General features: G+C 54.1%; 86 protein-coding genes and 2 pseudogenes (2 of these 88 only partly in view). 12 read left to right on the top strand and 76 right to left on the bottom strand.

Annotated elements, in window-relative coordinates; translation table 11 throughout:
* From KXG62_RS02130 to KXG62_RS02120, 3 genes are all read right to left on the bottom strand, one after another.
* Positions 1-1,546: the 5' portion of a glycoside hydrolase family 2 protein gene (locus tag KXG62_RS02130; protein WP_218090240.1), read on the bottom strand. Its footprint begins 236 nt before the window's first position; the window shows 1,546 of its 1,782 coding nt (coding positions 1-1,546); its start codon is at positions 1,544-1,546; its stop codon lies off the left edge, out of view.
* A gap of 37 nt (positions 1,547-1,583) precedes the next feature.
* Positions 1,584-2,999, bottom strand: a complete 1,416-nt coding sequence (locus tag KXG62_RS02125) for a sulfatase family protein (protein WP_218090239.1) — start codon at positions 2,997-2,999, stop codon at positions 1,584-1,586.
* 322 nt (positions 3,000-3,321) lie between these two features.
* Positions 3,322-4,815: a sulfatase-like hydrolase/transferase gene (locus KXG62_RS02120; protein WP_218090238.1), complete on the bottom strand. Its 1,494-nt coding sequence runs from the start codon at positions 4,813-4,815 to the stop codon at positions 3,322-3,324.
* 89 nt (positions 4,816-4,904) lie between these two features.
* On the opposite strand from KXG62_RS02120, the gene KXG62_RS02115 reads away from it, so the two are divergent.
* On the top strand, positions 4,905-5,867 hold the full coding sequence (locus KXG62_RS02115; protein ID WP_218090237.1) for a helix-turn-helix domain-containing protein: 963 nt from the start codon (positions 4,905-4,907) through the stop codon (positions 5,865-5,867).
* On the opposite strand, the gene KXG62_RS02110 is transcribed toward KXG62_RS02115, so the two are convergent.
* From KXG62_RS02110 to KXG62_RS02090, 5 genes are all read right to left on the bottom strand, one after another.
* On the bottom strand, positions 5,858-7,351 hold the full coding sequence (locus tag KXG62_RS02110) for a sulfatase family protein (RefSeq protein ID WP_218090236.1): 1,494 nt from the start codon (positions 7,349-7,351) through the stop codon (positions 5,858-5,860). The two genes, KXG62_RS02115 and KXG62_RS02110, sit on opposite strands and share 10 nt — an antisense overlap.
* A 15-nt stretch (positions 7,352-7,366) precedes the next feature.
* Positions 7,367-8,863, bottom strand: a complete 1,497-nt coding sequence (locus KXG62_RS02105; RefSeq protein ID WP_218090235.1) for a sulfatase-like hydrolase/transferase — start codon at positions 8,861-8,863, stop codon at positions 7,367-7,369.
* A 41-nt stretch (positions 8,864-8,904) separates the two neighbouring features.
* A complete protein-coding gene (locus KXG62_RS02100) occupies positions 8,905-10,338 on the bottom strand; it encodes a sulfatase-like hydrolase/transferase (protein ID WP_218090234.1) in 1,434 nt (477 codons plus the stop codon).
* Between the two features lie 217 nt (positions 10,339-10,555).
* Positions 10,556-11,383 (bottom strand): helix-turn-helix domain-containing protein, encoded by an 828-nt coding sequence (locus KXG62_RS02095; protein WP_218090233.1) that lies wholly within the window; start codon positions 11,381-11,383, stop codon positions 10,556-10,558.
* A gap of 240 nt (positions 11,384-11,623) precedes the next feature.
* The gene (locus tag KXG62_RS02090; RefSeq protein ID WP_218090232.1) at positions 11,624-12,940 is read right to left on the bottom strand and encodes an ABC transporter substrate-binding protein; all 1,317 of its coding nucleotides are present in this window, start codon (positions 12,938-12,940) and stop codon (positions 11,624-11,626) included.
* A 456-nt stretch (positions 12,941-13,396) separates the two neighbouring features.
* On the opposite strand from KXG62_RS02090, the gene KXG62_RS02085 reads away from it, so the two are divergent.
* A complete protein-coding gene (locus tag KXG62_RS02085) occupies positions 13,397-15,025 on the top strand; it encodes an ATP-binding protein (protein WP_218090231.1) in 1,629 nt (542 codons plus the stop codon).
* Between the two features lie 154 nt (positions 15,026-15,179).
* On the opposite strand, the gene KXG62_RS02080 is transcribed toward KXG62_RS02085, so the two are convergent.
* From KXG62_RS02080 to KXG62_RS02050, 7 genes are all read right to left on the bottom strand, one after another.
* Complete coding sequence (locus KXG62_RS02080) at positions 15,180-20,756, bottom strand: lamin tail domain-containing protein (RefSeq protein WP_218090230.1); 5,577 nt, start codon at positions 20,754-20,756, stop codon at positions 15,180-15,182.
* 393 nt (positions 20,757-21,149) lie between these two features.
* On the bottom strand, positions 21,150-22,535 hold the full coding sequence (locus tag KXG62_RS02075; RefSeq protein ID WP_218090229.1) for a DJ-1/PfpI family protein: 1,386 nt from the start codon (positions 22,533-22,535) through the stop codon (positions 21,150-21,152).
* 282 nt (positions 22,536-22,817) lie between these two features.
* Positions 22,818-23,882, bottom strand: coding sequence for an NAD(P)/FAD-dependent oxidoreductase (locus KXG62_RS02070; RefSeq protein WP_425517319.1), 1,065 nt, complete (start codon positions 23,880-23,882; stop codon positions 22,818-22,820).
* 39 nt (positions 23,883-23,921) lie between these two features.
* Entirely contained in the window at positions 23,922-24,923 is a 1,002-nt protein-coding gene (locus KXG62_RS02065; protein ID WP_218090228.1) for an ABC transporter substrate-binding protein, read from the bottom strand.
* A gap of 71 nt (positions 24,924-24,994) precedes the next feature.
* Entirely contained in the window at positions 24,995-25,846 is an 852-nt protein-coding gene (locus KXG62_RS02060; protein ID WP_218090227.1) for a helix-turn-helix transcriptional regulator, read from the bottom strand.
* Positions 25,847-26,015: 169 nt separating this feature from the next.
* Positions 26,016-26,666, bottom strand: a complete 651-nt coding sequence (locus KXG62_RS02055) for a response regulator transcription factor (RefSeq protein WP_218090226.1) — start codon at positions 26,664-26,666, stop codon at positions 26,016-26,018.
* Positions 26,667-26,682: 16 nt separating this feature from the next.
* Positions 26,683-29,067: a sensor histidine kinase gene (locus KXG62_RS02050; protein WP_246627257.1), complete on the bottom strand. Its 2,385-nt coding sequence runs from the start codon at positions 29,065-29,067 to the stop codon at positions 26,683-26,685.
* Between the two features lie 196 nt (positions 29,068-29,263).
* Between KXG62_RS02050 and KXG62_RS02045 the strand changes: the two genes are divergently transcribed.
* Positions 29,264-30,043: a metallophosphoesterase gene (locus KXG62_RS02045; protein WP_246627256.1), complete on the top strand. Its 780-nt coding sequence runs from the start codon at positions 29,264-29,266 to the stop codon at positions 30,041-30,043.
* Between the two features lie 35 nt (positions 30,044-30,078).
* Here the strand turns inward: KXG62_RS02045 and KXG62_RS02040 are convergent, their stop codons facing one another.
* The 7 genes from KXG62_RS02040 to KXG62_RS02010 all read right to left on the bottom strand — a co-directional run bounded on the left by KXG62_RS02040 (position 30,079) and on the right by KXG62_RS02010 (position 42,366).
* A complete protein-coding gene (locus KXG62_RS02040; protein ID WP_218090224.1) occupies positions 30,079-30,810 on the bottom strand; it encodes a Stf0 family sulfotransferase in 732 nt (243 codons plus the stop codon).
* 176 nt (positions 30,811-30,986) lie between these two features.
* Positions 30,987-31,256 carry a CD3324 family protein gene (locus tag KXG62_RS02035; protein ID WP_218090223.1) on the bottom strand — a complete coding sequence of 90 codons (270 nt, stop codon included), beginning with the start codon at positions 31,254-31,256 and terminating at the stop codon, positions 30,987-30,989.
* 301 nt (positions 31,257-31,557) lie between these two features.
* Entirely contained in the window at positions 31,558-33,594 is a 2,037-nt protein-coding gene (locus KXG62_RS02030) for a peptidoglycan D,D-transpeptidase FtsI family protein (protein WP_218090222.1), read from the bottom strand.
* 238 nt (positions 33,595-33,832) lie between these two features.
* Entirely contained in the window at positions 33,833-34,504 is a 672-nt protein-coding gene (locus KXG62_RS02025) for a hypothetical protein (RefSeq protein ID WP_218090221.1), read from the bottom strand.
* 182 nt (positions 34,505-34,686) lie between these two features.
* Complete coding sequence (locus KXG62_RS02020) at positions 34,687-35,976, bottom strand: ABC transporter substrate-binding protein (protein WP_218090220.1); 1,290 nt, start codon at positions 35,974-35,976, stop codon at positions 34,687-34,689.
* 173 nt (positions 35,977-36,149) lie between these two features.
* The gene (locus tag KXG62_RS02015) at positions 36,150-39,491 is read right to left on the bottom strand and encodes a DUF5107 domain-containing protein (RefSeq protein WP_218090219.1); all 3,342 of its coding nucleotides are present in this window, start codon (positions 39,489-39,491) and stop codon (positions 36,150-36,152) included.
* 40 nt (positions 39,492-39,531) lie between these two features.
* The gene (locus tag KXG62_RS02010) at positions 39,532-42,366 is read right to left on the bottom strand and encodes a glycoside hydrolase family 2 protein (RefSeq protein WP_218090218.1); all 2,835 of its coding nucleotides are present in this window, start codon (positions 42,364-42,366) and stop codon (positions 39,532-39,534) included.
* A gap of 209 nt (positions 42,367-42,575) precedes the next feature.
* Between KXG62_RS02010 and KXG62_RS02005 the strand changes: the two genes are divergently transcribed.
* The gene (locus KXG62_RS02005) at positions 42,576-43,442 is read left to right on the top strand and encodes a helix-turn-helix domain-containing protein (protein WP_218090217.1); all 867 of its coding nucleotides are present in this window, start codon (positions 42,576-42,578) and stop codon (positions 43,440-43,442) included.
* Here KXG62_RS02005 and KXG62_RS02000 read toward each other — a convergent pair.
* The gene (locus tag KXG62_RS02000; protein ID WP_218090216.1) at positions 43,439-44,479 is read right to left on the bottom strand and encodes an NADH:flavin oxidoreductase; all 1,041 of its coding nucleotides are present in this window, start codon (positions 44,477-44,479) and stop codon (positions 43,439-43,441) included. The genes KXG62_RS02005 and KXG62_RS02000 overlap by 4 nt on opposite strands.
* Positions 44,480-44,701: 222 nt before the next feature.
* On the opposite strand from KXG62_RS02000, the gene KXG62_RS01995 reads away from it, so the two are divergent.
* Positions 44,702-44,860, top strand: a complete 159-nt coding sequence (locus KXG62_RS01995) for a hypothetical protein (RefSeq protein WP_218090215.1) — start codon at positions 44,702-44,704, stop codon at positions 44,858-44,860.
* A gap of 89 nt (positions 44,861-44,949) precedes the next feature.
* Here KXG62_RS01995 and KXG62_RS01990 read toward each other — a convergent pair whose 3' ends face one another.
* The 26 genes from KXG62_RS01990 to KXG62_RS01870 form a co-directional block, all read right to left on the bottom strand.
* Positions 44,950-46,065: a Ger(x)C family spore germination protein gene (locus KXG62_RS01990; RefSeq protein WP_218090214.1), complete on the bottom strand. Its 1,116-nt coding sequence runs from the start codon at positions 46,063-46,065 to the stop codon at positions 44,950-44,952.
* A 4-nt stretch (positions 46,066-46,069) separates the two neighbouring features.
* Positions 46,070-47,164, bottom strand: a complete 1,095-nt coding sequence (locus tag KXG62_RS01985) for a GerAB/ArcD/ProY family transporter (protein WP_218090213.1) — start codon at positions 47,162-47,164, stop codon at positions 46,070-46,072.
* Positions 47,161-48,702 carry a spore germination protein gene (locus KXG62_RS01980; RefSeq protein WP_218090212.1) on the bottom strand — a complete coding sequence of 514 codons (1,542 nt, stop codon included), beginning with the start codon at positions 48,700-48,702 and terminating at the stop codon, positions 47,161-47,163. The genes KXG62_RS01985 and KXG62_RS01980 overlap by 4 nt, the downstream gene beginning before the upstream one ends.
* Positions 48,703-48,838: 136 nt before the next feature.
* Positions 48,839-49,924, bottom strand: a complete 1,086-nt coding sequence (locus tag KXG62_RS01975; RefSeq protein ID WP_218090211.1) for a GerAB/ArcD/ProY family transporter — start codon at positions 49,922-49,924, stop codon at positions 48,839-48,841.
* 65 nt (positions 49,925-49,989) lie between these two features.
* Positions 49,990-50,211, bottom strand: a complete 222-nt coding sequence (locus KXG62_RS01970; RefSeq protein WP_218090210.1) for a hypothetical protein — start codon at positions 50,209-50,211, stop codon at positions 49,990-49,992.
* A complete protein-coding gene (locus tag KXG62_RS01965; protein ID WP_246627255.1) occupies positions 50,208-51,413 on the bottom strand; it encodes a Ger(x)C family spore germination protein in 1,206 nt (401 codons plus the stop codon). The genes KXG62_RS01970 and KXG62_RS01965 overlap by 4 nt, the downstream gene beginning before the upstream one ends.
* A 65-nt stretch (positions 51,414-51,478) precedes the next feature.
* On the bottom strand, positions 51,479-52,924 hold the full coding sequence (locus KXG62_RS01960) for a spore germination protein (RefSeq protein WP_218090208.1): 1,446 nt from the start codon (positions 52,922-52,924) through the stop codon (positions 51,479-51,481).
* An 88-nt stretch (positions 52,925-53,012) separates the two neighbouring features.
* Positions 53,013-53,360 (bottom strand): YuzC family spore coat inner layer protein, encoded by a 348-nt coding sequence (locus tag KXG62_RS01955; RefSeq protein ID WP_218090207.1) that lies wholly within the window; start codon positions 53,358-53,360, stop codon positions 53,013-53,015.
* 257 nt (positions 53,361-53,617) lie between these two features.
* Entirely contained in the window at positions 53,618-55,948 is a 2,331-nt protein-coding gene (locus KXG62_RS01950) for a helix-turn-helix domain-containing protein (RefSeq protein ID WP_218090206.1), read from the bottom strand.
* Between the two features lie 55 nt (positions 55,949-56,003).
* Positions 56,004-56,882 (bottom strand): carbohydrate ABC transporter permease, encoded by an 879-nt coding sequence (locus KXG62_RS01945; RefSeq protein ID WP_218090205.1) that lies wholly within the window; start codon positions 56,880-56,882, stop codon positions 56,004-56,006.
* 19 nt (positions 56,883-56,901) lie between these two features.
* Positions 56,902-57,867 carry an ABC transporter permease gene (locus KXG62_RS01940; RefSeq protein ID WP_218090204.1) on the bottom strand — a complete coding sequence of 322 codons (966 nt, stop codon included), beginning with the start codon at positions 57,865-57,867 and terminating at the stop codon, positions 56,902-56,904.
* Between the two features lie 94 nt (positions 57,868-57,961).
* Entirely contained in the window at positions 57,962-59,569 is a 1,608-nt protein-coding gene (locus KXG62_RS01935; protein ID WP_218090203.1) for an extracellular solute-binding protein, read from the bottom strand.
* A gap of 408 nt (positions 59,570-59,977) precedes the next feature.
* Entirely contained in the window at positions 59,978-61,615 is a 1,638-nt protein-coding gene (locus KXG62_RS01930; protein ID WP_218090202.1) for a type 2 periplasmic-binding domain-containing protein, read from the bottom strand.
* A 70-nt stretch (positions 61,616-61,685) separates the two neighbouring features.
* The gene (locus tag KXG62_RS01925; RefSeq protein ID WP_218090201.1) at positions 61,686-62,567 is read right to left on the bottom strand and encodes a carbohydrate ABC transporter permease; all 882 of its coding nucleotides are present in this window, start codon (positions 62,565-62,567) and stop codon (positions 61,686-61,688) included.
* Entirely contained in the window at positions 62,567-63,460 is an 894-nt protein-coding gene (locus tag KXG62_RS01920) for an ABC transporter permease (RefSeq protein WP_218090200.1), read from the bottom strand. Before KXG62_RS01920 ends, KXG62_RS01925 begins: the two co-directional genes overlap by 1 nt.
* A gap of 211 nt (positions 63,461-63,671) precedes the next feature.
* Positions 63,672-65,153, bottom strand: coding sequence for a response regulator (locus KXG62_RS01915; protein ID WP_218090199.1), 1,482 nt, complete (start codon positions 65,151-65,153; stop codon positions 63,672-63,674).
* Entirely contained in the window at positions 65,125-66,933 is a 1,809-nt protein-coding gene (locus KXG62_RS01910; RefSeq protein WP_218090198.1) for a sensor histidine kinase, read from the bottom strand. Before KXG62_RS01910 ends, KXG62_RS01915 begins: the two co-directional genes overlap by 29 nt.
* Before the next feature lie 150 nt (positions 66,934-67,083).
* Positions 67,084-68,121, bottom strand: a complete 1,038-nt coding sequence (locus KXG62_RS01905; RefSeq protein WP_218090197.1) for a DUF6528 family protein — start codon at positions 68,119-68,121, stop codon at positions 67,084-67,086.
* Positions 68,122-68,146: 25 nt separating this feature from the next.
* Entirely contained in the window at positions 68,147-69,187 is a 1,041-nt protein-coding gene (locus KXG62_RS01900; protein ID WP_218090196.1) for a DUF6528 family protein, read from the bottom strand.
* Between the two features lie 134 nt (positions 69,188-69,321).
* Complete coding sequence (locus KXG62_RS34590) at positions 69,322-69,441, bottom strand: hypothetical protein (protein ID WP_425517318.1); 120 nt, start codon at positions 69,439-69,441, stop codon at positions 69,322-69,324.
* Entirely contained in the window at positions 69,441-69,887 is a 447-nt protein-coding gene (locus tag KXG62_RS01895; RefSeq protein WP_218090195.1) for a glutamate--tRNA ligase family protein, read from the bottom strand. Before KXG62_RS01895 ends, KXG62_RS34590 begins: the two co-directional genes overlap by 1 nt.
* Positions 69,888-70,141: 254 nt before the next feature.
* Positions 70,142-72,400, bottom strand: a complete 2,259-nt coding sequence (locus tag KXG62_RS01890) for a right-handed parallel beta-helix repeat-containing protein (RefSeq protein ID WP_218090194.1) — start codon at positions 72,398-72,400, stop codon at positions 70,142-70,144.
* A 250-nt stretch (positions 72,401-72,650) separates the two neighbouring features.
* Positions 72,651-73,973, bottom strand: coding sequence for an ABC transporter substrate-binding protein (locus KXG62_RS01885; RefSeq protein WP_218090193.1), 1,323 nt, complete (start codon positions 73,971-73,973; stop codon positions 72,651-72,653).
* Between the two features lie 75 nt (positions 73,974-74,048).
* Complete coding sequence (locus tag KXG62_RS01880; RefSeq protein ID WP_425517324.1) at positions 74,049-74,774, bottom strand: DeoR/GlpR family DNA-binding transcription regulator; 726 nt, start codon at positions 74,772-74,774, stop codon at positions 74,049-74,051.
* Positions 74,775-75,151: 377 nt separating this feature from the next.
* Complete coding sequence (locus KXG62_RS01875) at positions 75,152-76,501, bottom strand: ABC transporter substrate-binding protein (RefSeq protein ID WP_218090191.1); 1,350 nt, start codon at positions 76,499-76,501, stop codon at positions 75,152-75,154.
* A gap of 49 nt (positions 76,502-76,550) precedes the next feature.
* Positions 76,551-78,368 carry a metallophosphoesterase family protein gene (locus KXG62_RS01870; protein ID WP_218090190.1) on the bottom strand — a complete coding sequence of 606 codons (1,818 nt, stop codon included), beginning with the start codon at positions 78,366-78,368 and terminating at the stop codon, positions 76,551-76,553.
* A 206-nt stretch (positions 78,369-78,574) separates the two neighbouring features.
* Here KXG62_RS01870 and KXG62_RS01865 point away from each other — a divergent pair, with 206 nt between their 5' ends.
* The gene (locus KXG62_RS01865) at positions 78,575-79,342 is read left to right on the top strand and encodes a DeoR/GlpR family DNA-binding transcription regulator (RefSeq protein ID WP_218090189.1); all 768 of its coding nucleotides are present in this window, start codon (positions 78,575-78,577) and stop codon (positions 79,340-79,342) included.
* Positions 79,343-79,496: 154 nt separating this feature from the next.
* On the opposite strand, the gene KXG62_RS01860 is transcribed toward KXG62_RS01865, so the two are convergent.
* Positions 79,497-80,825 (bottom strand): ABC transporter substrate-binding protein, encoded by a 1,329-nt coding sequence (locus KXG62_RS01860; protein WP_218090188.1) that lies wholly within the window; start codon positions 80,823-80,825, stop codon positions 79,497-79,499.
* Between the two features lie 370 nt (positions 80,826-81,195).
* Complete coding sequence (locus KXG62_RS01855) at positions 81,196-83,385, bottom strand: family 78 glycoside hydrolase catalytic domain (protein ID WP_218090187.1); 2,190 nt, start codon at positions 83,383-83,385, stop codon at positions 81,196-81,198.
* A 205-nt stretch (positions 83,386-83,590) separates the two neighbouring features.
* Here KXG62_RS01855 and KXG62_RS01850 point away from each other — a divergent pair, with 205 nt between their 5' ends.
* Positions 83,591-84,487 (top strand): AraC family transcriptional regulator, encoded by an 897-nt coding sequence (locus KXG62_RS01850; protein WP_218090186.1) that lies wholly within the window; start codon positions 83,591-83,593, stop codon positions 84,485-84,487.
* 45 nt (positions 84,488-84,532) lie between these two features.
* On the opposite strand, the gene KXG62_RS01845 is transcribed toward KXG62_RS01850, so the two are convergent.
* The 4 genes from KXG62_RS01845 to KXG62_RS01830 form a co-directional block, all read right to left on the bottom strand.
* Complete coding sequence (locus tag KXG62_RS01845; RefSeq protein ID WP_218090185.1) at positions 84,533-86,011, bottom strand: Lsa family ABC-F type ribosomal protection protein; 1,479 nt, start codon at positions 86,009-86,011, stop codon at positions 84,533-84,535.
* A 368-nt stretch (positions 86,012-86,379) separates the two neighbouring features.
* Positions 86,380-86,988, bottom strand: coding sequence for a transglutaminase-like domain-containing protein (locus KXG62_RS01840; protein ID WP_218090184.1), 609 nt, complete (start codon positions 86,986-86,988; stop codon positions 86,380-86,382).
* Between the two features lie 168 nt (positions 86,989-87,156).
* Positions 87,157-88,845 carry an ATP-binding protein gene (locus KXG62_RS01835; RefSeq protein ID WP_218090183.1) on the bottom strand — a complete coding sequence of 563 codons (1,689 nt, stop codon included), beginning with the start codon at positions 88,843-88,845 and terminating at the stop codon, positions 87,157-87,159.
* 150 nt (positions 88,846-88,995) lie between these two features.
* A complete protein-coding gene (locus tag KXG62_RS01830) occupies positions 88,996-89,943 on the bottom strand; it encodes a helix-turn-helix transcriptional regulator (protein WP_218090182.1) in 948 nt (315 codons plus the stop codon).
* A 99-nt stretch (positions 89,944-90,042) separates the two neighbouring features.
* Between KXG62_RS01830 and KXG62_RS01825 the strand changes: the two genes are divergently transcribed.
* The gene (locus KXG62_RS01825) at positions 90,043-91,233 is read left to right on the top strand and encodes an MFS transporter (RefSeq protein WP_218090181.1); all 1,191 of its coding nucleotides are present in this window, start codon (positions 90,043-90,045) and stop codon (positions 91,231-91,233) included.
* An 11-nt stretch (positions 91,234-91,244) separates the two neighbouring features.
* On the opposite strand, the gene KXG62_RS01820 is transcribed toward KXG62_RS01825, so the two are convergent.
* The gene (locus tag KXG62_RS01820; RefSeq protein WP_218090180.1) at positions 91,245-92,693 is read right to left on the bottom strand and encodes an aminotransferase-like domain-containing protein; all 1,449 of its coding nucleotides are present in this window, start codon (positions 92,691-92,693) and stop codon (positions 91,245-91,247) included.
* 102 nt (positions 92,694-92,795) lie between these two features.
* Between KXG62_RS01820 and KXG62_RS01815 the strand changes: the two genes are divergently transcribed.
* Complete coding sequence (locus KXG62_RS01815) at positions 92,796-93,710, top strand: DMT family transporter (RefSeq protein WP_218090179.1); 915 nt, start codon at positions 92,796-92,798, stop codon at positions 93,708-93,710.
* Positions 93,711-93,910: 200 nt separating this feature from the next.
* On the opposite strand, the gene KXG62_RS01810 is transcribed toward KXG62_RS01815, so the two are convergent.
* The 3 genes from KXG62_RS01810 to KXG62_RS01800 all read right to left on the bottom strand — a co-directional run bounded on the left by KXG62_RS01810 (position 93,911) and on the right by KXG62_RS01800 (position 95,737).
* Positions 93,911-94,180 (bottom strand): CD3324 family protein, encoded by a 270-nt coding sequence (locus KXG62_RS01810; protein WP_218090178.1) that lies wholly within the window; start codon positions 94,178-94,180, stop codon positions 93,911-93,913.
* A complete protein-coding gene (locus KXG62_RS01805) occupies positions 94,177-95,184 on the bottom strand; it encodes a hypothetical protein (protein WP_218090177.1) in 1,008 nt (335 codons plus the stop codon). The genes KXG62_RS01810 and KXG62_RS01805 overlap by 4 nt, the downstream gene beginning before the upstream one ends.
* A gap of 94 nt (positions 95,185-95,278) precedes the next feature.
* Positions 95,279-95,737 (bottom strand): Lrp/AsnC family transcriptional regulator, encoded by a 459-nt coding sequence (locus KXG62_RS01800; RefSeq protein WP_218090176.1) that lies wholly within the window; start codon positions 95,735-95,737, stop codon positions 95,279-95,281.
* A 146-nt stretch (positions 95,738-95,883) separates the two neighbouring features.
* On the opposite strand from KXG62_RS01800, the gene pcaD reads away from it, so the two are divergent.
* Entirely contained in the window at positions 95,884-96,711 is an 828-nt protein-coding gene (gene pcaD / locus KXG62_RS01795) for a 3-oxoadipate enol-lactonase (RefSeq protein WP_218090175.1), read from the top strand.
* Between the two features lie 158 nt (positions 96,712-96,869).
* Here pcaD and KXG62_RS33985 read toward each other — a convergent pair whose 3' ends face one another.
* Complete coding sequence (locus KXG62_RS33985) at positions 96,870-97,301, bottom strand: MmyB family transcriptional regulator (RefSeq protein ID WP_425517317.1); 432 nt, start codon at positions 97,299-97,301, stop codon at positions 96,870-96,872.
* A 137-nt stretch (positions 97,302-97,438) separates the two neighbouring features.
* Positions 97,439-97,690: pseudogene (locus KXG62_RS34585) on the bottom strand (helix-turn-helix domain-containing protein); the annotation flags it as partial.
* Positions 97,691-97,821: 131 nt separating this feature from the next.
* Here KXG62_RS34585 and KXG62_RS01785 point away from each other — a divergent pair.
* Positions 97,822-98,664: an NAD-dependent epimerase/dehydratase family protein gene (locus KXG62_RS01785; RefSeq protein ID WP_218090173.1), complete on the top strand. Its 843-nt coding sequence runs from the start codon at positions 97,822-97,824 to the stop codon at positions 98,662-98,664.
* Between the two features lie 137 nt (positions 98,665-98,801).
* On the opposite strand, the gene KXG62_RS01780 is transcribed toward KXG62_RS01785, so the two are convergent.
* The 5 genes and pseudogenes from KXG62_RS01780 to KXG62_RS01760 all read right to left on the bottom strand — a co-directional run bounded on the left by KXG62_RS01780 (position 98,802) and on the right by KXG62_RS01760 (position 102,704).
* Positions 98,802-99,242, bottom strand: coding sequence for a GyrI-like domain-containing protein (locus KXG62_RS01780; protein ID WP_218090172.1), 441 nt, complete (start codon positions 99,240-99,242; stop codon positions 98,802-98,804).
* 115 nt (positions 99,243-99,357) lie between these two features.
* Positions 99,358-99,485 (bottom strand): annotated as a pseudogene (locus KXG62_RS01775) (IS1595 family transposase); the annotation flags it as partial.
* A gap of 64 nt (positions 99,486-99,549) precedes the next feature.
* Complete coding sequence (locus KXG62_RS01770; RefSeq protein ID WP_246627253.1) at positions 99,550-100,302, bottom strand: class I SAM-dependent methyltransferase; 753 nt, start codon at positions 100,300-100,302, stop codon at positions 99,550-99,552.
* A 94-nt stretch (positions 100,303-100,396) separates the two neighbouring features.
* Positions 100,397-101,878 carry a serine hydrolase domain-containing protein gene (locus tag KXG62_RS01765; RefSeq protein WP_246627252.1) on the bottom strand — a complete coding sequence of 494 codons (1,482 nt, stop codon included), beginning with the start codon at positions 101,876-101,878 and terminating at the stop codon, positions 100,397-100,399.
* 106 nt (positions 101,879-101,984) lie between these two features.
* Positions 101,985-102,704: a GNAT family N-acetyltransferase gene (locus KXG62_RS01760; RefSeq protein ID WP_218090171.1), complete on the bottom strand. Its 720-nt coding sequence runs from the start codon at positions 102,702-102,704 to the stop codon at positions 101,985-101,987.
* A 327-nt stretch (positions 102,705-103,031) separates the two neighbouring features.
* Here KXG62_RS01760 and KXG62_RS01755 point away from each other — a divergent pair, with 327 nt between their 5' ends.
* Positions 103,032-103,724, top strand: a complete 693-nt coding sequence (locus KXG62_RS01755; protein ID WP_218090170.1) for a stalk domain-containing protein — start codon at positions 103,032-103,034, stop codon at positions 103,722-103,724.
* A gap of 300 nt (positions 103,725-104,024) precedes the next feature.
* Here KXG62_RS01755 and KXG62_RS01750 read toward each other — a convergent pair whose 3' ends face one another.
* The 10 genes from KXG62_RS01750 to KXG62_RS01705 form a co-directional block, all read right to left on the bottom strand.
* Positions 104,025-104,381 (bottom strand): Rieske (2Fe-2S) protein, encoded by a 357-nt coding sequence (locus KXG62_RS01750; RefSeq protein ID WP_218090169.1) that lies wholly within the window; start codon positions 104,379-104,381, stop codon positions 104,025-104,027.
* The gene (locus tag KXG62_RS01745; protein WP_218090168.1) at positions 104,378-105,472 is read right to left on the bottom strand and encodes an amidohydrolase family protein; all 1,095 of its coding nucleotides are present in this window, start codon (positions 105,470-105,472) and stop codon (positions 104,378-104,380) included. The genes KXG62_RS01750 and KXG62_RS01745 overlap by 4 nt, the downstream gene beginning before the upstream one ends.
* 35 nt (positions 105,473-105,507) lie before the next feature.
* Positions 105,508-107,064 (bottom strand): extracellular solute-binding protein, encoded by a 1,557-nt coding sequence (locus tag KXG62_RS01740; protein WP_218090167.1) that lies wholly within the window; start codon positions 107,062-107,064, stop codon positions 105,508-105,510.
* A gap of 74 nt (positions 107,065-107,138) precedes the next feature.
* Positions 107,139-107,999, bottom strand: a complete 861-nt coding sequence (locus KXG62_RS01735; RefSeq protein ID WP_218090166.1) for a carbohydrate ABC transporter permease — start codon at positions 107,997-107,999, stop codon at positions 107,139-107,141.
* Positions 108,000-108,014: 15 nt separating this feature from the next.
* Entirely contained in the window at positions 108,015-108,905 is an 891-nt protein-coding gene (locus KXG62_RS01730; protein WP_425517323.1) for an ABC transporter permease, read from the bottom strand.
* 190 nt (positions 108,906-109,095) lie between these two features.
* Positions 109,096-111,423 carry a helix-turn-helix domain-containing protein gene (locus KXG62_RS01725; protein ID WP_218090165.1) on the bottom strand — a complete coding sequence of 776 codons (2,328 nt, stop codon included), beginning with the start codon at positions 111,421-111,423 and terminating at the stop codon, positions 109,096-109,098.
* Between the two features lie 263 nt (positions 111,424-111,686).
* Positions 111,687-112,580, bottom strand: a complete 894-nt coding sequence (locus KXG62_RS01720; protein ID WP_218090164.1) for a hypothetical protein — start codon at positions 112,578-112,580, stop codon at positions 111,687-111,689.
* 347 nt (positions 112,581-112,927) lie between these two features.
* Positions 112,928-114,010, bottom strand: a complete 1,083-nt coding sequence (locus tag KXG62_RS01715; protein WP_218090163.1) for a GntR family transcriptional regulator — start codon at positions 114,008-114,010, stop codon at positions 112,928-112,930.
* A gap of 175 nt (positions 114,011-114,185) precedes the next feature.
* A complete protein-coding gene (locus tag KXG62_RS01710; protein ID WP_218090162.1) occupies positions 114,186-115,082 on the bottom strand; it encodes a phytanoyl-CoA dioxygenase family protein in 897 nt (298 codons plus the stop codon).
* Between the two features lie 116 nt (positions 115,083-115,198).
* Positions 115,199-115,343: the 3' portion of a phosphotransferase family protein gene (locus tag KXG62_RS01705; protein ID WP_246627250.1), read on the bottom strand. 788 nt of this gene lie beyond the right edge of the window; the window shows 145 of its 933 coding nt (coding positions 789-933); the start codon falls outside the window, past its right edge — the gene reads right to left on this strand; its stop codon occupies positions 115,199-115,201.

Raw genomic sequence — 115,343 nt, 5'->3', positions numbered from 1 at the left:
CGCTCTTCTTGAACGAAATGCCGCCGAATTCGCTGACCAGGATCGGCTGGCCTTCGTACTGCATATCTCCAGCAAAGCAGCGCCTGTTATGTCCCTTGATCGATTCGATCGAGCTCTCCGCCGTGTGGTAACGGTCTTCCAGCACAGGCTGCGATGCCTCGTAATCGTGAATCGTCAGCAGATCGGTGCGCATATGCTCCCAGCCGTCATTGGACACGACGAGGCGCGACTTGTCCAGCGAACGAGTCAGATGATACATGGCAAGCGCATGCTGCTGCTGATACTCGTTCTCCTTGATGTCCCATACGCCCCAGCTTTCGTTCAGCGGTACCCAGGCCACGATGCATGGATGGTTATAATCGCGGTCGATCGATTCCTGCCATTCTTTTGTGAAGCGGCGCACGTATTCGAACGAATATTGATACGCATTGGCTGCTTCGCTCCAAACGAGCAAGCCGAGCTTGTCGCACCAGTAATGGTAGCGCGGGTCTTCCAGCTTCTGATGCTTGCGCGCCCCGTTGAAGCCCATTTCCTTGGTCAGCTCCACGTCTTTTTTGATCGCTTCGTCTGATGGAGGCGTCAGATTGCCGTCTGGGAAATACCCTTGATCCAGCACGAGACGCATATAATAAAAGCGGTTGTTCAGCATCAGTCTGCCGTTTTCCACCGATATTTTGCGCATGCCGAAGTAACTCGTCACTTCGTCCACGGTTTGACCGTTCTTCGTCAGTGTAAACTTGATGTCGTACAGCTGCGGGTTCTCGGGCGACCATAGATGGCAGCGGCGGAATCCGTTGTAATGCTGCAGCAGGACGGTTCGGATCTCCTCTTCGGCCTTCAGCGTATAGACATCCTCCGTCACCAGTGTGCCCTTAAATGATACCTCTACCTTCAACGCCACATGGTCGTCTTTGCCGAGCCCTCTAGTGTAAGCATGAAGCTCCAGCTCGCCCTTATCGATATTCGGCGTCATCCGCACCTTCGCCAGATGCGTCTCGTCGACGGCTTCCATCCAGACGGACTGCCAAATGCCCGTCGTGCGCGTGTAAAAAATACCGTGAGACTTCGGCTTCCAAAATTGCTTGCCCCGGGGCAAGGACAGGTCCAGGCTGAAATCTTCCGCCTTCACGACCAGCACATTGTCTCCCGGCTGCAGCGCATCCGTGATATCGGCAAAAAACGGCGTATGACCGCCTTCATGCGTGGCGACCAGCTCGCCATTCACCCACACGCTGGACAAATAATCGACTGCGCCGAAATGCAGGTGAACGCGCCGGTCGGCCCATTCTGCCGGTACGCTGAACGATCTGCGATACCAGACCGTATCGTGAAATCCCGGCTCGCCGATGCCGCTCAGCTTGCTCTCGAATGTGAACGGCACTTGAATTTGCTCGGACAATGCCGTCTGGCCGTGATGCCACTTGTGCTTGCGGCCTACCCGGTTATCGTCGAAGGCGAATTCCCACGTGCCGTTCAGGCTGACCCAGCTCCCCCTTTCAAATTGCGGTCTTGGATAGTCGTTTCTTGGCAAGCTCGTTGTCGTCATGTTCATGTCCTCTTTCGTTTCATTATGATGTAACCGCTTATCCGCCGACCGGATTCAGCGTCGCGGTCCTTAGAATGATCCGGTCTTCGGTCCAATGATCGCGGTACCAGGTGCAGCTCTCGAACGTATCTCCGACTTCGTTCATCTTCTTCTCCAGCATCGTCCGGAAGCTGCGCAGCGTCGGTTCAAAGTCCGGTTGCTCCGCCAAGTTGTTCATTTGATAAGGGTCCGCAGCGTTATCGAAGAGCAGCTCCTTGCGGTCTTTCCGGTAGACAGCGTACGTGAACTGTTTGCTCCGCAGCGCTCTCCATTCATGCCCGTCCGCCCAGGCCGCCGTCGCTCCGGTGCCTTGAAGAAACGCCGCTTCCGGCTCTTCTCCCTGCTGACCGAAGGCAAATGGACTTAAATCCATCCCCTCCACCTCGGCCGGCACCGGCAGCTCCAACATGTTAAGCAGCGTCGGCATAACGTCGCAGGTGTTCAGGCATACGTCGGATTCGGCACCCTCTGCCACCCGTCCCGGCCAGCGAAGCAGGAACGGAACGCGTACGGCTTCCTCGTAGAAGATATTTTTGCCGCGACGGCCTTGAGCGCCGAACAGCTCGCCATGATCGGATGTAAAAATGAATATCGTGTTATCGCGGAGTCCCAGCTCGTCAACCGATTGCATCAGCCGGCCGATGTTCCAGTCGAGGTTGGCCGTCATCGCATAATACACCTTAAGCCATTCGGTAATCTTCGCTCTGCCCTCGGGACCGAGCTTAGCCCAGTTATCGCCATACGGATCGTTATGGTCCTTATAGTTCGGCGGAAGCGAGAACTCGACATCCTTGAATTTGTCGTAATATTCCGGAGGAACGTTATCGACCGTCCATGGATCATGTGGCGTACCGAGCGACAGGAACATGGCGAACGGCTTGGAACCGGCGGCCTTCTCCTTGATCTGCTCGATGGCCATGCTCGTTTGCCCGTCGGGCTCGTAGCCTTCCATCGGAATCTTCTCTTCGGTGTCGGTGTGATAGTACATGTTGTAGTATTCATGATGGAAGTTGTAAGCCGCCCAGAAGCCGTCGAAGCCGAGCCGGTGTTCCCCCGGCGGTACGAACGAATTTCGCGCCTCATAATGATTGCCGAGCTCATTGGCCCACATATGCCACTTGCCGATATAGGCGGTGTCGTAATCGTTGTCGTGAAGCACATGCCCGAAGCAGCGATGGTTCGGATTCATCCGAATCTCATTAATGACCATCCCGGTGCTTGTCGTATACTTGCCGGTAAATAGCGACGCCCGGTATGGGGCGCAAACCGGATGGCCCGAAACAGCGTTGGAAAAGCTCATGCTTTCCGCAGCCAATCGGTCGATGTTCGGCGTTATCGCCTTACGGTCCCCGGCAAATCCGCACGAAGACAGGCGCAGTTGGTCTGCAAAGACGTAGATCAAATTCGGTTTCAAGGCGGTCACTCCTTCGCTATACACGCGTTTTTTCGAATGGCGTCCCGTTCCCCTTCTTGCCGGATGACCGGTGTGCTGGAGAACGCTGCCCGTTTCCCGGCTCTTGGAATGTCAACATGCCGTAATTTCATTGTATTCCGTTTGTGGGCGCATCAACATAGAATATAAGGAACAAATGATGTGCAAAAAGGACATGCCGAAGCGGCTTTTGTCAGAAGGAAACGGACTGCCTGGGCGAGCGCTTCGAGAAGGACGCGACCGCCGGCCGGGCCGAAGTGCCTCATAGACGGTGACATGGCCTACGGCGCCGGGTCGGTTGATGCTACACTTGCAGCAGCTTACGCTCGGCAAGCTGTGCGAGATACGGGCTGGTCGCGCGCAATTCGGTCAGCAGCGTCTGGCGCATATGCGCCAGCGCCGAAGCGCAGGCCGGATCGGAGGCGAGGTTCTCGTTCTCGTACGGATCGCTGTCCAGATCGTAGAGCTCCTCAATATCCTTGAAGCGAAATACATATTTGTGCCGGTGATTGCGGATGGATACGTTAAAGCTGTCCTTCTCCGGGTTCAGCTGCTCGGGAGACACCGATTCTCCGCCGGTCTCCGCGCTTTCATCGCCGCCGAGCTTGAAGGTTTCCGCGATGACCGATTCGCGGTGCTCCGCAGCCTTGCCCTGCAGCACCGCTGCAAAGGAACGCCCATCAATCGGCTGACGAATCGAAACATCGCATACGTCCGCCAGTGTCGGCACGAGATCAATTAAGGATACGAGCGCGCGGTTGGAGCCCTTCGCCGCATCCCCGGCGTTCGCTATGACGAGCGGCACCCGGAGCGCTTCCTCATAGTGAAGCGGGAAGCCTTTCTTGACCAGGCCGTGCGCTCCCATCATATCGCCATGATCGGAGAGGAACACGATCACAGTATCGTCGTACAGACCGCTGCGCTTCAAATAGTCGACGATGTCGCCGACCTGCTTGTCGATCAAGGCGACAAGTCCGAGATAATGGGCGATGAACCGTCTCCATTCCTTCTCGTCCAAGCCTTCCATTTCTTTGTAAAATTTGGACCCCACGACTTCCGCCGGCTTGCGCTCAAGGCCCGTCATGAAATTCGGCGGCAGCTTGACGTCCTCCGGCCGGATCAGGCGATCATAGGGCTCCGGCACGATGAGGGGAAAATGCGGCGCATTGTAAGAACAAACCGCAAAAAACGGCTGCCCATCCGGCCTGCGCTCCATTGCTTCAAGAAACTTCCCGGTCTGCCACGTTTCAAGGAAATGCTCCAGCTTGATTTCCGAAGTGCCGCAAGGCGCCTTGCCTTTTTCCCTCAGCTTGCGAATGTCCGCGTGCGTCAAATTTTCGATATGCGTCGGATGCAGCTCATAGCCTTGCGCCTCCGCATAGTCTCGGTATTCTTCAATGAACCGTCCGCGGTCCTTGCCGTCGATCACGGCGGGTATCGCCGATATATCGTCGTATCCGTGTCGGGCCGGCGTCGTGCCCGGCACATGCCATTTGCCGGTGTAGATCAGATGGTAACCGGCCTGTTTGAACTGCGTAGCCAGCCCGTTGTCGCGCAAATCTTCGCGAATGCTGCGCCAGTTGCCTGTCACTTGATGAGCGTGCGGCATCATGCCGCTCCATAGGCTCGCCCGGGCAGGACAGCATAACGGATATGGCGTATAGCAGCGGTCCATCGAAATGCCGCCGGCCGCCAAGGCGTCGATGTTCGGCGTCACCGCTGCGGGGTTGCCGTGGCAGCCTAAGGTATCCCAGCTTTGTTCGTCGCTCATCAGGATCAGCACATTTTTCCGTTTCACAGCTGCAAGCTCCTTTCTGTCCTGTGTAATAAAATGAATACACTCCTACTGTAACCGCTGCCGCACAAATCGCGTCGGATTGTGTTACAATGATCCGTAGCACAGGCGCGAGCGCCGGCGATCTGAAGGAAACGGGAGGTACTAGAGTGGCCGTATTAAGCAGAATTCAATTTGTCGAAGATTTTATGATGCGTATGGCATGGGTCAACGACAATGTTTTGCAAGCCGACACCGAGTTTCCTAGAGCCCGCTATGCCAAAACGATTTTATGGGTCATTGTGCATGGAAAGCGCATGATCGAAGTCGGCGGCGCCTTATTCGAAGTACAGGCGGGCGACCTGGTCGTCATTCCTCCCCAAACGCAGCGAGCCGTATTGAAATCCGATCCAGGCATGGGTACGTTCCACTACTATTCCGTCGGCTGCGATATCAAAATCGGTTCGCTGCATTTCACCCAGCTGTACAACATCCCCGTACGCACGCCGATTCAGGATGCCGAAGCCTTCCAGGAAATCGCCGTGCGGTCCGAGCGGCTGTCAGCCGAGGCCAAGAGCATCCTTCAGCTGCTTCAAGCCGCCGGCAAGCCGAAGATGATCGTCAGCAAGGTCAACATGAAGGAATCCGCCGCGCTGCTCGCGCTTAACGCCTCGTCCCAGGCGTGGTTCGCCCTCTTCTTCCAATTGTTGCAGCCTTCCTTGCAGGACAAGCCCCGGGAGATCGATCCGCGGATTAGTGAGCTTTGCGCCTACATGCAGCAGCATTTGCGACAGAAGCTTACGATGCCCGACCTGGCCAAGGTCGCTTTTTTAAGCGAAAGCCATTTGCGCCTGCTGTTTCGAAAAACAATGGGCATGGCCCCGATGGAGTATTTGAAGCAGCTGCGTCTGCAGCGCGCCAAAGACCTGCTCGTCAATTCGTCTTGCTCGCTGGAGGAAGTGGCCGATCTGACCGGATTCGCGGCCTTAAATCAGTTCAGCCGAATATTCAGCAGCCAGGAAGGCATCTCGGCCAGCAGCTACCGCAAACGGTATACCGGCGGCATTCAAGGATAGCGCAGCGCCGCGATCTCTTCTACCGCCTCGTTGAGCCGGATTTCCGAGTCGACGCCTCTCATCGACCTCGTATGCGGCGCAATCCTTCTGGCTACCGGCCCGCCGCCGCTCGTCGATCGGATCAGCTCGTCCACATCCACAAGATCGGAGCGCCAGTTGAGCAGCGCCTCTACGAGCCGGTGGCGGATTTCCCCATACTCCTGCCGATCGAACAGATCATTGCGTTCCTCCGGATCCGCCAGACGGTCGAACAGCCGTCCCTTCTTCTCTTCGAAATAGTATTCCAGCTTCCATCGTTCGATTGCGACAGCCGCCGATTTGTACAACGTGGCGACCGCGCATCGTCTGGGCGACGGCTGACCTTGAACAAGCGGCGTGAACAGATCGAACCCTTGGATCGAAGGCGACGAAGTGCCGGCTGCGGCCAGCAAGGTTGCCGGAATATCGTTCCATACGGCAAAATCGCGCTTTTCTCCCGCAGGCAGCGTTCCCGGCATGCTCATGATGAACGGCACGCGCCACGTGGCGTCATAGTAGTTGTGCTTATCGTTGAAGCCGTGATCGAACATCTGCAGCCCATGATCCGAGGTGAACAAGACGAGCGTGTTGGACCTTAGTCCGCTCTTGTCCAGATAGGCGATCAGCCTTCCGATCTGTTCGTCGCAATAAGCGGCCGATCCGTAATAATGCTTGCGAATCCGCTCGACCTCAGCGATTCGTTCCTCGCGGTCCGACTTCCCGGACTGCTCGCGGAAATGCTTCAATTCTTTCTTCCCCCGAGGCTCGCCGGATGGCTCGGCAGTAAGTCCCAGCAGCCGCTTCATATGCTGCGGAAATGCCGACAGCTCCCCTTCCTCATAACGAATCGGAGGAAGCTCGACATCGTCGTACAGCTCCGCGAACCTGCCCGGCGGATCGAACGGCTCGTGCGGGCTGACGAGAGAACAGAAGGCGAAGAAAGGTCCCTCCCCTTCGGCGATGGTGCGTTCGATCTCGCCGATCGCGGTATCGATAAGAAAGGCTTCCATGAATAACGATTCGGGAACCGGGTTCGGCACGCCGGCGCTCTTGCGCGGATACCCGTGCGCTGCGATATGTTTGGCGTAGGCGTCGCTGGCATCGTTCGATTTCTCCGTTACTTCATGGACGACGTCGAACGAATCGGGAATCGCGCCGAAATGGGTTTTGCCGATCATCAGGTTCGTATAGCCCTGCTCCTTCAGCAGGTCGGTGAACATCGGCAGCGGATGCTTGCGCTTGATGCCGTTTTCGATGCAGCCGTGAATCGGGGTATGCAGACCGGTCATGAGGCTGCACCGGGCCGGAGAGCAGACCGGCGACGACGTATGCGCCTGTTCGAACAGCACGCCTTCGGAAGCCAGCCGATCCAGATGCGGGGATATGGCAAAATCGCTCCCCATACAGCGCAAAGTGTCCCAGCGCTGCGAATCGGTTGTGATCAGCACGATATTCGGTCTATTCATTCTCTGCCTCCCTCCTTACGGCCGTAATCCTTTTTGCTCGATCAGCTTCAAGGAATCGCCGGTCACATCGCCGCATGCCGTCATTTGTTGGTACAGCCGGCCTTTCATCTCGCTCACGACCGCGCTCATGCCCGGATCGTCGATCCGGTTGGTCCGCTCGAACGGATCGGCCGACAAATCGTAAAGCTCGTCGCTGTCATCCAGATGCGCCGTATATTTATAGGAACCGTAATACAGCACGCGCTGAATATCGTCGTGATTGATGTGCCCGAAATGCATCGCCATCAAGTCTTCCCGCCACGGCGCATCGGAATCGCGAAGCAGCGGCGCAAAGCTCTTGCCATCCATATGGGAGGGAACGTCCACGCCGGCCAGCTCCAGCACGGTCGGGACGATGTCCATATTCGATACGAGCGCGTCGAGCTTCGCACCCTTCACGGCGCCGTTCGGCCATCTGACGGCAAGCGGAATGCACATGGTCTCCTCCGTCAGCATCGAATCCTTGTCGAACAACCCGCCGTTCGAGGCAAGAATATCGCCGTGATCGGCCGTATAAATAACGATCGTATTGTCCAGCAGCCCGGTTCGTTCCAGCGTATCCAGCACTTTCCCAAGCGCGGCGTCCGTCTGCGAGAACGTTTCGTACGCTCTGGCGACGATCGGCTGCCACTGCTCCCACTCGGTATACCCCGTCGTCGTTCTCCACCGGTTCCTGTCCTTCTGATGGTAACGCGGACGGTCCTCGAACGTGTTTCCAAAATTCGGATATTCGGGAATTTGCTGCGGATCGATCGTATCCTTGAACGGTTCGGCCACAATATACGGCTGATGCGGCCCCCAGACGTCGACGCGCATAACGAAAGGCTCTTTATCCTCGGCTCTTTGCTCCAGCCAATCGCAAGCAAGCTGCGATACGAAATAAGATTCCATTGTTTCCGCCGGCGATTTCGCGAGCGCAGTCGATGCTCCTTTGAAGCCGCTCGGGTCGCCTCCGGCAAACCGGGTCAGCTGCGTCAGATTGAAATCCTTCAGCTTCTCCCCGAGCGCCCATTCCACATCGACGATCGGATCGGGGAGATCGAACCGTTTCAAATATTCGGCATACTCCGGCGAGCCGTATGGATTGCCGTATCCGGGAAGGGTGAATCCCTCGAAGCCTAATTTCATAGGCCCGGGCATGCCTGCGTGCCATTTGCCGAAATACCCTGTGCGGTACCCGTTTCCTTGCAAATATTCGCTGAACGGCCGGATCCCCGGCAAAAATTGCTTGCTCACGCTTTTCTCATCGTTTCTTGTAATGCCATGCTTATGCGCGTACACGCCGGTCGCCATACTGGCTCTCGCCGGCGAACATAGCGGCGTCACCGTATATGCGCGGTTAAAGGCGGTCCCTTCGGCGGCGATCCGGTCGTATGTGGCGAGCGTCGGCTTCGGACCGGCGGTGTCTTTGTAATGCTTCCATGTGACATGATCCTGCACGAGCCATACGATATTCCATTTGTTGTTTTGCAACCTTCGTCAACCTCCTGGGAATGGTGTTTCTTCGCTCCTGCTTACGCCAGCAGTTTCCGAAGGAACAAATTGTTCGCCGCGTTCCGCAGCTCCGCAAGCGCGGGCGCATATTCAGCCCGGTCGATCACGTTGTCGAACTCGAGCGGATCCTGCTCCATGTCAAACAGCTCGTAATGCTCACGACCGGCTTTGACGACATGAATATATTTCATTCGTCCGTCGCTGACGGTGAAGAATCCTTCTCCTTCGCTGAACACATACTTGTAGCCGCCGCTGTCGATCACTTCCTGGAAGTCCTTGCCGTCCGTCGGCACTTCCGGGACGCTAGCCGCTTTCATGCAGGTCGCCATAATATCGGTGAGCATCACCTTGGCGTCCGTTTTTCTTCCATCCTGCTCGCCGGGATACTGGACAAGCAGCGGAACGTTCAGCACATCCTCGTAGCCGCAGTCCCCTTTGCCCCATAGGCCGTGATTGCCGAGCATTTCCCCGTGATCCGCGGTGAAAATTATGAGCACATTATCGCCCCATTTCCGCCGGGCTGACTCGAGGATGCGCCCGATCTGGTCGTCGATCAGCGCGACGTTGGCGTAATAGCTTTGGCGCAGATCATGCCAATACGCTTCCGTGTAATTTTTTTGCGCATGGCCTGGCGCGGGGCCGCTGCCGTCGGCAATGCCGCGACCGTCGCCGTGATAGCTGCGGTGATGGATACGGAGCGGATCGTCGAACTCTCCTTCTTTTTGCGCGCGCGGCTTGTCCTTGCTCATGTCGACGCGGTCGAAGTAGGAAGCCGGCGGATCGAACGGATAATGCGGCCCGCTGAACGACACCCAGCAGAACAGCGGCTGATCCTCATCATGCTGTTCGATGAACTCCACCGCCTTGCGTCCGACCCAGCTGTCCGGATGCCATTCTTCGGGTCCGGGGAACGGGAACACTTTGGCTTTGCCGCGGTTCCAGGTGTCGTCGCGGTAGGCTGCCAAATAACCGGCCTCGTCCAGCTCCTTCGCATAATCATCGTAAAACCAGACGGAAACCTGCTTATCGTCCTGTAAATCGAGGTGGTCGATTCCAAGCGACATATAATAGTCGCGGAACTCCTCGTAAGGAAGCGTCACGTCGCGACGCGTCTGTCCGTAAGGAACAGGAGAGAAATGGCACTTGCCGTGCACCGAGGTTTTGTATCCTCCCTGCTTGAGAACCTGGAACAAATTCGGAATGCCGGTGCTCAGCTCGCATTTGCGAAAATTGCTGTACGCGCCGCTGTTATGCGGCAGCTGGCCGGTGAGAATGGCGCAGCGCGACGGCAGGCACCAAGGGCTTGTGGAGTAAGCGCGCGCGAACTGGACCGACATCTGCGCGAATTGGTCAAGCTGCGTCGTCCGTACCGCCTCGTTTCCGTAGCAGCTGAGCGCGTCTTTGCGCAGCTCGTCGGCTGTAATCAGCAATATATGCGGTTGTTGTGCGGACATGCATGTTTCCTCGCTTTCGATTCGTAGGTCGAATTTCACATTTATTATAACAACTCGCCCATTTCGTTCCTATGCCCGTATCGATTAAGAACTTGCCTAATCTGACTATTTTGCACGCTATCCGTTCTGCCGTTCGTTTGAAGAAACGCACGCCAAAAAGACGCAGCGGCGTAAAGCATACGCGTGCGTCCGTGCCGCTGCCGGATGACCCTCTGACTTACATGCGATGTGTATTGCGGTATCTTGAGGGCGTCGTATGCTCGTACTTGACGAACACCCGGTTCAAATAAAATCCGTTTTGATAGCCGCAGCATTCGGAGATTTGCTCGATGGTCATATTCGTTTCGAGCAGCAGCATTTTGGCTTTGTTCAGACGAAGCGAGGTCAAATACCGAAGCGGCGTCACGCCGAACGAGGCGCTGAATTTTTTGGTCAAATGCACCTGGGTAATGCCCAGATCAGATGCGATTTTCTTCAAGCTCATCGCCGAGAACGCCTGCTGCTGTATGCGGCGCTGCGCTTCCTGCATCAGAGGGTCGCCGCCATGGGCCTGACTCAAGGACGGATCGTGAAGCATTGCGCTCTCGTTCAACCCGTCGCAATAGAGCAGCCAAATATCGCGGCAGTAGTGATTGTATTGCGTCAGACGGACCGATGTCGGCCATGAGCTCCATTTTTTCATCAAGGCGTAATTTTGTCCGAGGCGGACCGTGTCCAGCACGCTGATTTTCCCGGCGGGAAGGATGTCATCCGATCTTTGACCGGACGACGGATGCCCCTCCGTCCAGCTTAATTCGAAGAAGTAAAACGTAAGCGGCGTATTGATCACTCGGCGGAATGGCGTATTCGGAGGGCACAGCACGAGATCGCCGAACGTCGCCGAGCCCTTCATGTCCCCGATTTCATAGTAGAACGAGCCGGACTCAACGGCGAACATCACCCATACCTTATATATATCCTCGTAATACAGAAACTTCGGCTTCTTCTCCCAATATATCGCAAGGTCCACTTGCGGCACACAACCGGACAATAATGGCTTCAGCATCCTCATGCCTCCATCTTATCTTCATCTATCGCGCTGCGCATGGGGTCATCGTTATATCGCCGAAACATGCAAACGCTTACTTCATGAGTATATGATAACACGGCCGGATTCCATCTGAATATGCCCTTTCACGAAAACAAACAGCCCTTCATCTCCTGCCTGAAGGGCTGTTCAATAGGGGGCTGCCGCATCACGATTGGCGTTACCCCGGGCTTTGCTGACTTTGATCGGACACGACGCTTACTTCCCTTTTAGCTCATCCACCTTCTGGTTAATCTTCTCTTCCGTTTCCCGTATGAGCGTATTGATATCCTTCGTGTTGCCGAACAGCTGCAGGGCGCCCGAATTGAGCAGACCGTCGGCGGTCGCATCGAACTTCGTCGGATTATTGTGAATCGGGACGGGACGATGCTTGAAGATCGCCTGCACGTTTTTCCCTTTCAGCACATCGGATTCCGTCCCGAATTTGTCGCGAATATCCTTGCTCGCGAGCGGAGAAACGATTCTTCCTTGCTTGGAGGCGTGTAGCTGCGCGTTGTCCGCCAGGATCGCCGAAATGACCTGGAACGCTTCCTTCTGGCGCTTGCTCTGCGGCGTAACGAACAAATAGTAGGCGTCCGCTTCCCCGTATTTGCCCGGCTTTTCCGTAAATTGCGGATAAGTGGCCAGATCCCAGTCCAACCCGCCTTTGACCGCGTCGGCCATCCGATGGAACAAGCCGATGAACGGATACATGGCAATCGTCTTGTCGTACAGGAAGGCGTTCAGTTCGTCCCCGCCTTTTTTGTCGTTCGTGTTGCCCGGAATCGAGACGATCGACTGGTACACCTGGAACGCCCGCTTCCACGGATCCGTATTGATTCTCGCTTTGTCCGTCGCCGGATCGAATCGGTTGAGCGCGAGCGGGGACGCAATGCGGACGATATTGCTCGATCCGAGGCCGCGATACTGTACGCCGCCGTCGGTAGCCGTCACCTTTTTGCCCAGCTCGATGACTTCCTCCCATGTCATGCCGTCCTTCGGGTAACCGACGCCGAATCGGTCGAACAGCGCCTTGTTGTAATAGAGCGCGTCATAGTTCATGCCGTAAGGCAGTGCATAAATTTCGCCTTTTTTGCCGAAGGCTTTGATCGTCTCCAAAATAATCGGATCGAGACGGTTCAGATCGAAGCCCTGCTGCTTGATTTGCCCGCTCAGATCGAGCGCCACGTTCAGATCGATCATCTGCTGCATGTTCGCCGTCCCCATAATGATCATGTCGGGAACCTCGCCTGCGGCTACCATGGTCGTAATATTGTTGGTCGACGTTGTCGTAATGACATTCAGTTTGATGTGCGGATATTTGGCGGCCAGCGGCTTGAAGAACACTTCCTCATAGTCTTCATCCGTAATTTTCCAGCCCGCCAGCAAATTGATCGTCACCGGCTCGGGCGGCGCTTCCTTCTTGTCTGCCTCTCCCTGCGCCGGCTTCTGTCCGCCGCCTCCCACGCCGCAAGCGGACGTCCCCATTACCGCAAACGCCAGCACGAACGCCGGCATGATGGTTTTGTAACGCATGCTCAAGCCCCCTTAACAATGTTATTCCTGCCGCATCCGTCACAGCCGGTATTATTCCCGCTTTCACCGGCCTTTTGTAAGCGCTAACAGATAGGAATAAGCTGGCGCCTTCCATGGAGAGCGGCCATGCTTTCTTCGCATGGCGTCGCTTGCCGCCGTATTCGAATCCGCCGAATGGCACGAACGCCCGTCGGCTCCGGCATGGGGTCCGCGCTCGGATTTATCTGTTATTTCTGCAGTATATCCTTATCGTAATTAAAGCGTTTACGGTTGAACATGCACTTTTTTGAATGGCAATCTATCCAAAATTTCCCTGAATATTTAACTGCCGTTGAACCGCATTGACCCTCCCGGTGGCAAGCGTTTTTTTTAACTGCAAGGCTTGTGAAAAAAAGGGACTGATACAGATTGTGTCGAAAATGTAATCTACACCCTATTTTTTGAGGAGCCGACATCATGCTGGATTTATTGAAAGAATATTTCGTTCAGTTCGGAATCATCTTTTTTCCCATTACCGTGTATCAGCTTTGGGCGATCGGGACATCATTCAACTCCTTGCCCATACGCAGCTGGCTGATTGGCGTGTATGGCGGCGCTTCTGCCATTCTGTGTCAACTGATGCCCGTCCATATTCTGGGGGAAATAGGAAATTTCCAGTGCATTCCGGTCATCTTGTCCATTATGTATGGAAAACGCAAAGCCGGCATCGTTACCATCATGCTGCTGGCGGCATACCAGTTGATGACGATGAAGCAGGATGCCGTATTCAGCATTATTGGAATTCTCGTCTATTCCGCCATCCCGATGCTGTTGTGCAACCGGTTCGAAACTTATGATCGCCGGAAGCGATTGTCTGCGGTGATCTCACTGTCTGTCGTTACGCTTATCGTTCAAATCACGTTTTTGTTTGCGTATTTTGCTTTCGTTTACGATCAAACGGCGCTGCTTTTGCAGCACATCGATTTTCTCGGCATGGCCTGCCTGATCCAACTGGTGATGACGGTCATTGCGTTCCGGCTCATTGAAAGCACAATTCAGATCGGACGAATCCGGAACATGCAGGAATCCTTGATCGAATACAACCCGCTGGGCATTTGCGCCTTCGACCTCCATAACCGGTTCATCAAGGCTAACGCAGCTTATGAAAAAATTACCGGATACAAAGAGAGCGAGCTGCTGGGCAAATCCAGACTTCATATGTGGTTTGACGAAGGGCATGCCTATGCCGGAGAAGTGCTGGCCCGCGTATCGCAGGGCGAGGTGCTCAAAGATATGGAGACGACGCTTCGGCATAAAAACGGCGGTAAAATCGATGTCCGTTTCACGGTCGTGCCGATTGTGGAGGGCGGCTCCGTTGCCGGCGTATTCGGCATGATTAACGACATTACCGAGTCGAAACGTTCGCAGGAGCATCTGCGCAATTCCGAAAAGCTATCGGTCGTCGGACAATTGGCCGCGGGCGTAGCCCATGAAATCCGCAACCCGCTGACGACGTTGAAAGGGTTTCTCCAGCTGCTGTCCAAATCCGCTTCTACGACAACGAAGGAGCTGGAATACTTGGACATTATGAAAAACGAGCTGACCCGCATCGAATCCATCGTCAGCGAGATGCTCGTTCTGGCCAAGCCGCAGGCGCTGGCCTTTCAGCTGGTAGATTTGAAGGAAAATCTGGAGACGATCATGAGGCTGCTGTCCGCCCAAGCAAATATGCACACGATCGAGATTACGTTTAAAGATAACGGCTTGTCTCCCACCGTGATGGGCGATGACACCCAGCTGAAGCAAGTATTCCTCAATCTGGTCAAAAATGCGTTCGAGGCCATGGCGCAAGGAGGGAAGCTGTGCATCCGTTTAACGTCTCATTCGGGGTATGTCCGAGTTGACTTTGCCGATACCGGGGCTGGCATCCCGGAAGACGTCGTCCAAAAAATCGGCGAGCCCTTCTTCACCACCAAAAGTACAGGTACCGGGCTAGGATTTCTCCTCAGCAAACGCATCGTGACGGCGCATAACGGATGGATCGACATCCAAAGCAAGCTCGGCCAAGGGACGACGATTTCGGTGCATCTTCCGGTCGGCTCATAATTGCATACATACATAAGCATGGGGGCGTCATCGCTCCCTTTTTTCTTTTTCAAACAGGAAAAGCGAACTTACGTTCTTTTTTGTGTAGATTCGGAGGCGACACCCGCATAAATAGAATCAGGGCATCCTTTGCAGGATGCCCTGATGGTGACAATTATTTAAAAAGTACATTAAAGATCGCTTGTGCCGATTCCGCCCGCGTTGCGCTTGCTTTCGGATCGAATCGGTCGCCGTCTTTGCCGCCCAGAAGTCCGGCGCTTTTCGCCTTGGAGACCGCTTCCGCAGCCCAATCGGCAATGTTGGAAGCATCCGTGAATCCAGCAGCACCTTCCTGCTGCACTGTCCCATGCTGGCGCTCCCATGCGCGAACGAGCAGCACAGCCATTTGCTCGCGCGTAATCGGCTCATCCGGCGCGAACCGGCTTGCGTCTACGCCGGAGACCAGACCGTTCGACGACGCTGCCTGTACCGCCCCGTTATACCATGCTGTCGGCTCCACGTCGTCAAACTGCCCGCCGGCTACGCCGCCAGCATCCAATCCGAACGCGCGAACCAGCAGCGCCGTATACTCCGCGCGCGTCACCGCTTCATCCGGTGCAAACCGGTCGCCGGATCCCCCTTCCGCCACATGCTTTGCGGCAAGGACCTGGAGCGCCTCGCTGGCCCAATGATTCGTCGGAACGTCGGTATACGATTTGGTGTATTCAATGGCGACGTACGTACCCGCCATTGTCACTTCAGCGGTCAATACGCCGTTCGTTACATGTCCCCCCACATAAGTGAGCGAACCGTCCGGCTGGACCGCATACAATCCGACCAGTCGCGAATCGCGTACAGCTTCCAGCTTCACTTGGACTTCCACCGGCTGCTGCAGCTGCTTCACTGCTGCCGGTCCGTTCGCCGTTTCGACGGATAATCCGAAAGTAAACGCTTGGCTTGCGGCTGTCCTTTCCGCCGTATTGACAGGTAGGGAAGCTGGTATTACGCTCACCGTCGTTTGCGGTGCGGCTGCTTCGGCTTGCCCAATCGAACCGGCCGCCGCTTTAAGCGCTTCGCCTGGGATGACAAGATTAACGCCGCCCTGCTTCACTTCCAGCGCAGCTCCCTTCAACGCATCCATGGCCTCGGGCGAAACAACCAGCGCCGTTTGACCGCCTGCGAGCTCCAGCTGTACCGGACCGCCGTTCGCCGGAACGGTATCCAGCGTAACCGTCTGCTGAGTACCCGGTTCCTTCACATCGGCACCAGCGCCGTTCCCTGTCACGCTGCCGACAGTACCGCCGCTGTTACCGCCAGCTAGGGCACTGTTATCACTGCCGCTGCTCGTATCCTCGGGGTCACCGTTGTTTTCGTTGCTTCCGTTGTTCCCGGAGCCAGCTCCAACGACAATGATGTCCAGATCCAGAGACTTGCCGGCGAAAGAGACCGTGATGGTGTCCAATCCCGGCTTAATTGCTGTGACCAGGCCTGTACTGTTCACGGCCAGCGCTCCGGTCTTCCCTTTCACCGTGTAGCTGGCCTGCGATGTAACGTCTCCTTCAGGCAGTCCCGCATATACGGTTTTGACGGCAAGCTGGAATGTTGTTCCTGCCGTCATCTTCCCATTGACAGGAGGCGCTGCGGAAATCGAATCCGGAGATGCCACTTCTACCGATGCGGTCAGCACGCTCGAACCGGATGTTCCGGTAATCGTCGCCATGCCCGCCATTTTCCCGCGAATAAGGCCTGATGACGAAACTTCGGCAACCGCCGTATCGCTGCTCGTCCACGTATATCCAGCCGTTACATTCTCGGCATTGCTCTTTCCGCGATTGGCTAGTACGGCGGCTTGTGCCTCTGCGCCGATGTTCATGATTTGCGGCACATGGGTCAAGCTGCGAGTGTCATAAGCGCGAAGCAGGTTCAGATCCATCTTAAGCAGCCGGTCCATGGAATACGACGACATAAACCGCGTGTGGTTCGCGCCGGATTCAAAGTTCACATAGAGCTGATCAACGCCGTTTTCCTTACGGAAAAACATGTTCTCCGCACCGGTCGGAACGATCGTGGACCCGATTTGGTTAACACTGTCGAGCAGCCATACCGGCACGCTGACCCCGCTGATTGTCGTTTCGCCGTTTTTGGTGGAAAGATCGGAAAGATCCGGCATGGCATACCGCACAATCGAATTGTAAGGCCGGCCATAGTTATAAGTGACGAAGATTTCGCCGTTATTGAATTCGACGCCTTGAATTTTATCCCCGATGCTGAATATATAGCTCGGCACGTTCGATTTCGGCAAATCGTTGTCGCCGATCTCATAACCGGCAATCCACGCCAGATGCGTCTCTCCATTGCGGCTTTGCATGGAATGCGATGCATTCGTCGTGTACGACGGCGGGTTGCTGTACTCCCCGACCCAAAGAATACCGTTGGCATACGCCGTGAACGAAGCGTTCGTAACGACGCTGAATGTGTCGGCAAATTTGGCGAAGCCTTGGTTCTGCGCATCGATCAGCGTCTGCACCGGCATTCTGTACACTTTGGAGCCCGAAGACAGCCAAATGTTATCTCTGCTAACCGCGACGCCCCCCGCATGTCCGGTGTAAACCGTTCCATCCGGATTTTTCAGGTTGACGTATTTCACGAGTTGACCGGTCTTTGCGTCTACGACGGCTAATGTACTCGGATCGCCCGTATAATGATATGCCGCCATGAATATCCATTCCCGCTCGCTATCCGCATAATAGGACATTCCTTGCGGAACATGTCCCTGCACGAGGCCTGGAATGACGGGACCCTTCTCCCCACTATCCCATGTTTGCTGAAAGCTCGATTCGGTCAATGCGTTGGCCGGACTCGGATCGCGTTCGACTTGAGTCATTACGGCATAATCCGGCGTCACATTCGCGGACGTGCGGGCGGATTCGTTGCCCGATTGATCGACGCTGCTGAGCTCTACCGTTACCGCCGTTTGTCCCCGGAGCCCCGGAATGGTGTACGAAGTGGCGCCTGCCGGGAGTGTAATGTCCAGCTTTCCGCCTACATACAGACGGTAGCCTGCCAAATCCGGCTCTGTATTCGGCAGCCAGCTGACGGTCGCTTCCCCGCGCCCCGGTGCCGCTTGCAAGCCTGCCGGCGCTGCCGGTGCAGTCTGGTCCGCGAACGATTCGCGAGGGAATTGCCCCGGCTCTACCATGCCCGGTGTCGGGTCTTGAAGAGTGCCCGACGTCCGCATCTCGACTCCGCCGAACATCGGATACGCATAGGTTATCCCTTTACGCTCTTCGAATTGCCCGCTTGTATAGGCAGCCGATACGATGACCGTACCGTCCGATTCCACGATCTCGACAACGCCGCCGCTGTTGGTCAAGCCGCCTGCGCCATCCCCGAGCACAATGGATGAATCCGGAATATACTTGGCTGTCTCCGGGCCGTAATAGCTATAGTTGAACCCGTCCGTTTTCAAGTACTCCAACCCGGCAGGCCGTACCCAGAACAGCAGGCTCTGCTTGGCGCCGATCAAGGTAGGACTGTTAAACGTCCAGGACCACGTCTTGGTCGGATCGGCCGAAGGCGTGAAGCGGAGCGTTTTCCCCATCAGATCGATCGGCTGCGCTTGCGGATTATACAGCTCGACAAATTCATGGGCATCGTACACGCTCCGGGAGTCCAGCGGCTCGGTGTTCCACGAATCGGGAACGATCTCCGTAATCATCACTTTGGGCATCGCATCGATCGACGGCGTGACCGTGACCGGTGCGGTTCTTGCCGATTCTCTGCCTGCGGTATCGATCGTGCTCAACTGCACCGTGACCGGAGAGCCGTTATCCAACCCTTCGATAACCGCTTCTTTTTCCGGCATTAGCAGCTTCGCGCTGACCGTATTATTGACATAGACGTTCACGTAAGCGACATCAGGCTCCAGCGCCTCGCTCCAGGTAGCCTTGATTCCCCCGACCCCGGCGATGATCTGTACACCGGTTGGCGCTGCAGGCGGCGCTGTATCGGATGGGTCGGCTACTTTTTGCACCGGATATAAAAACCCGGGATTCGCCGGCTTGGAGAATCGTTCGGACGACACGACGCCGTTGCTTCGGTCCGGTATAAAGTTCGCGCTGATGCTTTCTCCGACATCTTCTACATTATAAGCCGTGTCTGACAGGACGATATTGTCAGGATCCAGCATCTGTACGCGCCGGGACGCGCTGTTGGACATCCCGCCGTTCACAACGACGAACAGCTGCTCCTCAGTAATGGCGCTCCCGTATGCGAGATTAAACTCGGTCAATCCGACCTGCTGGACACCGGAGTTTTTGAACCAAATAATAAACGTTCCTTGTGCCGGTACAATTTTATCCTCGTTAATCGGATACTTATACTCGGTGGCGCCGGCAATATACTTCAATGTGAACCCTTTCAGGTTGATCGGCGTCGATGTTGAATTATACAGCTCGATGAATTCGAATGCATCGGTGCCGCCGGTTTTGTAATCGGCGTTCTTCGTATTTGGCGCCATCTCCGTCAGCACTAACGTAGGCGCCGCTTGCGGCTTCTGCGTCGCCGTCGCCGGAAGCGCGGATTTCAGCCCCGTCGTGCCGATTGCGTAAACCGCGAATGTCACGGATTGCCCGTTTGTCAGCCCGGTCACGTTGTATGTAGAGCCGGTCACGGTGGATGACAGCTTCACGCCGTCCTTGTATAGTTCATAGCTGGCTACCGTCCCGTCGGTAACCGGGTCCCAGCTCAGACGTATCGCTTGATCGCGCGGAAGCGCTTGCAGTCCGGACACAGGGGCTGGAGTTACGGGTATACCGGCTTTCCCCCGGAACGGCGCCGAAGCCGGCGATACGCTGCCATTGGCATAGACGGACGATACCGTAAACGAATAATCGCTGCCGTTCGTCAATCCGCTGAATTGGTAAGTCGCTCCCGTAACCGAAGCGGCCGGCAGCCCATCCCGCGAATAAATCCGATACCCGGTCACACTCGGATCGCTGTTTGGAGTCCAGGATAGCGTCAGGCTTCGTTCTCCCCCGACGGCGACCGCGTCAACAGGAGCTGTCCCTAATACTTCGTCGGTTGCGATACGACCCGGCGTAGCATCTTTATTTCCGCCGTTATGAACCATGGCAATGCCGGATGCCGGCTCTTTGAACGAAATGCCCTGGTCTTTTACCGTGTCGTCGACTGCACTTGTTCCGGTCCCCAAATAATAGGTCGCGTTAACAATGTCTGAACCCGAAGGGCTAATCAGCGTAATCGTGATGTTCGTTTGGTTTTTTGCTCCATCACCGTTATATAACCCGGATATGTTTTGCATGATATAAATGCGTTCGTCCGCCAATTCATCGGCTGTCTTTCCATAATTGCCTCTGAACTGATCGCGAGTCAGTTGCGGACTTAGTTTGCTGACGGTACTATTTTGCGTCCAGATGATTACGGTTTCACGAGGCGGAATCTTAAAGCTGCCGTTGATCGTTCCTGTCCAGCCCGTTGTGCCAACATATATACCCTTGAGCTTATAACCGTTCAAATCAATCCAGTTGTCCGAAGCGTTGTACAATTCAACATACTCGAATCCGTCATCACTACCAACATTGGATGAATCAGGCAAAAGCTCCGTAATGAGAATCGGCGGAACGGACGGTGCTGCCAATGCCAACGGTGCGCCCAGACCCGTCAATGCCGTTGTGGCCACCATAGACAAAGTCAATGTTTGAACTGCCGCCATTTTAAATTTACGCTTCATTACTTTCCTCCTTCGACATTACCGGCTGTCTGCTCGTCATCGCAGCACGAGGACAAGGGGACGCCAAAAAGCCCAGGCTCATCTGGTCACAAGACAAATACGCAGCTGCGCACTTGTCTTGCGTACATTAGACACCTAGGCTATCTCTTCGTCTCCGCCCATGCTTATGTCTTTACAATGATGTGAAATGTAACCGGTAACAATTACTACACATTATCCTCATTCTATTAGCAAAAATCAAGAGCCTTTTTCATGAATTTTGACGAACAATTACGAACTTTTAGTCAAAATTAATCCATATATATCCATATCAAGTCATTTGCTACATAACCGGTAAAACCCGTGCGAACGCCGTCTCCCTTATTTTTACACCATATCCAAAATGACCTACGGCTAATTCCCTGCGGTACGTTCACGAGGATCGAAACGCCTCAGACTTCTCCGCATACTCTTACAGTGTGCATAGGCGATAGCCAGCAATCCGACAAGCCCGAGCACGATCGGAGTGACGAACGCTTCTACAGGGAACGGCGGGCCTGCAAGCTTCAAATGATCGGCACGGTATTCGAGCCGCTTGGCCGCCCAGATGGCTGTAAGAACATCCTCCTGCTTGGCTAAATCTGCAAGCACGGCATCAAACACAAATGCGTCCGGTGCTCCGCCATGAATGAATTCAGGCTTCGCCGTATGGACCGCCTTCTCATTCCAATGCTTCATCTCCTCGGAGGATAGAGCCTGCGCTTCATGACCAGTAACGAATAGCCGGTCGATGGCAGGAACGTTGGTTGCTTGATACCGCGCGATCAGGTTCAGGTGATGCTTCGTTACGATCGGCCGGTTCTCGCTCGAAACGGTGTACAGCTGCGTTGTCCCCAGAGGCGCGTAAGTATCGAATACGGAGGTCAATGCACTTTCCTCCATGCCGTCGTACAGCAGCACCCCTGCCTTTTTCTTGAAAAATTGATACGCCAGGTTCAAGTAAAATATCGCCTCCGTCCGGTCGATCACGTAAGGATCCGTCTTCGGATGACTCACGAAATGATAGGAAGGGTAATTCATCTCCGCTGCGATTTTCCCGGCTGCGGCTTCGCCCAGATCACGCGAAATGACATGAAGGACAGCGTCGATGCCCGAGGTGAGTCCGGCCGATGCCGTCATGTTTCCGTCTCGAACATACCGTTGGTCGGTCACCCACTTTGTGTCGGGGTACTTTTTCTGAACTTGATTGAGCAATCGCCAGTGAATGGTCGACGATCTCCCTTTCAGCAAGCCGGCGTCGGCCACATTGCTCGAGCCGGAGCAGATGCTTAGCCATTCCGTTTCGGCATGCTTTTGCAGCCACGCCCGAACCGGACGGTACTTCGCTTCATCGTTCATCGGCATATAGGGAACGACGATAAGGTCCGGACTTTGGCCCAGCAGCGCATCCACCTCGTCAAAAGAATAATGCGGCACCAGATCCAGTCCTCCGGTCAATGATGTTGCATCCGGGGTGGGTGCGACAGCAAAAACATTATACGCTCCAGTCATCGCGAACATTTCATAAGGCACCATAAAATCGAACACTTCGGTAAGCGGATTGCCGAGCACGACGGCAATCGTGGGCTTCTTCGGATCATATTCAGGCTTCGTTACCGCCTGCAAGGAAGGCGCCGGCATATCTCGCACGGAAAGCCAGTTTGCCCTCGAACGAAGCGCTCCGTACGCTCCAATCCCTCCGACGAATAACGCTACAATGCATACATACACGATAGAACGGAACAACCATTTTCTCACCATACTTCATCCTCTCGCGAACTTGATTTACAGCGGGCTTACGGCTCCGCGAACCACGGGGAGCGCAATCGGCAGCTCCCGTCCTGAAGTCATCGTACCACCGCCGCAAACGCCGTAACGCGCAAACCATGAAGGGACTCCCGCAAAAAAACGGGTGTTCGGCGCAAAAGATTACCGATGCTGATATGTAAAAAAACAACGGACTAAGGCATCACGCCTTAATCCGTTGCTCCGCTTTCAGGTCCGAGGTGGTACAGTACAGGATCACCCGGCTTTATAGGTCCATTACAGCTGGTTGTTCACCAGCATCTGATGAATTAACTCGCGATTCCGGCTGTTAAAAATATCGTTATGCGAAGATACGGTTCCGATTTGATTCGCTTCGGGCTGCAAATATAGCTTCGCCTGGTTCACCGCATTCGCCGCATCTTGGAAAGCACCTGCAATCAAGTGCAATTTCTTATCGTATTTCAGAATATCCTCCGCTGCGTAAATGCCCGGCACGGACGTGCCGCTGGCGGATTGGCCGTCAATGTAATGCCCGTCGATCAGCTCAAGCTTCACTCGGCTATTATCCAATAAAGACCGGTCACGTTCGTAACCGTGATTGATAATGACTTCGTCAATTGGCAGTTCATCCACCTCGCCCGTTAGATGGTTGGTCAGCTCGACTCTTTCAATCTTCTCGTGATTCGAATGGGCGATCAGCTTCGTGATGGTGGTGTTAAAGAAACATTTCACGGAGCTGTTCAGCAGTTGTCTCACCTGAGCCTCGTGTCCCAACAGCGCGTCCTTGCGATATGTCAAATACACTTGACGCGCGATAGGCTCGAGTTCGTTGGCCCAATCCACTGCTGAATTTCCTCCGCCGGAAATGATCACTGTTTTATCCTTGAACCGCATAAGCGACTTGACGACGTAATGTAAATTCGCCACCTCGAACTTCTCAGCGCCTTCGAGGTCAATTCGTTGAGGCTCCAGTATGCCTCCTCCGATCGCTACGATGACCGTTTTCGTATAATGCCGCTCTCCCGACGCAGTCCGCAGGACGTAGCAGCCGGATTCATCGCGTTCAATCGCCTCCACCTTCTGATTCAATGCGACGGTCGGATTAAAGGTCAACCCTTGTTCAACCATTTGTTCAATTAATTTTTCGCCAAGTGTAGGCGTAAGGCCGCCCACGTCCCAAATCATTTTTTCCGGATACACATGGACCTTTCCGCCCAATACCGGCTGATATTCGATCAGCTTTGTTTTCATTTCCCGCAAACCGCTGTAAAAAGCTGCGAACAGACCGGCAGGTCCTCCGCCAATGATCGTAACGTCGTATAAATCCTCGTGCGCTATCATCCGAATCGCTCCTTTGCAATGAACGTTGGTTTTGTATCCTTATTGAGATAACACATGTTTAACAATGGTTTTGACCCCCAGCTCGATTCCCAGCGGTCCTCCGGCTGCAATCGAACTGTCTAAAGGATACATCCGCTTGTTCTTGATCGCTTGAAGAGAATTCCATACCGGATCGCTCTCCAAATTTTTCAGATATGTATTTAATTTCTGGGATGATCCTCCCAGGTCAGCGACGAACATGTAATCGGGATTCATCGACGCCAGTCCCTCCAGTGAAGTCTGCTCTCCTTTGGTGGACATGTTGACATAATGTTTCGGCGGATTGAGACCAAGACCGCTGTCCTTGCTGAACACGAATTGGGTGGTAAACGCCCAATATTGTTTATCTCCCAGCATCGTAACGCCGAACGATTTGTCGCTGTACGCCTTCAGCTGATCTCTTGATTTGGCGACGAACGCTTCGATCCGCGCAATTTCATCTTCGGCCTTCTTTTCTTTTCCTAACATTTTGCCGTATTCCCGCAGCGCGCCTTGCCAGTTGTTCTCGTTGCTGTCGACGGTAATGACAGGAGCGATTTGATCCAGCTTCCCGCCGTAGCTCTCGTACCGGCTTGCGACCGCAATAATTAAATCCGGGTTAACCCCCAGCAATTTCTCCAGGTTGGGACTGGCAATCGAACCGAGATCGGCAATCGGATTGTTCTTATACGGCGCCAAAGATTCCCATTCGCTAAGCACATTGAGATCCGTGGCGGCCACAGGGGATTCGCCAAGCAGGAACAGATGCTCGAAATTACGGAAAAACAGCAGGGCAACCCGCTCCGGCTTCTTCTCCAACACAACCTTGCGGCCCAGCGCATCTACATAAGTTCTCGGCCATTGTTTCGCCTCCTGCCCGTTTGTTCCGGACGCGGAGGCCCCTGTTACAGGCGATGCAGGATTCGGTTCCCCGGAGTTTCCAGTCTTGGGCGCTCCGGCGCATCCAGCCAGCATAACTGCCAAAAGTGCAATGGAGATGATTAGTCCCATCAGTCGTTTCATGCGAACTCCTCCGATAATCTCTTTGTTTTGCCTCGTCTATCTTGGCTATCGCCAGTGTAGCAAAACGAATTTTAGCTGTGAATGGAGCCATCCTGAAATCCATATGGATTATTCCTGAAATGACTCCGGAACTCGCCGGGGGAGACGCCGAACTGTTTTTTAAACAAACGGCTGAAATATAACGCGTCGGCATAACCGACGCTGCCCGCCACCTCGCCGATCGGTGCGTCGGTAGCGAGCAAGCAGTCCTTGGCCTGGTTAAGGCGATAGGCCATCAAGTAATTGCCCGGCCCCATCCCGGCGTACTTCTTAAACACATAAAACAGCCGATTTTCATTGATCTCGTTTTGCTCTGCTAGAGCACGCACGGTCAGCGCGTCCATATAATGCTCGTGGATGTAATTCGATACTTGCTCAAATAACGTCTGTTCCCCGTCATTGCTCTGGTTTCGGACGCAGACGAACAGCTCCTCCAGCACGCAGCGGAATATCGTCTCGGTCTGAAATGCCGTAACGCCTCCCGGCTGGCGGGACAATCGCCACAGCAGCTTAAGCAGCTCTGTCAGACGGGGGCTTTGGCCCGGAGACAGCTGGAAATGCGTTTTGAGCAGCGAAAAGCTCGTCAGCTCAGGCGCGCAGATGCGATAGTGTACAAGCAGGTACTCCCACCTCGTATTGCCGATGACTGTTCGGTCCAATTTCATATTCGCTCCGCCATGAACCACTGTTCCCGGCGTCAGCGTATATGGCGTTCCGTTGAATACAAACTCCGCCTTCCCCCTTAACGGAAATACAAAGCCGGGAAAAGCTTCGGTATAGCCGTCGCAGCGCCTTCCCGGATCATGCCCGTACCGGCTGACCTGTTCGATCCGAAAAGAAGTATGCGCAAAATGCTCAGCGAGCTTGTTAATGTCGATTTTCATTGTACACCGCTCCCACTTACTCCTTAATAAGCCATTCCTTTAATAAGTCACATGCTTTAATCATACTTGTATTGATATTGATAATCAATATCAATTAAGATGAAATAAAAAACCGGCTCCCGTACGGAACGGGCCGGTTATCGATCGATCTTAGCGCTGCCTATAAACGTTACGAATACAAATCTTCCATCGGAATAATCCCCAGCTGCTTCGCCTTCTTGATCGCTTCGACGCGCGAACTCGCATGCAGCTTCCGGAACAGCTCCGTCAAGGCATACTCCAGCGACCGCTGGCTGATCATGAGCGTCTTCGAAATGTCCTTGTTGCTCTTGCCTTTGACCAGCTCCCGAAGCAGCTTCTCCTCTTCCGTCGTAACGGTCGTCTCCTCGCCTCCCGGCGATCCCTGTACGACGATTTCTTGCCGCCGAAGCTGCTTGAGCAGCTGCATCGGCACAATCGCTTCCTTCCGCGACGCGCACCGGATAGCCTGGATGAGCTGCTCGCGCGTGGAGGTTTTGGCGATAAACCCGGACACGCCTGACTCCATCAACAGGTTGAAATGCGGGGCAATTTCGAAGCCGGAATAAATCAAGATCACGGCGTCCGGAACGTAGCTCAGCAGCTTGCGCGTCAAATCGACCCCGTTCATGTTCGGCATGTACAAATCGAGCAGGATGACATCGAATGTCTTCAGACGAACGAGATCGGGTACGCAGTAGACATCCGTCTCCACCGTAACGTTCATATCCGGCTCGGATTCAATCAGCATTTTCGTTCCTTCGACGACCGACCGGTGATCGTCTACCAATAAGATTTCCATAGTGTCTCCCTCTCCATTATGTCATTGGACATGTCACCGGAAACCGGATGTCAACGCCAAACCCTTGCCCCGGTGCAGAACGAAAGGCCACCCTGCCGTCCAGACTGAGCACCCGCTTCTCAATGCCGGCAAGCCCCATATGACTGAACGAATCCTGGTGCTCCGCCCATTCCATACCTACGCCGTTGTCGGCATACGTGAAAGCAAGACCGTCCACCGCATTGGCAAGCGTGATCGTCACCTTGTCCGCTTGGGAGTGCTTGTTCGCGTTATTTAGCAGCTCCTGGACAATCCGGTACATGCCCAAAATTTGTTCCTCGGTAAGATCCGCTGCAGGCGTCTCCGACACAAATTCGATTTCGTAATTCGCGAACATGCGCGTGTACTCGAATAAGCTTTTCAGCGATTGGATCAATCCCATCTTCAGTAGAAATGGAGGACGCAATTCATTGCACGTAATCCGAATTTGATGGATCGCATCCAACAGCCCTTCCTCGATCCTCTTAAGCTCTTGGTGTGCGGCAGGATCGAACGAACCGAGGGAGCGCAGCGATTCCAGCTTGCGGTACCAAATAATCAGGTCCTGCAGTACCGCATCATGCAGATCGCTGGACAATGTGGCCCGCTCTTTCTCGGAAAGCTTGAATAGCAATCGCAGCATCCAGCGCGGTGTTTCGTTGGCGGCAACCAGATCCTCCATTCGCTTCATCAAGTCTTCAATCAGATGAAGATTGTCATACAATATCGTGACATATCGAACCGCCGTCTCCAGCCATTCCCGCTCGATCGGCAGCAGTCCGTGATCGAGTCCGATCCTCAAGTAAGCGGGATGCCGCTTCTCGCCGATACGAATCCAGGTATCTCCCGGCGACAAGCGCTCCTGCTCTTCTCCCTTCGGCACCTCTTCAATGGCCACGCGGGTTGTCTGCAGCACGCTGCTCACTTCGTCAATCAACCGCTGCTCCAGCTCGGAGACTTTCAACACATTGGCCAAATCGTTGGAGAACCGGTTCAAGCTTTGCTGGAGCGCCTTGTACCGTTTCTCGCTTTCGATCAGTTCCCGCTCCTCCGTCTTCCGCTTTGTAATGTCCTTCACGATGCCGTGAATGCCGTTCAGCCGGTTCGAGAGAAAGATCGGTACGAACGTAATGCTCACGATCTTCTGTCCCTCCTTCGCCTGCGCAAGGCGGCATTCGATATGCTGTGGCCGGCCCTCCCGCTTCACACTGAGGAGCGTTTCGTACACTTCCGCGTGATCCTCATCGAAGATCATGCCGAGGAAACAGCGGTTCGCGAGCCGGGCCTTCTCCATTCCCATGATCGCTTCGAACGCCGGGTTCGCGTTAATGACATAATAACCGTCCAGCTCCATCGAGAAGACGCCGTCCAGGTTGTTCTCGAACAACGACTTGTAGCGCTGTCGGCTCTCTTCCAGAGCAAGCTCGGCCCGCTTCTGCTCCGTAATGTCCAGGGCGATCCCGTCCAGCCGCTCCGTCTCTCCGCAGTGATTGAGGAACGGCTGAATGAGCAGCCGTCCCCAGCGCGTTTCACCTTCGACATGGATGAGCCGGACCGCGATGTCTACCGGCTGCCCGTCGTCAAGCTTCTTCTTCACCTCGCCCATCAGGACCAGGTTATCGTCCGGATGAATGTGATCATGCAGCCGAATCGGATGCCTCATGATGACCTCCCGCGACATGCCCATGATCTTCTCCATGCTCTTGGAGCAGAATCGGTATTGGGTAAAATCCCGGTCGGTGGACCACACCGCGGCGCTGACATTTTCCAATATATTGTCCAGCAGCCGTTCGGCTTCCTTCCGTTCCGATACGTCCCTGACGACGGCTACGACATACAGAACCTGTCCATCAAGGCCCAGCACCGGCTTAACCCGGCTTTCCAGGTAAATGACATGCCCGTCGGCGCGAACGGCGCGGTAGCTCGTTTCCGTTGCTTCCCGCGTGTCAATCACGCTTCGGAAGCTCAATTGAACGAACTCCCGGTCCTCCGGATGAATCACATGGAATGCGTCCAATCCTTCATATTGATCCATACGATAACCGATCATCGATTCGAACGACGGCGATACGAAACGGACCACCCCTTGAACGTCCAGCAGCACGATCGTATCGGACGTATTCTCCGCGATCACGCGGTACCATGCCGCCCGCTCGTCCGCAGCCGCCGCCGCGTAGACCGTGTACGCAACCGGATGACCGTCACCAGACATCACGGGTACGCGCCGCTCGGCCGCCGGCACACGGCTCCATTGCTCCGCGATCTGCTCGAATGCCGGGTTTCCCCAGAGCATCCGCCCGTCCAAGTCCTCGACATATACCGGCTCCGGCAGATGGGTCAACAACTGCCGGGCGCTCCGGACCACTTCTTCATATACTTCCACCCGGTCCCCCCCGTTCTTCTGCACTTATGTCGCCATTATAAACCAAACGGCGGGCAGCAACCACGCAAAAAATCGGGGGACGACCGCAAGATATGACATCGCAGACTTAAAAATAATGCCGTTTTATCCAATACAACGCATCAGGCATTGAATATAGATGTTAAAGCAAACTCCCAAAAAGGATAAGGGTGATGAGATGAAACGAACCCGCGCATCGGTGAAACAGGTCATTTCATTTGCAGTTGTGGGCGACAGTCATGTCGGTTACGGGAATAGCTCCACCATCTTTAAAAGTTTACTGCCGAAGGTGGTGAGCAGCGGGAATAAACGTTTTGTTATTTTCGGAGGAGACAACGCGCAGGCGGGAACCGATCATGGGAAATTCGCTCAAGGGCGCTACGTGGACTTTAAAAATACGGCAGACTCCGTATTAGGCGCGAAGAAAATACCGTACAAAGCGTCGATCGGAAACTGGGAGACGACGACTCGGGGATTATTCAAGAAATATTTGGGAAGCGTCGCGGGACAAATGAATTTTCCGGGGACGCAGGGGAAAGTAAAGTACGTGTGGCTCGATAATGCGCCCGGACGATTCAGTAAAAAAAGCATCGATATCTTGAATACGCTCGACAACCAGCACTACTATATTATCGATTTTCATTGGCCTTTGAACGTAAAGGGCATTACGTCTTCCGTCGATCCGTCTCATGTGCTCAGCATGGCGGAAACCAAAACCTTCTTCAATGCGATACCTTCCGCGGCGAGAGATAATGTATTGGCGATTTTCTCCCACCACGCGCATAAGTTTTTCCAAAAGTATACGAATATTTATAGCGGATTTACGAAAACAAAATTTTTTGTGTGCGGCTGTTCCGGCGATTACAAATGCAAGCCAAGCAGCCGCGGTTATTACGATGCCACCCTGACCCTACAAAACAATCAATATACGGTCAGGGCCACAGCGGTAAGAGCTTGAACGAACGGCTCCCGCGAGCGCATCGCGATCCAAGGCTACCACCGGATATGCGTCCACCCGCGCTGGCTTTCTTCCCGGAACCGCTGCACCCATGCCTCCGCCACCTCGTCCGCCAGTCGATCCAGCGCCGGGGGAGCTACGGTCACGCCATCCGACGGAATGCCCAAATATTGCAGCACGTTCATCACCGTACCTTCGTAATCTTGAATAAAATCTTCATATACAATGGTCAGCGGAACAATGCCGGACTCCGACAAGAAATCCTCGATCGCCGCTTCGCACATCATGCTTTGAATAAGCAAATGCTTGATCGCTTCCTCATTGTACTTATCCGCAATGTCCTGCGCCTGCGGCTTCTCCCCGAATTTTCGATGCCACTCGCCGGTAACGATGGCGCGCCACCACGAGACGGCCAGACGGACTTTGTTCCGGCGCGTCATATAAATATGCTTGGAGCAGTGGGGAAAGGCCGTGCTCCATACCTCCGCGCGCGAAGCTTCCGGCGGCAGTTCGAACATGGCTCGAAAGGTATCGATCCATCGTTGTTCAAAGCCGATTTTCAGCCCGAATACGCCGTTTGGCGTCGTACCGTGCCGCCAGATGTTCTCCAAATCTCCGCGTGTGAAAGCAGCGGGGTCTTTGTGCTGGAAATGAAGCCATTCGGAGGGGTTGCCTGCCACTCCCGTCGAAGCGAGCGCGTAATTGAGCAAGGTGCTCCCCGTACGCTGCGAGAACCAGATCGTATAGCTTAATGCGGGTCTTGTCATCCCAGATTCCTCTCTTTCTATCCTGTTCATGTATTGTTGAAATTGTTGAACAACCTTTCCTTGAAGTTTATTTTAACCATCCGAACCGACGGATGATATGCCGTAAATACGTTATAACCGTTTTTTGCACGAAAAAGCCACATGGCATCAAAATCCCATGTGACTTGAGAGACAAGCTATTTCCGTTTGGAATACACAATTTTCTTAATGCTGTCGGATGACAGATAATAGCGCTCCGAGAGCGCCGCGATCGATACGCCCTGTGAAAATCCAGCACGAATGTCATTGTTTCTTTGCGCGATATGCGCTCTGCTGCCCGATGCTTCTCCCCAGCCTTTTCGGCGCGTTCCTTCTGGCTTGGGTACATACATCATGGCGCCGTGAATATATTGCTGCACTTCCTTCAGCAAGGCCTCCGGCAAAATGTCTGCGCTCACATATTTCATGAATCCTTTACCCCTTAAAATAAATTTCATTTCAAGGCAGCAAAGTCTTCGCAACAACCGGTTCATCCTCAATGAATGCAGGCGGTCTCAGGATTCGCTCTATACAAACAACCGCCGTCGGTTATCGTGTAGACTTTGCATAGAGCGTATTCTCTTTGTCATCAGCCATTGTTATGTCCACCTCCGGTTACGTTGAGACGGTCTCAGTGTAACATGAACGCCATTGTAAGGAAACCCTTTTTATTCCATTTCCGTGAACATTGCACTCTCCTTCACGTCAGGTTCCGCGAAGGGAGCCGTGTTACGGCGCAGCGCCGCCCTTAGGCCCGTTATCGTCAAGCCCGTAATATTGGTCGTAGGCGTCGAATATTTTGCGCGCGATCGGCGCGGCGCCGAAGGACCCGAAGCCGCCCTCCGGCACGACGACGGCGACCGCGAGCTTCGGCTTCTGCTTTGGGGCGAACCCGATAAACACGGCGTTGTCCACTTCCTTGCCGCCGCCGACTTTTTGCGTGGAGGTTCCCGTTTTCCTGACCAGTTGATAAGGAAAGTTGGCAAAGCCCTGCACGCTGCTCTCCATCCCGTTAATAACCGCATCCCAATGCTGCTTCGAGAAATCGACTTCATTCAAGACGTCGGGCTGATCGAACGATTGCACCAGCTCCCCGTCGTACGTCTCGATTCGATCGATGAAGATCGGCCGCAGCCGCTTCCCTCGGGTCGCCAGCGTCGTCACATATTGGGCAAGCTGCATCGTCGTATACTTCTCGTTCTGCCCCCAGGACGCGAACACCATGCGCGATTGCTCGGTTTCCTTCGTATTGCTTTGAAATTCGCTTAATCCCTCGTACTCCCGCGGCAGATTGCTCCCGGTCTTCACCCCTAGCCCGAACTGGCCCAAATATTCCTTCCATTTGTCCGGCGCCGCCTTCAAATATTTCTGGAACATCGGAATGCCGACCATCGCGGACATAAACGTATTCGACGAGACGCGGATCGCCTGCGTCGGGTTAATCGATCCGAACGCGGTCCCGTCCGAGTTGGACAGCTTGGAATTGTCTTTCCCATAATAGAATACGCCGACATCGCGGTAGTACGAATTCACGCCGAACAACCCTTCATTCAACCCGATAAGGACAGATAACGGCTTGATCGTCGAACCGATATAGACGATCGACGTCGGATGGCGCGATATTTCCGCTTGCGGATAATCGGGATAGGCGGTCGTAATCGTCCCGTTATTAATGAACGGCTGAATCCGGTTGTAGTCGTCCTGCGAAATGCCGCCGAACCAGACGTTCGGATCGTAATCGGGCATGCTTGCCATCGCCACCACCTTGCCTGTTTCCACCTCGATGGCAACGGCGTAGCCCGTTACCGCGTTCCGTCCCTTGTTTGCCGGGTAATTGCGCCCCTCGGGACCGTGGAGCCAGGCAAGATGATCCATAATCGCCTGCTCCGTCAGCAGCTGAACGTTTTTATCGATAGTAAGGAACAGATTGTTCCCCTTGATCGGCTTCGTGATTTCCACCTTGCCTACGATTTTTTGCAGCGCGTTGACCGGATACGTCTTGTAGCCGTTTTTGCCGCGCAGCTCCTCCTGGTACATCAGCTCGATGCCGTCGTATCCGACATCCTCCGTGTCCAGGTACCCTTCGGCCTTTTTGTCGCGATAGAACGGCAGCCCGTTCTTCGGCTCCCTCGCTTGCGAGAACGGCCGCATATAGCCGATCAGTTGGACCGCCGGCGTCGTTTCTTTCTCGTAAGCGCGAATGCTCTCCTCCGTAATCTCGAGCCACTTCAGCTCATCCCGATGCTCGTAAAGCACCGCCATTTCCTGCTCGGACAAATCCGACTTGATCCGCCTCGGGACGGCGTTGTAGCTTGGTTGTTTGGCGGTTTTGTTCTTCTCCAGATCGTAACCGACGTCCATCGCCTTGATAATATCGGCCGCCTTCATCGGATTAGTCCCTGGCCTTCCATACTGCGCGAATAAGTCTTCCAGCTTGTGCGCGAGCTCTACCACTTGATCCTTCGGCTGATTCTGCTCGATGCGAAAATAAAGCGACTGGGTCGATATCGTGTAGGCCAGCGGCGCACTTTGGCGGTCGTAAATATTCCCGCGTATAGGCGGTATCGGTGTGCCGGCCTTGTTCACCTTGGCCTCCTCTTCCTTCAGATTTGCCCCTTCAACGAATTGCAGCATGGCCAGCCGCACGATCAGAACAGAAAACATGAGAAACGTAAAGAAGAAGAACAAATTTATTCGAAACGCAAACCAGCGCTTTTTGTTCAATTCTTGCTTTCGTTGTTCGTCTATGTGAATTACCGGCTTCATGGGAACCTGCTCCTTCGACGATTTCTGTCTGATGCTCCCCGCGCTGGGAACGCAGCAATATATTTTATTTTCAGAACGGGCGGTCTATGTAAAATATTTCAAATATGTAGACGAGGCACATCGCGGGCAAGTTGCAACGCTGCGGCCATTGCTGCAAATAAAAAAAAGGATCGGCTGCGCGTCAGGCAGCGATCCCATTCCATTTACTTAGCGAAAGCGTATGATCTGTTGCTTCTCGTCAACTGCTCGAGCCGGACGAACTGGACGAGCTGCCAATACCACCCTTCGAGGCGGAAGTCCCGCTCGATATGCCGCTTGAAGGCGGCTGACTTCCCGTCGAGCCGGTATTGAACGAGCCGGACCGCGCGGAGGTCGTCGGCGCAGAAGTACCGCCGGCGGGCGTCTTCTCGTTCTGGGGCGCTGCTCCCGGCCCCTTGTAGGGCTGGGAAACGGCCGGCGGGCTGCTCGGCACAACCGGCGGCGCGGGTTTGCCTGCCGTCATGGCTGCGGCCCCCAATGCTGCGCCAGCAAGCGCTCCCGCTGCCAGGATCCCGGCAGAGACCGAAGCGCTCCGGCCGTAGTAGGTATGTCCTTCCTCCGTATATGCGTACTGCTTATCGTAGCTTTCTCCTGAATCATCGCAGGTTCCGTCGTTATTCGCGTCCTGGCAGTAATCCCTCTCCGTTCCGCCGTACGGCGGGGTTTCCGGCGCCAAGGCCGTTTCACTTGAATCGGATGGCTGGGCCTTCACGGCTGACTGCGAGGTCGGGTTGACCTGCGTTAGCTGGGGCTTGGGCGATGCTTCGCCGCATCCCACCAGCGCCGTTGCCATAAATATCGATACCAATAGTGCGGATTTATTGACCGGCGCTGTATCTTCTTTGCGATGGCTTGAGCGTTTATTCGTCATCGGGTTCACCTCATCTTTCGACAAGCCTATACGATGTGAGCCTGTATCGTCAAGTATATTTTACATAAATATCCATATATCGTTTCTTCCGAGCAGCGTTGTGGTAGCTCTGTTGCCGCAACAAAGAGACATACCCGGCAGCCATAAAACCGCCGGGTACGTCTCCCGTCTTAACCGTTTGGTCACGGCATGCCGCTGCCGATGTACTGCGTGATCCATTCCTCCGCTTCCCTCAGCGCCGTATTGACGTCTTTTTTGCCCTGAGCATATTCCTTAAACTTGCTTACGAGCGTGCTTCTCGACTTCGCATAATAATTGGAATACGGCGGTGCTGGAGGGGCAGGCTTGCTTTTGAAAACACTCGCAATTTTTTTGTCCTTGAACGCATCGTTCCCTTTCAAGAACTCGTTTTGGAATTTCGGGTCCTTCATGACCGAGAGCTTGCCGGCTCTTGCTCCCATCAGCTGCACTTCGTCGGAGAACATGACCTCCAGCACTCTTGCCGCATCTTCTTTATGCTTGCTGACTTTGGAGATCGTCGTAATGGTAATATCGTAGGCGCCGTATAAGTTCGGCTTGCTCTTGTAGCTTGGATATTGCGCCACGTCCCAATTCAGGTTCGGATCCTCGATGAGCTTGTCGAACAGGTTGACGGTGGTCAGCATCGCGACGTTTTTGTTTTTGACGAATCGATCGGTCACGCTTCCCGACATAATCCCTTCCTTCGGCGTGTTGCCCTCGATTTCGTATATTTTCTTGGCCGTCTCGAATACCATTTTGTACGGCTCGCTATTGACATCCGTTTTTTCGTTTCGTCCGTCGATAATGCCAAGTGAAAGCGGTGTCAACATTCGGGTTAAATAATCGGGATCGAGACCGATGTACTGCGTGCCGCTATCCAGCCGCGTGACCTTCTTGGCAAGATCGATCGTTTCCTCCCACGTCATCCCGTCTTTCGGATAAGGAATCCCGAACCGGTCGAAAATGTCCTTATTGTAATACAGCGCATAAAGCTGAACCCAGTTAGGCAAGCCGTAGAGAAGACCTTTCTTCGTAGACTGCTTGACACTGTCGATCGCCCCTTGATCAAAGCGGGACAAGTCGAACTTCGTTTTCTGAAGCAGCGGTGTAATATCCTCGAAAAGGCCCAAGTCGTCATACTGCGGCATCAGCCCGTTCCAAACGGCTACGAGGTCGATGTCTTCGCCTGCCGCAATCGCTTTCTCAACCGATACCTTCGGGAGAAACTCGATGTTAATGTGCGGGTATTTTTTCTGAACAGGATCGAGGATCAACGCCTTGAAGTCTTCCTCGGTCCAATACCCTTGCGTCTGATACATCTTCAGCGTGACGGGCTCGAATTTCTCCTGCTTCGTTTCCTGCGCGGCCCCTGCCGGATCCTTCTGGGTGCAGCCCGCAAGAAGCGAACCCAGCATGATGATCGCAGCGGCGCTTGTCATATGCTTTTTCAATGTAACAACCCCTAACTTTTAACTTTTTATATACAAGCATACTGGTTCACAGCATGATTGCTTACGTCACCTCTGCGCACGGCAGGACAATGACTCTGCCCTGCCGGTCGCTTGATGAGGTACGGGCTGGCCTTCCGAGTGGAAAAGGCAGCAGCCCCTCCCTACTATCCGTGTTATTCCGTTTGCTCCAAATGGAGTGCGGCGCCTTGATGATTGGGATCCAGCTTGAGCACAGCCTGCAGTTGTTCCAACGCAGGACCGGTCAGACGCTTGCCCAGATAGCCAAGTCCCATCATATAGCGGCAGTGGATTTCGTTGCGGCGCGTCAGGTCATCCTCGAATACGAGGAAATCCGGCAGCGATACGGCGAAATAGTCGATTTGTACTTGGTCGGTTACATGCTGTTCTCCGTAATCGATCAGCTTATTGAACCGCCGTGCCGCTTCTTTCTTGTTGTTCCGCTTCAGCCAGCATAATCCTTGATAATAGATCATGTCCGGCGGCTGGTCGTTGTAGTACATCGCGCTCGTCGGCTCCTCCAGCCCGACGGAGCCTTTCTCGAACGAACGCCTCGCCTGCTCCGCGTCTCCCATGCCCTCGAAGGCGCAGCCAAGATAGTAATACACATGGTTCTCCTGTGCGCCGGCCAGCTTGCCTTCCCCCAGATTGTCGGGATAGCTTAGCGCTGCCAGCAGCATATCGGCGGCTTCCTTGTAACGCTTTTCCCCTAGCAGCCGTTTGCCCCATTCCACTCGGGCAACCACATACTGCCCGGTCACTTTCCCTTCGCCGCCTTCCCACGGATGGAACTTGCGTTTCAGCAGCTTGGCGAGCGCCGCATCATGCCGGCCCAGCATGTTCAGCATCGTCACGTATTCAATAAACAAATCGTCCCTTGCTTCCACGAGCCCCATGTGCGCTTCCAGCAGCTCCAGACGCTTCCCGGGACTGTAGCCCAGCTTCCGGTACAGCTGATCCCGTTCGTAGCCGATGCGCGCGTCGGCCGGATTGCAGTCGAACGCTTTCTCCAGGGCAGCCAGCGCCTTTTCGGGATCGGACTTTTTGTTGTAATAACCGAGCGCCAAATTACGCAAAGCGGTAGGAAAGGCAGGATCCAGCCTTGCTGCCTCCTCCCAGTGGACAATCGCTTCGTCATGCCGCTTCTTGTCGTACAGCAGATTGCCCAAGTAGTAATGCGCTCTCGCGTCCTCAGGTCGAATCTTCAATGCAAGCTCCAGCCATTGCAGCTCCATGAGGGAGTTAGGGAAGCAATAATCCGGCGAAGCGGCGAAGGCGTTGTCCAGATGGACCAAGACGTCTTCATGCAAATTCATCTTGGCGCAGCAGTAAGTCAGCGCGTAATGCAGCATCGGGTACGCCTGCTCATTCAGCTCCGATTTCGCTTCCTCCAGCGTGTGCAAGCTTTCTTCATACAATCCGCTGCCGGCGTAGTCTGCGGCAAGCGACAGAACGTTGCGAAGATCCCCCCGCATCAGTCTCAGCGCATGGCTCCTTGCAGCCTCCGCCTTGTCGGCGTCGCCTTTCGCTTGGCCGATCAAGTACAGCTCGTGATGCGCAGCGAAATCCGCAGCGTCCAAACGCAGTGTATCCAAGGCGAAAGATTCCGCTTCATCCCACCGGCCTGCTTTGCGCAGCACAGCCGTCTTCAGCTGTCGCGCTTGATAGTTGCGCGAATTGCGAATAAGCGAGCGTTCGGCCAGCTCCAGCGCTTCGGCCCAGTCACCCTGCTCCGCTGCGATTTGAGCCAGCGAGAAATAACCGACGTCCTGCATCGCAGCAGACCAAACCGATTTGTACAGCGCCGAGAATGCTTCCTCCAAGCGCCCCTGCAGCTTCAAGGCGATGCCCAGTTGGTAGTAGGCTTCGCTGTCGTACGGATTCGGGTTCCGCCATGTCAAAGTCTGGATGCTGCGGCGGAAATACGTCACGCTTTCCTTGAACTGTCCGCGTCTGAGCAGCAGCTTGCCGTAAGCCAGATTGATCCGGCTGTCCCCCGGGTCGCGCTTCAAGCCTTCCAGGTAGTAGTCCTCCGGTTCAAAGGTTGCATGGCGATACTGCTCCAGGTGCAAGCCGGCCAAATACAGCTGCTCATGGGTGCCGAGTTCCGCAGGAGCCGGCAGCGGCTTGGCCGCTTCGGGCATGGTTTCGATAGCCGCAGGCTTGGGACGGTACGACACGAGGATGCGGCCGGTCCGGTCCTTTACGGTTACCGTCAGATGATGCGGCTCGTCTGCGGCGGCAAGCTTGACCGTCGTCACGTATGTTTCGCGGGGCGACAGCGTGACGCTTTCCCGGACATAGACGGTGTTTAGGCCACGAAGCTCGACGATCGCCTGCTCGAAGCTTGACGTCGCATAGACGGAAAGCTCGGCTTGCCGGGTCTCTTCGTCGACTTCCAGATTCACCGCAGCGTCGATCGTCGCATTCTTCACGACGCCGATGTTTTTGTACGGCATAAAGTACTGCTTGAACGACTTTTCCTCGTAAGGCTGAAGCCAGCTGAAATCGGGCTGGTTGTCCGTGAAGACACCGGTCATCAGCTCAATATACGGCCCGTCCTCGTCGGTCAGATTGCGGTCCCAGGCTTGACCGAATTCGCCGTTGCCCCACGTCCACTGCTTTTTGCCCGGCGACACGTGATGATTGGCTACATGGAGCAAGCCTGCTTGCAACTGATGATCGTACCCGCCGACGAAGTCGTAATCCGACCGGTAAGCCATATAGGAGGTCGGGACCGGGATATTTTTGTAGCGGGAAATGTCCACCCCTTCGGAGTAGTCCATCTTGTAATACGTCCCTGTCGCGATCGGGAACCGGGAGACATCGCGCTTGCCATGGTCGAAGACGGCGTGCACGTCCGGCGGAAACACGGATTGCGTATGATCGTTGACGGCAACCGCCGGGTTGGCCCACCACAGGAACGTTTGCGGCAGCGGCGTACGGTTGTACAGCTGCGCATGAATTTCCAGATACGCCTTGCCCGGATAGAGCGTAAAGCCCGCCGTCACCTTCGTCCCGTACATGCGGTCAATTTCGCTCATCCAGACGGTCGCGCTGCCATCGCCGTTCGCCTCGAGCTTATACTCCACCGGACCGAACGTATTCGGGCGGTGATGCTGCGGCCAGTTGAATTCAATACCGCCGGAAATCCACGGACCCGCCAGCCCGACGAGAGCCGGTTTGATGACGCGGTTATAATAGACGAAGTCGTACTGGTTCGTTTTGTCCAGCGCTCGGTAGACGCGCCCGCCCAATTCCGGCATCAATTCGATCCGCACGTATTCGTTCTCCAGAATGACCAGACGATACGTTTTGTCTACCTTGTCGTCACAAATCTTATCGATGACCGGATAAGGGTATACTCGGCCCGAGCTGCCCTGATAGACGCGTTTCTCCAAAAACATCGGATTTTTGTCGGGCTCCCCCGTCTCGTACGTAGGGATGACCTTATCTTCTTCCCAGACGCGAACCCGCTGTTCCGTGCTTATTGACATGCCTTCCCACACTCCTTGCTCTCTCTTTTGTTGTTCTCAATCAAGGCCTGTTATTCAGTTTAAACAGTCCGAGCAGCTCGCCTACGCTGACGCGAACGGCCGGATCGAACTGGCTGCTTCGCAAATATTGAACGATGTGCTGAAACAAATACGCCGTTTCGGGCCGCTTGATATCGTACCGCTCGTTGAGCCGCAAGCTGGACACGAACAGCTTGCCTTTGCCGATCTTGACTTCGAAGGCATACGCCAGCTTCTTGCCGCGGTTGAAATTGTCGATGACTTCGACGACCGGTTGAATCTGCGGCACCGAATCAAGACAAATCGCAGGCGTTTTGTCCACCAGGTGATACCACTGCCAGTTGGATTTGCCGTCATGCGGAAACTGCGACATCAGCGGGTGGTCGTGGATGACCATCCCCATGGTCGTGCCCGATTGCAGCGGGAACCACATATAATTCCAGAATATGGGTAAAAACTTCGAGTTCACGTAATCATGCATATTGTCCGCTCTGGCCATCAGCCAGGCGCTGCCGCCGTCTAGCACATATTGCAGAACGAAGCGGGACAACACGTCGGTAATCGCGAGGTCGGTCCCCTTCTCTTCCTTGTGGCTCAGCCAGTTGACGCCGAACTCCTGCCGGAAATCCGCGCCGGGCAAGGTGGGACGCAAGGTTGCGATGCTCGACCAGATGCGGCTGGACTGCGGCAGCTTCGTGGTCCTTGGAAATACCCAGAACTCCCATTGGTTATGAATGCGAGCTTCCCCGCACGCCAGCGTGACCCGCAGCTCGAGCGCTTGCGCGCGCGTCTCTTCCGCCCCCGCTTCCAGCTGAATGCGTCCCAGACTTTGCAGCTTGCCGCTGGTTACGTTCACGTTCTCCAGCGAACCGCTGCGAACGGTTCGGCCCTCCGCCGTCAGCTCCCAGGTGACCGTCGCTCCGCAGAGCGGCTCGGTTCCGAAATGCGAGCATTCGAGCTCGACCGCATGCGCTTCGCCTGCGGCAAACGTTCTTCCTTGCGATCTCATGAGCAGCACGGTCTCATCGTTGAATTGCCGGAATGCATCAGGTTCAATGATGCCCTTGCTGTCCCAGAATACGTCCAGAATACCGGTGGTCGCATGGCCTTGCCCCGGGAAATCGCGGATGTCCAGCAGCTGGATGCCTGCCAGCCCCGGTGTGCGCCGCGCCCGTTCCATCGCTTCCTTCAGCGCCCGGACCAGCAGCGTCCCGGTCGCATCGATGAACTCGTCGACGCGGTCCGTCAGCCGCTTCGCTTCCAGCGTTTCCCGGGTCGTCTCCAGCCAGTGCGGACGCAGAACGCCGGTATACTTGCTTTCCTCGGAAGGTCTGACGTACATCGTAAATTGTCCATGCTCGTGCGCAATGACCGGACTGTCGGATAACGAAGTCACTTTCTCGTAATCCTCGCAGGAATTGGGTGTCGCGGCATTATCGATATGATAAGGCGTATGCCAGTTCAGCGTCGGGATGAAGTAATCCCCTTCCCTGTCCAGCGGCGGCAGTTCGCCGTAGCCTGCATTGTCGGTGTACATTCTCGAAGGATCGAGCGTTCGCGCCGTTCGGATCAGCTCGTTCAGCGCCTGATTCCCCTGCGAGTTGATCAGTTCATTGCCTAGCGATAGCATGACGAAGGACGGGTGCGCGTTCAGCGATGCGATAATTCGCGTCAGCTCGCGCTCGAAGAAGCGGTGTACTTCTTGCGGCAGCGTGCCTCTTTGCAAATTGTAGAAGTTGGACCAGTGGGGCAGCTCCGTCTGCACGAGCATCCCTTCCTCGTCCGCCGCCTGCCAGAACGGCGCGGGCGCCGTCCAGCCGTGTAGACGGACATGGTTGAAGCCGTGTTCCTTCGCGGTCCGGAACTGCTTGCGGTAGTGCTCCAAATCCCATACCGGATATCCCGTCTGAGGGAAGATGCAGCAATCCACGTAGCCTCGCAAATAAATGGAGTTTCCGTTCAGCATAATTTGCTTCCCTTGGGCCTCGATGGATCGAAGGCCGAATCGGAAGGCGTATTCGTCCTGCAGGATGCCTTCCCGCTTCAATCGCACCGATGCGCGATACAGCACAGGATCGCGGTCGGACCACAGCCGAGCCCCTTCTCCCAGCTCCAGCTTCACAGCGAGCGTGCGACGGGAGCCGCTGCCGCCGGCAGGTACGGAAGCGTCGGCGATAACGGCGCCTTCCGCTGTCGTTATGGCAACCTCCACCAGCCACTTGGAATCCGCCGCCTCTTCGTCATCCAACGACAGAGAGACGGCCAGATCGACCGATTTCGAAGCGGCGTCAGGCGTGACCGCCGTTCGCTCGATTCGGGAAGGGGGCAGTGCCTCGATGCGCGCTCCGCCGGTAATCCCGCCCCAAGCCGTAGCGGTGTGGTAGGAATGAATGTGGCTTTCCGCAAGCGGCAGCAGCATCCGGTTGTCCAGCTTGACGACGAGCTGCTGCAGACGGCCTGGCCGAACGAACGGCGTAATATCGAACGTATGCTCGCTTGTCAGGCTATCCTCTTCTCCGACCGCTTGTCCGTCGATCCATACCTGCGATTTCCAGCGCACGCCGGCAAGCTTTAGCAGAAACCGATGCCCTTGCATCGTTTCGGGAACCGCGATCTCTTTTGCATACCACGCAACGCCCGTGTATTCGTTAAGCTTCTTCCAAGTCCCGATCGGGCTATGCTCCGACGGCTCGCCGAAGCCTTGCTCCTCCCAAGACCCCGGTACCCGGATCGCCCGATCAGCCTTCTCCCCGGTCCATTCTTCCCCCTTCACCTGCTCCTGCGCATCCAAGGCGAACCGCCATTCCCCGTCTAACGAAATAACCGGCCGTATCACTTCTTTGCTGTAATCAAGCACTTCGGCCCCTCCTTAAAATGAACTTGTTCTATACGATTATCTTATCCAAACACCCCTCGGGCCGGAAGTAACAAACTCGCTAATCTACTATCACAATTCTGCTATTTTTAGCAATAAGAGCTCCATTCGCTATTGATAATATGCTACAATTCATTCTACCCCCCATTGCAAGATCTTACGGGGCATTCGAATTCGAGGTGTATTCAGGCATGAAACAGTATAACGATCCGGATGACTACAACGATTATCCTGTACAGGGCATCATCGTCGCGGGGCATTTTGCGGAAAACGATTCTTATAGTGTAAAACGACCGGAAGGGATCAGAGATTGTTTGCTGGCGCTAACGCTGCAGGGGGAAGGTTACTTTATCACCGATGAGGGGAAGCGGATTTGCCGGGCTGGGGATGTAGCGATTATGAGAGGCGATACCCCTCATCAATATGGAACATGCCGCGGCGAGGTGTGGAACTTCGTATGGACTCATTTCTCGCCGGAGCTGCTCGAGCCGAGGTTCGAATTTGCCGAGGCATGCGCCATCGTGCATATCGATAACAGCTATGTGCTCAAACGAATGTACCGGGCGTTCAAGCGGATCATTGCGGATTGGCAGGAGCGAAGGCCGTATTGGCAGGAATTATGCCATCAGTCTCTTCGAGAAATACTGCTTTTGCTGAAGCAGCGCCAAAGCAACCCCATGGATCCCCGTATCGAACAGACCCTTCACCTGCTATCGACGCAAATGAAGCGGCCTTTCCAAATTGCGGAATTGGCGCGGGAAGTCGGGCTATCTCCCTCCAGGTTATCGCATTTGTTCAAGGAAACGGTAGGCTGCTCGATCATTGAAGCGTTGAACCGGATTCGTCTGGATCAGGCAGCGCTGTTATTGGAGCATACGGACAGGGGGGCGACCGAGGTTGCGGAGGATGTCGGGTTTCAGAGCTACAATCATTTTGCCAGCTTGTTCCGCAAACGGTACGGCACCAATCCGAGAGCGTTCAAGTCGATGGCAAGCGACAAACTCGCCGCTTCGCAAAGCGGCGAGTCATCAGCACAACATACCATTAGTACTAATTAATATAGGGTTTTCAGCGCCTCCGGGGTAAAGGAGATCAGCTCGTCCGTCCGGTTCTCGCGGATTTTGTCCGCCCACGCCGGGTCGACCAATAAAGCGCGGCCTACGGACACCAGATCGAATTCGTCGCGTTCGAGCCGCTCGATCAGTCCGTCGAGTTTGTCGTTGCCGGCTGCCTTTCCTTCGGTAAAGAAGCTCATGAAATCGCTGTCGAGGCCGACCGAGCCGACCGTGATCGTCGGAAGTCCCGTCAGCTGTTTGGTCCAGCCGGCAAGGTTAAGATTCGAGCCTTCGAACTCCGGCTCCCAGAACCGCCGGGTCGAGCAATGGAATATATCGACGCCCGCCTGAACCAGCGGAGCCAGAAACTGTTCCAGCTGCGCCGGCGTAGCGGCCAGCTTCGCGCCGTAGTCGCTTGCCTTCCATTGCGAGAAGCGCAGCACGATTGGAAATTCCGGACCGACGGCGCGGCGGCAAGCTTCGATCACGTCCACCGCGAAGCGGGTGCGCTTCAGCATGTCGCCGCCATAGCTATCGGTCCGGCTGTTCGTCTTCTCCCAGAAAAATTGATCGATCAAATAACCGTGCGCGCCATGGAGCTCCATGCCGTCGAACCCAAGCCGCTTCGCCTCCAAGGCCGCTTGGGCGAAAGCATCGACGATCGCGGCGATGTCCGATTCCGAATAATCGTTGACGTGGCCTCTCGTTCCTATATGCCAAATTTGCGGGATGATCCGGCCGCCAGCATCATGAACCGCGGCAACGACGTTCGCCCAGCCGTTTAACGCTGCTTCGCCATACATATGCGGCACGTTCGGCTGATTCGATGCGTCCGGATGCCGGATAATCGTCCCTTCCGTCACAATCAGTCCGACGCCGTTTTCCGCCCGGCGGCGGTAATATGCGGCCACGTCGGCGCCCGGAACGCCGTCCGGAGAACATTGCCGCGTCATCGGCGCCATCACAACCCGATTAGGCAGCGGCAGCTTCGCGTGCGCCCATGGTTTAAACAAGGCTTGAACCGTTTGCGAATGTGTCATACATGAACCTCCATAAAGTAAGTTGATCTGTTTCTTCGGCACACCAGACTTCTCCAACAAGTGTACGCCTGCCATTCGCGATCGTTCAGTAGGCGGCAAGCTGCGTGTCGACGCTTTTGTCGCAAGACACATGCGTGCAGCTGTGATAAATGTCACTTACACCGTCGCGAACGCAACCTATAATTTGATTATAATCAAGTTATGGAATGGGGGCAAAATCCTATGGAAACAGCCAAAAAAACGCATCAATCGAAGCCTTTTAACGGGTTAGTTCCGCTCTGCATTATATTCATTATCCTTCTTGGTTCTCCGTTATTTTATTTCATCATCAATCTGATGCTGGGCAACGAGCACTTGTTTAACGGCATCATTATGAATTGACATCCCCGGTCACTGGCTGGAGGCTGCCGCGGCAGCCTCTTTTTTGCGGTTGCATGAGCCGAGCTCGCGTAACCGCCTTGACTATAGCGCTATTCGGTGACGCCGGCCGACTGCATATCAATGTGCACCTTGACGCCGATCTTCGCTTTCGCAAAAGCGGTATCCCACTGATCCTGTACGGATTTCCATGCGGCATACTGAAACGCTCTGGCATGGAGGCCGAAGCCGACGGGATCGACGCGGTGGGACTGGCATTTGGCAATGAGCGCCGTAAATCCTTCCTGCAGTTGTCGGCCGATTTCCGATTTCAATGTGTCGATATCTTGTTGTATATCGATATTAAAGTCCTTAGACAACAAGGTGATGAGAAGCTTCAAGGTGACGTCGAATCGGAACGTCTCTCCGTCGAAGGATGTTTTTATTTTTCGTTTAATTTTTTTGATATCAATCGCGACATATTCGTTGTTACTTCCGCTAATATGGGACAGGTTCACGGGCAACGAAACGGTTGCGTTATCTTTGATATGATTTTGAAGAATCAACAACAGCTCGCTTTCGTAAATCGAGAGGGAGGTCGCATATTTTCCTTCCTTCGACAATAAACCCGTCCCGGTGACTTTAATCTCCCTCTTCTCTCTCTTGATTTCCGATATATAAGGCATCATCGCCCGATCTTTAACTTGGCGGCGCAAATCCTGCAGCGTGGTCATCACCGTAATGTTTCTGCGGTGCGCCGTGTCGATCAGCCTTCTGACATGAATGGGAAGACGCGGTTTGTCTCCCGGCCTTAAATTGAATATCTCGCTTAGCGGCCCGTCGACCAGCACGACTCTCGGAGATGCACTTTGCTTCGCTTCCCGGTAAAACAAATCCATCAGGTCAAACCAATTTTCCTTTTGTTGCACGAACCGCTTGCTGAGCAGAACCGATTGATTTTTCCCGGCGATCGTCACGCCCGTCAGCGTCGCATCGATTTTGTTGCGAGCTTCCCGCAGCGTATGGGCAACTACGGATTGAACCTCCACGTTATCCTTCGCTTCTTCATTGAAAACCGGGCTCGAGGAATACACGATGAAATTGTCATGATCATCCACGTCCAGCCCCATCATCAGCGTGAACGATAGTTCCTCCAGATTGGTTTGATCGTAACATCCGGCTATAAGGATACTGATCGCACTTAAGACGAGCAGGCACGCACGCTTCATACGTCTAATTCTCCCTTCGCACCACGCTTACCAGACGAGTATAACCGAACAAACATACGGGAAAGGCAAAGGCGAAATATATTCCTAGCTGGTTGAACAGTTTCTTCATCTGTTCTATCCATTCCATTGTAGGGGAATACACAAACGAAAACACAATCACGCCCAGCATGAACATGCGCAAATACGAACGGTGTTCCTTCTGCCTCAGCAGTTCGCTGGTACTGAATACGGCGCTGTACAAATAAATGATCCACAATCTGGAAAGCATGTACAAGTAGCCGATCAAGACGATAATCTCGATGCGTTCCAAAAAGCGAAACTCGATGATTTTGACTACCTTGAGCGTTGGCAAACTATACGAAGTAATGGCGTCTGGCGAAAAAAAAGTAAAGCAAACGATAACGACAATAAAATAGATAGCCATGGTTAACGTATTGCCAAGCAAAACCCCATGCACTGCCTTTTTTTTATTGCTAAGATGAGGATACAAAATTAATGCGGTTTCAAATCCGAGATAGGAGTACACAGTCGTCGGCACTCCATTGAGGACGGGAAGCCATCCTTCCTGCAGGACAGGCAGCAGGTTCAGCCAGATCGCATCCCGAAGCGGATACAAATACAAAGGGATAAGCCACAAAGACCCCCAAAACACCAATTCAGCATAACGAGCCACGACGCGCAGCTTATGCCTTGTGATGGCAAATACAGGAAGTGAAAACAATAGTGTCAGAAGAAATACAGGGGTCCTTGGCAAGAGTTCCTCGTTATACACGTGCACCGATGCAAAAAAGCTCGTGAAGAATGCAAAATAATAATAGAGGGAAAGCAATGCGCTGAGCAGCGTCCCGATAGCTTTGCCGAAATATTGGCGCAGCAAGTCGAACAAGCTGGCGCCCGGATGACGTTTCATCAGTTGAACGATAGCGATGCTGCAGACGACGGCGACCGCCCATCCCATGAGCAAGGAGATCCATCCGTCGGTTCCGGCTTCTTTCGCCAGTACTTTGGGTAACGATAACAGCCCGATGCCGAGCTGCGCCCCGTGAATCATAAACGCGAATTGCAGGACCGTTATTTCGTTCGGCGCGTTTTTACTCATCCGTCGTCACCTTTCCGATCATTCGTGCTTTGACGTATTTGCTGCATTGGATTCGTGCTCACGGGCCGCTTGTTCATTTTCCATAAAGGCATCCGAATGAGCGCGTCCTTCCAATCGGCGAACATCATCGGGCTGATCGGGCTGAAGTACGGCATTCCCAGCGACTCCAGCGCGATCAGATGACCGAGCAGCACCATTAATCCGATCGCCACCCCGACGAGTCCGAAAAATGTAGCGATGAGCATCATGGGGAAACGGATCAGGCGCAGTGCGGCGGACATGTCGTGATTGGGAACAATGAAGGAGGCCAGCGCGGTCAAGGACACGACAATAACCATAATGTTGCTGACGATCCCGGCTTGCACCGTCGCCTGCCCGATGACAATGGCACCTACAATGCCTACAGTTTGGCCAATCGGCGCCGGCAGCCGGATGCCCGCTTCCTTTAACATCTCGAGGGTGAGCTCCATAATAAGTGCTTCAACCAGAGGTGTGAACGGCACGTCCACTCTGGACGTCCCGACCGACAGCAGCAGCTGCAGAGGGATAACTTCGAAATTAAAGGAAATGACCGCAATATATATAGCGGGGAGCAGAATGGTCACAAAAAAAGCAAAGAACCGGATGATTCGCAAAAACGAAGAGCTCTGCCAGCGAGAATTGTAATCATCGACACTTTGAAAAAAAGTGATAAAAGAAACGGGGCCGATCAAGACGCCCGGCGTTCGATCGATAACGACGGCCAGTCTCCCCTGCAATACATGCGACGCAACCGCATCCGGGCGTTCCGTAGTCGAAAACTGTGGAAACGGCGAATACGGGTTGTCCTCGATAAATTCCTCCAATTCTCCCGTATTGAGCACAGCATCCACGTCGATTCGCGCGATGCGGTCTTCAAGCTCCTGCAGCGTTTCCGGATTCGCAACGTCAGCCAAGTACAGGACGCTGACCTTGGTCGCTCCGCGTTTCCCGACGATAAACTCTTTGATTTTCAATTCGCGGTCCGGGATGTATCTGCGGATCATGGCGATATTTTGCGTGGCCGTTTCGACGAAGCCTTGATGGGAGCCTTTGATGCTGGCTTCCAGCTGCGGGTCTTCAATGGCTCTCTGCGGCCAGCCCTGTGTGTCAAACACTTCGGCCGTACGCACGCCGTCTACGAGCAGCACGCTTCTCCCTTGCAGAATCGCTCGCTCGATCTGCAGCATGTCGAAGGCGCGCCTTACGTCGCCCACTGTAATGATGCTGTCGGTTTCGCTGCCTTCGCCCGCCTCATGCATTAGCGGGTGCAGCACGTTATCGTTGATCGCCTTGCGGTCCGTCAGCTCATCCATATAGACAAGCGCGGCAAGCGCGCCGCTGGTCTTGATGCGGAATCGCCGAATAATCAAATCGGGCGTATGCGTGAACAACCCTCTCAGCAAGTCGACATTGGTCTGTATATCGTCTCTGATCGGCATCGGCATGCTCCCGCTTGGCTCTTGCTGCCTCAAGGGATTTTGTTTTTTGCGTCCAAGCCAGTTACGAAGGTATCCCATGCATCGATCGGTCCCCTGTACGATATTCGTTATGCGCACCTATTACTATTTTACAAATTTAGCATTTCTATACGTATCGCATAGCACGCAGCAAATATACCGCCCACCGGCCTCCCGTCTGTCCTAGATATCTCGTTTACTTGTGCGAGAAGCTTTTCTTCACCAGCCCTACCGCGTACAAGCACAGTGGGAAAAACAGCAGATACAGCATGGAAAAGCCCGACCACACCTTTGCGATAATCTCATTGATGTACACCGTGTTGATGTACGTGTTCCAAGCGACGATAATAATGAGCACCATTACGGGGTAGACCAAAGGAAGATGCCCCTTCAATCCGAATACGGCTTGTAACCCCCACAGCAGAGATATGATGAGCAAAGAGATTTTGATAAAAAAGGTCAGCACCCAGATGGTTATGAAGATGCCCTCGACCCGCTGAAAGAAATTGCCGACATTGATCATTTTGGCAAGCGCAAAGGCCGGGAAGGAGCTGTTCTCCGTCTGCTCGATGCCCATGATCAGTACGCTCAGCAGGACGACGATCGCCAACACCGCCCCTCCCGTCATAGCGCCTCCCAGATAAGCCCGGTCCACAGCGGGCCCCCTTTTGACCAGAGGAAGCACTGTCAGCAGCACCACCAGCTCCTGGAACATGGCCGAATGAAAGCCGGCTTTCATTACAGGCGTCCAGCCGTCTTCAAGCATAGGCCGGATATAGTCCCAATCGATTTGCGGAAGCAGCGCAAGTACAAGGATTAGAAACAGAGAAACCACCAGCGGGAACATCAATTCCCCCATTCTTGCCAAAATTACAATACCGAGCCGTACGCACATCGCGGCCGCGATCAGGAATAAGATTTGAATCGCCTCGATCGGCGTTTCGGTCATCATTTCGCTCGTAATAAAAAAACCGAGGTTGCCCAGAAGCGTGCCCGTCAAGATCAAAAAATAAAAAAGATACAACATCGCAACCGCTTTGCCCAGCCATTTGCCAAAGCCGCTCTCCAACATCCCGAATATTGTCTTTCCGGGATACAACCGGGACAAGGCCAAATACAGCACAACCATCAACAGGTTAAACAGTATGCTGCATAACGAAGCGATCCAGGCGTCTTCCCGCGCGGAATGAGCCAGGCCGGCAGGCGTTACCAGAATGGAAGTGCCTACGGTCAGGCCGAACGTTAATATGTAAAACTGCCACGCCGTAATTTCTCTCTGCATGACGGCACTCCCCGCCTCCCGTCTTCCGGCTCCATCGGTTCATTCGGTTCCCCCGCTTCCACGGTTCAAGAAAACAGCCGATTGACGGGCTGCATAACGATGCGAATCCAATCGAGCGGCCTTAGTCCGGGCCATCTCGCCCAGTTGGCGACGGCCGTAACGAAGACAAGCCCCCACAGCAGCAAAAAGACGACGAGGTCCCGCGGCGATCGAAGCTTGACCATCCGCGGCGTCTCAAGCGCCAAAACGACCAGCAAAAACAGCAGTACACCGATGCTCCATCTCATCGTTCCATCATCTTCCGTTTCTGAGGCTGAATGATCGAACCGATTCGCCGAATGCTGACGTCGGCGCGGACCCCGACGTCAACCGTCGGAAAGATTTCATCCCAGTCGGTCCGATAACTCCTCCATAAATTGGGGTATTTACGGTGCAGCATTTCGCCGAAGCCGAAAATGTCGGCACCATACTTGTGCTGAACTTCGCGGACATAATGCCCGATATGCCGCTCCATCTTGCGCTCCAGCTCTTTCTCGAAGGCTTCCACCGTCAACGGGCTGCTCAAATCGGCACTGCATTGAACCGCATTCAAGTTCGCTTCCGCGCGAAGCTTCACTACGAAGGACGGCTTTCCGTTCTCATCCAGACGAACATCGAAGGAGCTGGCCGAACGCTCGATCACAAATCCGGCAACGCCGCTGCCGGGACAGGCGATGTTACCTACCGTCGTATCGACCTCGTTCAGCGCATAGTTCACCGTTTTGCTGGCCGCTTCTCCCAGCCAGCCGACAAGCCGGTCTTTTTTGAATACGGCCAGGCCTGCATGCTTCAGCAGCGTTTTGGGCTGTATGCTTTTGATGTTATCGAGCGATTGTCCTGCTTCCGGGTCGCCTTCCAGCAGAACGCCGGAGATGATCGGATCCGATCCGCCCCGTTCCAGCTCCGTAATGAATTGCTGGAGCTTGATTTTGCCGGTAGCGGCCCATTTTTTATGCGCGATGAGGATGGAGGAATACAGCGAGTTGGCCGGAATTTGCTCGAATGGCGAGATGACGTCAAGAATTTCCGAAGCCTCCGTATTTTTGGCGACCAGCAGAAAAAAATCGTTACGCAGCTGGTGGTCCCGCGAAATGAAATCGAGCGCATCGCTCAGCCCTTTCCGGGCCAAGGATTCGCCGAATACAAGGATGCGAACGTGGGACAAATACAGCATTCGCGGAGCGACATTCAATAGGCGCTGCAGCGCATCGGGAATCGTTCGGCCGGCCGACTTGTAAGTAATGACCGGAGAACTGCCGGCCGCTACACGTTCCTTGGAACCGACTTCGCTGGAATTCAACACTTGGGCCGATACGATATAGCCATCCTTGTGAAGATCTACCCCCAGCGCCATCACGACGGCCAGTTCGTTCAACTCCTTCCGGCTCCAGCATCCCGGCATCATCGTCAGGATCACGGATAACGCCAATCCGATTGCTATCCCTCGCATAACCATCTGTCCTATCTGTCTTGGTCTTGTCTGCTTATGCGCGGACATGTCTAGGCTTTGCTGCCTTAGCTTTTCTTCCTTCGACGCATGATTCTTAATAAGGCGTCGCTTTGGCTATTCCAGCGAAACGGTGCGAAGGAGGTCATGTAAGGGACCCCCATCGACTGGAGGCTGCACAAGTGCAGGCTGAGCATAATGATCGAGACGATAATGCCGTACAGCCCGAAAGCAGCGGCTACCGCCATCAGAACGAAGCGAAGCATCCGGACGGATATCCCGACATTAAAGGCGGGCAGCGCAAAGTTGGAAATCGCCGTAATCGATACGACGATGACCATGGCGGCCGAGACGAGCCCGGCTTCCACGGCAGCTTGTCCGATCACCAGCGTCCCGACGATCGAAACGGATTGCCCCACCGACTTCGGCAGCCGTATGCCGGCCTCGCGCAATATTTCGAACGTCACCTCCATTATCACGACCTCGACAAACGATGGAAAAGGTACGCCTTCGCGCTGCCCGATGAGACTCATGAGCAGCGTCGTCTGGATCATTTCCTGATGAAATGTCGTAATGGCAATATAAAACGCCGGCGTGATCAGCGCGACGACAAAGCAGAAATACCGAAGCAGGCGGACGAAGCTGGCAAAGTCGCCGCGCTGGTAGTAATCTTCGCTGGATTGAAAAAACTGGACGAATAGCGCCGGAACGACCAGCACGAAGGGGGTGCCTTCCACGAATATCGCAATTCGCCCCTCCAGTACGGCCGATGCGATCACATCCGGCCGCTCCGAGTTGAACACGGTCGGAAAAGGGCTGTAACGGCTGTCCTGAATCAGCTCTTCAATATAATTGCTCTCAAGAACGCTCTCGATCTTCACGGCGTTCAGCCTTCTGCGCAGCTCTTGGAGGACGGCCATGTCCACGGTTCCCTCCAAATACATGACCGCGACGGATGTGCCGGTCTTCAGTCCCAGCTTCTGATGCTCGATCCGCAGCTGGGTATTGTGAATCCTCCGCCTGACCAGCGCGACATTCTCGCGCAGCGACTCCGTGAAGCCTTCCCTCGGACCGCGGACGACAGATTGGGAGCTGGCTTCTTCCACTCCCCGCTGCTTCAGCATCTCCGTTCCGGCACTTAACGCCGTGCGGGCCCCCTCGATATAGAGGATCGTCTGACCGCACAGCAGCTGTGACATCATCTCGGGATAGGTACGCACCTCGCCTACTTTTCCCAGTGCAATCGTTCGCTCTTTGAGGAAGGTTAAGCACGCTTCGGGGGAAAGGCCCACGGGCGAATCGGAGAACCAATCGGCATCCTTCAGAATGGATTCGATGACATGCCGGGGATCGCCCATGCCTTCCACGAATACGAAGATGACGGCATGCGGGCCAAGCTTCATCTCCCTGTATACAATATCGGCGCTCTCGCCTAGCCTGTCTTTCATTGCTCGCAGAAAAGACGCCGCCGAATCGGCAAGCTGTCCTTCGGAGAGAGTGTTCCCGTTCGCCATAACGATGCTCCTTGCCCTTTCATGCCGCAATTATTCCCGAATCATCGTTAGTTACTATTCCCAATGCCAACCATTTCATGTAAGCGAATTACCAGCACAAGGCTGCATGCAGCTCATAACAAATATGGGATGTGGAGGATTTGAAGTCGATGGCCATTCCGTCGGGCGTAACGGTGACTTCGAACGGCGTCTGAATGCCGAGCGATTGGATCAAATGCTTGACCGCCGGCTTGTTGCTTTCCGCAGCCGCTTTTTTCAAGCGCAGCGCGAAGCTCGATTGGGTGCTAATCGTATGCAGCAGCTTCGACATATCTGCGGCGGGCATCATGCCTTGCTTGGCCGAGTATTGAAACTGCGACACATCCGACGGATCGGTCGATGGCGTCGGTCGTTCCTTCGGCGAGAAGGAAGGCGCGTATCCGAAAAGAAAATGCATGCTGATTCATCCTTTCTCTGATCATGATGCATTATATGGGCCATTGCCCGAGTGGTGTCCGTCTCCCTTATCTTTCCACCGTCCTACTTATCCCCGTGCCCGTAGCAGCCTGCGGTGAGTCGACCTCCCCGTCTCCCCCGTCCCCGTTCTCTCCGTCCATGGCGGGTTCAAGCTTTCCATGAACGCGGGGTCAACGGCAAAAAGCCGCCATCGCGGCGGCAGCATTCGTGGAGATCGTCTCCTTCATATGGCGATGATTACAGCGATTCGCGGTATTTGCCCGGGGTCGTGCCTTCATACTTCTTGAATACCCGAATGAACCCGATATCGTTGGCGTAGCCGACTTCATTGGCGATCTGCATAAAGGTCAGCTTCTTGTTCTTCATCAGCTTCTTGGCTGCATCGATCCGGACTCTCGTGACGTAATCCGTCAAGTTCGTACCCGTCTGCTTCTTGAACAGTGCGGACAAATATTGCGGTGTCAGCTCAAACTGCTCGGCGATCATCGTCAGGCTGAGCAGTTCGTTGCCGTAATGCTGCTCGATGAACTGCGTAATCCGATCGGACAACGGCCGGCTGCCGCGGCTGCGGCTAGCCTTCAAGTAACCGCACAGGGCAAGGAACCACTCCCGAATCTTCACCTGCATCTCATCGACGGTCAAGCAGGCGGACAGCTCCTTGAGCGGATCGAACGCTTCCCCGAACACTTCGCTGTAATACGGGTCCAGCGGGTTAATGATCTTCCACAGCGTGCTCACCATGTTATTGCACAAGCTTCTGCCCATATCCGGCGTAATTCGGCGCTGGGTAAAATGCGCATGAAACAAATTCCCGATCACTTTATCGACATTGTCGACGTCGCCGCTTTTCGTAAAGTTGATCAGCTGCATCTCCGTCTCGATCGGGTAATAGTAATGCCGGTCGGCATCGGCAATGTCCTTGTAGCGGATGATGGCGCCGTGATCGCGGTACATCTTGTAATCGAGCGCGCTGAGCGCCTCGAAATACGATGCGCCGACCCCTTCCACGCCTTCGTGCACGTCGCCGATCGCGATCGTCACGTTCGTTTTGAAACGCTGTTCCATGACAGGCAGCAGTTTGTCGGCGATACCGTCCAGCATGCGAGAATCTTCAGAGCGCTCCTCCCGGTAAAAGTTGACAAGCAGCGCGACGCGGCTGCGGTCCAGCTCTACCGCGTACCCCCACGCCTGTTCCCGAATCAGGTCATGGCCAACGTTGCAAATGATAAACCGGACAAGCGCCCATTGCCGCTCCGACGAATCGCTGCTGAAGCCGCTGAAATCGGCGATCTCGATCAAGATGACCGCGAACTCGCCGGACACGAGACGTATGTCCATGAACTGCAGCGACTCGTCCGTCATCCCGGAACCATCCACTTGCCCGCGGACGAACCGGGACAGGAAGCTCGCCCGGATCACCGGGGCTTGGCGGGATAACGTATGCCGGAGCTCCCGTTCCTCGTGCATGGTCATCCGGATCGTCTCGCGGATGAACTCGTATTCGTTGACCGGCAGTGCAGCCTTCCCGGGCTTCTCCTTCTGCAGCGCGCGAACGACATCCCGGAGCGGCGCATAATTGCGGTGGAGCCAATATACGATCGCCGCAGCCCCTCCGGCAAGGCAGATGACGAGCAGCGTCATCATCCAGTTTTTGAGGGTATGCACCTTCGCCAGATACACATCCTTCGGCATGATCAGGACGTAGTTCCACCCGTTGCGCTCGGATTCGGTATGCAGCAGCATCTTGTCGACGCCTTCATCCTGGTATTCATACGGCGCCCCGCCTTTCGGCACCGTAAGCCGGAGCCGCTCCCAGAGCTGTGCCTGCTGCTCGCTGCCGACAAGCAGCCGGTTCTCGCGGTCGAGTATGAAGACCGAGCTCTGATAGGCGGACTCGATTTGCGTCAGCATGCTGCGGACTTTATTCATATCGAGCAGAATGACCAGCGCTCCGCGCAATTCGTTCGGCTCGCCCAGTGGCAGCGTCTGCACGAATGTAATCGTGTCCAGCTTGCCGCTCGGCGTGTCGTACGTGACGGGCGTATAATCCTGATAGTGAGGACGATCGATCAGCCGGCTGCGCCACAGATTGAAGTCCGGGCCGATGGGACGATACAAGCGGTCATACAGCATATTGGCCGTCGTCTTGGCGCTCGGCAGCAGCACCGTATCGGTCGCGCTGAGATAGACGTAATAGTCGCGAATATAATCGCTGGCATTCTGGTATCGCGACAGATGCTCCGTCACGAATTCGACGAACTTGTAAGCGTCCTGGTCGCCAGGGCTGTCGGTATTGCTCATCAGCCACTGCAGCCGGGAATTGAACGCAATCTGCTGGGACATTTGCTCCACATCCTTGAGCTTGATGTCCATCACCTGCCGCAGCTGCTCCAGCATCGCAAGATTCGCCCGGTTGGCGTTATCGACCATAATATTGCTCGTTTTGGTATACAAAATCGATCCGAGGACAAGCGGAAGCAGGAAAACGGCCAAATAAGACAATAAGAGAGTGATGAAAGCGCTGCCACGCAGCGTGCTGCCGAACCGCACCGAAATCACCTCTTCCATGGAGTCTCGATATTATCTTATTCGAACTCGGCTTCCTTTTTCCTTCTTCCCTTCCTTATTCTTTCAGCGCTCCGATCATGACCCCTTTGACAAAATATTTTTGCAGGAACGGATACAAGATCAGAATCGGAAGCGTCGCAACCATGATCGTCGCATATTTGATCGTTTCGCCGATCGGCATCTTATCCACGCCTGCGGCGTCCGTCGTCATGCTGTCCGTGCTGTTCGTAATGAGAATCTCGCGCAGGATGAGCTGCAGCGGATACAAATTGCGGTCGCGCAAATAGATCATCGCGTTAAACCATGAATTCCAATGGCCTACGGCATAGAACAGCAGCATGACCGCCATCACCGGAATCGATAAAGGAATGATGATCCGCCATAGGATGGTCCATTCGCTTGCGCCGTCCATTTTCGCCGATTCCTCGAGGCTGACCGGCACGGCCTGGAACGACGTCCGCATAATGATCAAGTTCCACGTATTGATGGCGCCGGGAATGATCATCGCCCACACCGTATCGACCATTCCCAGATTGCTGACGAGAAGATACGTCGGGATGAGCCCCCCTTGGAAAAACATCGTGACGACGATCATGAACATGACCGCGTTTTTAAAATATACGTTGCGGCGGGAAAGAAAATACGCCCCGAGCGATGTCATGATGAGGTTGAAGAAGGTGCCGACGACCACATAGAACAGCGTATTGCCGTATCCGTTCACAATGTTCGGATTGGCGAAGACAGCCTTGTATGCATTCAGGCTGAAGCCGTACGGCTTCCACAGCAGCCCGCGGTGCTGCGCAAGCGATCCCGGATCGCTGATCGACGACAGAACGACGTATAGAAACGGATACAGCGTGACAAAGCACATGACGATCATCAAGGTCACGTTCACAACGTTAAACGTTTTCTCGCCAAATGAAGGTTTATCCATCGCGCTTCCCCTCCTTTCGTCACCATAGTTTCGTTTCGCTCACCCGTTTGCTGATGCTGTTGGAAACAATGAGCAGGGAGAACGCAATGACCGCGTTAAACAAGCCGACAGCCGTCGTGTAGCTGTAGCTGGCTTCCAGAATCCCTTTGCGGTACACGAACGTGGAGATCACGTCTGCGGTATCGTAGGTCAGCGGATTGTACATGAGCAGTATTTTTTCGCTGCCGACGGACATCATCGATCCCATCTTCAATATAAGCAAAATAATGACCGTGGGCATAATGCCCGGAATCGTAATGTGAACCATCTGCTTCCAGCGGCCCGCCCCGTCGACTCTTGCCGCTTCGTATAACGTGGGATCGATCGTCGACAGGGCAGCCAAATAAATGATCGAGCCCCAGCCGACTTGCTGCCAAATGCCGGAGGACACGTAAATCAAACGGAACCAGTCCGGTTCGGACAAGTATGACTTGGACGCGAGGCCAAACGTAGACAGCAGCTGATTCACAACCCCGTCCCGCGCCAAAAAATCGACCAGCATCCCCACAACGACGACAATCGAAATAAAATGCGGCAAGTAGGTGATCGTCTGAACGATCCGCTTGAACGCCTGCCGGCGCAGCTCGTTAAGCAGCAGCGCGAGAATAATGGGCGCCGGAAATCCGAATATCAGCTCGTATACGTTGATCAGCAAGGTGTTGCGAATAATGCGCCAAAAATAGTAGCTGTCGAAAAATTGCTTGAAATGCTCCAAACCGGCCCACGGGCTCCCCCATATGCCGGTGCCGGGGCTGTAATCTTTAAATGCGATTTGCAGGCCATACATCGGACCGTAATCGAAAATGACATAGTACGCGATAACCGGCAGCACCATCAAATACAACAGCTTGTTGCGCCGTAAATCACGGCCGATCGTCACCCAGACGCCCGGTTCGGAACGGGCCGGTTTGGCGGCGGCCGCTGCGGCGGATTTGGTTGGATTCAAACGGCGATCCCTCCGTCTCGTTGAAATTGGCGCAGGGAGATGAACGGATCATCTCCCTGCGCGTGGAGTCTCCTGGCAATCGTTGGTCCGTGCGTTATCGTTTGTTGTATCGTTCCAGAGCGGCTTGCTGGATCTTGATCGCATCCTGAATGCCCATGCCCTCGATCGTCTTAACGTACTTATCGAAGTTGTCGAGCGGCTCCGCTCCCATAATAAACTTGTTGAACATCTCGTCCTTGAACGTGTTCACGTCGTTCATGATCGAGGCGAACTTACCGCTCTCGCTTGCGGTCGGCGTCACTTGCGGAAGCTTTCTTTCGTTGGTCGGCTCCGACCAGATGCGGATCGAATCCTTCTGCTCGGGCAGCGCGGCATACTGCTCCATATAGCGCTTATCTTGCACGAACGGGCCGTTGAAGTTGGCGCGCACATGGCGGGCCATCGCGTAAGCCATCGACGTATCTTTCGGGTTCATGATGCTGTCCAGATAGACCGGATAGCCGTTCTCCATTTTGTACGAGACGCCTTCGACGCCGAAGTTAAACAGCATTTTGCCTTCGTCGCTGTAGGCGTAATCGAGCCATTTGGCCGTCGCTTCCGGGTTCGCATTGGTGGTGGAGATCGCCGCCGCGACACCGCCGGAGAAGTTATACGACTTGGCGCTCCACATCTTCTTGTCGCCCTGCTTGACCACGGGGAACGGAGCGGCCACGAGCTTGAAGCCCGGTATTTTATTATTGACCAGCGACGTATAGTTGCCGATGCCGGAGCCGGTGCTCATCACGGTGGCGAACAGCTGATTTCCCGTCACCTTGGCGTCCTTCAGCTTGCTGTCCGTTACGGCAAAGTCCGGATCGAGCAGCCCTTCCTTATACCATGTGTTCATCAGTGTGAGGAATTGCTTGTATTCCGGTTGAGTCGGACCGTAGCTGACTTTCCCGTTCACCTGATAAAAGTCGTAGTTCACGCCGAACGAGCCGAGGAACGGAATCGCTCCGCCCATATCTCCTTTGCCGATCAGCAGCGGGATTTCATCGGCTTTGCCGTTCCCGTTCAGATCGGTTTTCTTGATGGCTGTCAGCACCTTGTGCCAGTCGTCTAGCGTCTCCGGCATTTTCATATTCAGCTTGTCGAGCCAGTCTTTGCGGAGCGCAATGCCGTTGCTGACCAGCAAATAATCGTCGCCGCGCAGGAACGGGAAGCCGTAAATGCTGCCCTCGTCCGTTACGATCTGCTTCTTCCAATCCGGGTTTGCATCCAATATTTTCTTTAAATTCGGGGCGTTCTTGGCGATAATGTCGTTGAGCTTAATAATCTTTCCGTCCTTAATCGCTTTCTCCGGACCGCCCGGGTATCCTGTCCAGCCGTATTCGATAACGTCCGGCAGCTTGTTGCCCGTAATCATCAGATTGAACTGATCTTTCTCCTGGCCGACCGGCGGATGCTGGAACTGCACGTTGACGCCGGTTTTTTTCTGCAATTCCTGATAGACGGTCATGTCCCCGAAGCTTTTCAGCGTCGCCGCAACGTTGCTCGCCAGGCCTACCCAATACGTAAGCGCTTGCAATTTTGGGGGCTCTCCCGTTTGCTGCTGACCCGTCGGCTGTTTCCCCGAGCCGGAGTTACACCCTGCAATGATCGAGACCGACAGCAGTGCCGTCGTCCCTGCGGCAAGCCATCGTTTCCGCTTGTGTTGATCCATACCCCTTTTTCCTCCTTTAAATGAAACTCTGCTTAGCGAAATAGCCAGCTCCGACGAAGCGGTGCAGAACGGCCGGAGCGAAGCTGCTATGACTTGAAGGTGAAAGAGCGGCGCATGACAAGAAGCGCGGGTCGATTTCGCTATTTTCTATTTAACACAAGGAGCGGGGCGAGCGAAATCATTTCGTTTTAACTTCATAAGCCGAAGTTAACATTTGCCGTATTCTATTTTTAAGATGGGCTATCCAAATTTAAGATCTTGCTTGAATCGCCCCGGAAATGCTGCCATGGAAGTGAAAAAGCGTCCGGAGTCATAGCCGCCGAACGCCGATTGCACAGCAAAACCTCTCCAGGGGCCGATGCCCGGAGAGGTTCCTGGTTCCTGGGATTGGACGATCCGCTGGACGCGTTATTGATCCAGTCCTTGCTTCCGTACTTCTTCGTTCACTTCTTTAATCGCCTGCTGCAGTCCTTTATTGCCATAGCCTTTCACGATGCTGTCCCACATGGCCGCCGGGTCCTCTTTGCCGAGCACCACCTTGATGACGTCATCCAGCGGATTGATCGCGCTGAGCTTCGCTTTGGCCGGCGTATAGAGCAGCTCGACTTTGAAGTTTGTCGGGACCGGCTTCAGCTTCTCTACGTTGCTTTTGTACGTATTGTACGAAAGCGTCCACAGCTTGTCACCGTAATTGATTTTGTTCATCGGGTTATCTTCCAGCTCGAGCTGCTGCCCCCATGCCGCAAGCGCGCCGAACAGGCCGCCGTATGAAGGATAAAGCGATCCGAGCGTCTTGAACTTGCCCGAGTCGTCCTGTTCCCGGGTAACGACGAATTTGTCCCCCTCCTTCTTGTAATCTTTCCCCTCGAAGCCGTACCGCTTGAAGGTCACGAATTCGTCCGACAACAGCCAATCGTATATTTGTAAGATGCGGTCCATTTTCTCGTCGCTCACCTTGGAGCTGAAATAGCTTTCCGACCAGAAGGTGACCGCGGTATAGCGGTACCGGCTTCCGTCCGCCGCCGCCCAGGAGATCGGAATGATCTTGATCACGTCTTCCATGTTCGTATCCTTATTATATTTGCTCCAGGCGTTCTTCATGTTCAGCAGCGCATTGGGCGTCCCTTGGACCGCAAGCGCGCCGACCTTGCCTTGACCGAACTTGTCGTATCCGTCGTTGGGTTTCATCAGCGCAAAATCTTGATCCAGCGCCTTCTCCGTATACAGCTGGCGCAGCTGCTTGACGACGTCCTTCATTTTGTCCGACGCAAAGTACGGAATATATTGGCCGTTCTCCTTCACCCACGAGCCGTTAATGACGTTCGGGAACGTTCCGCCGGCGATCGGAACGAGGAAGGTGTTGGTTCGGAAGGACAGGCCGATCGTATCGTTCTTATTGTTGCCGTCCGGGTCCCGCAGCGCGAACGCTTTGAACATGTTCAAGTAGTCGTCATAGGTGACGGGATCTTTCAGACCGAGCTTCTCCATCCAGTCCTTGCGTACGACGATGGCGCGCTCGATGGCCCACTCGTCGGTTTTTTTGTACGTTTGGCGCGGGATCATATAAAATTTGCCGTCCACCTTCAAATCCTTCGTGTCGTCCAGCTGAAGCACCTTCTGCACGTTAGGGTACTTGCTCAAATCGGACGGGAGCGGACGCACGATCCCTTGCTTGATCCGCGAGTAGTATTGCTCGCTGTTGATCACGTCGTCGCTGATGATGTCGGGAAGATCGCCGGAAGCGGCCCACAGTTGGTACTTCTCCTTATAATCCGCGTAGCTGATCACTTTGTCGACGATATTGACATTGAACTTGTCCTGTATGAATTTCAGGAATGCGTCCGAATTGCGGTCGGGAAACGCGGAACCGATATTGAAGAACGAAACCGAAATATCAAGCTTCTTGGCGTTGTTCGAGCCTGTGGGCGCGCTGGTTTCGCCGCCTTTGGCCGTCTGCGCGTCCGGGCTGCCGCTGCAGCCGGCAAGCGCCGTGGCCGCCAGAGCAATAGCCATACAGGATGCGCTGAATCGTTTGGAGTTGAACATGGTAAGCCTCCCCCATTTGCTTTAAGTTTGTTGATTAAAGCCGATTTAAGCCGCGTTTTGAACGCGGCATTCATTCCTTGACCGCGCCAAGCGTAACGCCGGCGGCAAAATATTTTTGCAAATACGGGTACACGAGCATAATCGGAAGCATGGTTACGATGACGCTGGCCATCTTGAGCCCGTCGGGATAAATCTCGCTGAGCTGGGATACCATGGCCGAACCCATGTCGTCCCGGCGCATCTTGGTGATGTCGATCAGCATATTACGCAGAAACAGCTGCATCGGGTATTTCTTCGGATCATTGACGAACAGCATTGCGAGGTACCATTCGTTCCAGCGCGACACCGCGTAGAACAGCGTAATGGCCGCGAGCGTAGGCTTCGAAATCGGGAGCACGATGCGGAACAAAATATAAATGTCGTTCGCGCCGTCGATCTTGGCCGACTCCTCGAGCTCCGGCGGAATGGAACGGAAATGATTGATCAGAATGATCAGGAAAAAGGTATTGACCGCGACCGGCAGGATCATGACGCCGTACGTGTTGATCAAGTGCAAATTTTTGATCGTAAGATAGTAGGGAATCAAGCCGCCGCTGAACAGCATCGTGAACACGATGGCAACCATCAGAAACCTGCGGCCCGGCATCTCTTTCTTCGACAGCGCATAAGCGCCGCATGAAGTCACGAGCATATTCACCAGCGTACCGACGACGGTGACCATTAACGAATTGGCGAGCGCCCGGCCGACAAAACTGCCGTTCAGCAGCGTTTGGTAGGAAACCGCGCTGAAGCTCGTCGGGATAAGATATAGCCGCTGCTTGGCTATGGACGCGGGATCGGCGAACGACGTAATCAGCACATTGTAGAACGGCAAAATCGTCGCCAGCGCAAGCAGCAGCAGCGGCAAATGAATCAGCGCGCCGGACAGGCTCCATCGTTTGATCCCCGGCATCAGTAGATCCCCTCCTGGCCCAATCGCTTGGCAATCCGGTTCGTCAGCACGAGCAGCAGGCAGTTGATGACCGATTTGAACAGGCCGATCGCCGTAGAGGTACCGTAGCTCGAACCGAGCGCAAAGGTGCGCCGGTAAATGTACGTATCCAGAATGTCCGCTTTTTCATATACCGCCGGATTGTACATGTTAAAGATTTGATCGAATCCCCCGCCTCCGGAACTCATCGTCCGGCCGACTTGCAGGATGAGCAGGATCACGACCGTTCCCTTCAGGGCGGGCCAAGTAATGTGCAGCATTTGCTGGAATCGTCCCGCTCCGTCGATGGAGGCTGCTTCATAGAGCGCCGGATGAATTCCGGCAATCGTTGCCAAATAGATGATCGTCCCCCAGCCCATATCTTTCCATAGGCTGCTGGAATAAATCAGGCTGCGGAAGTAGGTCGGATCGACGAGCAAGCTTACCTTCTGCAAACCAACGAGTTCCAGCAGCTGGTTCAATACGCCGAAGGTGCCGAGAAAATTGACCATAATGCCGCTGACGATCACCCACGACAAAAAGTGCGGAAACGTATACACCACCTGATAAAACTTCCGGGCTCCGGCTCTCCTCACTTCATTGATCAACAGCGCGATGACGATCGGCACGGGAAATTCGAACACGAGCCTGCCCAGCGAGATGATGAGCGTGTTGCGGAACGCAATCCAGAAATCGTCCAGCATGAAGATTTCCCTGAAATTGGCAAGACCGACCCACGGACTGCCCATGATTCCTTTGGCAAAGTTAAATTCCTTGAACGCGAGCACAATGCCGTACATCGGGCCGTAATCGAACACGGCGTAGTATGCCGCAAGCGGCAAAACCAGAAGATACATGTACTTGTACTCCATCATTCGCTTTATCCGCCTGGCGTCCGTTTTCAAGTATACCCCCTCCTTAATAAAGCGTTTTCCTCCAGCGGATGATTCGAGTATACGAGAACCGGCGCACGGTCCATATGAATAAAACCAAGAGATTATATGTAAAAAATGGCTGTATGCCGTCACGTTAAAAGGAGGTTCAACCGATCGGACGGATGGACCTCCTTGAGCCGCCGGCATAACGCTATGTGGCGGTATGGCGCACGCCGCCGTACGCACGGAATTCGCTTGGCGTAAGCCCGGTATGCTTCTTGAACAGCTTGGCGAAATAAAAGTAATCGTCGTATCCGGATTGCTCGGCCACCTCGCCTACCGACAAACCGGTTCCCAGGAGCAGCTTGGAGGCATGCTCCATCCGAATATCCGTCAAATATTTTGTAAAGTTGACGCGCATTTCTTTTTTGAACAGATGGCTCAAATAATTGGGATGGATGTAAAAACGTCTGGACACCTCTTGCACGGAAAGACGTTCGCGAAAATGCTTGCTTACGTAGTCCACAATTTGCGGAAGCCGCTCCTCCTCCCGCAAGCTTCGCAGCGGATCGGTGTTTGCAGAAGCGTCCATTAGCGTAAGCTGACGCAAATCATCGAGCATCGCACGGGCATTGCCGAAGAGAGCGACGAGCTCGTCGTAATCATGCACATAATGCTCCTCGCCAATGTTCGGATTCCCTGCGGCATACAGCAAAGAGAGCGTGTGATTGTAAAGCCGAAAGGCATGCCGAATCGTGCATCGCCCTTCCCGAAAGCTCGAATCGAGCCGGACGAACGCGCATTCCGTGCGAAGGCGGTCCTGTCCCGCGATCGCTTCGGACAACTCGCGGAACGCTGCGGCCTCGGGTTGGAACTCGCCTTTGACCGCATCATCCGCTTCTTCGGCCATCTGTTCCCCCGTCGTGAACCAGCTATACGAAGCGGCCATCGCCGCCTCGACCCGCTCGCGGACCGAGCTAGACGTTGCGAAGGGCAGGCTGATCCCGATCCCTTTGAGCTGCGGCGCTGACAGCGCGGACAGACGCTCCTTCGTACCGGCGAGGTCTTGGCGCCTGACAAAACATACGAACTTATCTCTCCCGACCCGAAGTGCGCTCCCCATAATCTCGCTCGCAATCCGCTCGCTACCGCAGCCTTGAAGGGCCACCGCCACCGCGCCGCCTTCCTCCGTCCATCGCAGCCCCATCAGCCGGCTTAACGTATCGTCCATCGCAGTGCCGGCCGGCCGGCTATCCTCTTCCGATCCCGCCTCCGAATACATGGCGTTCAGCAGCTCGAGCTGAAGAAGCCGGTTCGACTGGACGATTCTATGCTTAACCGCTTCCAGCGCCGCTTCAATCTCCGTCCGTTCGAACGGCTTCAGACAGTAACGGACCGCGCCGTACTGCATCGCTTGCTTGGCATACTCAAACTCGGCGTAGCCGGTGGCGACAATGCAATGCACCGGCACCTCCGCGCTGTGCAGCCGCCGGATGAGCTCCAGGCCGTTCATGCCGGGCATCCGTATATCGATGAAGGCAACATCGGGACGAAGTTCGACGATCCTGTCGAACGCTTCCAATCCGTTGTAGGCTTCTCCAACCACGTCAAAACCGAGCGACTGCCAATGAATGGTTGCCTTCAAGCTTTCCACAATCCATTTTTCATCGTCTGCCAGCAATACTTTGTACATGGTCTTCCTCCCTTGCCGGAATGCGTATCGTGACCTTCGTTCCGCAGCCAGGCGCGCTGTCGATCGAGACGATCCCATATTCGGCCCCGTACGTGTACTTGATTCTGCTGTCGACGTTGCGTAGACCGATATGAGCATTTCGATGAGCCGGCGACGATTCTCCGTTAGCCGTTTCGAGACTGGCTCTGATCGCCTCCAGCCGTTCCGGCTCGATGCCGGCCCCGTCGTCTGCGACCCATAGCAGCAAATCGTCCTTCTCCCATCGGCAGCCGATCGTCAGCAGCTTCCGCTCGAGACTCGGCTCAATACCGTGGAAGACGGCATTTTCCACCAGCGGCTGCAAGATCATTTTCATGACCCGGCAATCGCTGCATGCGTCCGCCAGCTTGTAGCGAACGTCGAACCGGTCTGCGAACCGGACCTGCTGAATGCTGACGTAAGCCCGGATGATCCGAAGCTCTTCCTCCAGACGAACCTGCTCCTCGCCCTTGATGCTGTAACGAAACACACGGCTGAGCGCATCGGTCATTTCGCGAATTTCCGGTACGCCTCTCACATGAGCGATGCCTTTGATGGTCTCCAGTGTGTTGTACAGAAAATGCGGGTTGATCTGGCTCTTCAAATATTGGAGCTCCGCTTGCTTCTTGTGCAGCTGCAGCTCATAAATATGCGTCTTGGAATCGACCAGCTTGCGGGTCAAATCGTCGATCTCGTCCAGCAGCGAATTGAATTGGCGGGCCATAATGCTGATCTCCAGATACCCTTCTGCCGTAACCCGCTTGTGGATATGATGCAGTCCCGACGTGCGCAGCTTTTGAATGAACGCGATGAAAGACTGAATCGGCATCAGCATGTTGCGGGTGATCGTGATGTACAGCGTATACATGACCGCGATTAGCAGCGCAAACATGCCGAGGATGAGACGCTGTACTTCCTCCAGCCCGCGAAACAGCTCGCGCTGCGGCAGCACGCTGACGATCCGTCCGTTCATCTCCGGGATCGCCTCCGAATGAACGATCGTTGTCTCGCCATTGCGCTCCATGGCATCGGACGAATGGCCGTCGCGTATGGCGGCGGCCGTTGCGGCGTCCAGCTTCTCCCCGACTTTCTTCGGATCGTTGCCGGAGGCGATCACCTGATTGCGGTCCAGCACGTAAAAGCTGCCGGAAATTTTACGGGAAACGGTCTCGACGGAGGGAATGAGCGCACGCAGGCTGAGGACCATGACCGCGTAGCCTATTTTGCGCTCGGCGGCGGCCGATCTTCGGTTATCGTAGACCGGCACGCCTACGTACAGGACGTAATCTTTGTAGTACGGCGAATATTGCACGCCGCTGTAATAAGCGCTCGTCCGCTCCGGAATATCGCGGAACGGAATGTACTCCCGGCAGCCAATGCAATTATACGAGCTCGTACCTTCCCCGATCAGGACGATGCCGAGGATGCCTTGCTTCATTGACTGCAGGTTGACAAGCAGCTTCTCCACCTTGCCATACCATTCGTATTGCCGCAGCCTGTCGTCTTCGAGCAAATATTCCTGCACCTGCTCGTTATACGCGATGTTCGGGATCATCCGGTTGATCGTGTCCGCGTTCGACGATATGCTCTGCCGGATCGTCGACAGCATCTCGATCGTGTAGTCGCTGTTGCGCTTAAACGTAATGTTCAAAATCTGATTATAGCCCCACACGCCCGCCGCCAGCAGAAACAAAAGAATCGCCGAGCCTACCGCGATCAGCTGCAGACGGATCGAATAATGATGAAAAAAGGCAAATCGCATCGGCACTCCCCCATGAAACGGTCATGTTGAAGCATTAATATGTTCATTGTAATGGGGCCGGTCTCCAGCCGTCTATATCCCTTCGCCGAAAAAATGGAAACGGAGCTGCCCGCTACAGGGCAGCCCGTGTCATACGACCGGCTCGGCTGGTTATTGGTAATTCGGGTTCCACAGACGCGCCTTGTAGAAGGCGGCGCCGGTCCGGGTTCTCGTCATATCGGGCGAGAAGAAATCGACGCTGTCTGTGCACCAGGTGCTCTGCGTGCAGCCGCCCGGCGGCGACTTGATTGTATCCGGGACCGTCTCTACCACTTGGCCGGACGGCTGGTCGCCGACGCTCTTGACACCGGAGCGTCCGATCGTTGTTGACGGATACGCAGCACTAAAGCTTTTCGTTGATTTGATGAACTGGTATACTTTGCTGCCTGTGCTCACCCACAGGCGATCGGTGTTACCGTAGACCGGCTGCAAATCGTGGCCGTGCGCCGTCGGCAACGCGACGCTGAACTGCTTCGTTATTGTCGGCGCACTCGGCGTGCCGCCGATCGTCAGTGCATCAAGCGTCGTTCCCAGCGCCCACAACGTATTGTTAAGCGGGTCCCACAGCACATTATGCGCCTCCGGCAAGTTATACTGTACATATGTGCTGGATGTCGGTCCTTGCGACGACGTATAGATCCGCACCCATCCTCCGGTGCTCGCCGCAATGGCAATGTTGCCGTTTGGCAGCAGCTCGGCATCATGCAGGTTCGGGGTGCCGGTCAGGTTGATCGACCATTTCTTATCGTTTCCGGCCGGATACGGGATGATCGCTGCCAGCCCGTACGAATCGGTTACGGTCATCCATTGTCCCCCAAACACGCAGTTATCGCGTATCTTCACGCCGGAGGGGCGTCCCCAGCCCGGCGTCGGGCTCGCGAAGCCGTTGGAGGCGCTTGGCGCCCATGTCCACTTCACGGCGGCGGACGTATTCCAATCGGCAACGCCGGGATCAAATACGATGATCTTCCCCCCGCTGGACTGATCCGTCGTCCCGACATAGTAATCGCCGGCGGCCGCCTCGCCAAGCTGCGGATGCAGCGGCGCGGCGGCTAACAGAAGCAGCAGGACGAACGCAACTGCAACAGAAACATTCTTCCTCGCTGCCGACAGCATAATGCCCATAACACGGTGAAATACAGTTGACATCGTGAGATCTTCCCTCCCGCTTTCCTTATTGATAATCCGGATTCAGAATTCTTGCTTTGTAGAAAGCTGCCCCGCTTTTCGTTCGTGTGGCCGACGGATTGAAGAAATCCACCGTATCCGTACACCAAGTGTTCAGCGTGCAGCCGCCGCCCGGAACGGTCTGGACCGCCTGCCCGGATAACTGATTTCCGACGCTGCGCACGCCGGCCCTGTTGATCCCGGACGATCCAGCGTACGTGGTCGACCACGTTTTCGACGATTTGACGAATTGATAGACTTGGGTATCGGTGCTGATCCACAGCCGGTCCGTATTGCCGTAGACCGGCTGGAGCTCATGGCCTCCGGTTGTCGGAAGTGTGACCTTGAACGATTCCTTGAGCGTCGGTGCCGCCGGCGACCCTTGAACGAGCAAAGCCGCGAGGGTCGTATCGCCTACCGCCCACAGAACGTTGCTTCGCGGGTCCCACAGCACGCCCCGCGCACCCGGCAGCACATACTGGGCATAAGTCGAGGACGCGCTGCCTTGCGACGAATTGTACACACGCACCCAGCCGCCTGACGAAGTCGAAGCGATCGCGATGTTGCCGCTCGGCAACAGCTCGGCGGACTGCAGGTTCGAGCTCGTGTTGAGATACCATTTCTTGCTGCCGCCCGGATAAGAGATAATCGCGGCAAGCCCGTTCGTATCGGTGATCGCCATCCATTGTCCGCCGCCCAGCGCGCAATTGTTCCGCAGTTTCATGTCCGTCGGCAGACCCCAGCCCGGTGTCGGACTGGCAAAACCGTTCGCCGCGCTCGGCGCCCACGTCCACTTCAGCGCACTGCCGGCATTCCAGTCGGGTGCATTGGGGTCAAATACCATGATCTGCTGCGAAGCTTGGTCTCCCGCGCCGATGTCGCAATCCGTCGCCGCCGCTTTCAACGGCTTCTGAGCGGCCGTACCCAAGCCGCCGGCCAAGAAGACCACAGCGAACGCGAGCACGACCATCGCTCGCCACACACGGGTACTGCCTCGGGAAGTTCCTCCCGGCCGGTCCATCCTCCATTTCACCCACCATTCACGCACTCCCATCATCCTCTCCATCGTTTTGCAAGCGCATTCATGTTCTTGAAGCTACTATACAGCGGGGATACGGGTGAGCATATGAACATTTCCAAGATGTTGTATGTAAAATTGGGTGGATCTATCCGAATATCCGGCTATATTGACCGGGCGAAAGCATTCAATCGGCCCCGCACCCGGTCTTCCCCCATAACTTGCATCATATCGTACAACTCCGGTGTTTGCGTTCTGCCGGTCAATGCGATTCTAAGCAGCATCACGATATCCCCGACATGGCCCTTGTACCCGGAAGGATCGCTCTTGTAGCTCTTCGGATTGCCGGCGAATCCTCAGCCCGCGAGCTTTGTTTATACGGTCCGTAATCGCCTATTTCCGCTTCGCTCCCCATTACGCCTTCATCCGCACGAATACCAATATATTCCATGGAATCTATGATATCTTCGGCACTGCCGGCTACCTCGCGCTTTTGGTCCGTATCTTCTATCCGCAAATAAAACACGCCGCCCGACTGATGCGCCAACCTCTCTGAAATCAATGTCGCATACAGCCCGCCGATCGTAAGAAAGCCGGTAGGACTCGGAGCGAACCTGGTGATTCGGGCTGCTGCGTTCTTCTGTCTTGGGGGATACCTGCGATATAGATCCTCGGGGAGCAGCGTTACATCCGGAAAAAGCAAATTTGCAATATCGTTATCGGTACACATCCTGCATCATCCTTTCAAGTGGAAATGATAAAAATAAAAAGCCTCCCGTCCTCTTCACAAGGACGAAAGGCTATGCTTCCGCGGTACCACCTGGTTTGGTTATTCAACCCTCTACTCGCGTCAAAACGACTAACGCTGCTTCTATAACGGGAAGTCCCGCCGGACGTACTCCTTCTTTCGGCCCGGTGCTCCAAGAGTCAAGAATCAGCCTGATAAGCGGAATATTTGGTATCCGGCCTGCTGTCGTCTTCACGCTAAAGAATGATGCCGTAATCGCGCATTCGCTGCTTCAGCAGGTTTACTTCCGTCTCCAGCTGCAGCAGCGTGGAGCCGCTCGTATCGGGAGTGGCCGGCAGCTTGCCTACGCTGCCGAACGCGAGGTAGCCGGGCGCAGCGAACGACACGGGACTTGAAGCGGCGGCCGCCGTCAGGTTCGCATTCAGCCGCACCTGGTTGCCGGAGATGCGCACAATGCGCCGCAGCTGATTGCCTTGATCGATACGAATCCACTGCTCCGGCTGCAGCTGCGAGGCGTCGTTCACATCGATGTACGGCGTGCCGGATGTTCCAGTGCCGGTCACGCCGGTCAGCGTACCCGCCGTCCCTGTCGCCGTCACCTTGAAGCCGGCCGGCGTCTTGCCCGCGTCGACGCTCAGTCCCGTGACGAGCACGATTTCGCCTTGTATGTACGTGCCGGAGGTCGGCGGGAACGTGGTCACGGTCTTTGCCGGCGGAGCGTCGAGCTGGACGGACGGGCTCACGCTAAACCAGAGGCCGCCCTGCTTCGAGGTGATCAGGTTGTTTTTGACCGACACGTTCGTGAACGTACCGTCAAAATCGTTGACCCGAATCGAGAACAGGCCCTTCGCCTGATCATACGTATCGGTGATGTAATTGCCCGAGATGTCCGCTCCGTTCACCGTAGACCGCAGCAATATGCCTGACCGGTACAGCTCCGAGGATGCGGGATAATGGCCTGCGTTCACGATCATGTTGCCGCTGATCTTAATATTGGTCGATACTCCGACCTTGGCCGTGCTGCCAATCCGAATCCCGGTTACCGGCGCGTTGCGGATGAGATTATCGCTGATCACGACATTCGTATAATCGCAGTTCCGGTACAAGCCAATGCCGTAAGCACCGTCATTTAGCGCGGAGCGGCGGGTGAACTCCTCCTCGAATACGATCGTGTTCCCCGTAATCGTAATGTTCTCGTGAGGCCCGACGTCCTCCGAGCTGCCGGCCGTTGAGATCCCGGTGGTCAGCGATCGCAAATGCACGGTATTGATCAGGTGAATCGTATTATTCGAGATGACGACATTTTTGATCCCATGCTGCAGTCTCGGGCCGAACTGAATGCCCTGGTTGGCGTTGCTGATCGTATTGTTGGTGACCGTCATGTCGCAATGCTCGCCGCTGGACTCGCTTGACTGCAAATTGATGCCGGTATAATAACCGTCACTGACGTTATTGGAGATGACGCTCGTGCCGGCATGCGTCTCGATCGCGCCTCTGGCCTTCTGGCTCGGGTCGGCGTAGAACAAACAGTTCGATACCGTATGGCTCCGGCCGTTCAAATAGATGGCCGAGTTATCGTAGTCGGGATCGCCTTGCGCCCTGACAAAGTTAAACCGGCAGTTAGTTATGACGGCGTTCCTGGCCGTAATTTTGTTCAGCGTTATGGTGTTTTTGCCGCAGGTAGGGTCGAATGTCACGTTATCGATGAAGATATTTTCATAATTGTAGAGGGCGATCACGAACTGCCAGTAATACGAGTCGGTTCTGGAGGAATCGATATTGCAGGTCAAATTGTTTTGCGGGTTCTGGTCGACACGCAGATGAGAGATGCGGACATCGCGCAAAGGAGTCGCCGAGCTGGCTCCGAAGATCATGCCGTAGTCTCCGGCGTTGTCTTTCACCTTGATGACTGAGCTGGTCCCTTCTCCCAGCAGGTTGACGTTGTTGCGCAAATAAATCCGGTTTTGACCGGAGGGCGATACGATATACGTTCCGCTCGGAATGAATACGGTCCCGCCTCCTTTGGCCGACGCTGCGTCGAAGGCCCGCTGGATCGCTGCCATATCGTCCGTCACGCCGTCGCCTTTGGCGCCGAACCACTTCACGTTCAAATACGCCGTGTCCAGCAGCCGCTTGAACCGCGCCCCGCTCGTCGATACGAGAATGAGGCCGGTATTGTCGGCGGAGGTTGTATCTGCCGGATCATACACAAAGTGCCCTTCTTGTCCTGCGTTTGTCACCAGATAGGCGCTGTCGGCATCGGGCGAGGCCAACGCCCGCAATTCTTCGATCGTCGTCGAGACGACGCAGGTAAGACCGGTGCCTGTGGTTGTACCTCCACTTCCGTAGACGGAGCTGGTCACCGATGCGGATGTACTGCCTTTCGCCACACTCCCCATCGTGCCCAACATAACGGCTGCTGCACCGGCTGCCCCCATCGATTTCAACAGCTTCCTCCGACTTATCGTCCCGTTGTTGTCCATCTGTTCACTCATGAACTGCCCCTCCTTTGATTATGATCCATAAGCGGGCTGCTGTCGTCGGCCGAAAGCGTATTCATTCCGCTTTCTTACCGCTATCATATCGTGGGAAACGAGAGAAAAGCTTTGTAGAATCCGTCACACTTTTTGCACTTTATTTTGCACGATGATTCGGTAATTTTGTACTCAAGCGCGGGTAGAACAGATGAAAAAAGCCCACGCGGTCCCACCCGGGACATCGTGAGCTCTATCAGGACGGCTGACGTTACCGCATCCCTGACTTCACTTCCTCGATCGCCTTGTTATGTTCTTCCTCCGCCTGCCGGAGAATCGTATTCAAATCCGATTTGCCTACTGTGTAATCGACAACCTTCTTCGAGGCGATATTGTAGCCTTCCTGATCGAAGAACGTGTACTTGCTTGGAATTTCCGCACCGTAGTCCAGTACGACGTTCGCCAAATTTTTGCCTTTGGCCGCCGGATTGTTCTCGAACGCGTGCTTGCGAATCTCTTTATCCTTCAGCGCGGTGATTCGCCCGTTCTTCGTTGCTTCCAACTGCACTTCCGGGCTCGAGCTCAAATACTGGATGACTTGGAATGCGATTTCCGCGTTTTTCGTTCCTTTCGGAATGACGAATCCGTCCGAGAAGCCAGCCGGCCCGAAATTCGGTTTGTCCTTGAACATCGGGTACGTCACGACATCCCATCGCAATCCTTGCGCTTCCATCGCTTCCATATCGGTATTTTGCAGCTGAATATGATCCGGGAACATCGCCAGCGTCCGTTTGTTCATGAATTCGTCCTTAGCCCCGCTTGCCGACTTGATCGGCTCCTGATTCGGAACGTCCATCGCCTGCTTGTAAAATTCGAAAAACCTGCGCCACGAATCGCTCTGGAAGTTGGACTTGCCGGTCGCCGGATTCACGTAGGATAAATTCATCTGCGACGTGAACCGGTTGATGATCGGCAGCTTCAAGCCTCTGTAATGAGTGTTCCCTTCGGTGCGCGTCAGCTTTCTGCCGATCTCGATCACTTCCTCCCAGGTCGGATTGTTCTTCGGGTACGGCACGCCGAACTTATCGAATATATCCGGGTTATAATGCAGCGCCAGTATAAATTCGTTAAACGGCAGGAAATAAATTTCGTCTTTCGGCGCATACGCTTTGATTGCGTTGACGACGTTCGGGGAGTAAATATTCAGATCCAGCTTATGCTTCTTGATCAGCTCGGTCAAATCCATCGGCACATCATACTTCGTAATTTGCTGGATGTTGGACAAGCCTTCCCATATAATGTCTGGCATCTGGCCCGTGGCGATCAAGTCCTGAATCGTCTGCCCCTTCCCCGTCTTCATCACTTCCAGCGTCACGTGCGGAAATTTTTTCTTCACGAAATTGTTGACGTACAAATCGACATCGCTCAGCGACGATTTCAAGAAAAATTTGAGCGTCACCGGCTCCTGCTTGACTTCCATATTCGTCTCTGCTCCTGCTGCCGCTCCCGGCGCAGGCCCGCTCGATGAGCTGCTGCATCCCGCAATAGAAGCGGCGAGCAGCAGTAAAAAGGTCGCTTTTGTTGGGTTAACCATCGTGAAATCCCCCTTCAAATGTCTATAATAGCGCTTACAACTTACGTTAAGAAAACAATGCCGACTGCAAAGAAGCTATGCGGTAACGACATGAATGCCGCAGCTTCTGAATGGTGCGAGGCATGATTCCGCCTCATCCGCTTCAGTCCCGGTAATCATCGTGTGGATGTCATGGATCGGCGCCAGCGCGTGCAGGGCGACTTTGCCGATCTTCGAATGATCGGCCAGCAGGATGATTTGCTGTGCAGCCCGGATCATAGCCTGCTTCGTCGGCACGACGAACGAATCCTGATACGTCAGTCCATAAACCGGATGAACCGCCCATGTGCCGATAAACGCCTTTTGCAATCGCATCGTTCCGAGCATTCGGTCGGCATACATGCCATTCAGTACAAAGCCTTCATGGAATAGCTCCCCTCCGGTAACGATCACTTTAATATCGGGACTGCGCAGCTCTGCGGCAATATTGATATCGTTGGTGACCACCGTCAAGTTGGAGCGGTGCAGCAGATGCGGAATCAGATGAACCGTCGTCGTACCGGAGTCGAGAATGATGCAATCGCCGTCTTCGATCATTTCAGCCGCTTTCCTGGCGATACGTTTCTTCTGATCCACCTCGTTAGTGGAACGTTCCATAAACGGAGGTTCGATGCTAACGCCCTGCTCCACGATCACGCCGCCGTGCGTCCTGCGCAAAAGACCTTCCTGCTCGATTTCCACCAAATCCCTCCGGATAGTAACCTCATGAACTCCAAAATGACGGGATAATAATGCTACACTGGCAGCCCGGTTTTCCTTCACGAATTCTACGATGCGAATTTTTCTTTCTGCAGCAAGCACTTCGGAATGCCCTCCCAACACATAACGCTTGTTTGTTCACAAATGATCGAATATGTACAATCCGATCGCGAATCGGATCCGGCTTCTCTTCGACACCGTTGTTGCCAAATGGTTGCAGCATGGTCTGCCATTTTAAGTCAGCGCTAACGATACACCTCCCGCTCGAGGTTTCATTTTATTAGTGATCAATTATGTTCTATTATGTTTGTATATGCACGTTTATCTTACAATCAAACAAAGCAACATGTCAATACCGAATTGAAATGATTACCATAAACACAAAAAAGCCTTACGGCGATTTTAAGCGCGCGCAGGCTTTTGGCTTGCGATTGATATAGCTATTTGAACTTCAGCTTCTCCGCTTCGATTTGCTTGTTCGTCAGCTCTTCCTGGTCTCTCATTACCGTATTGATGTCGTCATTGGTTGTGACGAGCCGTTTCGTGATCGCCCCTAAGCCTGAGATGACAATGGCATCGTATTCCGTAGGCGGATTCAATTTGGCCGATTTGTTTTTGAAAATGGAGGCGATATTTTTCCCTTTGTAGCTTGCAAGCTCGGAAGCATACTTCTTCTGCATATCCGGCGAGTTGATCGCCGATACTTTCCCTTTAGCGGTCACAATCGACTGCACGTACTCCGAGGTCAGAAATTGAATGACATCGAAAGCTTGCTCTTTGTGCTTCGTCGTATTGGACAGCAGGAACGCCTGAATGTCATACTCCCTTCCGGTTCCGAGCGCGTCTTTGAAATTGGGCAGCGAGACAATATCCCAGTTGAACGACGTTCCCTTGGTGTGCGCTTCTTCCAGCAGAATGGACGTCCCGCTGGCCCAGCCCGGCAGCATCGCAACGATCTGGCTCTTGATGAAGCTGTCATTGCTCTTCCCGTACTCATTCTCGGGTATTTGGTTATTCGGGATGGCGTTCGTATCGCGGATCAGCTGGTATACCCGCTTCCATGGCTCGGAGTTGATCGCGGCCGTCATCGTCTGCGGATGAACCCACGGCAGCGACAGCGCCGAACCGATATGGCGCGCATCGGTCGCTTCCAACCCGCGGTACTGCTTGCCGTCGTCGACTCTCGCTACTTTGCGTGCCACCTCCAGCGTCTGCTCCCAGTCCATGCCATCCTTCGGATATGGCACGCCGAATTTATCGAAGATGTCCTTATTATAGAACAAGGCGCCGAGATTTTGGGAAAACGGCATGGCGATCAATTCGCTGCGGCTACTGTAATTGCGGATCGTTGCGATCGCTTGCGGATCATATATGTTCAAATCGACTTTCTTGCTTCGGATCAAGTCGTCCAGACTTTGGATCAGCTGCAAGTTTTGCAGCTCGCGGAATTTCGGGTTCGCCGTATAAATCATGTCAGGGAACGTTCCGGCAGTGATGAGATCCTGGGGCGAAGTGCCCTTGCCGTCCCGTACCAATTTCAAAGTGACATGCGGCATCTTGACCTTGAGCAAGCTTACGAACAGTTCGAACTGCTCGTCGGACAGACTGGATCCGGTCTGATACAAGCTCAAGGTAACTGGTGCAGCCGGGGCCTCCTTGTCGGGCGTAGCCGCTTCCTGATCTTTGGGCTTATTCCCTGCCGGGCTGCCGCTGCATGCCGACAAAACAAGAGCGAAAGACAATACGATCCCAGCGCCAGCGCGCCGCATTCCATCCTTCTTCATGAACATAGCCGTTCCCCCATTATCATGTGTATTGCATGCAGTTCACTCTGCTGCATTAACCGTACTGCCAAAGCTGGAGCTGCGGGCGGATATGCGGACCGCGGGCCGCTGCGGCAAGTGCGAAATGCAGCTTCCCGGCAGGATCGACATGCCCTTTCGCGATAGTCCTCACTTCCGATGACGCATCGATGACATGCCGGATGTTCGCCGCAGCATCCCACAAAGAGGCTACGCCTGCGATCAGGAGCATTGCGTATCCCCGGCCAAGGCAAACGATTTGCGCTGCATCGGCCATTCCGCCGTATGGCAGCGGCAACGAAAGCTTGGCGGAGATTTCACCGCGCTGATAGAGCAAATCATAACCATCGTTATGCTCCTTGAGCACCGCTCGATCCTCGCCATCCGTGTCCCATGCCCGTACGCGCTCTTCCAGTATGCCGATCCGCCCTTCTTCCCAGCGGTACAATACGCCGTTCCGCGTATGTACCGACAGCTTCCCGCCGGATGCCTGCAGCCGGACAATCGCATCGGGGAACGTGTAGACGCATCGCTTCTGCTGAAAACGATCCGTCCCGTCAGCATCCGCGTCTACTGCGTACAAGGTACAGCCGCTTGCAGCCCACATGCGGCCATTGACGTCATAATCGATACTTGCAAGGTCGTTCTCGAATTCGAGAAACGGTCTATTGCGCTTATCCGGGTTGTCTCTGGCGAAGCGCCACAGGTCGTGGATATGGACGCGATACAGCCGATTGTCTGCCATGTATGCCGCCTCATCGCGGTGTACCGCTACATGGCCGACCGGCGAGCCGATATGCAGCGTCCCGAGCACCGCTTCCGCGGATACGCACGCTTCCCACAAATAACCGTCGCTTGCAGCGACAAGCCAGCGATCTTCCCCGATCTGGGCGATGCCTTGCGCGAGCGGCTCTCCGTCGCCGAGCGGGCATGCCGCCACACAGGAGAGCGGTGCTTCTTGCGGGAATGACGCAGTCTCTGGCGTTGTAAGCGCTTTACTCTTGCGGCTGATCAAACTGCCTGGGGTGCCGTTGAATGACCAATCGGCATCCGGCAGCAGCGACCGCTTGCGATGATCCAGCGTTGCCACCCGAACGCCGTGCTCCGTAATGTCGATAACCCGCGACAGCCTCTCGCCGTCTCTCGTCGCCGATCCGTGCACTCCTGTCGTAAAAAATGTCGTACCCAGACGAGTTGTACAGGAATCGGGATATGCATGCCCGAGGTGATAGTGGGCGGAGAACCAGAGTACGATTTCCGGCGTATGGCGGATCAGTTCGTACCAGCGCATCGCGTCGTGATTTTGATCCAGGTACGCATTGGTCGCGCGTACATGGACGCCCGGCACGGTCCGCAGTCCGCAGCCGATCGGCGGCGCGTGCGTGAACATGATGACCGGTACGCCTCTGCGTTCTTGCAGCTTCTGGCTCAGCCAGTCAAACTGCTCCTCCGACACGTAGCATTCCTGTACGCTATAGCATGAATCGCTCGGCTGCGGGTCCGTGCTGACGAAGAAGAGACGGAAGTCGCTTTCCTCCATAACCCCGTATCCTGAAGATTGACCGAACAGCCGGACCAGCTCCCGTTCCATCGTGCCGTGCGCCTGCCCTTTGCCGCCCGATTCCCGCTGCAGATCGTGATTGCCCAATATCGCCCGCATCGGCGCGCCGATGCGCGTGAGCAGCGCATGCGACTGCAGCAGCCCCTCCGGACTGCCGATCAGACGATTGCTGCCAAAATCGCCGAGCGGCACGACCAAATCCGGCGCGCATGCCCGAATATCGTCCATGCACTGCGCGGTCCAATCCAATTCGTCTTCCTTTAAGTGATAATCGCCCAACACTACAATACGCAATCTGCATCTCTCCTCCTCGCTGTCGTTACAGGTTAGCCGTCGGCTTCCTGCTTGCACTCCTCCGATTGCATTGCTCCTCCTTGTCGGTTTGTCACATTTGATCGATTTCGATCATTATCTCGTCAAGTTTCATTGCACAAGCCAAGTATAAATGGTACAATGATCGAGGTCAATGATTGTTATAGATCATTTTGGAGGTGTTGTACATGAATGAAAAACGTAAACAAGCTATTCTAAGCTTGCTTGGCACGCATGGATTGATGAGCGTTACCGATCTTTCCGATCAATTGGAAGTGTCCATCGCAACGATACGTCGGGATCTTACAGAAATGGAACAACTGGAGCTCATCCGCCGCATTAACGGCGGCGCCATGCTTCCTCTGGCGCAGACGGCCCCCGCATTGGCGGAGCAGTCCACCGATAAATACCGGCAGCAAAAAAAAGCCATTGCCGAAGCCGCAGTGGCTTTAATCCGTCCGGGCGATACGATCTTTATTGATTCGGGGTCGACCAATACCCATATTGCGCAGCTGATGGCGACACTGTCGAACATCACGGTCATCACGAACAGTCTGGAAATCGCCTACCGCTTGTACCGGTATCCGAAAAACATTACGATCTTCGTCTGCGGCGGCACCGTCGGCCTGATGCATACGGAAGCAGGCATCGTCGGTCCGCTGGCCGAAAAATTAATTTCGCAGTTCCGGGCGAACATCGCCTTCATCGGCACGTCCGGAATCGATATGAAGCACGGCCTGACCGTTCCTTATTTGCTCGCAGCGAATATTAAAACGATGATGCTGGATAATGCCAGCCAAGCGGTGCTCGTAACGGATCACAGCAAATTCGGCAAAGTGCATTCCGCCTTTGTCAGTCCGCTGTCGAGTATTCATCATTTGATCACTGACCATCTCGCGCCCGAAGACGATATCGCTCATTTGCGCAGCACCGGCATGCAGGTCACGCTCGTATGATGGTTGAGGCGCCCTGCAAAAAAAGTCCATCGTCCCGGGAACGATGGACTTCGCCCAGATCTCTGTAATTATATTAATATAGTTAATATTATATTCTATTAATTATTAATGTCATTATCTTTTTCTAGAAATCGAGAGCAGCCCCAACCGGCCGCTATTTCTTCTTCTCCGCTTCAATCGCCTTATTCGCTTCCTCCTCCGCTACCCGCAGCGCCGTATTGAGGTCGATTTCGCCAAGAATCGCTTTCATGACGTTCGTTTGTAGCGGCCCGGTCACTTTTCCATCATATCGGGTTCTGGCTATGGGCGGAGCGAATTTGTTGGCAAATACCGCTTTGACCACATTTTTGTTTCTGACGTTGGAATCTTGGGCGAAGGCGTTCCGGATGCTCTCGTTTTTCAGAACGGGAATGTAGCCCTTTTTGGATAATGCCATTTGCACGTCATCCGACGTTACATATTTTAACACTTCCATCGCCTGGTCCTTGTATTTGCTTGCATTCGAGATGAATAGAAAGTTCGGATACGGCTGCGTCCCGACGCCCGGAAGCTCCTTGAACACCGGCAAGGCGGCCATATCCCAGTCCAGGCTTTCAAAATCTTTTTGCCCTTGCAGGCCGAAGTTCATAACGAACATGGCGATGTTTCGCTCTTTCATGAAATCGTCGTTATTGAACATGCGTTTCAACACCGCGATTCGCTCCTTGTAGCCGACCGCTTTCGCTGGAGCCATGATCAGCGTCTCGACGATCTTTTTGAACTTGTCGTTATTGATGGCGGCTTTTTCCGTTGCCTTGTCCACGAACGGCAGCGAATAGGAGCTCATGCTGATCGCATGGGCAAAGGACGGACCGAGTCCGATATATTGCGTCCCGTTGTCATTGCGGGTCAGTTTGTGGCCCAGTTCGATCGCTTCCTCCCACGTCATGCCGTCCTTCGGATAGCCGACGCCGAATTTATCGAAAATCGCCTTGTTGTAGTATAGCACCAGCCCGCCGCTGTGCACGGGAAAGCCATACAACCCGCCGAACTGTTTGACGGCTTCGACCGTCGCCGGCTCGAACCGGTTCATATCGACATTATGCTTCTTGATCAGCTCGCTGAGATCCAGCTGCGAGCCCGTGGCGACGACGGAATTCACTGCGTTGCCGACGGAATCGTAGATGAGATCGACCTGAGCGCCGGAGGCAATCATGTTCTCGATCGTATTCGTGCCGCTTCTTTGAATATAAGTAAACTTATATTGGGGGAACTTCTTCTTCAGCTGTTCACCGAACCGTTCTTCCCACACTTCCGGCGGGTCGCCCGGCGCGCCGTAAATGACAAGCTCTGCCGGTTCGTTCGCATACGATTTGGCTTGTTCCGCCGGTTGACCGCTGTCGCCGCCCACGGAAGGCTGCCCGCCCGTTCCGCTGCTGCATGCCGTAACGCATATCGAACCGGCAACAGCCAGACCGATTGCAGCAATGCTCTGTTTTCTCATCGAATGATCCCCTCTTTCATCGTTTGAAGGTTACCGTTCATGCCACATCCCACCGTAATTGAAGCGTTTTCATAAACAGGCGCTTTCCACTGGCTCGCGACATTCATGCTCAGGTCCTCGAACAGGATCAAAATAAGGAGAACACGGCGCGCCCATGATCATGGAGCTGGTGACCTATCATGGGCATCGCCGGATAACCGCTTGAACAACTCGCGGTCGGCCGGCGCCGGCGCATTCTTGCACTCAAAGCAATGCCGCTGATTATACTGAGACCGCTTCCGCAGAGCTACATTCATCTTATGACAGCGGCCGGCGATTTTCTTGGAAGATTCTTCATACTATTAGGATAATCTTACAGCCGCCGCATTCGCTACGCTTCGTCTTCGACTGTCTCAACGCCTTCCGGCAGCGTCAACTGCACTTGTCCGTCTTCGCAGCAAAACGTAATGGTGCCCGAGGCCACGCGAAACGACAGCTTGACGCTTCGCAGCGATGCCGGCACACGGGGAGTAAATTTCACTCTCGTCCACCCAGGTTCCGCCGGTCTCAAGCCGATAACATGCTCGATCAAGTAAGGAATCGGCGCGCTCGCCCAAGGATGGCACAGGCTCGTATTCCATTTCAACTCTTTGGACCACGCTTCAAAGCATGTCGTCGCCCCTTCCTTGACCATATTCCCCCAGGAATGCTTCTCTTCCGAGCTTAGCAATTCGTATGCTAGCTCATGTTCGCCCGCCGCGGCTAACGCATTGAGCACGAAATAAGAAATATACACGCCGCAGGCAAGCCGTTTTGCGCGAATGAGCGCCACGACCGCCGCCTTCGCTTCTTCCGGCACGAGACCGAACAGCAGCGGCAGCGCGTTGGCATGAAGCGAAGCATGCGAGGAGCGCTCCGCGTCGGCGAACAGCTGCGTCCCGGGACGGTAAAACGCCTGGCGGAACGCTTCCCGGAATGCAGTCAAGTCGTCGCCTTCCGGCAGGTGCAGGTGCTTGCGGATTTCCGCCACAGCCACCATTGCCCCGTAGTAAAAGGCGTTGATCACGTTATGGCAGCCTTCTCCGGGCACCTTCTTGAGCGGAAAATCGTAGCCGTCCCTCATCCCTTCCGGCCAATCGACCAAATTCCACTTATCGGCTACGTTCGCGAGCAGGCCGTCTGCGCGCCGGTATTTCTCGAAGTACCGCATCATTCGCTCGGCGACCGGATACATGTCTTCCAGAAAAGCGATGTCTCCGCTCTGCATGTAATACTGCAGCAGCTGCATCGGCCATTGGAAGGAGAAATCGGCGATTTCCTGCATGAGGTGACCCGGTGCGACCGCCACCATCCCCGGACATACGCGGGAAGAAAGCAGGGCGAAATCGAGCAGCGATTTGCGGAACAGTCTCAAGTCGCCCGATAGGTAGGCATGAGCGTGCGTAATGATCGTATTGTCGCCCAAATATTGCCCTTTTTCCCGAGAAGGACAGTCCACATAATTTTCCTGCGAGCCGTATTTTATACCGTTCTTGCACATCGACCATATGGCGTTCAGCAGCGGGTCGGACGATTCGAACCGGCATGCCTGTTCATCAAGCGGATAATGGCGGACAACCGCGGCGAAGCTGCCGGGATCTAATTGTATATCCGGCGCGGCAAGCACCTCGACATACCGGAACGCTTTGTAATCAAACAGCTCGAGCACGTCGTCTTGACCGGACAAGGTCCATTGTTCGCGGTACAAGCAGTTGCAGCGCATCTCCTCCCGCACGCGCCCGTTCTCCCGCAGCTCCTCGCCGCAGCGGATTTCAATGACCTGGCCGGCCTGTCCTCTCGCCTGCATGCGAAATTGACCGGTCAATTCTTGACCGAAATCGATCCAGTAACCGGCATCCGGCAGCACCCGAATTTGCTCGGGCTTCATCTCATAGACCGATAACGGCGGCGTAGGCTGCAAAAACAGCCTGTGATCGTCGGCCCAATGCTCCCATGCCGATTCCCAGCTTGCATCGTCGTAAGCAGCGTCTCTCCAGCCGCTGAGCTTCAAGCGCTGATCGATATGTTCCAGAAACTGCGTATCGTAACCGATTGTCCCGCCGCTGACGTACTCTTCGGCGAGCCGATATTTCCAGCTGCGATCCGTCTGCGCGGCCGTCTTGCCGTCGATCTTCAGTTCCGCAATCAGCCCCTGGCGGCGGTCGCCGCTGCTGTAGGACCGGCTGATCAGCCCGTGATAGTACACATGAACGGCGATCACATTATCCCCTTCCGTTAGGAACGAAGCAATGTCGTACCGGTTGTAGTAATAGTGATAGTAGCTCGCCTGCGCAGGCCCTTGCCCGACAAACCGGCCGTTAACATACAATTTGTAGTAGTCGTCCGCCGTAATGTCCAGGGTGGCGGTGCGGATACCGCCTTCCAGCGTAAATTTTTTTCTGACCAGCATATGCCGATTGTGCAGCTCTGTCTGCATATCCGGACGCTTGAACGGCTCCGATTCTTTATGGAACACGTCGACGGGGCGCAATTCGCCAAACGCCGCATCCATGATCCATTTCGCTTCCCATGTTTTGTCCATATCGTTCTCCTCACGAGTTGAACCTGCATTTTGAATTCATTTTCTACTTTACCGTCCTTGCGCCAAGGTTTCTTGGCGGGATTGCCGGATGATTTGGACGATTTGCCTTTCCCACTCATTGCCATTCCCGGTTCGCTCCTCTACAATGGAGAGTAGAACGTTGAATTTCATCTGCATTTTTCTTGGACAAAGGTGGAATGCGGTCATGGATTTGTATAAGAAAAGCTACTTTCTGGAATGCGAAGAATTCCCATTCTCCGTCGTACCGTTCAGCAATATGCCGGACCGCCCTTCCAAGCCTCACACCCATGACTTTATTGAGCTTGTTTATGTCGTTGACGGCTGCGGGGAGCATGTGTACAAGGGGCATGCGTATCCGATTTCGGCAGGCGATATTTTTGTCATTCCGCCGTTCATCGAGCACGATTATCGTGTCACGGGATCGAAGCCGCTCGATATTTGCAATGTTTTGTTTCTCCCTTCGCTGCTTACTTCCGAATTGCAAACGTTGTCAAGCGTTACGCCCTTCGTCAATTTCTTTTATGTCGAGCCGTTTCTGCGGCATAACGCGGATTTTCAATCGCACATGAAATTGACGCCGCTGGAGGGTCAGGAAGTAAAGCGCCGTCTGGACCGGATCGCGGCGGAGTTCAACCAGAAAGCGCTGGGCTACCGCATCTCGATTAAGGCACTGTTGATCGAGCTGCTCGTGTGGCTCAGCCGCTGTTACGAGGAAAGGTCGGTCGCGCCGATGTCTCACCCGAGCGAATCGAAGGCGATCCGCCAGCTGTGCGAATATTTGGACCAGCATTACGACCAGCAGATCAACCTCGAGCAAGTATGCCGGATGTGCGGCATGAGCCAGACGAGCTTTACCGCCAAGTTCAAGCAGACTGTCGGCAAAACATTCATTGAATACCGCAACGAAATCCGCATCCACGCCTCGCTCAAATGGCTTCGCGAAACCGACGATAAGATCATCCATGTGGCCGAACGCGTCGGAATTCAGGACCTCAGCTATTACAACAAGCTGTTCAAGCATTATCTCGGACTGACGCCGCGGGAGTACCGCGTGAAATACCGTCTGCCGTCCGGCAAATAACCGTTTGCCGGGTACAAAAAAACGCGCTGTTCGCGCGTTTTACATTTAAAGCTCGACGGTCTTCGTAGCGACATTCTCGCAAAATTCCTTGTCATGCTCCACGAACAGGATCGTCGGGGAATAATCCAGCAGCAGCTCTTCGATCTGCATGCGGGAGATGACGTCGATGAAATTGAGCGGTTCGTCCCATATATGCAAATGCACTTGCTCACATAAGCTTTTGGCGATCAGCACCTTCTTCTTCTGGCCGCCGCTGAACGACGAAATGTCCTTCTCGAATTGCACTCTCGCGAAGTCCAGCTTACGCAGTATTGATTTGAACAAGCTCTCATCAATCCCGCTGATTCTGGCGTAATCCGTCAAATTACCGTGCAGGTGGGACGTGTCCTGGGAGACGTACGATATTTTCAGCTGGCTGCCGATTCGGAACGTGCCGGTATAGTTCAACGCTTCGCCGCACATCAGCTTGAGAACGCTCGATTTGCCCGAGCCGTTTTGGCCGGCAAGCGCGATTCGCTCGCCCTGGTCGATCGTAAAGCTGACATCGCGACAGGCCGTCTTGTCGCCGTAATAGATCGAGACATGGTCGAGCTCGGCCAGCCGGCTTTTGTGATACGTGAGCTGGGTAATCTTTAAGTTTTCCGCGCTTTCGATATTTTTCAGCAATTTAGATTTTTCCTCGATCGCGGAATGCTGTCTTTGCTCGATCGATTTGGACCGCTTCATCATTTTTGCGGCTTTATGGCCGACATAGCCTTTGTCGACTTTGGAGCCGGAATTTCTCGTGCCGTTTTTCGTCTTTTCCACTTCATGTGACCAATGGCTCGTTCGCTTCGCCGCTTCCGACAATCGGGAAATGTCTTTTTTCAGCTTGTCGTTCTCCGCCAGCTCATAGCTGTCCTGCCGCTGTTTGTTCTCCCACCAGTCGGAGAAGTTCCCCTGCTGGATCTCGATGTTCGTCTTATTGATGGACAAAATATGGTCTACGCAGTTATCGAGAAACGATCTGTCGTGAGAGACGAGGATGAAGCCGTTCTTCGTCTTGAGATAGTCGCTGACGATTTTCCTTGCGTGCATATCCAGATGGTTCGTCGGCTCGTCGATTAACAGAAAGCTATTCTCCTTTAAGAATAACGCCGCAAGCATCACTTTCGTCTGCTCGCCATTCGACAGCGACGCGAACGGCCGGTACAGCACGTCCTCCGACACTCTCAGCAGCGACAGCTCGCGCATCAGCTCCCAGTGTACATAATCCGGATGCATGTCGCCGATCACATCAATCGTGTTGTTTTCCTTGTTTTCGACCTGGAATGGAAAATATTCAAATTGGACCGTAGCGGAAATACTCCCGCTATATTCGTATTTGCCGAGCAGCAGATTGAGGAAGGTCGTCTTTCCCCTCCCGTTTCGGCCGGTAAATCCCAATCGCCAGTCGGTATCGATCTGGAAGCTTACATCGTCAAATATGTTATCGTAGCTGCCCTCGTAGGCAAACGTCAAATTCGTGACTTGAATGACGGACATATGGCAATCCCCCCGTTACAAAAATAAAAGAGCTACAAGAAAGTTACTCTTCTTGTAGCTCAAATAAATATAACGAACCAGCGCTCCTCATGGAGCCGCAGGAACAGGATATTTCGTTTGAGTGAAAAGAGAATGTAACTTTCTTGCGTATGAACAATAAAACACGCGAAAAAATCTTCGCTATCCTGTTTTATGATCAGCAAGAAAAATTACATTATCCTTTTCACTCCCGTCGCCTAAGTTACACGTATCATATCATGCCGATTCGCGGATTGCAACCCGTTGTCCCGTTCAGCAGTCAGAGTGCTATCCGAGCGCGATCTTCATCGATCCGCTCGGGACGATTCCCGCGCCGCACGCAAACTGGGCTACAATTCGCTTGGCAGCCCATGAAGATACATCGTCATGCAGTTGTCGTGATGCTTCAGAACATGAAGGGTCTTGGCATTCGGCGCCTTGTAAATCGTCAGGAAATCCTTCTCGCCGTACGCTTCCCGGATCGGAAAAGCGAGCTTTTCTTCCCCCAGCGAAAATTCGGCTTGAACACCCGCTTTATTTCCCCGCGCATCCAAGCGAATCCACCGGTCATGCTCCGATAAATAAACGGCATTCAGCGCATGAAGGCAAAGCCCGGTATCCGGCGTATCGCCAACAGTAAGCCGTTGATAGCAAAAGCCCGCCGGAACGCCCTGGCTCCGCAATAAGGCGCATAGCAAATTCGATTTGGCATAGCAGATGCCTTCCTTGAAATAAAGCACTTCCGAAGCTCGGCGTGTAATCCGTTGGCTTTGAATATCCCAAGAGTGCGAGATGTGATCGCGAACGAACGCATACGCCTTCTGAACGAACTCCGTTTCGTTGGCAGCGCCGGACCTTAACTCCCTCGCTTTCTCGATAATAGTAAGATGACTGACATCCACGTCTTCCGTTTCGGATAAATAATCGTCGATGGACGATGACTCGCATTGCAATGGCATAGTCCCGGCCCCCTGTCATTTAAATTGTATCCCATAGCAACCACGGAGCATCTAACAAGCGTTAGCATAATTATGCATCATATCGCATGAATATACAATAAAAACATAGCGGCCATAACCCTGACCCCTGCGATTAACACCCATTCTATGCAGAGCGTAGGCGATATCTTATACATGAGGCAATATAATCGTAAACGTCGTCCCGATGCCCACCTTGCTGTCCACATGAATCGTCCCTGCGTGACTTTCGATGATTTGGAAGCAGACCATTAACCCGAGTCCGGTCCCTTTCTCCTTCGTCGTATAGAACGGTTCGCCGATCTTATTCAATAGCTGCGGCGGAATCCCGCTTCCTTCATCGGTGACTTGAACCTGAACCCCGTCCGGCTGCTGACGGATGACAATCGAGATCGTGCCGCCATGACTCATGGCATCCATTGCGTTTTTAATGAGGTTGATGAACACTTGCTTCATTTTCGTATCTTCGCAGTGTACATACAATTGTTCTTGGTCCGATTGGATCTCAATTTGCATGTTGCCCCAATTCGCTTGCGGGGTAAGCAGTATCGCAACCTCGCGGATCAACTGCACGAGATTATGGTCGCTGCGGCTCTCCGAATGCGGCTTGGCTAGGGACAGGAGCTCGCTTGAGATTTGTTCGATGCGCGAGAGTTCTTCCTCGATGACGGAATAATACAGCTGTTTCTTATCATTCGACGTTTTTAACATGCGGAAGAAGCCTTTAATCGCGGTAAGCGGGTTCCGCAATTCATGGGCAATCCCAGCGGCGAGCTCGCCTGCGATGTTCAGCTTTTCGGAACGGAGAATGAGCTTCTCCGACTCTTTCTCATGCGTAATGTCGACAAACGAATGAAGAATCGCTGCTTCCCCTTCATACATCGTTTCGATCGATTGGATCAAATAATGCGTTTTTTTGCCATTCTTATAGCTCAACTCGTGTTGATGCACTTTCTTGTCTTCCACAGCGGCAGGGTCTGTGTCATATGCGTCAAAAAACGGAAGCAGCAGGTTCCCTTCCACAGCGTCCTCATCGTTGATCGTAAAAATTCGCTGTGCAACGCCGTTCTGAAACAAGATTCGGGCTTTTCTTCTGATAATGACCGGAATAGGCAGCTGGTCAATAATGATTCGGACCTTCTGCTCGTTTTGCGCGATCAGTTTATTTTCCACGGTCAGCCGGTCGTTATGATCCTTAAGCTCGATCATTTGCTGCTCCAGCCTTCGTAACCGGTCCAATTCTTCGCCGTTGAAGGTCGCGAGATGGTCTCTGCTGTATAATGGCGATGCACTGAATTCGGTATCCGTCATGAAATAATTGTGAGATTTTAACAGTTCGTTCTGTATGTAAGCCGGCGTAGTCAAGCCGTTATAAGCGCATACGGAAATCGTACCGGTTCGTTCGATAAAATGATCGCTGTGGTATTCGAATGTGCGAAGCTGCTCCAGAACAACGTCGCGGTCCGGCAAAAGAACTTGTCCCCATGTCCGTATTTTTTCGTTTTTTTCTACGAACGGCTGGATCAGATCGATTAGTTTGCCCGCTTGACCGCCGTCAAAACGATCGCCGGCATAATAAGCTCGGGCGCTATCCGTAAAGATCAGATTGTGATAACGTTCCAGAGGAAAGCCTCGCGATTCCAGTTCCTCGCGCATAGCCGCGATGCGGTGCTCCGTATCGACGAATAAGACGGCTTCCCGGTTAACCAGCCCATCGATAATAAAGCGAACGGCATTGGCCATATATTGATCGATTTCGTTGTACATGTAGAGAATATGCGTACCGGTTCCTTGCTTGCAGAAATGCGTTAATCTCGTAATGGGAAAATTGTCTCGCATGCCTATTCTCCTCGCAGCGCTAACGTTAGTATAATAGCCGTCGGACTTTATTCCATCGTATCATTAAGCGCGGGCGTATACTACATCATTTTCTCAACCGACGTAACCCGCGCTCAAGCTAATATCGCGTCATCTTGGCCTCATATCCCGCTAATCGTATTTGGACATAATCTCGGCAAACTGCCGCTTCATATCTTCGATCAGCTCCGCCGGCTGCTTCACCGTCGCTTCATTGCCAAGTCCCACGAAAAATCTCGCATAAAAAGAAAGCTCGTCTCGCGGAATCGGCCCTTCCAGCCAGCCTGTACCGTCTTCGCGTACATGCAGATGCGATCCGAGCCATAATACCGCCTCGCACATTTGAACGCCTCTGCGGCTAAGCTCCGCATAGAGACCGGTCGAGGCTTTCTCCGTGTGGAAATGCGCCTCCCTGTTGCCGAGATGCACATCCCGCAAGTCGATCGGCTCCGTACCATCGGTCTCGCGAGCTGCTGAACGAATACGATCGCAGCGGAAGATGCGGAATTCCTGGCGAAGAAAGCAGTACGCCGGACAAAACCACAGGCCGCTGCTCGCATAGATGCCGATCGGCTGTATGCTGCGGCACGCCGCTGCTCCCCGCGATTCGTATTCAATGCGCAGCACCTGCTGCTGAACGGCCGCCTCCAGCAAGATCGGCAAATGCGGCGATGCCTGCTGTCTCGTCGGCGTCACGAAATCAAACCGGTTCTTCATCTGATCGATGCGATCGCGCACGTCGCCGGACATATGCAAATAGAACTTGTCCAGGGCGGAAGCCGATTCCGCTTCGAAGGGCAGCGAAGAATAGTGACGGAGCGCATGCACCGCAAAAAACATCGCTACAGCCTCCTCCTCGGAGAAGGCGATCGGCGGCAGTATTCGTTCCTTCAGCACCTGGTATCCGCCGTGAGGCCCGACTTCCGAGTACAGCGGCACGCCAAGCTCGCTTAATTCCTGTAAGTCTCTAAGCATCGTTCGGGTCGATACGCCGAACTCCTCAGCCAGTTCTTTCACCGTAAATTTCCGCTTTCGATTGACCGTCATCATCAGTTCCAGCAATCGTTTCGATTTCGGCATGACTCCGCTCCGTTATTATTTTTATTTTAGTGACATTAATTGTCACTATTATCTACTACAATGAAGCTCAAGGTCAAATGAAAAGGAATGGTGAACACATTGAATAAATTGATCGTATTGTTTTTTCTTATCATGTTCGTGATCGGTACGGATACGTTTCTGATCTCCCCGCTGATCCCGACGCTGCAGACGGCGTTCGGCGTTCCAACCGGAATCGCCGGCTGGATGATCGGAGCGTACACGCTCGGGTCGGCCGTGTTCGCGCTGATCGCCGGTCCGCTATCCGACGGATGGGATCGCAAAAAAGTGCTGCTGTCCGGCCTTGTTTGCTTCGCTATATCCACTTGCTTATGCGGATTCGCGTCCAGCTTCTGGACGATGTGCCTCTTCCGCTTCTTGGCGGGAGTGAGCGCGGCGTTTACGGCGCCTCAAGTATGGGCTTCGATCCCGACACTGTTTCCTCCGGCCAAAATCGGCAAAGCGCTGGGCGTCGCCTACGCCGGCCTTGCCGTCTCGCAGGCGCTCGGCGTACCGATCGGAAGCATGCTCGCTGTCGGCCGTTGGTCGCTCCCGTTCTGGACTATCGGCCTCTTCTCGCTGCTGCTGGCGGCCGCGGCCTGCTTCGTCCTGCCCACCATGAAGCCGCTCGAGCAGCCTGCGGCCAAGCCGTCCTTGTTCAAAAGATACGTCCCTCTGCTGACCAGCGGCAAAGCAAGAGGCACTTATCTCGCCTACTTCTTCGTCCATTTAGGCAGCAGCGCCGCCTTTGCCTTTCTCGGGAAATGGATGACCGACCGCTTTCACCTTTCGGTTGACGAAACCGGATACGTCATCCTGTTTCTCGGGCTCGGCAACGTTCTCGGCAGCCTGTGCAGCCCCTATGTGCTGAAGGCGCTGAGCCAGCTGCAGACGATGACGATCGGCATGCTTGTCGTGATCGCGGCCTATATGGCACTGCCATACGTATCGTCGGTTCTTGCCGTCAAAGCGGTGTACTTCCTTATCTTCGCCGTCCTTGGCGTGTTGTTCCCGCTGATGGTAGGCCTGTTGAACAGCTTGAACCCGACGATCCGCGGAACGATCTCCAGCCTCGCCACCTCCACTATGAATGCGGCGACGACGTTCGGCGCATGGAGCGCCGGCATCGTTTACTCGCTGTTTCACGGTTATACCGCAGTAGGCCTGTTTGCCGGCATATCCCTGGCCTGCTCACTGCTCGTATTCATTCGGAGCGGCGCGCTGGCGAAGCCCCAGAAACACGCCGATCCGACGCCGGGACGGGCAACCTGAGCTCGCTCCGCTTAAGTTGAACCGTTATGCAGCTCCCCGGCTGCGGCGATTAACCGCCGCAGCCCTTCTTCCATCAGCGATTCATTGATGAAGGAGTAGCTGAGCCTTATCCATGAATCGAGCTCTCCGAGCGGATCGCAAATGCTGCCGGGCACGAACGCGACCGACTGCTCCAGGCAGCGGGCAAGCAATCGGTCGACGGGAAAGCCGTCCGGCAGCTGCACCCATAGATTTAACCCTCCGCCCGGGCTCGTCCAGCGCCAGCCCGTTCCGGCGAGCAGCCGCTCCATCTTCTCCTTGCGGAGCTGCAGCGCGATTCGCAGCTTCGCAACATGCTCTTGAAGCCGGCTGGAGAAGAAATAAAGCTGGAACATCTTCTGGTTCAGCAGCGGCGTGCCGTTATCCGCAAGCGCCTTGACCGGCGCGATGCCGCGCATCAGCGAAGGCCGCGCAGCCAGGACGGAAATCCGCAGACCGGGCGCGACGTACTTGCTAAAGCTGCGAATGTAGATGACGTATCCCTCGGTATCGTAATAAAATAACGGCGGCGGCGGCGAATTGCCGAAGTACATGTCGTGGTATACGTCATCCTCCACCAGTATGCATTCGTACCGCTCCGCGAGCTCGACCAGCAGCTTGCGCTGGCGGACCGGCACCGTAAAGCCGGTCGGATTGTGGAACGTCGGGTTCATATAGAACAGCCGCGGCCGCTCGCGCTTCATGACGTGTTCCAGCTGCTCCAGATCATACCCGTCCGGCGTAATGGAAACCGGAATAAGGCGAATATTTTGCTGCGCAAACACATCGATCGCCGGACTATAGGTCGGCCGCTCGATCAGGATTTTGTCGCCGGGCTTCACGAGCGATCTGGACACCAGGTCGATCGCCTGCTGGGAGCCGGTCGTAATCATGAGTTCATCGGGATGCAAGGCAATGCCTTGTTTTTCTTTAAAAAAACCGGCCATCGACTCCCTTAACTCCGGATCGCCCATGACGGTTGAATACGTGCTGAGCAGCTTAGGGTACAGGTCAAATATTTGTTTTACGTAATTCGACATATACATATTCGGCAGCAGGCCGGGATCGATGAGCGCTTCCGACATCTGGTAATCGACCGGGACGCGATGAATGTCCGCCAGCCGGCTGCGATTCGTATACACGTTCTTGGCTTGATAATCCCATGACGGTTCAACGTCCGAGGGAGCCTTCAGTTCGCGGTCCGCTTCGCGAACGAAATACCCCGATTTGTATTTCGCTTCGATAACCCCGTCGTCCGCCAGCTTCTGATACGCCTTCATAACCGTCAGGCGGTGCATCCCCAGACGCTCGGCCATCGCCCGGACAGACGGGAGCTTGTCCGGCGCCGTCCATTCTCCGCGCCGGATTCCTTCCTCCACCACACGGCATACGGTGTCCACTTTATTCCAGGCCTCTTGCGTTTCCTGCTTTCCTCGCGCCATCCTGCCCTGCTCCTTCCGGCCTGTCATTCCCGCCTTCTGTTCTAATCTTCCCAATCTGTTCTATCATGTAGCCATTATAGTATACGGGAAGGAGGATGTACTATGGTTCTTTTTAATTATTTGCTCATGTGCGCCATTTTCGGTACGACGTTTTTGTCGATCAAGATCGGCGTGGAAGCCGGGCTACCGCCATTTTTTTCCGCGGGGCTGCGATTTTTGGCAGCCGGACTGATTCTGTTTGTCTGGATGCTGCGGAAGAGGAAAGTGAAGCTGTCAATGCTGCTGCAAACAGAGCTCATGCTGATCGGCTTCACGAGCACCTTTATGACGTTCGCCGCGCTGTACTGGGCGGAACAGCATATCGACTCCGGCATCGCGGCGATGTTATCGGCGACCGGCCCGATGATGATTTTGATGATGCAGACCGCGTTCATGCGCCAACCGGCCAGACCCAGCAGCATCATCGGATGCGCAATCGGCTTCGCCGGTGTGTTTCTGCTCATGCTGCCTAACCTGGTCCTGGGCAGCAATACTTTGTGGGTGTGGAGCTGTATCGTCGTGCTGGTTGGAGAGGCCGGCTATGCGGCCGGCAGCTTGTATACTCGCCATGTGATGCTTCGCAGCGAGGGGATCTCACCTCTGGCGATGAATTCCGTGCAGATGATGTACGGCGGGATTGCCTTGATCGTCTTGTCGTTGATGACCGAGCGCGCGACTACGCACTCGCTGCATATCCTGCCTGCCATAGGGTCATTGCTGTACCTCATTATCGCAGGCTCCATGCTGGGACATAGCTTGTATGCGTGGCTGCTGAAGGCGACGAATGCCTTCTTCCCATCCACCTGGCTGTACGTTTCGCCCGTGATCGCCCTCGGCTTAGGCGCCCTTGTATATGGAGAGTCCATATCCGTGTACTCCATTGCAGGCACGGCTCTCATCTTGTCCGGGATTGCGGTTGCCAATCTGCCGCAGCTTCGGCGGCTCGCGGCTCGCCGAAACGACCGCCCTGCCGTTTGATCTAGGTTACATAACATTTATTATGTATTCTTCTTAAAAGTTAGTTTACATATTTTATATTATGTAATCTATTGCCGTTTGAAAAAATGAAGCATCGATTTTCATAACCGCTCTTTATGCAGCCACCGGAACATAGTGCAGATTTTCGGCAAAAGAAGAGGATCTCCCCTGCAGGAAGATCCTCTCGCTTTACTGCTCATTCAGTTGGCATGCATTTCGTACACGATCCCTCTGATCCGCTCTTCGCTCAAATGATACATGTCGGCCAGCTCCGCCATACTGATCCCATCCATATACTTCTGGTATATTTCCTTATTTCTTCGTTCCATCTCATCGCGCGTGCCGCTCTTTTCGCCCCAGCCCTTACGTTCGGTTTGCGGGATATACAGATGCTCCCCCCGCACATATTTCTGTATTTCTTGGATCAGGCTTTCAGGCAAGACGTCGCGCGCATTTTTGTACCTTTTCATTCTCGATCTCCGACGGTTTTAGTCAAAGCAAAAAAATTGCTGCGGATATCATCGAAGCCTTCTCTTACCATAAGCGTAAAAATATCGGCATGACGAAGCGACATTAACGAGTGGACAAACTGCAGCTCCAGCTGCTTCATCGTGTACAGCACGCCCTGCAAAAACTGTTTTTTAGCGATGCGGGGCAGTTCATATTGCGGACGGAAATGGAGATTAAACGCCGTCGCCGACAGAACCTCGCTGTCCGGATCCGCCTTTTTCACTTTGTAATAGGCAAGCGCGAGGAGCTGTTCCTCCTCATCGCGCAGCGATAGACATACATGTCCAGGATCTTCCCTCTTGAACTGGTGTCTGAAAATAGCGGCGTTCTGCTTATTGCCGTCATCCTTTAAGAGTTGGGCGACGTTCTCCAGATCGAAAGCTTCGACACGGATGTTGCCGTTATTCAACGCCTCGGGTTCATCCCAGTCTGCCAAAGAAAGCCGCATGGAGATGCGCATATATTCATCGGATGTCCGGAAGCCCAGTCGCTCCAAAGTAAATAGTTCCCGATTACGCAGCTGCCCGAATTCCGTAAAAGCAAAATACGAGATGCGCTTCCCGCCTCTTTCGGCGACAACACCTTCGCACTTCTCCAATAAATCCGATAAAATACGCACGTTATCCGAATCGGACGGATGGATCGCATAGATCATCACCACGTCATTGACCCGCAGGTCAAGTCCGACAAATGCAGTGATCTTCGGGCCGTCTAATGTAATAAATCCGATCCGTGACTGCCGCTGGAACTCCCCGTTTGCGAAAAACCATTCCCGCACGTGAGCTGCGGTTCGGTACAGAGCCAGTCCACCTTCCTTCTCCGCTAGCAATTCTCGTATTTGCTCAAAATCATCATTCGGTGTAACTTGACGTAGGATCATGCTTGGATCATCTCCTTGTAGTAAGATGATTTTATTATGGCAGCAAAGGATATCTCTGGAAATCTCGTGTTTGTGTGTAATCAAACTCGAACGCCATAGTTACGACATCAAGCCGTCCCCTCAATGAAGGAACTCCCGCAAGGAAGCTCCCTCTCAGCGCTGCTGCGTTAGCTTATGGCTAAGGCTGTGGCATGCCATTCGGTGCGGCATGCTCAGCAACAAGACTCTTGTCTTCAAAAGCTGTCGACAGAACAATTAATGGCGTTGTAAACCCGAACGGGTTGCAGGAGTCGAGGAATTGGGCCATCGTTTCGCTCGATTCGGTCATGACCTTCATTAAATAATTGGATTCCCCGCTAATTCTATACAAATCGATAATTTCGGGCGCTTGTTCGGCAAAAGCAAGAAAGTCTTTGCATTGATTTGTTTTAAACAAAACGAATGCCGACGTCAGCTTTCCCAGCTTTTTCGGAGACAGGTCCGCACGGTAACCTTGAATGACCCCTTGCTCCTCCAGCTTCCGTACGCGTTCGGTCGCGGCCGGCTGCGACATGGCAATCATTCGGCTCATCTCGGACATCGGAATCCGTGCGTTCTCGTGCAGAACCGACAAGATTTTATAATCGGTTTGATCCATAAGATACACCTCATTTTTTAAGGTTTACGATTTGTATTAAATAATATTTTAAGACATTAATAGCAAATATCCTTTATATATACATTCAAATTGTACGCTATCTGTAATAAAATGTCACTAACAAACCGATGAAGGGATGAAGAAATATGACGCAACCATTAAACGACACCATCATGACGAACCCGTTCACATTTTTCACTGCAGGGGACGGCACACGTATCGCCTATCGGCTCGACGGGCCGTCACATGGGCCGACGGTCGTTCTTGCCAATTCGATTGGCACGACGCTCCATATGTGGGATGGACTCGTCCCGGAGCTTACGCAGCACTTCCGTGTGCTTCGTTACGATTTCCGCGGACATGGCGCCTCGGACGCGCCTGCGGGAGCCTATTCGATGGATCGACTGGGGCGGGATGTGATCGAGCTGCTCGATGCACTGCAGTTGAATCGGGTGCATTTTATCGGCTTATCCTTCGGAGGAGCGGTTGGACAATGGCTCGCCATCCATGCACCCGAAAGGATCGACCGGCTCGTTCTTAGCAATACCTCATCGTATTTGGGTCCTGCCGATTCGTGGGACCGCATGATTGCCTCCGTGCTTCAATCCGACAATCGGACGGAGCTTGCCGACATGTTCATCGGCAACTGGTTTTCTCCGCGAATGCGGGAGACGGAGCACGCGATCGTATCGACCTTCCGCGACATGGTGCTTGCAACGCATCCGCACGGCTTTGCCGGCTTGTTCGCTGCGATTCGCGACATGGATATGCGCCGGACGGCGGCGCTGATCGACAGCCCGACGCTAGTGATCGCCGGCCAGTACGATACGGTGACGCTCCCCAGTCACGGCGAGCAGCTCGCCGCTACGGTGCCTAACGCCAAGCTGGTCTTATTGCCCGTCGTCCATTTGTCGAACGTCGAACGTCCCGAAGAGTTCTCGAGCATAGTGATCGATTTCTTGCTTTCGCAATAAGTCGGGGGCTTGCGAGCATCTGAGCGAATGAAAAAGGCCGGTGGATTTTCCCAATCCCCAGCCTTCGTCCAATTGATTAGAGCAATATTATGAATCATGCCGACAATGCGTTCTACCGTACGATGCATCATCGCTAACTCATCTTTGTTTATTCGGCGTCAAGTCAACAGCCCGCTCAATGTAACGGATGTCTCATGTGAACAAGTGTAGATGACCACCTTCTGGTCGGCATCGTCCGGAACTTCCAATGTGACATGATCGAATTCGAGACGCCCGAGCGTCTGGTGATCCATTATTTTATGTCCATCCGGCGTACCGTTGACGTCATGCTGATGCCACCATTGACGAAAGGGTTCGGAGAGTTGATGGAGGTCCTCGACCAGCTCGCCAAACCATGGATCACCAGGGTAGCGCGCATAGTTTGCACGAAATTGAGCAATTTGGATTTGCGCATATTTCTCCCAATTCCGGTGCGAACGCAGTACCGGGTTCGTGAAGCATCGCCATAGCAAGTTCTGCGAATGCGGAGGCGCAATTTCTGAAAAGGAAAACACGAGCTCCGCCGCTTTGTTCCACAACAGCAAGCCCATCGTCTGCCGAGGACATAGGTCGGATGCGGATGGAGCGCTTGTACCGCTTGTGTTAGCGAATGGCTAACGATCTCTTCCGGGGGACTATACCGTTCAGTCGATGACGGTGGCTGCGCCAACAAATGCAAATGCCGCCGTTCGGCAAAGCTCAGGCGAAGCGCTTGAGCCAGACTATCCAACACTTGTTCGGAAGGCTGAACGTCCCGACCTTGTTCCAATGCAATATACCATGAGGTTCCAATATTGGCTAACTGCGCTATTTCTTCACGCCTCAGCCCGGGTGTCCGCCGACGGAGCCCCGCAGGAAGACCTACATCCGACGGGGACAGACGGGCTCTTCTTGTTTTTAAAAAATCGGCCAACGCTTGCCGCCGTTCCCGATCCTCCATTACGACGCCTCCGTATCCTGATACTTTCAATCCTACGATAAGTAACATCTGGTACTACGATAAAAAATCGATAATAATGGCATTGTACCACCCCGGGGGAAAAGTGAAAACGTCATTGGAGGAGTTATCGCATGAAAGTTTTAATTACCGGCGCTACGGGACGCATAGGAAGCCGGCTTGTCCCTCGATTGTTACAAAGAGGATATTCTGTCCGTATGCTCGTTCGACAACCCGAACGCGCGCAATGGTTAATCGAACAAGGCGCCGAATTCGTTCAAGGAGACCTGCTACAGCCCGACTCTCTCGCCCAAGCGGCAGCTAATCAAGATGCCATTATTCATTTGGCCGCTTATTTTCGCGGGGCAACAGAAGAGGAATCGTACGCCGTGAATCTGGAGGGTACAGCGGCATTGGCGCGCGCCGCTTTGCAATCGGGCGTGTCCCGATTTATTTTTGCGAGCACCAATCTTGTATATGGCCCCGGTCAATTGCAGCCCTTTGTTGAAGACGATCTCCCTCGTCCCGCCGCTCCCTATGCTAAGGCGAAAGCCGCCGCCGAGCGGGAACTGCTGGAGCTACAGTCTAGCAATGGACTTGGGTTAACGATTCTTCGATTGGCTTTTGTATATGGGGACGGAGATCCGCATCTGAAAGAGGGCTTGCAATGGTTTCGCAACTGTAACGCTGCTCAACCAATGCATATCGTTCATCATGCAGATGTCGCACAAGCGATCATCCTTGCTACAGAGAACGAGCGCAGCGTAGGGCATATTTTTAACGTTGCCGACAATATACCGGTGCCGGTTCGGGATATTATGAACCTCTATAATGAACCGATTGTTGAAGATGCAGTAAACCGCCCGCTCAATTCTTCCTGGCTGCAGCTCGTAGATACGACAAAAATCCGGGAACAGCTCGGATTCAATGCTGTTTTCCCTGCGCTGCGTAGCGCTGTGGAGTCTGGCAAGCTCTAGCAGTTCAACCCAGCTATTCGCCGCTTCGATACTTGACTCCATTACACTTGCCCAAACGAAGAGGAGCCTCCGCATCGGATGCTCCTCCACGCTAAGTTAAGAACCACCGTGGGTATATTTATAAATGTAAGGTAAAATTATTTGAGATTATGGAAAATCTCAGTCTCAAGTTTTGATTCATCATCCGTCCAATGTCCGTATACTTCTATTAAAGGAAGTTCGATTTCTCCGCCTGAGTTTTCTGCCAACGTCCGAACTTTTTGATAGCTTTCATCTAATTTATTGTACGGCCCGATATGTTTGCAGTAAGCATATTTTTGAAAATGGACGATCTTTTTCTCTAGCAATGAATCTCCTTCAGGAGGAGAAATCAGCTCAATTCCAGCAAACATATGATGACCATCCTCATAAACGACATGATTAATACCTGAAAGAGAGAGTTTATTATTTCTTACTTCCTCCCAAACCCTATCCAATAATTCGAAAATTGTAGCACTATAAGGTTTGCTTTGATCATGAAGTTTGGAAAAACCATATAGTATAAAAGTTTTGCTTTCGTTTATAATCACTGCTTCCATGGTTAGCACTCCTACCTGGTATCTTTGAACTATTTAGTTCTTGCCACTGCCCCTTATTTCCTTCAGGTTGAATCAAAATTGTTTCTTCGTTATCCTCCCGTTTTAGCTTAACAAGAACGCGCCCATCTTTGTGCTTCTGCTCTTGGATTTCGTTAATTGCTCGAACGGGAGCCGACCCACCGTTGGTTCGGGATTGCAAAAAGAAGATAAATCAGCAAGCCTTTTTAGCTCCTTTAAATCCATAGACAAAACAAAGCCTAATAAAAAAAGTAAAACCGTCATGCTGCAGCATGCTGGTTTTACTTTTTTATGATTCAGCCGTTTTCTTCCGCGCTACGACAAGCGGCTGGTAATAACCGGATTGTTCCGGCATGTGCCATTCGACATCCGAAAATCCGGCCGCTGTCAGGATGCGGCTGAGCTCTTCCCGCAGCAAAGCCCTGTATCTCGTTGCGTGATGCTGCGTCCTCCACTCTCCTTCGATTTCTTGTACGATAAAATGATGGGTCTCGTACGTTGTCCCGTCATCGTCCCAATCCCAAACTTGGAATACGATGCGCTTGCCGTGATCGAATACGCGCGGCTCCGTCGCTTTCGGCTTTGCTTTCGTCAGCTCGTCGTAATCTCTGATCGTAATGAGCACGAGGCCGCCGTCTCGAACCTTCGAATACAGGTTCGATGCCGCTGCATGGTAATCTTCATCCGTCAGCAGGTGCGGAATTGCATTATCCGCCGACAGCACAACGTCGAACACGCCGGAAACCGTCTGCTCCAGCGAGCGAAAATCGGCCACCCCGAAATTCACTTTCAGTCCGCGTGCTGCCGCTTCTTGCCTGGCTCTCTCGACGGAAACCGGACTGATATCCGTTGCCGTTACCTGGTAACCGCGCTGGGCCAGACCGATCGCCTGCGTTCCGATGCCGCAGGAACAATCCAGCATTGTAATATGTCCCTGCTCCCGCCCCGGCAGGATGGACTGTAGAAAACGGTCCAGCACGTCCCCCTGCCAGGCGATGGCATGATTCCAATCGACGAAGATGAGATGGTACTTGTCTGCCAAATCATCGTAAAATGCACAACCGATTCCTTCAATATCGTCCCCTCCCTCACATCGTTAGGATGAAAGCCGATGTTCCCGTGGCCCATCTTCATTCTTAAAGTACGTGTACGTCATCGCTTCTCCGCTGGACGATGTCCTCGCGATGTCCGGCAGCTTTGTAGTTCATGGCCGTCATCGATACGTTCATTACGAACTGCAGCTCGATCCCATCGTCGTGAAAGCGGATCGTGTACGACGCGCAGTACGGGGTTTCGATGTACAACAAGGTCAGCTTGAGCGTCGCGCGATCCAGCCATCCCGCATACGCGACGACTTCCTGCCGGTGCACCGACAAATCCTTAACGAATACATCATGCTGGCGCACAGGGGTATGAAAGTCGAATTCAAGCTCGCGCAGCTCGCGTTCGTCGCAGCAGAGCCGGACTATGAGCCGATCCGCTTTGCGGGCGAAACCGAGCTTGCGGAGCTTCTCCGGGTTGTCCTCGATGCCGAACCACCGACCGTCATAATCCGCTATGTCTACCGGGATCGGGCGCACTTCCAGCACCGGATACGTCATACCGGCCAAACGCTCTTGAAGCGCGGTACGCTCATCCATCATTGGCGGAACGCTGCTGTCCCGTTCGACCTCGCCGAGGATATGCTCGTAGATCAAATCGAGCAATTGCTGGCTTTGCCCTTTGGCAAAAGCGGCCGTAGCCGCAATGACGATACGCTGTTCGGGCGCCACCAGGCACAGCTGGCCAAATGCGCCGGCGCCGCGAAAGCAGTTTCTGCGGCCCAGATGAATCTGGTAGCCGTAGCCTTGCGCCGAATCGATATCTTTTGCGCCTGGACGGTTATCGCTCTGTTCCTGCGTCGCCTGTGCGATGAATGCTTCGGAAACAATCGTTCTGCCGTTGTACTTGCCCTTGTCCAGCAGCATTTGTCCGAACTTCGCCACGCTTTCCGTAGTCAAGCTTAATCCCATCCCGCCTGCGGCCGTGCCGAGCGGGCATGTTTCCCATACCGGGCGATCGATGCCCAGCGGCTCGAACAGTCTCGGCATTAGGAAGTCGACCAGATGCTGACCGGTGGCCTCCCGAAGTATCGCCGACAGCATGTAGGTGGCCGGCGTATTATATGAATAATGGCTTCCGGGTTCGCACTCCACCTCCATGGCCAAGAAGGCTTTTACCCAATCGGTCGTTCCCGTAACGTCGCTGTAAATATTGGCGCGGTGCCCCGTGTTCATCGACAGCAGATGGTGCACCGTCATCTTCGACAGGTTGGCCGAAATCTGCTCAGGGCAGCGATCGGGAAAGAAGCCTACCACCCGGTCGTCGAGGCGAAAATATCCTTGATCTATTGCGATGCCTGCCGCAATCGAAGTAAAGCTCTTGCTCAGCGAATACAGCAGCTGCGGCCGGTCGGTCCGGTAAGGCGCCCTCCACATCTGCGCGGTTACAACGCCGTCCTGAAGCAGCATGAAGCTGTTCAACTGCAAGGAATGGTGTTCAACCTGGTCGAAAAATCGCGATAATGCCTTTGACGAGAGGCCGTGATTTTCTGGAAAACCGAAATGTAACCTACTCAAAACATTCGCCGCCTCCCAAATCGTAAGCTTAATCCTTCAACATTCTAACTATTCTCCAGCATCCGACCCAAATCCTTCCATGCCGTTCCACTTCGATTCGCTGGAATCAATAGATTGTAAAATTGACGCCATAGAAGCTTAAATTCAACTTTTGCGCCACCCTTTGCGAAGAAGCGTTGTCCCCTGATGTGCTGTATAACGGGACGCATCCCCTAGCGCGCACGCCTTTGGCCCATTCGGCCACCACGGCGGCGGCATAGCCGTTGCCACGGTACGGCTCCAACGTCTCCAATCCCGCTTCATGTGCGAGAGGCGAGATCCGTACGCTGCGGCAGACGGACGCCACATGACTCTGTCGTACGACCGCCATACAAGGCTGCACATATCCGATCTCCGCCGCTAGCCATTCGAAGCCATCCAACCGGTGAGACGCTATATTTTCGCTAGTCAGTTGAACCACCGGCATCTTCGAAGCCGTTTCGACCGGAATATGAAAGCATGGCCCCATGGTGAATCGTTCGCCCTGAAGCAGTTCCATGTACGCTTCAGCATGCTTCGGCTTCGTCTCGAAATCCGAAACCGCCGGTTCATCGGTGCATAACGATTCCAGCCGCTGGACAATCTCAGAAGGAACGTCGTAACGAAACCGCCAGACCGACCTTCCTTCTGTGGTCCGCCCCAAGAAAAAACGCGGAGCCGCCGCCTCCCCCGGCCATGGCTCATTCATCATACGTAGCCGCATGTCTGCGTCATGCGTAAACATCGCCTCCGCGTGAAGCTCCATCAGCGCATAGGCCGATAATTCCGATTCATTCCGTTCTTCCATGTTTCAATCCCTTCCTTTACCTGGTTGTTATTTATATTACCAGTTCAACTTTCGCTGAGCCACAGCGGTCAACGAATTATTATTCAAGTCCACGAAATCGCCCTTCGTGTGCAAAAATAATTTCAAGGTAAGTTTTCCGATTTTTCCCATCCTCAATTAAGGTTTGTTGATATTCGACGAATTTGTAGTTTTTTTGTTGTTTTATGTATTTGGCATCATGTAATCCGCTATAATTGGAACTATGACTTCTCATGCGGTGAGCAGTTAGTTAGCGGGCTTCTTTCAGCAAATCCCTCAGCCGATGAGGATGACAAATTGGAGATATGTATGAAAAAAAAGATCGCAGCAGTATCCGTTGCGCTTATGCTGTTATCAGGGGTGGTCAGCGCCGCCAGCATTAACGGAAATTATAACGGCAATCCGATTGTAATCGTGACTTCTAACGGCAAGGCATTAGAAATCGACGAAGTACCCGCACAAATTATAGACGGTCATACACTTGTCCCGATCTCCTTGCTCCGGCAAATCGGAGCATCCGTTACATGGGATGCCAAAACATACGGCGTTGATGTCAAAATGTCTGGCAGCAGCAGCTCTGTCGTAAAAGGATTGTCTCAAGATGAGGCTGAAAAATTAATCACTTATACAGAAATCATCCGTTTTCTTAATGTCATGAATGACCAGGCCTACATTATGGCAAATCTCCGAACCTCTCTTACTCTTGCTACAACCAAGACACAGAAAGACCAGGTCGCCCAATCAGCTAAAACGATTAATATTGCTAAGGCCAACGAATTCAGCAAAAAATTTGAATCCTTCAACATCCTCACCCTCAATGAAAAGAAGGAGCTCATGAATACGGCTAGTAGTGTAAATGGTATTAAAATCGCTTTGGAAAACGGTAGCGGCGACACAGTAAATTCCGAACTGTTAAAATTCAAAAACAACGTTACTGTCCTTACTAAAAAATACGATGCTCTTCTGCAGCAATCCGAAATTGCGCTTGCGAATAAATATTAGCGTGAAGATCGAACTAAAAAGAATCCGAAGAGACGGGCGCTGGAAAAGCGCTCGTCTTGCTAATTTGGTCCAAAAATCAAAACAAAAAAGCTTGATCACTCAAGCTTAAAGGATGATTATTGTATTCCTGCGGTCACGGAGCCGCTCTATGGACAGGATTGCCGGTCATTGTCTTTCTGCCGATAACCGGTCCCAGAATCGTTCGACTGTCGACCCGCTGCCGCTATTTTGCGTTGAAAACCGCTCTTTGCATTATTTGCAGCTGTCCTGATCTTCGATGACGCCCAGTGAACACTCCGCTCACTCCCCGATCACAACGTACACGCCCGATTCATCCGCCTCGACCGGATAGCCGCGCAATTTCGCCTTGCTGCCCTGCGCCAAATGCCGGCCGTTCGTGAGGTCGAATTCCCAACCGTGCCACGGACAGCGCAGCACTTGATTGTCCAGCCCGAACCGGTAATCGTACACGCCCGACGGCAGCCGCGTGCCTCTTACCAGTCCGGCACATACCGGCGCTGCCGCATGCGGGCATACATTGCGCCAGGCGTAGTAGCGGCCGTCGATCCGGTATATGCCAAGCTCCATCTCCTTCACGCTGACGATCCGCTGGCCGCCGTCAGTCAGTTCATTCGCTTCCAGCACCTTGTATCTCATGCGGGGTTCGCCCCCTTCCGCTCCTCCGGCACCGGCAGTCCGTACAGCTCCGCCGCGTTCAAGCCTTGAATGCGGCGTCTCATCTCCCGGGGCAGGCCGTTCAAGACGATGTTCGGATTGTCAAAATCCCAATGCGGGTAGTCCGAAGAGAACATGGCGATGCGGTCCGCATGCATCATTTGGAATATTTGCACGAGCTGCTCCGGTCTTTCCGGCTCTTCGATTGGCTGGGTCGTGACGCGAACATGCTCCAATATATATTCCGACGGCAGCCGTTTGAGCCAAGGGGCCGTGTCGCGCAGCGCTTTATAGTTTTTGTCCATCCGCCACATCAGATGCGGCAGCCAGCCGATCCCGCCCTCGATCGCGACGAACCGCAGCCTCGGATATTTCTCGAAGACGCCTTCGCATACGAGGCTGTTCACATGGGTCATGAAGTTCGCCGGCAATATGTTATGCCACTCCATATAGCGGGTCGGGTAGCCGGAAGGCGTAGGCGCGCCGGCGATGCCTTTGCCCTCGGTGCCGGGGTGAATGGCCACCGGCAGGCCGTTGCGCTCGGCGGCTTCGTAGATCGGATGGAAGAAGCGGTTGCCGTACGGCATTCGCGCACCGCTTCCCATCACGACCTGCACCATCGCCGGATGCGCCGACATCCGGTCGATCTCCTTCGCCGCTTCCGCCGGATCGGAATGATTGATCTGGATCGAGCCCTTGTACTTGGGACTGACGGTCAGCCATTGCTCGACAAGCCAATCGTTATAAGCCGCGGCCACGGCCGTCGCGTAGTCCGGATCGGCATGGAGCGACAGCCCCTGCTCCGCCCCTCCGGTCAACACCGCATAATCGATCCCGCACGGCTCGATATAATGCCGCAGCGCGAAGTGCGGATCGCTTCCCGGCGCGCCGCCGTCGTCGGGGGTAGCGTCCCGGCGCAGCACCCCGACCGGCGAATAATATTGCCCGTGTACGCCGACGCCGGACTCGAGCCACTGCTGATGCCATGCTTTCGGCAAATACGGCAGCAGGTCACGCATCCGGGCAAGCGAATTATGAATGTCGGTATCGACGATAAACGTATCGGATGGCATCGTTCGTCACTCCTTTTTTGCGCAATGCAGACGGGTTATTTCGAACCGTAGGTCCGCTTATACGCCGCGTTATACATATTCAGCAGCTCGTCGGAGCCGAGCTTCTTCGCCTGATCCAGGAACTGCTGATAGGTCGTATCGTTGATCGGCGCTTTGCCGGTGACGAATTCCGTAATGCGCTGCTCCAAAAATTTGGTGAGCGGCGTCAGCTTCGATTTTTCCAGATCGAGCTCTTCCGTCGTCTTGACGATCGCTTTCGGCGCCGGGATAATAAACGATTCGTAGTTCTTGTTGATCGCCTTGCTCTTCTCATCCAGGCCGCGCTCCCATGTTTCGCGGGACAGTGCGTTGTTCAAGGTCATGTTGTCGTACCATACGCCGAAATCCCGGCGCAGCGGCACGTACGGACTGGCGCCGAACTCCTTCATATAGACGGGCTTGCCGTTCTCCAGCGTATACGATTTGCCCTGAATGCCAAGCGACAAGTAGTTGGTGCCCTCTTCGCTGACCAGGTAATCGAGGAATTTGACTGCTCTCTCCTTGTCTTTGACTTTGGCGGAAATCGCGCGGCCTACGGTGCCGACGACCGGACGCGAGAACTGGTACGGCTTGATGCCGCTAGCGCCCAGCTCGGGAATCGAATCGAGATCGAATTCGGCCGGAGCGCCGGCTTTTTTCGCTTTTTCAATCAGCGGGTTGACCTCCGCCTTCCACCAGTACGTGACGGAGGACTTACCTTTCAGGAAACGCTCCTCCCACTGCGGCCCGGTCAGCAGGTAGAACTCCGGATCGAGCAGCTTCTCGTTGTACAGTTTATTCATGTAGACAAGGGCGTCTTTGTAGCCTTTCTGATAAGGAGCGAATTCGTATTTGTCGGATGCGGGGCTCTGATTGTAGAAGCCGGCGATGCCGGTGAATATTTTGCCGAACACCGTATACAGTCCCGCCTCGCCGGTCGTCGGCGCGTTCAGGCTCAGCGGGTAGCTGTCCGGCTCCTTTTCCTTCAGCGTCTTCAGAAACTGGTAAAGCTCGTCGAGGGTGGCCGGCGCCTTCAAATTGTATTTATTCATCAAATCTTTGCGGGCCATCCAAATATAGTTGAAGCCTTTGCCCTGCGCGTCGCCTTCCAGCACAGGGACGTTGTAGATGCCGCCGTCGGCGCCGGTCGCCACCGCTTTGGCTTCCGGGTACGCATCGTAAAACTTTTTGAGATTGGGCGCGATGTTCAAATAATCTTTCAGGTTCAGGAACACTTTCTCCGGCCCATTCTCCCGCGCTTCCTGGTTCGTCGGCTGAATGAAGTCGGTGACCGTATTGGTGGCGATCATAATTTGCCTTTTCTCGAGCAGCCCTTCCTGGCTGACAACCTGCCAGTCTACCTTGACCCCCGTCTTCGCTTCAATTTCCTTGAATATTTCCCAGTCGTTCTTCACCTTGCCCTCGGGACGGTCATATACGAGCCAGGTGAACGTGATCGGCTTCTTCGTGTCCCCTCCCGCATCCCCGCCCTTCGGCGCATTGTCGTTACAGCCTGCCACGAGCCCGCCCAGCAGCACAGCGGCCATCGATGCGGCCATTGTCTTTTTGTTCATCGGTATGCCCTCCTTCAATCGGATGTGGAACCTTTCCCCTGCCCTATAGTGACGGACTCCGGTGGAATCCGGCGCTATCCTTTGATGCCGCCGATCATGCTGCCCTGCACGAAATATTTTTGCACGAACGGATACACGCACAAGATCGGAAGCGTTGCGATCGTGATCATCGCGTATTTCAGCGTCTCGATGTAGGCCGTATTGCCCTCGCCCTGCACGTTGGAGCCGGAGATGATGATGTTGCGGAGCATGATCTGCAGCGGGTACATGCCGCGCTCGTTCAAATAAAGCAGCGCGTCGAAGAACGCGTTCCACTGGCCTACCGCGGTGAACAGCCCGATCGAGACGAGCACCGGGACCGAGAGCGGCAGCACGATGCGCACGAGCACCTGCAGCGAGCCGCAGCCGTCGATCGTAGCCGCGTCCTCCAATTCCTCCGGCAGCGCCTCGAAGAACGTCCGCATGATGAACAAGTACCATGTGCTGACAAGCGACGGGAGGACGATTGCCCACATCGTATTGAGCAGGCCCAGCTTCTGTACGACGAGGAAGGTCGGGATGATGCCCCCGTTGAACAGCAGGGTGAAAGCCGCCATGAGCAGCAGCGCTCTGCGGCCGGGAAGCCATCGCTTCGCCAGCGGATACGCCATAGCCGACGTCACGACCAAGGTCAGGAACGTATGGACGACGGTATAACGGATCGTATTCCAGTAGCTGATCCATAAGTCCGGATTGGTGACGAGCCGCTCGTAGGCGACCAGCGTCACCGACTTCGGCCACAAAACCACCTGTCCGCTGACGACCATGGCGTTGTCGCTGATGGAAGCGGAGAATACGTAGATGAGCGGGTACACCATGACGATGATCAGCAGCACCATCACCGCCGCGTTGATAACGTCGAATAGCTTCGAACCAAAGCTTTCCTTAATCTTCATGTTCCGGCGCCTCCTTTACCATAAGCTGGTGTCCGAAAACTTTTTGACGACGCGATTCGCCGCCACGACGAGGATGAAGCCGATCGCCGCCTGGAACAGGCCGACGGCGGTTGCGAAGCTGAAGTCCGCGGACAGGATGCCGCGACGGTAGACGAACGTATTAAGCACATCCGCAGTCTCGTAGGTCATCGGGTTGTAGAGCAGAATGATTTTCTGGAAGCCGGTCTCCATAAAATGACCGAGCGTCAGCACGAACAAAACGATCATGACCGGGAACATCCCGACGAGGGTGACGTGGCGCATTTGTTGGAACCGGTTCGCGCCGTCGATTTTCGCCGCTTCGTACAAGGTCGGGTCTACCCCGGCAATCGCCGCCAAATACAATATGGTCCCCCAGCCGACGGTTTGCCATATTTCCGAGCTGATGTAGATGGTACGGAACCATTCGGGCAGCCCGAGGAACAGGATCGGCTCGAAGCCGAACCAGCGGATTATATGATTGACGATGCCGGTCTGCTGCGACAGGAAGGTCACCATAATGCCCGCAATGACGACCGTGGACAAAAAATGCGGCATATAGCTGACGCTCTGCACGAAGCGCTTGAACGTCCGGCTGCGAATCTCATGAAACAGCAGCGCCAGCACAATCGGGGCGGGAAACCGGAACAGCAAATCGTACACATTCAGCAGCACGGTGTTGCGGATCAACTGCCAGGCATCGGGCGTATTGAAGAAGAACTCGGCAAAATGCTTCAGTCCCACGAATTTGCTGCCCGTGATGCCGCGTCCGATCGAGAAGTTTTGAAACGCGATGACGACCCCGTACATCGGTGCATATTTGAATATGACATAGTACAAAATGCCGGGCAGCATTAACAAATACAACGCTTTATGCTTTTTCATCATGAACCATAGGCCCGAAAGTCCGCTTCTGCTCGTCAATCGCTCCACCCCTTCACCTGGCATGTTGTACGACCCACTATACGGGCTTCCCGGCTGGCCGGTAAAGCATCATCTTTTGGGCCGTGTCGCCTTTTTTGCATGCGCCTTGCTGCCGCCCCGCAGGAAAAAATCGATACATCGCAAAAAAGAAGCCTCAGTCTTGGTGCACGCTGCGGAACTTGGCCGGCGTCGTCCCTTCGTACTTGCGGAAGTTGCGGATAAACGAATTCCGCCCCCAATAGCCGACCTTCCCGGCGATATCGTCGATCTTCATGTCGGTCTCCAGCAAAAACCGCTTTGCCTCGTTCATCCGGTACTTGGCGATGTATTCCACATACTTCTCCCCCACTTCCTCCTTGAACGTGCGGCTGAAGTGGCCGACCGACATGTTCATCTGCTGGGCAAAATACTCGATGGAGAGCTCTTCGTGGTAATGGTTGTGGATATAACATAAAATGTCCGCGAACTGCCGTTCCCGGTCGGATGGCTCGACCGTACGGAACAAGGATGCGCGAATATCGGTGAACGCCTGCCGCAGCTCCTCCCAGGTGACGCTGCGATGGATCGAGGCGAACAAATCCGAATAAAACGAGATGTTGAAGTCGTTCCGCTCGCTCTCGGCGGCGCGAATCCAGGCGTTCAGAACGTCGAGGCATACATTTTTCATTTGATGCGCGGTTGCTTTTGCCCGAACGCCTTCGTCCAGCATGTCGTAGACCGATTGCAGCAGGCTGTCGTACTCGCGGGCTTTGCACCGGTTCAGAATGCGTCCCACTTCCTGTACGGTCAGGAAGCTGTCGCCGCAGGCGCGCTCCCGCTCTTGCCATGCGCCGTCCTCCGTGCAAATTTCCGCACCGGCATCGAGACTTTTGAATTTGAGCAGGGCGACGGCTTGATCGTACGAGAGATGAAGCCGGTCAATGGAAGGCACCGTACCGCCGACGCCGATGGACGCTTTATAATGCGGCTGCAGCATCAGCCGCTTGATCGCTTCCGCGATTTGCATCGGGTCCGTAGGCACGCCCTGCGGATGGAACAGCATCACCGCCAGCTGATCAGGCTGCGTCCGGCACACCCGAATCACGTCCGGCGCCAGCCGTCGAATATTTTCCTTCAGCTCCGCCGCAATGAACGACTTGGACGTTTCCGACAACGGGCCCACCCTCTGCGAGTAATATTGAATTTCGATGCAGATGGCCGTTACCACCGCCTTCGCGTCGTACGTGAAATCGATCTCTTTGGCGTAATAGGCGATGGACAAGCTGTCGCGGTATTCGCCTGTCAGCGTTTTGACCATAAAGTGCTCATGTACAATCGGATACATGCCGCTCATCATCTGCGACAGCTCCTTGTTGCGCGAGATGAGCATGCCGGAGAAACGTTTGATGACGTCAAATTCGTTGCCTGCTTGCGGAGCCGGCATATCGCCTGCGAGCGGATGCGATTCCAGCCCGGTACGAATTTCGCGGATCGGATTGTACAGCCTGCGGCTCAAATAATAAGAGGCGAACCCTCCCGTTAACGCGAACAATAGGACAAACACGATCGTACAGGCGCGAATCCACATCGCCGGCTGGAGCAGCGTCTCCAGATCGATCACGCTGACGTAATGCCAGTCCTCCTGGAATGAAGACTTCTGGTAATATAACGCTTTGCTTCCATGATCGGCGTATCGGTACAAGGTTTGCTCGGGGATGGCGCGAAGCGCCGCTGAGGCCGGAACGGGAGGAGCGTCGCCAGAGCCGGTGCGAATCAGGATGGAGTCCGACGAACCGGCCAATACCGTATCCGTCACCCATCGCTCCTGAATGCCGAGCTGCTGTCGGAGCTGATCTCGGTCTACATTGACCGCCAAATAAACGTCGGGATGGCTGCTGTTAAACGGATAGCTCATCAAGGCGGTAATATTGGAGTGGGCGGCAATCACGTCTTCCGTAAACGGAGGTCTCTCATCAACAGTATAGGGGGCGGTGAACACCATCGTTTTCTTCTCGGAAAAGTTTGCAAGAAACCGCTGCAAATCCGGGGATTGAATCGGGTAATGCTCGGCAAAGAACGTTTCCTTGCCGGTATACGTATTGTCGGAAATGACGAGGTTGTCTTCGGCAAAGTACAGGAAGGCGCTGTAAACAAACGGATGCGATTGCAGAAGACTGAGCTGCTGCATGAGCGAATGCATAAGCTCGAACCGCTGGCTCGAATCGGGCGGATCGCTGTCCTTTTTCAGCAGGCTCTTGATCTGCGAGACCGTCAGCATGTTCACCATATCGCTCTCCAGGCTGCGGAACGTGGCGTCCGTCTCCTCCGCAAAATGGTTCATGACGATGCCGCCCGCTTTCTCCGCATCCCGCTCGATCAACCGCACGACGAACAGGTTCGTGAGCAAGCCTGCCACGATGACGGGAATCAGAATGAGTGCGAAATAACTGACAAACAAACGCCAAAACAAGGTCGTGGGATGCCGTCGGAAGATGCGTGCCACCGTGTCCGCCCCCTTGGAAATGTTTTGGTATAAAATATCATCGAACAAGAAGTCATATGAAATATTTTTTCTACTTTATTCCAGTCGATATCATTTTATGTGCGTCGTCCCCAAAAATACGAAAAACAAAAAGCCATAGCTGCAAATAGCTACGGCTCGGGATGAACATCCTGTTCCTCTATTCCGTTCTGACTACAACATCCTCCATCGCAGGCGCGGTTGCCGCATTGGCGGCCGGGCTTCTACTCTGTCTGCTCTGCGGTCTACCTTTCCCCATACCGCCGAACCTGCCTCATCTCCAGGACACGGCTCCGGGTATCGTCAGGCCGGTACTGCTTGAGCATCCCTTGCTCATATGTAAAAAATGCGTAAGCCTCGTCGTCGCCGATCTCGATGAAGCGGACGCCGTTCTCTTCAAAGAGGGACGAGTAGGAAGGCGTATTGCGAACCGGACCGGGGAACAAATCGGGCTCCCATTGCAATACCGCCGACTCGAAGTGCCCCTTTTCCGCTGACCATTGGTGAATTTCTAGCGCAGGCGGCACCCAGCGCGTCTGATTGCCGACCCATTCCGGGGTCCCGTCTTTATCAATATCCATCTCCACCGCCTCATGTCCTTGGAAATCAACGATTTTCCAAGTGTCCGCGGTACGGTCGTAGACGGCGATCCCCTTCCTCGCGCCGATATCGCCAAACGGGAAGTTGAGCACCGCGCCGGACCGATCCCCGGTAAGGAAGTTCAACGCTGCGATCTGGCCCGCTTCTTCCCGAGGAATACCGGACAAGCTTCCGAGTTTCCATTTGGAATGTTTGCCCGCTGCGTACCCTGTCCATCCCGAACCGGAATCGGCGCCGGAATACACTTGAATCGACGCCTCGCTATTCGGAAGGGGAAAGCTGAAGACCAGCTTCGCATCGGCGGAAGGAACCCCAGACTCTAGCGGCTGAACCATGCTTTCGGTAAAAGGAACCGTCGTCTGCTGCGGGAACAAGTCCGGCCGGTAAACGGCTTTGATCGGCTGGGTAATGCGCTGCCCCAGGGGGGATACGACGGAACCGGCGGGTTGTTCTATGGGTTGTTTACTGCAAGCGAACATCGCCAGCAGCGTAAGCGCAGTCAGCAAGGCGACGGCCCTGCGCGGCAGCGCGTTGGTCAAACGAATCTTCCCCTTCCTTGGCATTCAGGACACAGGTCCGATTTACAGCCTTAAACTCGCATGAAATCGGCGTTGAACATGACCCTGTTATGCTCACTATGTGACAAGAATACCATTGAAAGGGGAATGACGGCAAATGAGGAAATGAGTGTCAGCAAAGATTAATTACCTGAATCTTCTCCATCGGAATCTTTGACTTGCGCTCCTGGTTAATTTCCCAGCTTCAGCTTATCTTTTCATATCCATTGACCCTCCATAAATTCGACGTAATCGCTTTCATTTGAAGTGATACAATATACTTTTAATTATTAATATACTAAATATAATATAAGAAAATACACTCATTCTCATGATGAGTGTATTCCCTTGATCAAAGTAACCGGCACCACGAATCTTCTCGGTTCGTAGGTTCCTTGCATTTGCTCGAGAAGAAGCTGGAGCGTTTGCCTGCACATTTCCTGTTCATTTTGTTGTACCCAGGATACATTTTCCAGCTCCGGGGAATCGAACGTGACCAGTTTGATGTGATCCGGAACCGCTCGTCCCAGCTGCTTTGCCGCCTTGTATGTAAACTTCGCAAGCATCGTATTGACGGTAAACACTGCGGTAATTTCCGGCTTTTGCTGCAAAAACTCAAAAATTTGTCCGTAGGCTTCTTCCGAATGGAGCGTTCTGAGCGGTATGACGCACCAGAGATTTTTATCGATCGGGATTCCTCGCTGCTGAAACGCTTTTTCAAAACCTTGCGATCGTTCATCCGTCGCGCTGTTCGTATTTTCCGGGGTGACGAAGGCGATGGCTTGATGTCCTTCTTCCAGCAACTCATCGACAGCCGCGCAGGCGCCGTTTACATTATCGGAGCTGACGCTGTAGGTACGAATTTCCTTCAGAAAACGGTCCAGGAGCACCAGCGGCTTCTTCTCCAGCGATAACCGCAAGATCGACTCGTTATAGTTTTCCTCTTCCACAGGGAAGATGATCATGCCCTGAACACCTTTTTGCAAAAAGGCTTCTATTGCTCTCGCCTCTTCTTCCTGGGATTCCCTGGTGATTCTTAACATAATATCGTAGCCGGCCTGATTCGCATAGTATTCGATCCCGTCCACAAACTGCTGCTCTACCCTATTCTTCAGCATGGGCACGATCAGCCCGATGGTCCCTCTCCCTTGTGCCGGCTGCGCATTGTAATAGGAGTGTAATTTCTGCCGAGAAGAATCGCCCTTTACGAATGTGCCTTTTCCCTTAATCCTTACGACGATGCCTTCCTCCATAAGACCGATTAGGGCGTTTTTGCTTGTAATCTGGCTTACATTGTATTGATCGGCCAGCTCTTTCTCGGAAGGGATGCGGTCGCCTCCGCGAAGTATCCCTTCGGCATACATTTTTTTAATATCATTTTGTATTTGTTTGTATAATGGCAGGCTGGGCACGGAATACACATCCTTAGTTATTATACTGTAATGGGCACCGATATATTATTTATAACAAATTAAGTATAATACATCTGTGTCGATATGAAAAGTAATTGGTTGAATGACAAATACATAGCCAAAGAACCGACCCAAAGAAAGAGTCGGTTCTTGAGTTATAAGAAGTCCTGTACGGCTATACGCCCCATTCCTTGCGCGCGTCCTCCATCGACTTCGTCGGCGTCTTTTGCCATGCGTAATGCCCTTTCGGCTTGCTTCCGATCCACCGTTCGTCCACAGGCTCCGATGCCAGCTGGTACCGCGTGTCGGCGCTGAGCCGGTATCGGTCCGTCATATTGTTCGTCGACGCATGCATCATGAACATGCCGAATATGATGACGTCTCCGGCCTCAAACGACGTCGTCGCCCATTGACCGCCGTATTGCTGGACGATTTCGACCGGATCTTCGGAGAACCAGCCTTTGGCTACATTGTCGCGGTCCACATCCAGCTGGCCGTACGTTTGTTTGATCTTGTCAAAATGCTGCGAGCCCAGCAGCAGCGTAAGGGTTCCCATCTCGATGGGCGTATCACCGAGCGGCGTCCACATCGTATATACATGAGGCGTACCGCGGCCCATATAGACGATATCATAATGGGCTCCCGTATTCCCGCCCCGTCCTACCGCACGCGGCCATTTATAATCATAGGTCATCGACGTTCCGCCCAGCAGCCGGTCGAAAAACGAGATCACGGGAGGTCCGCTGACCAGATCCACGAATGTCGGAAAGTCTTCCTTCAACTGCTCCGCGCCGGCTCCCCAAATCCCGCCTTTGTTATCGGGAGCGATTCGCCCTTCCTCCAGCGGTGCGCCCGGGTCCAGTCTCCCCATGGACTGCAGCTTGCGAACAAACTCCATCCGCGCTTCGAGCACCTGATCGCGATTATGAAAGCCGCGAAGCAGCAAATAACCGTCCTGCTCTAACCGCGCCCGCAGCGCCTCCGTATTGTCCATCACATCATTGGAGCTCCTCAGCTCCGCTAGGTCGCCACTCCCTGCTTCGAATTCCCGGCGGCCGATCTGTACCTTCATCGTAAGGTCCCCCACTCGTTTGAATATGTTGGTATCGAACAAGTTCAGATTAGCAAATCCGCCGGTGCTTGTATTTATCGAAAAACAAATAAATATTGCGCAAAAGGCAGAGAAATTTACGAAGAAACGCGATCCAGTATACTCAACAAATACAGATCCAGACGTTCGGCGACGAGCTCCGTCGTCAACCCGGTAAATCCCAGATCTGTCCATCCTTTATACACTTCCGGGGGCCAATAAGCAAAATCGATCAGCGTTACC

The sequence above is a fragment of the Paenibacillus solanacearum genome (assembly GCF_910593845.1).
GTDB lineage: Bacteria > Bacillota > Bacilli > Paenibacillales > NBRC-103111 > Paenibacillus_G > Paenibacillus_G solanacearum.
The sequence above is the reverse complement of the archived record's forward strand: the minus strand, read 5'-3'. Positions and strand labels throughout refer to the sequence as shown.

Bases quoted from the DNA above. Each gene is read 5' to 3' on its own strand.
- KXG62_RS01885 (WP_218090193.1), bottom strand. From the start codon at position 73,973: ATGGTTAACCCAACAAAAGCGACCTTTTTACTGCTGCTCGCCGCTTCT.
- KXG62_RS01820 (WP_218090180.1), bottom strand. From the start codon at position 92,693: ATGGCGCGAGGAAAGCAGGAAACGCAAGAGGCCTGGAATAAAGTGGAC.
- KXG62_RS02085 (WP_218090231.1), top strand. From the start codon at position 13,397: ATGCTGGATTTATTGAAAGAATATTTCGTTCAGTTCGGAATCATCTTT.
- KXG62_RS01785 (WP_218090173.1), top strand. From the start codon at position 97,822: ATGAAAGTTTTAATTACCGGCGCTACGGGACGCATAGGAAGCCGGCTT.
- KXG62_RS01835 (WP_218090183.1), bottom strand. From the start codon at position 88,845: ATGCGAGACAATTTTCCCATTACGAGATTAACGCATTTCTGCAAGCAA.
- KXG62_RS02080 (WP_218090230.1), bottom strand. From the start codon at position 20,756: ATGAAGCGTAAATTTAAAATGGCGGCAGTTCAAACATTGACTTTGTCT.
- KXG62_RS01915 (WP_218090199.1), bottom strand. From the start codon at position 65,153: ATGTACAAAGTATTGCTGGCAGACGATGAAAAATGGATTGTGGAAAGC.
- KXG62_RS02075 (WP_218090229.1), bottom strand. From the start codon at position 22,535: ATGGTGAGAAAATGGTTGTTCCGTTCTATCGTGTATGTATGCATTGTA.
- KXG62_RS01740 (WP_218090167.1), bottom strand. From the start codon at position 107,064: ATGAACAAAAAGACAATGGCCGCATCGATGGCCGCTGTGCTGCTGGGC.
- KXG62_RS02115 (WP_218090237.1), top strand. From the start codon at position 4,905: ATGATCCGTAGCACAGGCGCGAGCGCCGGCGATCTGAAGGAAACGGGA.
- KXG62_RS01845 (WP_218090185.1), bottom strand. From the start codon at position 86,011: ATGTCCGTCATTCAAGTCACGAATTTGACGTTTGCCTACGAGGGCAGC.
- KXG62_RS02060 (WP_218090227.1), bottom strand. From the start codon at position 25,846: ATGAAAATCGACATTAACAAGCTCGCTGAGCATTTTGCGCATACTTCT.
- KXG62_RS01860 (WP_218090188.1), bottom strand. From the start codon at position 80,825: ATGAGAAAACAGAGCATTGCTGCAATCGGTCTGGCTGTTGCCGGTTCG.
- KXG62_RS01955 (WP_218090207.1), bottom strand. From the start codon at position 53,360: ATGCATTTTCTTTTCGGATACGCGCCTTCCTTCTCGCCGAAGGAACGA.
- KXG62_RS01780 (WP_218090172.1), bottom strand. From the start codon at position 99,242: ATGGAAGCAGTGATTATAAACGAAAGCAAAACTTTTATACTATATGGT.
- KXG62_RS01735 (WP_218090166.1), bottom strand. From the start codon at position 107,999: ATGAAGATTAAGGAAAGCTTTGGTTCGAAGCTATTCGACGTTATCAAC.
- KXG62_RS01750 (WP_218090169.1), bottom strand. From the start codon at position 104,381: ATGAGATACAAGGTGCTGGAAGCGAATGAACTGACTGACGGCGGCCAG.
- KXG62_RS01865 (WP_218090189.1), top strand. From the start codon at position 78,575: ATGAATGAAAAACGTAAACAAGCTATTCTAAGCTTGCTTGGCACGCAT.
- KXG62_RS01895 (WP_218090195.1), bottom strand. From the start codon at position 69,887: ATGTGTACCGATAACGATATTGCAAATTTGCTTTTTCCGGATGTAACG.
- KXG62_RS01960 (WP_218090208.1), bottom strand. From the start codon at position 52,924: ATGGCGAACGGGAACACTCTCTCCGAAGGACAGCTTGCCGATTCGGCG.
- KXG62_RS02015 (WP_218090219.1), bottom strand. From the start codon at position 39,491: ATGTCAATAAGCACGGAACAGCGGGTTCGCGTCTGGGAAGAAGATAAG.
- KXG62_RS01830 (WP_218090182.1), bottom strand. From the start codon at position 89,943: ATGCCGAAATCGAAACGATTGCTGGAACTGATGATGACGGTCAATCGA.
- KXG62_RS01875 (WP_218090191.1), bottom strand. From the start codon at position 76,501: ATGTTCATGAAGAAGGATGGAATGCGGCGCGCTGGCGCTGGGATCGTA.
- KXG62_RS02100 (WP_218090234.1), bottom strand. From the start codon at position 10,338: ATGTCCGCACAACAACCGCATATATTGCTGATTACAGCCGACGAGCTG.
- KXG62_RS01890 (WP_218090194.1), bottom strand. From the start codon at position 72,400: ATGAGTGAACAGATGGACAACAACGGGACGATAAGTCGGAGGAAGCTG.
- KXG62_RS02095 (WP_218090233.1), bottom strand. From the start codon at position 11,383: ATGCTGAAGCCATTATTGTCCGGTTGTGTGCCGCAAGTGGACCTTGCG.
- KXG62_RS02000 (WP_218090216.1), bottom strand. From the start codon at position 44,479: ATGACACATTCGCAAACGGTTCAAGCCTTGTTTAAACCATGGGCGCAC.
- KXG62_RS33985 (WP_425517317.1), bottom strand. From the start codon at position 97,301: ATGGGCTTGCTGTTGTGGAACAAAGCGGCGGAGCTCGTGTTTTCCTTT.
- KXG62_RS02040 (WP_218090224.1), bottom strand. From the start codon at position 30,810: ATGACAAGACCCGCATTAAGCTATACGATCTGGTTCTCGCAGCGTACG.
- pcaD (WP_218090175.1), top strand. From the start codon at position 95,884: ATGACGCAACCATTAAACGACACCATCATGACGAACCCGTTCACATTT.
- KXG62_RS02070 (WP_425517319.1), bottom strand. From the start codon at position 23,882: ATGATAGCGCACGAGGATTTATACGACGTTACGATCATTGGCGGAGGA.
- KXG62_RS01985 (WP_218090213.1), bottom strand. From the start codon at position 47,164: ATGAGTAAAAACGCGCCGAACGAAATAACGGTCCTGCAATTCGCGTTT.
- KXG62_RS34590 (WP_425517318.1), bottom strand. From the start codon at position 69,441: ATGCTGCTTAGAATCGCATTGACCGGCAGAACGCAAACACCGGAGTTG.
- KXG62_RS02030 (WP_218090222.1), bottom strand. From the start codon at position 33,594: ATGAAGCCGGTAATTCACATAGACGAACAACGAAAGCAAGAATTGAAC.
- KXG62_RS01755 (WP_218090170.1), top strand. From the start codon at position 103,032: ATGAAAAAAAAGATCGCAGCAGTATCCGTTGCGCTTATGCTGTTATCA.
- KXG62_RS02005 (WP_218090217.1), top strand. From the start codon at position 42,576: ATGAAACAGTATAACGATCCGGATGACTACAACGATTATCCTGTACAG.
- KXG62_RS01810 (WP_218090178.1), bottom strand. From the start codon at position 94,180: ATGAAAAGGTACAAAAATGCGCGCGACGTCTTGCCTGAAAGCCTGATC.
- KXG62_RS01980 (WP_218090212.1), bottom strand. From the start codon at position 48,702: ATGGGATACCTTCGTAACTGGCTTGGACGCAAAAAACAAAATCCCTTG.
- KXG62_RS01930 (WP_218090202.1), bottom strand. From the start codon at position 61,615: ATGTTCAACTCCAAACGATTCAGCGCATCCTGTATGGCTATTGCTCTG.
- KXG62_RS02090 (WP_218090232.1), bottom strand. From the start codon at position 12,940: ATGCGTTACAAAACCATCATGCCGGCGTTCGTGCTGGCGTTTGCGGTA.
- KXG62_RS02035 (WP_218090223.1), bottom strand. From the start codon at position 31,256: ATGAAATATGTGAGCGCAGACATTTTGCCGGAGGCCTTGCTGAAGGAA.
- KXG62_RS01995 (WP_218090215.1), top strand. From the start codon at position 44,702: ATGGAAACAGCCAAAAAAACGCATCAATCGAAGCCTTTTAACGGGTTA.
- KXG62_RS01970 (WP_218090210.1), bottom strand. From the start codon at position 50,211: ATGAGATGGAGCATCGGTGTACTGCTGTTTTTGCTGGTCGTTTTGGCG.
- KXG62_RS01950 (WP_218090206.1), bottom strand. From the start codon at position 55,948: ATGGAAGAGGTGATTTCGGTGCGGTTCGGCAGCACGCTGCGTGGCAGC.
- KXG62_RS01815 (WP_218090179.1), top strand. From the start codon at position 92,796: ATGGTTCTTTTTAATTATTTGCTCATGTGCGCCATTTTCGGTACGACG.
- KXG62_RS01760 (WP_218090171.1), bottom strand. From the start codon at position 102,704: ATGGAAGAACGGAATGAATCGGAATTATCGGCCTATGCGCTGATGGAG.
- KXG62_RS01945 (WP_218090205.1), bottom strand. From the start codon at position 56,882: ATGGATAAACCTTCATTTGGCGAGAAAACGTTTAACGTTGTGAACGTG.
- KXG62_RS01905 (WP_218090197.1), bottom strand. From the start codon at position 68,121: ATGTCAACTGTATTTCACCGTGTTATGGGCATTATGCTGTCGGCAGCG.
- KXG62_RS02025 (WP_218090221.1), bottom strand. From the start codon at position 34,504: ATGACGAATAAACGCTCAAGCCATCGCAAAGAAGATACAGCGCCGGTC.
- KXG62_RS01730 (WP_425517323.1), bottom strand. From the start codon at position 108,905: ATGATGAAAAAGCATAAAGCGTTGTATTTGTTAATGCTGCCCGGCATT.
- KXG62_RS01975 (WP_218090211.1), bottom strand. From the start codon at position 49,924: ATGCAGAGAGAAATTACGGCGTGGCAGTTTTACATATTAACGTTCGGC.
- KXG62_RS01710 (WP_218090162.1), bottom strand. From the start codon at position 115,082: ATGAAGGTACAGATCGGCCGCCGGGAATTCGAAGCAGGGAGTGGCGAC.
- KXG62_RS01965 (WP_246627255.1), bottom strand. From the start codon at position 51,413: ATGCGAGGGATAGCAATCGGATTGGCGTTATCCGTGATCCTGACGATG.
- KXG62_RS01840 (WP_218090184.1), bottom strand. From the start codon at position 86,988: ATGCCATTGCAATGCGAGTCATCGTCCATCGACGATTATTTATCCGAA.
- KXG62_RS01910 (WP_218090198.1), bottom strand. From the start codon at position 66,933: ATGCGATTTGCCTTTTTTCATCATTATTCGATCCGTCTGCAGCTGATC.
- KXG62_RS01800 (WP_218090176.1), bottom strand. From the start codon at position 95,737: ATGGATCAAACCGATTATAAAATCTTGTCGGTTCTGCACGAGAACGCA.
- KXG62_RS01990 (WP_218090214.1), bottom strand. From the start codon at position 46,065: ATGAAGCGTGCGTGCCTGCTCGTCTTAAGTGCGATCAGTATCCTTATA.
- KXG62_RS02065 (WP_218090228.1), bottom strand. From the start codon at position 24,923: ATGAAACGACTGATGGGACTAATCATCTCCATTGCACTTTTGGCAGTT.
- KXG62_RS01925 (WP_218090201.1), bottom strand. From the start codon at position 62,567: ATGCCGGGGATCAAACGATGGAGCCTGTCCGGCGCGCTGATTCATTTG.
- KXG62_RS01745 (WP_218090168.1), bottom strand. From the start codon at position 105,472: ATGCCATCCGATACGTTTATCGTCGATACCGACATTCATAATTCGCTT.
- KXG62_RS02110 (WP_218090236.1), bottom strand. From the start codon at position 7,351: ATGAATAGACCGAATATCGTGCTGATCACAACCGATTCGCAGCGCTGG.
- KXG62_RS01855 (WP_218090187.1), bottom strand. From the start codon at position 83,385: ATGGACAAAACATGGGAAGCGAAATGGATCATGGATGCGGCGTTTGGC.
- KXG62_RS01920 (WP_218090200.1), bottom strand. From the start codon at position 63,460: ATGATGGAGTACAAGTACATGTATCTTCTGGTTTTGCCGCTTGCGGCA.
- KXG62_RS02045 (WP_246627256.1), top strand. From the start codon at position 29,264: ATGAAACGAACCCGCGCATCGGTGAAACAGGTCATTTCATTTGCAGTT.
- KXG62_RS01935 (WP_218090203.1), bottom strand. From the start codon at position 59,569: ATGGATCAACACAAGCGGAAACGATGGCTTGCCGCAGGGACGACGGCA.
- KXG62_RS01850 (WP_218090186.1), top strand. From the start codon at position 83,591: ATGGATTTGTATAAGAAAAGCTACTTTCTGGAATGCGAAGAATTCCCA.
- KXG62_RS02055 (WP_218090226.1), bottom strand. From the start codon at position 26,666: ATGGAAATCTTATTGGTAGACGATCACCGGTCGGTCGTCGAAGGAACG.